Raw genomic sequence first — 100,647 nt, 5'->3', positions numbered from 1 at the left:
GGCCCGGACGCCGGCGGCTTCGCGTTCATGGAGAACCTTCCTCGGTCTGATGGCCACAACGCGCCGGGGCCCGTACCCCTTGGTACGGGCCCCGGCGGCGTCGAAGCGTTGCCCCATTTTACCAGCGGACGCCCAGGGCACTCTCCGCTCAGGGGCTTCGCCATACTGGCCTCATGCCGCAGCCGCAGCTCGCCGTGGAGCCCGAACCGATAACGGCCGATCCCCCGCACACCGCGGACCGGCCCCTCCTCACCCAGTCCTGGCTCGATCTGGCCTTCCTCCACTGGGCCGCCGACCCGGCGGACGTCGCCCCGCTGCTGCCGGCCGGTACCCGGCCGGACACCCTGCACGGCACCACCTACGTCGGTCTCGTCGCCTTCCGGATGCACCGCGTCGGATGGTTCCGCCTCCCCGGTGTCCCCTACCTCGGCACCTTCCCGGAGACCAATGTCCGCCTCTACTCGGTGGACGCCCACGGCCGACGCGGCGTGGTCTTCCGCTCCCTCGACGCCTCCCGCCTGATCCCCGTCGCCGTCGGCCGGACCGCGTTCCGGTTGCCGTACGTCTGGTCGCGGATGGAGATCCGCCGCGAGGGCACCGCGGTCACCTACACCAGCAGGCGGCGCTGGCCCGGTCCCCGCAGTGCGCGAAGCAGCCTCGCGATACGGATCGGCGAGCGGGTGCAGGTTCCGACCGAACTCGAACACTTCCTCACCGCCCGCTGGGGCATGCACAGCGCCTTCTTCGGCCGCTCCCGGTATCTGCCCAACACACATCCCCGCTGGCCGCTGCACCGCGCCGACCTTCTGCACTGCGAGGAGAACCTCGTCACCACGGCGGGCCTGCCCGCCCCGGCCGGGCCACCGGTCAGCGTCCTCTACTCCCCCGGAGTCCCGGTCCGCTTCACCCGCCCACCCCGTGCTTCGGCCGGCATCGCCACGCCCTGACCCTCACCCGAGCCTCAGGACGCCAGGAGCACGCCTCTCGAAGACCCCGACCAGCCAGTCGAAGACGGTCGCTCCGCGTCCCTCCCTCGCCGCGGCGAGATCGGCGCCGATGGCAGGACGTAGTCATCGTCTTCCGGCGCTCCGAATCCACCCTGCAGACAGTCGGCGAAGGCGTCGAGATTTCGGCCGAAGTAGCCTCCCGGGCCGTTGATCGCCTCGCCGATGACGCGCCAGAAATCCTCCAGCGTTCTGATCTCCGTGCCGTCGAGCGCATATGTCGTTGTCACGGCTCGGAGGATACGTACCGGTCGCCCCACACGGCACAGGCATGACTCCCCATCACACCCTGCACATCCACAACATCCGAGGTCAGAGCGCCGTAGCGGCCCTCACCAGGAAGTTCTCCGGAACTCCTGCGCACGGTCCGGCACCCGCATAGCGTGCGGATGCCGGACCGCACACGCGTTCCCGCGGTCCACACCTTTTGGGGCCCACGACCCGCAAGGAGACCTTGGGATGTCCTCCGACAGCTCCGAGTTATACCCGCTTCAGCACCGGCCCGGACGGCACGCCTCCCCCACCCCGGCCCCGCGGTCGCCGACCCCGGAGATCAGCCGTCGGCAGGTGGTCCGCGCTCGATCGTGGACGGGACCGCACCGCGATCTGCGGCTGCTGCGCCGGGCCTGCCGCTGGCAGCGGCGGGTGGCCACGTTCGCCGCGCTCGGCTACTTCGCCGTCTTCCTCACCCTCACCGTCGAAGTCCCCTCGGTGATGGCCCGCCCAGCCCCCGGCGGTCTGCCCGCCGGGCTGTTCCTCGCACTGGTGCAACTCCCTGTCACCTGGTTGGCCGTCGTTTTCTACGAGACCACCGCGCGCCGGTTCGTCGATCCGCTCGCCCGCCGGGTGCGCCGTCAGAGCGCTCAGGCCCGTGAAGGGGAGCCGTCGTGACGGACTTCAACGGCCCCGCGCAGTCCTGGTCCCTCGTGGCGTTCTGCAGTGTCGTGACCCTCACGCTCCTGCTCTGCGTGATCACCGGTCCGGACCGGGAGGACCTCGACGAGTTCTACACCGGCTACCGCTTCCTGTCGCCGCTGCGCAACGGCCTGGCCATCGCGGGTGACTACATCTCCGCGGCCACCGTCCTCACGGTCGGCGGGATCATCGCGCTGTGCGGCTACGACGGTGTCGTCCTGGCCCTGAGCACCCTGCTCTCGCTCCTCCTGCTGATGTTCCTGCTGGCCGAACCGCTGCATCACACGGGCAGGTTCACCATGGGCGATGTGCTCGGGCGCCGTATGCCCGGCCGTGCGGTGCGTATCACCGCGTGCTTGGTCACCCTCGCGGCGCTGATGCCCATGATGGTGGTGCAACTGGCCGGTGTGGGACAGCTGTTGGCGTTCATCCTCGGCTTCGACGACAGTTCGATGCGCACCGGGTGCGTGGTCGGGGCCGGCGCGTTGATGATCACGTATGCGGCCATCGGGGGTATGCGCGGGACCGCGCTGATCCAGATCCTGAAGACGGTGATCCTCCTCGGGTCAGGGCTGGTCGTCGCCGCGCTCATCCTGCACACCTTCGGCTGGAGTCCCAGGACCCTGTTCCAGAGCGCCGCCGTGAACAGCGGGGCCGGGCCCAACTACCTGCGCTACGGCCTCCAGTTCGCGGGCGGCGAGCATCCCGCCCTCGACATGGTGAGCACGCAGTGCGCGATCGTGCTGGGCGGCGCCTGCCTGCCGCACGTCACCATGCGGATGTACACCGCCGGCAGCACCCGTCAGGTGCGTCGGGCGATGTCCTGGGCGGTCTCGGCGGTCGCCCTGTTCATGGCGGTCATGACCGTCGTCGCCGTGGGCGCCACCGCCCTCATCGGCGGGAAGACCATCGCGGCGGCGGATCCGCGCGGCAACACCGCCTATCTCCTCGGTGCGCGGGCCGCGTTCGGTACGGATCTCTCCCGCGCCGAGGGCCTGTTGTTCACCACCGTCACCACGGCCATCTTCCTGACCCTGCTGGCGTCCGTGGCCAGCATGACGCTCGCGTGCGCCAACTCCCTTGCCCACGACGTCGTCGCCCGCACCGGCACCCCGCCGCTGCGTGAGATGGCGCTGGCACGGCTGGCCGCGCTCGCCGTGGGCGTCCCGGTGATCGGACTGGCGGTGCTGGCCCAGCACCGCAGTCTGCAGCCGCTCGCCATCGTGTCGTTCTGCCTGGGCGCCTCGGCCATCGCCCCCGCCCTCGTCTACGGCCTCTTCTGGCGCCGCTACACGCGGACCGGCCTGCTGTGGACACTCATCGGCGGCACCGTCAGCGTCCTCGTTCTGATGACCGGCACCAATCTCGTCTCCGGCTCACCCCAATCGGCTTTCCCCGAGGCCGACTTCAACTGGTTCCCGTTCACGACCACGGCTCTGGTGTCGGTCCCGGTGGGTTTCCTGTGCGGTCTGCTCGGCACGCTCCTGTCGGGCCGTGGGGCCACCACGCGCGAACGCAACCGCTACGAAGCCATCGAGCCGGTTCTGCTGGCCGGGCCGCCGCATCCTCGGAGCGGATGAAGGCGGTGACGCCGGGTCCGGGCCCCGGAGGCCTTTCCGGGACCCGGTGCCCGGCCCGGTCATCCGGTGGCGAACTCCCGCAGTGTGTCCGAGGAGCCGTTGAACCTGTCGTGGTCGCCGACCGTCGCACCGGAGGAGGTGTACTGCCACATCGTGTACGCCGACCAGCCGGCCGGGAGCGTCCCCGCCGAGGAGGCGTACCGGGCGACCCAGAGCGGGTTGGTGGAGCCGAAGCCGCGGTAGCCGCCCGTGCAGCTCGTCCACCAACTGGTGGCGGTGTAGATGACGGCGTCGCGGCCGGTGCGGGTCTTGTAGCGCTTCAGGAAGTCACCGATCCAGGTGACCATGCCGCTGGTGGACTTGCCGTAGCAGGAGTCCCCGTAGGGGTTCCACTCGATGTCGAGGGCGCCGGGCAGGGTGCGGCCGTCGCGGGACCAGCCTCCGCCGTGGTCGACGAAGTAGTCGGCCTGCGCGGTGCCGCTGCTGGTGTCCGGCGTGGCGAAGTGGTACGCCCCGTGGACCATGCCGACGCCGTAAGCGCCGCCGTACTGCCCGGAGAAGTACGGGTTCTGGTAGGAGGTGCCTTCGGTGGCCTTCGAGTAGGCCCACCTGGTGCCGCTGCTCCACAGGGTGGACCAGGCGACGTTCGTCTGGTGACTGGAGACGTCGACGCCCTCGGTCTGCCCGGCACGGGTGGCCGGGGGTATCGCGTCGGGCGTACCTGCTGTGCCCTCGTGGGCTATGACGCCCATGCCCATGTAGGCGCTGCCGCGTATGGGCGTGGGGGCGGTCGCCGCGGCCGCGGGGGGAACGGCGGCGGCGGTGAGGAGGAGTCCGGACAGGATCGTGGTCAGGCGCAGGCGTGAGCGGCTGTACCAGGAACGGGATGACTGGTTTGATATGGATCTTCGCACGCCCTCCATCTGACCTTCGGACGAGCCGTGCCGCACGTCAGGTACCGCCAATGGCACGACTCCCGTCCCGGTGACGGCGATCGCTGTCCGCGCAACTGGCGGCTGTCAGGGGGGTGGTGCGAGGTACTCACGGACCCGCCGGATCGACCAGACCTCTCCGATCTTGTGGCCGATGTCGAAGAGGTTCGCCGCGTGGACCGCCGGATCCCGGTCGCCGACGGCCTCCTCGACCACGACGGGCACGAAGCCGTGCTGCATGGCGTCCAGGGCGGTGGCGCGGACGCAGCCGCTCGTCGACAGTCCCCCGATGATCAGGGTGTCGATGCCGATGGCCGTGAGACGTGCGGCCAGCCCGGTGCCGAAGAAGGCGCTCGGACTCTGTTTCGTCACGGTCAGTTCGTCCGCCGCCGGGGCCAGCCCTTCGATGAAGTCACCGAAGGGGCTGCCTTCGACGAACGCCCGCAGGGCGGGCACCTTGCGGAGGAAGACGCCGCCGTCGCTGCCGTCCGCCCGCAGCCGCACCCGTGTGACGATCACCGGAATCCCGGCCCGGCGCGCGTCGGCCAGCAGCACCCTCATCGCGTCGACCGCCGCGTCGACACCGGCGTAGAGCGGGCAGTCGGGATCGACGTAGGCACGGGCGGGATCCACCAGGAGAAGAGCGGGGGCGGTACCGGGGGTGAGCCGCCCGCCGAGCCCGGCGCGCTCGTAGTCCTCCTCCTGGGAATCGGCCATGATGACGCCTTTCGTGCGATGCCTACCGGGGAAGCGAGCGGGACTTCATCAGGGGCTGGATGCGGGTGCCGAAGTTCTCCAGGCCTTCGAGGAAGTCGTCGAAGACGAGCATGATGCCCTTGGTGCCCGCGACCTCCGCGACTTCGTCGAGCATCTTCGCGACGGTCTCGTACGAGCCCACGAGCGTGCCCATGTTGAGGTTCACCGCGCCCTCGGGCAGCACGATGGTCCGGGCCGTGGACGTCTCGTCGGCGGTGGTGTCGGTGGCCGACTCGCCGGCCATGTACGCCAGCGCGGCGAGGTCCGCGTTGTCGTGGTAGTCCTGCCACTTCGCCCGGGCGGCCTCGTCCGTCTCGTCGGCGATGACCATGAAGAGGGAGAGCGCGCCGACGTCACGGCCCGTCTCCGCCGCCGCGTCCACGAGCGTGGCCGTGGTGTCCGAGAGAGCGAGCGGGGTGTTGACGCCGCTGCCCAGGATGAAGTTGTACTCGGCGTGCTCGGCGGCGAACCGTATTCCGGTGGTGCTCTGTCCCGCCGCCACGATGTCGATGTGCCCGTCCGCCGGGCGCGGCGAGAGCACGCAATCGTCCATCTCGTAGAACTCGCCCTTGAAGTTGCTGACGCCCTCGCTCCACAGCTCCTTCATCACGGTGACGTACTCGGCGGCGCGGGCATAGCGGTTGCCAAAGTGTGCGTCGCCGGGCCACAGGCCCATCTGGGAGTACTCGCCGGGTGCCCAGCCGGTGACGATGTTGATGCCGAAGCGGCCGGGGGCGATCGAGTCGATGGTGACCGCCATGCGCGCGACGATGGCGGGCTCCAGCGCGAGGATCGGTGTGGAGGCGTACAGCTTGATGCGTTCCGTCACGGCGGCCAGGCCCGCCATCAGCGTGAACGACTCCAGGTTGTGGTCCCAGAACTCGGTCTCGCCGCCGAACCCCTTGAGCTTGATCATGGACAGCGCGAAGTCGAGTCCGTGTTCCTCGGCCTTCTGCACGATGGCCTTGTTCAGCTCGAAGCTCGGTCGGTACTGGGGCGAACTCTTCGATATCAGCCAGCCGTTGTTGCCGATCGGGATGAATACGCCGATGTCCATGCCGCTCCTCGTGGACAGGGGAAGAACCTGACGGTGTGACAACGTGCGCGTGTGATCAAGGGGTTCCAGATGCCCGCGGAGGGTTTCCGGGATGCCCGCGAACGGGGTCGAGCGGTGCGGTCCCGGTCTGCCGGGCGGCACCCGGCCACCGCCCGGGTCCCCGGTCCTCGGCGGACCCTGATCTCCGGGGTCCGGTTCCCCCGGATGCCGAGTATTGTCACCCGGACGTCCGAGGCGACATCGGTGGAACGCCGATGCAACTCGGCCTGGAACGGCGGCTGTTGGGGGCCCTGCCCGACAGCCGGTGCAAAAGGTGTGAATCGTGCGCAGCACCGCGTTACGTGAGGCGGGAACGGTAAAATTTACGGTATGAACGCTCGTTTGGCCCTGCTCAACGCTGTGGACCCCGGCGTCACCGAGAGCGAGGTCTTCCGGCTGGCACTGCAGCACGCGGTGGCCGAGCTGGGCGCCCTCGGTGGAGCGATTCACCTGCGTGGTCCGATGTCCGCGCTGCGGCTGGTCTCGTCGACGGGACTGCCTCCCGCCCTCACCGGCCCCTGGGAGATCATCGACCAGGAGGGCCCGGCGGCCCCGGCGAGGGCGCTGCACCAGGGCAGTGGAGTGTGGGTGCCGGCGGTGGGCCGCGCCCCTGGGTGGCCCGGCACCGGTCTGGCCGCCGTACCGCTGTCCAGCGGGGACCGGAGCATCGGCGCGCTCACGGTCCTGATGGGCGAGCAGGGCGAGCCCACTCCACGGCAGTGGGACTTCCTGCGGGATCTGGTCGCCTGGGCCGAAGAACGGCTGAGCCAGGCTCCGCCGCACGTAGGGCCCTCCCAGACGGAGTCGGCCGGCGACCGTGACCGCCTTCGGCAGGCCCTGAAGGAGGTCAGCGTCGGTTCGTGGGACTGGAACATCCGCACCGGCGATCTGCTGTGGGACGAGGCGGCCCTGGAGCTCTACGGCACCAGACCGGAGGACTACACCGGCAGGGTCGAGAACTGGATGAGGATCGTCCACCCCGACGACCTGGCGCCCACACTGGACGCGGTCGGGAGGGCGATCCGCGACCACGGCGTGTTCGACGCCGAGTACCGGGTACGGCGCCTGGACGGCACGTACGGCTGGACCCGGGCCCGCGCCCGGGCGACCTACGACGAGCACGGCGAGGCCGAGCGGATGATCGGCGTCGGCTGGGAGAGCAACGAGTCCCGCTCCGCCCGGGACTCGCTCAGCCGTGCCCTGCGCCATATGAGCGACGGCTTTCTCGCGGTGGACGACGAGTGGCGGATCACCTTCGCCAACCTGGAGGCGGAACGTATCCTCGGCCTCTCCGAGGAGGAGCTCTTCGGACGCCTCCTGTGGGAGCTGCCCGCGGCACGGGAGGTCCCCGGCCTGGAGGACCGCTGCCGGAAGGCCGCCGCGGAGGAGAAGCCGGTCGGTTTCGACGCCCAGGTGGGGGACACCGGCCGCCGGTACCACCTGCGGCTGGTCCCGGGTCCCGACGGCGTCACGCTCTATCTCACCGATGTCACCGAGAAGCGGCAGCACGAGGAGGAGCGCCGGGCGTCCGAGCTGGCGGCGGCCCGACGCGCCGTCCGGATGGGCGAGTTGACGGCCGCCCTCGCCAAGGCGACGACCTCGCAGGACGTGGTGGCCGCGGTCGCCCGCCGGGTGCTGCCGCCGTTCGCCGCCACCGGGCTCCTCGTCCAGGCCGTCGAGGGCGACCGGCTGCACACGGTGGGAGCGGACGGCTACCCGGACGACTTCCTGGCCACCGTCGACAGCCGCGCACAGACGGCCGGTGAGCCGGCCTGGGACGTGATCGCGTCCGGTCTGCCGATGTTCCTCTCCTCGGTCGAGGAGTACACGGCCCACTACCCCGAGCTGGCCGGCCGACCGTCCCGGGCCGCGAAACAGGCGTGGGCGTTCCTGCCGCTGACGGCGTCCGGGCACACCTTCGGCGTCTGCGTCGTGGCCTTCGACCGCGCCCGCCGCCTCACCGACGAGGAACGCACCCTGCTGACCACGCTCAGCGCCCTCGTCGCCCAGGCTCTGGAACGGGCCCGCCTCTACGACGCCGAGCACACCCGGTCCCGTGAACTCCAGCGCAGTCTGCTCCCCCGGGCCCTGCCCGAGCTGCCGGCGTGTACCGCGGCGGCCCGTTACCTCCCCGCGGGGCAGGGCATGGACGTGGGCGGCGACTGGTACGACATCATCCCCCTCTCGGGCGGCCAAGTCGCCCTGGTGGTGGGCGATGTGATGGGCCACGGTCTGCCCGAGGCGGCGACGATGGGCCGGCTGCGCACCGCGCTGCACACCCTCGCCGACCTGGAGCTGCCGCCCGACGAGATCATGAGCCACCTCAACGAACTCGTCGCCGGTATGGGCGAGGAGTCGTACGTGACCTGTCTGTACGCGCTCTACGACTCGACGACCCAGATCTGTTCCATCGCCGGGGCGGGTCATCCGCCACCGGCCGTGGTCCACCCGGACGGCACGGTGCACTTCCCGGAGCTGTCGGCCGACCCGCCGCTCGGCGCGGCTGAACCCCCTTTCGAGACGGTCGAGTTGAAGGTGCCGGAGGGAAGTCTCCTGGTGCTCTACACCGACGGCCTGGTCGAATCGTCGAAGCGCGAGATGGACGAGGGCATGGCGGACCTCGCACGTCTGCTCAGCACGGCGCACGGCACCGGGACCGGCGACGTGGCGGACCTGGAGCAGCTCTGCGACACCCTCACGGCGGGTCTGCTCCCCGCCGAACACCCGACGGCCGACGACGCCGCGCTCCTCGTCGCCCGTCTCCACGCCCTGACCGGCGACCGGGTGGCCTCCTGGCCGCTGCCCGAGGACCCACGAGCGGCCGGACAGGCCCGCCGCCACGTCCGCGAGCAACTCCGCACATGGGGCCTGGAGGACCTGACCGCCACCACGGAACTCCTCGCCAGCGAGCTCGTGGGCAACGTGGTCCGTCACGCCAAGGGTCCGGTCAGTCTGCGCCTGCTGCACGGCGCCGAGTTGATCTGCGAGGTCTTCGACGGCAGCCTGACAATGCCCCGCATCCGGCGAGCAACGGACACCGACGAGGGCGGCCGCGGCCTGCAACTGGTCACCGCGCTCTCCCAGCGCTGGGGCACGCGCTACACACCGACCGGCAAATGCATCTGGACGGAACAGTCACTGCTCGCCTCGGGTGTCCGCGAGGAACTGCCTTCCGACGCCCTGGAGTTGATGTTCCCGAAGGTCGAGGACTTCACCGGGGACCTCGACGCGCTGCCCTTCGGAGACGAGGACTGAGAGACGGTGGTCTCGCCAACTTCGCTGATTCCAGGATGAGTTGGCCGATGCTCGAGCCGGGTTCAGGGCACCAGGACGGTGCGTACGCCCGGGGCGTCGGGTGCGTTCCACGCCGTTTCGACGTCGGCGAGGGGGACCGGGTCGGCGGTGACCGCGAGGCCGCCGTGCTCGATCTCGTCGATGAGGGACGGCAGTTCCTCCAGGTACGTCCCGGGTGACACCGCGCCCTGGTCGACGCCCTGGAGGCGGAAGTTCGACGGTCGGGCCGGCCATGGCTCCGATCTGGATCCAGTGCGGGGCACGGCCGCGGTCTGCGCGGGCCGGCAGCAGCGCCATGATCGCGTCACCGGCGGGCTTGCCCCACAAGCGGGCCCGGTCGCGGCCGGCGCCGACGATCCGGCAGGCGGCGAGTCGTCACACCCAGGGCCTGGTCGCGCCACCAACCCACTCAGAGACTGCCAGGCCGCACCAGACCAGTCCTCTTGACGCCGCTCAGGATGGGGGTGACCTCGACGGTCGTGATGTGGGTGAGGGCGCCGAGGGTGTCGCTCAGGAAGTGGTAGAGCGCGTCGAGGTCGGCGGCGGCGACGGCCACGAGGAGGTTGGCCGAGCCGGTGGTGGCGGCGGCGAAGCGGACTTGTGGGTGGCGGCTGAGTTGCCGGCCCGTCTCCTCCAGGCCGCCGGGTGCCACGGTGATCCACAGCAGCGCCTCGGCGCGGATGCCCAGCCGGGCGAGGTCGACCTCGGTCGCGAGTCTGAGGACCTGGTCGCCGACCAGCGCCTCCAGTCGGCGCCGGACGGTGAGGGGAGTGGTGTCGGCGCGTTGGGCGAGATCGGTGTAGGAGGCTCGGCCGTCCTCGACCAGAGCGGTGATCAGCGCCTGGTCGAGCGGCAGGAGGGCCGAGCGGGAGGCGGGGGCGGAGGTGTCCGGCCTCAGGCTGGTCAGCTCGGCCTCCGTCAGCAGGCCGCCGCTCCAGTCGAAGGCCGCAGGGAAGACCCGTAGCAGGACGTGCGAGGTCCACGACTGGATCGCGGGGGTGGCCGGAAGATCGCGCAGCAGCAGCGAGTTGCGCGCGTCCGGCCCGTACAGGAACAGGATGGTGCAGATCTCGTCGCCGCCGCCGAGGACGTCCACCCAGATGGTGTCGGCACGGCGCGCGAGGGTGGCGGCGATGGCGCTGATCTGGTTGGGGCGGCACCGGATGCGCAGGGCCAGCGGAATCAGGTCGGGGAACCACACGGGGTTGCGTACGGCGGTGGCGCGCAGCGTCTTGTCGTGGAACAGCGGTGCCGCGCGCCGCACCACGGTGCGCTCCGAGATGCCCAGGACGCGTCCGAGGGTGCGCCACGAAGCCCGTGGGGAGGCCAGCAGCGCTGCGGCGATCCGACTGTCCGTCTCGTTCAACGGATGGCTTACTTTCGCCGTATCCCTGGATTTCCTGTCCTTCATTCTCGCTTTCAACTCCTCTTTCTGGCTCAGATCAATACTCACGGATAGAAACGTGTCAGAGCAACCGGAACGAGAGAGGTGAGCATGATGACGGCTGTCGCGGAGACGGATCGCGGCAAGGTCAGGGGCATCACGCAGGGCGCGGCGATCTCCTTCAGGGGAATCCCGTACGCGGCGTCGCCGGTCGGTGAGTTGCGCTTCGCGCCGCCGCGGCCGCACGCGGGATGGACCGGGGTGCGGGAGGCGGTGCAGGCCGGGCCGGCTGTCCCGCAGGGGGCCTCCCGCCTGGAACAGGTGATGGGGCACCGGGTGCCGGACTGGAACGAGGACGGCAGCCTGACCGTCAACGTCCACACTCCTCCAGGGGCGTTCGAGGACAACGCGTCCCTCCCGGTTCTGGTGTGGTGGCACGGGGGCGGCTTCACCAGCGGCTCCGGCGGTTGGGACTGGTACGACGGGGGCAGGCTGGCCGCGCTGGGCGACATCGTGGTGGTCACCGCCAACTACCGTGTGGGTCCCCTGGGTTACCTGTACATGCCGGAGATCGGCGCGGCCAACCTCGGTCCCCAGGACCAGGCCGCCCTGCTGGCCTGGGTGCGGGACAACATCGCCTCCTTCGGCGGCGATCCGCGCAAGGTGACGGTCGGCGGGCAGTCGGCCGGAGCGTATTCGGCGCTGTCGCTGGCGCTCGACCCGAAGACGTCGGGATTCGTGAGTCGGGTGCTGCTGCAGAGCGGCCCCTTCGGTCTGGTGCCGCAGGACCCGCAGAGCGCGGCCGAGAACGCCGAGGCCTATCTACGGCTGCTCGACGTGCCGGCCGGAGCGGATGCCGCGAAGGCACTGCGCGCCCTGCCCGCCGAACAGTTGCTGTCCGCCTACGGCCGGCTCGCGGGGCAACTCGCGCGTCCGGGCAACGCCGCCCCGCCCATGTTTCCGGTGCTCGGCGCCCCTGGTGTCCCCCACGACCTGCAGCGGGCCCTCACGGACGGTGCACTGGAGGGCAAGGGGCTGCTGATCGGTACCACCCGGGACGAGGCGACGGCCTTCACCGCCTTCGACCCACACATCCAGAACCTCACCCCCGACGGCGCGTTGGACCTCCTGACCGGCCAGGTCGGCGACGAGGCACCCGAGATCTACCAGCGGTACGCCGCCCGCCTTGAGGCACCCACCGCCGCGCAGGTCTTCACGGCGGTGCAGACCGACGAGCTGTTCCGCGACGGCTCGCTGCGGATCGCCGACCACCACGCGGCGGGCGGCAACGCGACCTACGTCTACCAGTTCGACTATCTTCCGGCCGAGGACGAGGACGCCCTCGGCGCCACCCACTGCTCCGAACTGCCCTTCCTCTTCAACACCTTCGACACCTACCCGGACAGCCCGATGCTGGGCCGCCCCACCGACGCCGTACGGGCCCTGGGCCGCACGTTCGCGACCGCGGTCACCGAGTTCGTCACGACCGGCTCGGCCGACGACTGGCTGCCCTACACACCCGAAACCCCTGCGCGCGTCCGGCACTTCGGCTGAGACAGGCGCCATCGCGCACGGCGATGACCGGGATGCGTGCACCGGGTTGGGCGATCGTCGGCCCTCAGACGGTCGGAGTGGCATCCGAAGGCGTCGGCGAAGGGCTGTCGGTCGCAGTGCCGGTGTCCGGGCAGTCGGGAAGTGACAGGCCGTCAGGGCCGCCGGTGAGTGCTGTGGCCGTGACCCAGCCGGTACCGCCGGCGCTGAGGAGCAACTCGGCCCACAGGTCGCTCGTATAGCCATGGGCCTCCACCGTCTCGCCGTGGGTGACGCACAGCGCGTTGTACTCGCCTCCCGGTTCGATGTGGCTGGTCAGTTCTCCGGACGTGCCGGGGTCCGTGCGGACGGGCGCGTACGCGGCGCCCTCCACCGGTGTGGTCCCCGGCACGGCAGTGTCGGAGGGCTGCTCCGAAGGCTGGCCGGAGGGCTCGTCGCTGCCGCTCGGCGAAGGCGAGGATGAGGGTGAGGGCGCCGTCGCCGCGACATACACCGTGGCCGGCGATCGTCGGCTCACCGTCACGTGGTCCCCCGGCTTCGGGGCGCCCTCGTCGACCGGGGGCAGTCGCACCGGGTCGGCCGAGCCCTCGGTCGGGATCACGACCCGCGAGACAGTGCCCTCCGCCGTACCGTCGGCCGGCTCCGCCGCGTACTGCACCTGAAGGCAATCGGCCGTCAACTCCGCGACCGTGTCGGTGACTTCGGCTCCCGCGGACACCTCGGGGAGCGTGATGCCGACGGCGTCGGTTCCCGCGCACGAGGACGCCGTACTGGTCGGCACGGGCGAGTCCTGTTCCTTCGGGGCGTCGGCTATCTGCAACCGGGTCACGCTGCCGGACCGTGTCCGCGTGGCGTCGACGACGATCGTGCCGCTCTGCGCCAGGGCGAGAGGCTGTCCGTTCAGCGCGGGCCGGACATTGCGGCCCTTCGCCTCGATCTTGTAGAGCGAGTAGACCGAACTCCCGGTCTCTTCCGTGTAGTTGGCGTATCCCGCGGACGCGACGTGGACCGGCCCCGTGGTCCGGTCCACGTACGCGCTCCGGTCGGCTGCCGTACCCCGCGTCAGATGCCGGATGGCCGCCACGAGGTACGGCTTGGGGTTGCCCAGCTCCTGCTGGAATCCGGACACCGACACCTCGCCCAGCGGTGTGACGATCGACGCGTCCGCGGTGACGCTGATGTTTCCCGACGAGTCGATCGTGAACGTCACCGGCAGAAAAGCGGGTTTGAAGGAACCCGTCACCTCCTGGGCCGGCTTCTTGCAACCGGTGGCCAGCAGTGCCGCGAGCAGTACCGGCACGGATAGCCTCACCATGGAACCCCGCATACGTTCCCCCCCGAAAACGAATCCCGATCCGCGGGTCGTACGCCGGGTTGAGCACACCGGGTCGCGCCCGCGTTCGTGGGCTGTCCGACCAGTGTGGTTTCGAAGTGGGGTGCGGGTCTTCGGGGCAGCCACCCGTCTCCGGGCCGGTCTTCTCGGTGCTGGCCCTGATGTCCTCGCCCGGGGGGTCCGCCAGCATGAGGTCATGGGCCGCAGCGTGCTTGTCGTGGACGACGATCCCGCCTACCGAGCCGCCGTGCGCGCCTTGTTGGAGGCCGACGGTGCGTACGCCGTCTCGGAGGCCGCTTCGGCGTCGGCCGCCGTCACGGAGATCGCCCGGGGCGACCGGCCCGACCTCGTGCTCCTGGATCTGGGGCTGCCCGGTGAGGACGTGTTCGCCACCGTCCGGGAGCTGAAGGCGCTGGCGGCGGACGTGGTGATCGTGCTGTGTTCGGTGCGTGGGGCCGACGAGTTCGGCGGGCGGATCGCCTGCTCCCCGGCGGCCGGTTTCCTGCCGAAGGCCGGGCTGTCGGCCGCCGCACTGTCCCGCTTCGCCGCTACGGACGGCGCCGGTCACGGGCGACCATGCACGGGCGGTGAGGCTCCTCACCTCGGCCCGGAGTTCTGAATAGCGACGGCGGTCAGACGGCTCGTTCGGATTGCAGATACGTCAGAACGGCGAGGACCCGCCGGTGGTACTCGCCCTCGCTCTCGTCGGGAAGAGCAAGTCGCCTGAAGACGCTGCCGACATGGGTCTCGACCGTCTTGACGGTGACGACAAGCTGGCTCGCGATGGCCGGGTTGGTCAGCCCCTGGGCCATGAGTTTCAGCACCTCCAGTTCCCGGGTGCTGAGCCTGGCCAGACCGTCGTGCTGGTGGGGGCCGTTGAAGAGAAGGCGCAGGACCTCCTGGTCGAACTCGCACTCCCCCTGGGCGATGCGGCGCACCGTGTCCAGGAAGTGTTCGTCGGCCACCCGTTCCTTGAGGAGATAGCCGACTCCCCTGACGCCGGAGCCCGTCAGTTCGGTGAGATGGGTGACCTGAACGCTCTGCGAGAGCAGGAGGATCCCGACACCGGGATGGGACTGCCGGATGTCCACCGCGGCCCGCAGGCCTTCGAGCCGTTTCGTGGGCGGCATCCTGATGTCGATCACCGCGAGGTCGGGTTCGGCGCGGGCGACCGCCGTGCGCAGTGCGTCGGCGTCGCCGACCTGGGCGGTGACCTGGTGCCCTCTGCTCTCCAGCAGTGCGGCCAGCGCGGACCGGAACAGCCTTTCGTCGTCGGCGAGCACGATGTTCAAAGGTCGGGCCGCTGGCGCCTCTCCCGGCCGTGTCCATTCCGGCGGCGTTCCCGAAGCCGTCATCCTCGTCCGTCCTCCCCCTCGGCCGAAGCCGCCCGCCCGGGGCGCGCGTCCTCGGAACCTGACGGCCCGGAACTTCCGGTCACCAACGTGGCCGACACGACCGTCCCTCGACCCGGCACGCTGCTGACCGTCATCTCGCCGTCGAACACCGCGACCCGGTCCCGAAGACCGAGCAGCCCGGTGCCCGAGTCCGGGTCGGCACCGCCGACACCGTCGTCGGCGACCGCGAGCCGCAGCACGCCGTCCTCGTACCGGACATCGATGGCGATGGCCGTCGCGTGGGCGTGCTTCAGGGCGTTGGTGACCGCTTCGGCCGCCACGAAGTACGCGGTGGCAGCGAGAGGCCGCGGCAGCTCGGGCACCGCTGTCGCGCTGACCCGGACCGGGCACGGGGAACGGGCGGCGATCATCTCCAGGGCGGCCACAAGTCCCGTCTCGCTGAGGACCGCCGGGTGGATTCCGTGCGCGAGGTCGCGTAGCTGGTCCATTCCCTCGCCCATCAACTCCGCGATACCGTCCAGCAGTTCGGCCAGGTCCTGGTCAAGCGTGGGTTGGTTCGCCACCTGCAGGCGGGCCAGCCGGAGCGTCACCAGCGCGGTGACGAACCGCGACTGCGCGCCGTCGTGCAGATCGTGCTCGATCCGTCGGCGTTGCTCGTCGCCCGCCTCGACGATGCGGGCTCGAGAGGCACGTACCTCGGCCAACTGCGCCCGCACCTCGGCGGCGAGCCGCTGGTTGTCCAGTTCCAGGGCCACTGCCGACACGACCGCCTCCAGCACGTACCGGTCCTCGCGCAGCGCCGGGTCATGGAGGAGGACGCCGACCCGCCGGCCGTTGCGTTCCAGCGGGCTGACCTGCTGTCCGGGCGCGGCCGTGAGCGTACGGCCCCGGCTGTCGACGTATCCGGTCTCATCCGGGGCAGGGAAACCCACCTCTACGGAGCTGTCGCCGAGCGCTTTCGCGAGCGCGTCCCGCAGGTCTTCCTCAGACGCGAGCGGCATCCGGCGGAGCAGATCGGCCACCGCGGTCCGGCCCATCCGGACCCGCCACACCCCGGCCAGGAACGCCAGCGGCAGCAGGAGCACGGACACATGGGCGATGTTGATGAGAGGGGTATGCGTCCATGAAGGCCCGGTCCCGAGCATCCCGTCCAGCGCGGAGGCGAGACCGCCCACCAGTCCGACGGCGAAGAGCGGGGCGAGCACGCGCCGGGCCGGACGGGTGGCGGTCACCCAGCGGACCAGCAGGACGGCGACCACCGCTCCGCTCATGACGAACTGCACCACGTCCGTCGCCTGCCGCAACCAGTCCACGGGGTGCACCAGCAGCAGGTTCCGTACGACAGATGTCGAGAACAGGACGCTCACCGGCATCAGCCCGAAGGCCGTCAGATACCCGGCACCGGCCAGTACCCGGTCGATCCGGGACCTCAACAGGCCGTCCGGGAACATCAGCAGCAGCGGCACGAGGAACCCGCTGGACGCCGAACGGACGAGCAGTCCCACGGTGTGCACGACCGGATCCGGGCTGATCTGCAGGTCCTCCGCGAACCAGCCGATCCCCACCAGAAGCATCATCAGCCCGACACGGTTGCCGGGCCGCCGCAGCCGCGCCAGCAGCCCCGCGCCCAGGTACAGGCCGCCGACGGCTCCCGAGAACAGGATCGTGGTCGTGGTGGTGTACCGGCCCGGCGCCGTCACGATCAGTACGTACGTCCCGAACCCCGCGCCGGACATGGCCAGGACAACGGCCTCACGGCGGGCCGGCAGTCGTCGTATCCGAAGCCGCGAAGGCGAGACCCGCCGCTTTCCCCTGGGCGTCGTCACTGCGGGCACCGCGCCCGGAGACGGCATGTCCGCGGCACCAGACAAGTGAGCCGCCCCCTACCCCAACGACGCGACTACTCACCGTAGCGCCGAAGTGACGGCTCCCGTGGCGGAATCCTCGCATTCCGGTAACTCCGTCCACAGACGGGCGAGTTGCGGCAGCCCCGTACCGCCAGGCGCTAATGCTCAGAAACGAGCCGCTCCTCCGGGATCACCGCGACGCCGAGGATCTCGATCATCGCCTCCGGCTGCCAGAGCGCGGTGGTGCCGATACCCGCCATCGCCGGATAGACCGGGCCCGCGAGCTCGCGCCAGACCTTGCCGATCTCCTTGCCGTGCGCCTGATAGTCGGGGATGTCCGTGAGGTAGAGCGTCAGGCTCACCAGGTCCTCGGGGATGCCGCCGGCCGCCCGCAGGGTGGTGAGCACGTTGCCGAACGCCTGTCGGAACTGCTCGACGATGCCGCCGGGGACGATCCGCATGTCCGCGTCCAGGGCCGTCTGTCCGCCCAGGTAGAGCGTGTTGCCGCTGAGGGTGCCGTGCGAGTAGCCGCTCGGCGCGGGGAGCGAGGGCGGGTTCACCGGGATCGGAGTCGTCATTGCGGGTTCCTCCTCGGACGGGCTGGTGCGGTCAGCGTAACCCATCTATTGACTGTTTTCGACGGTCGTGAAAATCTCGCTATATCGCCGCCCGGTCACTCCGGCCGCCGCCACCCCGAGGGAGATCGCCCATGAAGCTCGCCACCGTGGCCCACGAAGGCCGCAGGACGGCCGCCGTCCTCGACGGCGACCGCTGGCGGGCGCTGCCGGCCGAGGATCTCTCCGCACTGGTGACGAGTACGACACCCGACCGGATCGCGAGCCTCGCCGGGGCCGAACTGCCCGGTGCCGCACCGGTGTTGCCGCTGCCGTCGCCGCGCAAGGTCGTGTGCTGCGGGCTCAATTACGCGGACCACATCACCGAGATGGGCCGCGAGCTGCCGGCCCACCCCACGCTCTTCGCGAAGTACGCCGACACGCTGACGGGCCCCGAGGACGAATTGGTGCTGCCGCACGGTCTGGACGTGGACTGGGAGGCGGAGCTGGCGGTCGTCGTCGGGGCCGAGCTGAGCGGGGTGGACCGGGACACGGCCGGGCGGGCGATCGCCGGGTACACGGTCGCGAACGACATCAGCGTGCGGGACTGGCAGAAGCGCACGCTGCAGTGGTTCCAGGGCAAGGCCTGGGACCGCACCACCCCGCTCGGGCCGGTGGTCGTCACCCCCGACGAACTGGACCCGGTCGCGGGCGTCGAGGTGATCTGCCGGGTCAACGGCGTCGAGCGGCAGCGCGGCAACACGCGCACGCTGGTGTTCGACGCGGCCGATTTGCTCGCCTATGTCTCCACCTTCACGGTGCTGCGTCCCGGCGACCTCGTGCTCACCGGCACCCCCGGCGGTGTGGGGTCGGGCATGACCCCGCCGGTCCATCTCGCCGACGGCGATCTCGTCGAGACCGAGATCCCCGGCATCGGCACCCTCCGCAACCGTCTCCGTCTCACCGACTCCAGGAGCTGATCATGGAACCCGATTTCTCCCAGTACGTCCTAGAGGGCGACAACTCGTCGTACGCCAACGCGTCCGGTCTGGTCGTCCCGGTCGTGACCCGCGCCGGTCTGGAGGTCGGTGCCACCGGCCAGTCGGCCGGGGCGAGCCGGATCTCCGGGGTCTCCGTCCAGCACACGCCGGCCACCAAGTTGTGGTTCGGGAAGGTGAGCAACGAGTCGGGGTACCGCTCCGTCCCCCATCACCACGGCGAGGCCGAGACCGGTGGCTATGTCCTCTCGGGCCGGGCCCGGATCTACTTCGGCGAGCGGTTCGAGGACTACCTCGACCTGTCGGAGGGCGACTGGGTGTTCGTCCCGCCGTTCATGCCGCACGTCGAGTGCAATCTCGACCGCAACAACCCGCTGACCTGGATGACGACCCGCACCCCGGAGAACATCGTGGTCAACCTGGAACAGGTGGCCGACGCCGACCTGCGCGACTGGCTGGACCGGCCGTGACCGACTCCCGATCCACCAGCACCGGCGCCGACGTCCGCTCCGGCCCGACCTCGGCCACCTTCACCGATGCGATCGCACTGACCCCCGTCGAGCCCGAGCACTTCGACCTCGCCTTCACCGCGACCACCCAGCCCTGCCCCTGGCCGAAGGCGTACGGCGGCGACATGGTGGCCCAGGCCACGGCCGCCGCGATGCGCTCGGTCGAGGGCAAGACGCTGCACTCGATGCACTCCTACTTCCTGCGGCCGGTCGACATCGGCGCCGAGGTCCGCTACGAGGTGGAGCTGCTGCGCGACGGCCGCGGCTACGCCACCCGGCAGGTCCGCGGCTTCCAGAACGGCAAGCCCGTCTACACCTGCCTCGCCAACTTCGCCGCGGGTGAGCCGGGCGCGATCTTCGCCGCCGAGCCCCCCGTCGGCGTACCGGATCCGACCGAACTGCCCAGCTCCGCCTCGTACTTGCGCGACACCGCCGCGCCCCGGGGCACGATGACCGACACCTCCGAGGAGTACTGGAGAGGCGGCCGCAGCTTCGACATGCGGCATGTTCCCGGGCCCGTCTACCTCACGGTCGAGGGTGAGCGCGTGCCCCAACAGGCCGTGTGGGTACGGCCGTTCGACACGCTGCGTCCTGTCGAGGGCCTCACCGACGAGCAGCGCGATCTCGCCGCGCTCGCCTACGTCTGCGACTACACGATCCTCGAACCCGTCCTGCGCGTCCTGGATCTGCCGTGGGCGCTGCCGGGACTGGTCACCGCCAGCCTCGACCACGCGATGTGGTTCCACCGGCCCGGCCCCATGGACGAGTGGCTCCTCTACGCCCAGGAGGCCGTCGCCGCCGACGCCGGTCGCGGCCTCGCTGTCGGCCGTTTCTTCACCACGACCGGTACGCACGTGGCCACCGTCGTTCAGGAAGGCCTGATCCGCAGCTCCTGATTCCCGCACGGCCCACCTCAACCTGCGGAAAGGAACATCCCGATGGACCACATGGATCACCCGGACCCGATGGGCCTCTCGCCCTCCGCCTATCCGGACACGTTCGCCCGCGACCACCTCCCGCCACGCGAGCTGTGGCCGGTACTGGAGTTCACCACCGACGAACTCCAGTACCCGGAGCGCCTCAACGCCGGCACCGAACTCATCGACGTCCCCACCGCCGCCTTCGGCCCCGACCGACCGGCCCTGCGCACACCGGACGGCGAGGTGTGGACCTACGGCGAACTGCTGTGCCGCGCCAACCAGATCGCCCACGTCCTCACCGAGGACCTCGGCCTTGTCCCCGGCAACCGGGTACTCCTGCGCGCCCCCAACAACCCGTGGATCGTGGCGTGTTGGCTGGGTGTCCTCAAGGCCGGCGGCATCGTCGTCACCACCATGGCGGCGCTACGGGCCCGCGAGCTGACCCCCGTCGTGGAGAAGACCCGCCCGGCCGTCGCCCTGGTCGACCACCGGTTCACCGCGGACGTCGAGGCCGTACGCGACGCCGTACTGCCGGACCTCAGGATCGTGGCGTACGGCGGCGACGCGCCCGACGACCTGACGCGCCAAGTGGCCGCGAAACCGGCGGAGTTCACCGCGGTCGACACAGCCGCCGACGACGTCGCCCTCTTCGGACCGACCTCTGGCAGCACCGGCGTACCTAAGATCACCACGCACTTCCACCGCGACATCCTGTCGATCGACAACACCTTCGGCCGGCACACGCTCCGGCTGCGGCCCGACGATCTCGTGTCGTGCACGGCACCACTCGCCTTCACGTTCGGGCTCGGCATCCTGGTCGTCTGCGCCCTGCGGGCCGGGGCGTGCGCGCTGCTGACGGAGGCCGTCGCGCCGGAACCCCTGGCAGAACTCGTCGCCGAGGCGGGGGTCACCGTACTGGCGACCGCGCCGACTGCGTACCGGCAGATCCTCAAGGCCGGGAAGGCGGACCGGCTGCACGGTCTGCGCGGTGCGGTCAGCGCCGGGGAGCACATACCGGAGGAGGTGTGGCAGCAGCTCCACGAGGAGACCGGCATCAAGGTCATCGACGGCATCGGCGCCACCGAGATGATCCACATCTTCATCTCCGCCGCGGGTGACGACATCCGACCCGGATCGACCGGCAGGCCGGTCCCCGGATACCGCGCCACCATCCTCGACCTCGACGGCGAGGAGGTCGGCCCCGGTGTCGAGGGGCGGCTGGCCGTGATCGGCCCGGTCGGCTGCCGCTACCTCGACGACCGGCGGCAGGAGAACTACGTGGTGCGCGGCTGGAACGTCACCGGTGACACCTTCGTCCGCGACGAGGACGGCTACTTCTACTACCGCACCCGCACCGACAACATGATCGTGTCCTCCGGCTACAACATCGGCGGTCCCGAGGTCGAGTCCGCGGTCAACTCCCACCCTGACGTCGTCGAGTCCGCGGTGGTCGCCAAGCCGGACCCCGAGCGCGGTTCGGTCGTGTGCGCCTTCGTCGTGCTCCGCGAGGGGGTCGTCGGCGACGACGCCAAGGTCAAGGACATCCAGGACCACGTCAAGGCGCAGCTGGCGCCGTACAAGTACCCGCGTGCGGTGCGGTTCTGCGACGAGCTCCCCCGCAACACCAGCGGAAAGCTCCAGCACTTCCTGCTGCGCCGGATCGTCGAGAAGGAGAACCAGGCATGAGGATCGCGATCGTGGGCGGCGGACCGGGCGGGCTGTATCTCGCCGCGCTGATGAAGCAGTTGGACCCCGGCCACGAGATCACCGTGTGGGAGCGCAACGCTCCCGACGACACCTTCGGCTTCGGCGTGGTCTTCTCCGACGAGACCCTCGGGGGCATCGAGAACGCGGACACCGTCGTCCACGACGCGATGGAGAGCCGCTTCGCCCGATGGACCGACATCGACATCGAGTTCGACGGCCACCCCTTCACGGTCGGCGGCCAGGGCTTCGCGGCGATGGCCCGCAAGGACCTCCTGCACATCCTCCAGGACCGGGCCGCCGATCTGGGCGTCACCGTGCACTACCGCACCCTCGCCCCGGACGTCGACGAACTGCGCAGGTCCTACGACCTGGTGGTCGCGGCGGACGGCATCAACTCGGCCGTGCGCACCAAGTACGCCGACGCCTTCGTCCCCTCCCTCGACCAGCGCACGAACAAATACATGTGGCTGGGCACCGACCGGGTCTTCGAGGCCTTCCAATTCCTCGTCAAGCAGACCGAGTTCGGGACCATGCAGATCCACGGATACCCCTACTCCGACTCGGGCTCGACCTTCATCGTCGAGATGGCCGAGGACGTGTGGCGCAAGGCGGGTCTGGACGCGACAGAGGGCACGCAATTCGCGCCCGGCGTCAGCGACGAGGAGTCCATCGCCCGCATCCGCGAGATCTTCGCCGGGGAACTCGCCGGCCACAAACTCCTGACCAACAACTCCCGTTGGCTCAACTTCACGACGGTCCGCAACGAACGCTGGCACCACCACAACGTGGTCCTCCTCGGCGACGCCGCCCACACCGCGCACTTCTCGATCGGCTCCGGCACCAAGCTGGCCATGGAGGACGCCCTCGCCCTCACCGCGTGTCTGCACGAACACCCCACCGTGGACGAGGCGTTGACGGCGTACGAGACCGAGCGCCGCCCGGTGGTGGAGTCCACCCAGCGTGCCGCCCAGGCCTCGCTGGAGTGGTTCGAGAACATCGGCCGCTACGCCGGGCAGGATCCCGCGCAGTTCTGCTTCAACCTGCTCACACGCTCCCGCCGGATCACCTTCGACAACCTCAAGGACCGCGACCCGGGCTTCGCCGACCTGATCGAGCGCGGCTTCGCCGAGTCCCAGGGCCTGGCCGGGTCCGCCCCGGCGATGTTCCAGCCGTTCACCATCGGCGGCCTGGAGCTGAAGAACCGGATCGTGGTCTCCCCGATGGACATGTATTCGGCCGTCGACGGCGTGCCGGACGACTTCCATGTCGTCCACCTCGGCTCCAAGGCGCTCGGCGGCGCCGGTCTGGTCATGACCGAGATGGTCTGCGTCTCCCCCGAGGCGCGCATCACCCCGGGCTGCACGGGCCTGTGGAACGACACGCAGCGCGACGCGTGGGCGCGGGTCACCTCCTTCGTCCACGACCGCAGTACCGCGAAGATCGGCCTCCAACTGGGCCACTCGGGCCGCAAGGGCTCGACCCGGCTCATGTGGGAGGGCATGGACGAGCCCCTCACCGAGGGCAACTGGGAGGTCGTGGGCCCGTCTCCGCTGCCCTACGGCACCGGCTGCCATGTGCCGCGTGAGATGACCCGGGCCGACATGGACGCGGTCGTCGCCGACTTCGTGTCCGCCGCCCGGCGCGGCGCCGACGCGGGCTTCGACCTGCTGGAGGTGCACGCGGCCCACGGCTACCTCCTCTCCTCCTTCATCTCCCCCCTCGCCAACCGCCGCACCGACGAGTACGGCGGCGACCTGACGAACCGGCTGCGCTTCCCGCTGGAGGTCTTCGACGCCGTACGGTCCGCCTTCCCCGCCGACCGACCGGTGACCGTCCGGATCTCCGCCACCGACTGGGCCCCCGACGGGAACACCGAGCACGACGCGGTCGAGATCGCACGCGCCTTCGTCGCCCATGGCGCGGCGGCCGTCGACGTGTCGTCCGGCCAGGTCACCAAGGACGAGAAGCCCGCCTACGGCCGCTCGTACCAGACCCCGTTCGCCGACCGCATCCGGCACGAGGTCGCCGCTCCGGCGGGCGCGGCCGTGATCGCCGTAGGAGCGATCTCGTCGTACGACGACGTCAACTCGATCCTGCTGGCCGGCCGCGCCGACCTGTGCGCGCTCGGCCGCACGCACCTCTACAACCCGCAGTGGACCCTGCAGGCCGCCGCCGAGCAGGAGTACCGGGGCCCGGGTGCCGACTGGCCGACGCAGTTCGCGGCCGGCCGCCGCAAGCCGCCCACATCGCGGACGGACGCGATCCGCCCGCGTCTCGCGCTGCTGCGCGACACCCCCCGGGACGCCGTCCACCTGCGGTGGACTCCCGGCCGGGCGCCGGAATGAGCGGCCCCTACGGCGTCCACCGGGCCCGGGTGGAGTGGATCGACACGGACGCGGCCGGGATCTACCACAACACCACCGTCGTCCGGTTCGCCGAAGCGGCGGAGGCCGAGCTGATGCGCGCCTACGACATCCCGGGCTACTTCCCGGTGGCTCCCCGGGTGCGCTACGAGGTGGAGTTCGAGGCGTCCATCCGCTTCGGCGAGGAGATCGAGACGCGCGTCGAACTGATCCGTCTCGGCCGGTCCTCGATGACCTTCGGCTTCGAGGTGTGGCGCGACACCTCCGGCGAGAGGCCGCGCCTGCGTGCCGCCCGGGGTAGTTACGTCACCGTGCACGTCCCCGACAAGGAGACCGGCGGCAGCGCGCCCTGGCCGGCCGCCTGGCGCACGGCGCTGGGTGCGACCGATGTCTCCGAAGCTCACTGAAATACTACGATCGTGACGGCAAGCGACCTCGTAGACGACAGCCCGGGCCAGCCCGCACCGCCGCGATCCCTGATCGTGACGGTGTACGGCCTCTACGCGCGCGAGGTCGGCGGCTGGATCAGTGTCAGCACCCTCATCCGGCTGCTCGCCGAACTCGACGTCGACGCCCCGGCGGTCCGCTCGTCGATCTCCCGGCTCAAGCGCCGCGAGATCCTGGTGGCCGAGCGCCGGGACGGCCGCGCGGGCTACGCGCTCTCGCCGTACGCCCGTGCTGTCCTGGAGACCGGTGACCGGCGCATCTTCGAACGCAACGACGCCACCGACGAGGGCTGGGTCGTCGCCGTGTTCTCCGTGCCGGAGAGCGAACGGCAGCACCGCCACCAACTCCGGTCACGGCTGGCCTGGTTGGGCTTCGGCACGGTCTCGTCCGGGGTCTGGATCGCCCCGGCCCACGCGCTCGACGACACCCGCGACCACCTGCTCCGACACGGCCTGGACCAGTACGTCGACCTGTTCCGCGCCGACTATGTGGCCTTCGGTGACCCCGCCGAACAGGTGGGCCGCTGGTGGGACTTGGAAGCCCTCCAGAAGCTCTACGACGATTTCGTCACCGAGTTCACGCCCATGGCCGACCGCTGGTCCGGGGCCGGCCGGAGCAGGCGGTCGGAGCAGGAGGCGTTCATCGACTACGTCCATGTCCTCACGGCCTGGCGCAGGCTCCCCTACCTCGACCCGGGCCTACCCGGCACCCTCCTCCCCGCCACCTGGTCCGGCACCACCGCGGCCGACCTCTTCTCCACTCTCCGCCAGGCCCTCGCCGAACCGGCGCACGAGTTCGCCCGGCGCCTGCTGGACGAATCCCCTTGACCCGGCGGTGAGTTCACGCGCTCACTTGCCGAACGCCTGCCGGAACCGGTTGACGGTCTCGGCGGACACGCCGTTCGCGCCGCACATCGGGAGGACGCCGTCCTTGGCGGCCACGATGTAGCGCTCACCGTTCAGGAACGTCAGCCTCTCCGGCTGATCCGTGCCGCTGTCGAGCACCACCGTCTCCGTGCCACCGCCCTTCAGCCAGTACTCGACATGGAAGGTGACCATCTGCCCCTTGATGGAGGTGACCGTTCCTGCGAAGAGGGTCGGGTACCCGCGCAGCGTGTCGGGGCTGGGCTCCGCGCACTTCGCGTTGGCGGAGCCGCCCGCTGTGGTGAGAGTCAGGGGGCCGGCCGAGGTCGAGTGACCGTTGTCGTCGTTCGCCATGATTCCTCCGGCGATGCCGCCGCCGAGCATCAACAGAGCGGCGGCCGCCGCGAGTCCGAGGAGACGGCGGCGTCCCTGTCCCTCGATGGTCTTCGCGGGACGGCTCGTGCTGTCGGCGGCGGTCGCCGACGGGAGTGCGGTAGCGGTGTTCAAGGTGGCCTCCACAAGACGGTCGATGTCGGGCAGCGGAGCGTTCGGGGTCAGTGCGGGGTCCGCGGACTTCAGCAGCGCCAGCAGCTCGTCGTCGTTCACTGACTGCTCCTTCCTTCATCACTCTTGTGTCCGGCGTGTTCGGCATCCTTTCGCCCCAACTGTGCGGCGAGTTTCCTCTTCGCCCGGTGCAGCCGGATGCTCACCGCGTTGGGTGTCATCCCGGTCGCCTCCGCGATCTGACGCGGCGCCAGCCCCTCCCACGCCCACAGGCGCACCACCTCACGGTCCTGCTCCGCGAGGGCGTCGAGCGCGGCATGCATTTCGCCGTGATCGGCGGCGTCGGCGGGAGCCCGCTCCTGCGCCCGGCCCAGCCGCTCCACCAACCGGAGCCTGCGTCCATCGGCACGGCGGGCGTTCGCCAGACAGCCCCGCGCCACTCCGTAGCACCAGGGCAACACGTCATCGGGATCAGGACCGGGCCGGGAACCGGACATGGAGTCCGTTCCGAGCCCGGGGACGTCGTCGATACGACGCCACAGCACCAGCATCGTCTCCGACAGGACGTCCTCGACCAGGTCGACGCCCGTCCTTCGCAGCAAGTACCGGTGCAGCGGTTCCACCACCACGTGCGCCAGGCTCTCGAAGCGCGCCCGCCGCATCCGGCGCGCTTCCTGTTCCGTCATGGATTCCACAACCCGTACTGTCCGGCACCGGCCGGTTCCTTTCCGCACGACATCTTGTTTCACGCTACATGTAAGTACATAATGCCGTTATGCATAAGCGGGTTATGGATCCGACGCCCTCCCAGGCCTCGTCGGAGGACCTGATCATCGCCCTGGAGCGGATGGTCCGCTACGTCCGCCAGAGCGCCGTCACCGGTGGGCTGAGCACGGCCGCCTCCGCCGTCCTCGGACGCCTGGGACGTGAAGGCCCGTGCCGACTGACCGATCTGGCCCGGGCCGAGGGCGTCTCCCAGCCGAACATGACCCAGCTCGTCACCCGGCTGGAGCGCGCGGACCTGGTACGGCGCACCGCCGACCGGAGCGACGGCCGGGGCGTCCTGGTGGAGGTGACCGACACGGGTCTTGAGGTCTCCCGGCAGCGGCGCGCCGAACGCGCCCACGCCCTGCACCTACTCATCGAGGAGCTGACCGGCCCGGAACAGCGGGCGGTGCGAGTCGCCCTCCCGGCCCTGGCCAGAGCGATCGACACCCAGGAGGACAAGCACACATGAGCGCACCACACGGAACTGCCGCCAGCCCGTTCCGGCAGCCCAAGGCCGTCTGGGCCGTCGCGTTCGCCTGCGTCATCTCCTTCATGGGGATCGGGCTCGTCGACCCGATCCTGCCCGCCCTCGCCGACAGCCTGCACGCGACGCCGAGCCAGGTCTCCCTGCTGTTCAGCAGCTATCTGATCGTGACGGCGGTGGCGATGCTGTTCGTGGGCTGGTTCTCCAGCCGCTTCGGCGCCAAGCGCACCCTCGTCGTAGGCCTCGCGGTCATCGTGGTCTTCGCCGCCCTGGCCGGCACCTCCGGCTCCATCAACGGCATCGTCGGCTTCCGCGCGGGCTGGGGGCTGGGCAACGCCCTGTTCATCGCCACGTCGTTGGCCGTCATCGTGGCCTCCGCCAGCGGCGGATTCGGTGGCGCGATCATCCTGTACGAGACCGCGCTGGGTCTCGGCATCGCCGTAGGACCGCTGCTCGGCGGCGAGTTGGGCGGCATCAGTTGGCGCGGCCCGTTCTTCGGCGTCGCGGTCCTCATGACCATCGCGCTCGTCGCCACCGCCCTGTTCGTGCCGAGCCTCCCCAAGCCGGAACGTGTCACCTCACCCCTCGCACCCCTCAAGGCGCTGCGCCACCGCGGCCTGCTGACGATGGGCATCATGGCCCTGCTCTACAACTGGGGCTTCTTCACCATGCTGGGCTACGCGCCCTATCCCATGGAACTGAGCGCCCATCAACTCGGCCTCGTCTTCACCGGCTGGGGCCTGCTCGTCGCCGCGTTCAGCGTCTTCTTCGCCCCACGCCTACAAGCCCGTTACGGCACCGCGCCCGTCCTGTACGCCAACCTGGTCGGCCTCGGCGCCGTGATGGCGGTGATCGCCGCGGGCGTGGCCACGCCGACCGTGGTCATCGTGGCGGTCATCGTCTCCGGAGCCTTCATCGGGATCAACAACACCTTGACCACCCAGGCCGTCATGCTCGTCTCGCCCGTGGAGCGACCCGTGGCCTCCTCCGCGTACGGCTTCCTGCGCTTCATCGGCGGCGGCCTGGCCCCGTACGTGGCCGGCAAACTCGCCGACGCGACCGACCTGAGCGTCCCCTTCTATCTGGGCGCGGCGACCTTCCTGCTCGCCATCCCGGTCCTCGCCAGCGGCCACCGCCTGCTCCGCGAGGCCGAGCAGGGCGTCAGCGAGGGCGAGTCCGTCACCCCCGCCCTCATGCCCGTCGGCAAGGTCCCGAACCGGAGCACATCCCCGGTCATCGTCGCCGTCGCCGCTCATGACCGGGCCCCCGCCATCGTCGACGCGGCGGCCCGGCTCGCCCGCGACACGCAGAGCCCGCTGGAGGTCGTCCACGTCCAACTGATCGCCGTCGTGGAGGAACAGGCCACCGACACCGAAACACCCGACCAGGCCCGCGCCGCCGTGACCGCCCACCTCGACCGCCTCGCCCGGCAGGGCATCGCGGCGACCGGTCAGATCCTCACCACCGTCGGCGACCACGCCGCAGCCGGCCGCGTACTGGCCCGCCACGCCACCGACACGGACGCCCGCGTCATCGCCGTCGGCCGCTCACCGCACGGCCCCGTCACCCAGTTCGCGGAAGGCAGCCTCACCACCGCCCTCACCCACGCGGCCACCTGCACGGTCGTCCTCGTCGACCCTGACAGGGCACCTCGCCCGCTCACGTCCGCGACTCTGTCGGCGCTGCGCGACGGCGCGGCCTGAGGGTCCCTCGTGTACTCGTGCTGGTCGAGGGCGCTTGTCGTACCTCAGGCAGAGAGGTCGCCGGCCGTGCGGTGCCGGCAGTACCGCAACGCAAGCGGGACATGGACGAGACGGTCCTGCCCGCGGACTATCAGTCGCGCGGTGTGCCCTGGACATCCGCGCTCGGCGACGGCGGGCCGATCCAGTTCGATCCCCGCACGTCCAGCCGCTTGCCGTAGTCCTCGCCGGGCAGCGGTTCCGTGCGCTCGGGACCGGCTCGCAACCCGTCCAGCAACAACCTCAGATAGCGCCGCCACAGCTCCGGCTCTCCACTCCGCTCGGTCACCGCGGCCAGCATCTGCTGGATCACGACCAGGTCCCAGGGCTCCACGTCCGCGCGCAGAACACCCTGTCGCTTGGCTCGCTCGACCACGAGATCGACGTTTCGCCTGATCTGTTCCCGGTGTCGTAGCCCCGCCGGCACCGCGCGGTCGCTGTGGAGCACGACCTCGCGCAGGCCACGGTCGAGTGCCTGCAGTTCGGCCACGCGCTCCAGACCGACCGTCAGCCCGCGCCAGGCGTCGGCGTCCTCCGCCCCCTCCCGGGTGGCTTCCTCGACGCGGGCGAACATGTCGTCGACCAACTCGTCGATCAGGGCCTGCTTGTTGGGGAAGTGGCGATAGGCCGTCCCCACGCCGAGCCCCGCATGGCGGGCGACATCGTCCAGGGTCGCCCTCAGACCGTGATCGCGGAACACCTCTCGGGCGGCGGCGAGCAGCTTGCCGCGGTTCGCCTCGCGGTCGCGCCGTGGCCTGGGCGCACGGCCCTCACCGGTCTCACCGGATGCGGAGGGAGTCGCCACGCGGGGATCTCACTTTCATCAGAGGCCCTGATCGTCCCGGCCATCGTATGACCGCACCACCCACCCTAACCGGAGATCGAATCTCCATTTTATGTTACGGTGCCGCTCAGTGAAACGGAGATGTCATCTCCGGATTCATCTTCACACGACACGACAGCGGCAGGAGAAGACGCGATGCACGGACACGACGCGGTTGCGGGCCATGACCAGAGGAAGCAAGGGCGACGGGCTCGACACCCGAGGCGGATCGCCGCCCTGGCCGCGGTCACCCTGGTGGCCGGTCTCGGTCTGACCGGCTGCGGGTCGGACGAGCCTGCGGCCGGATCGTCCGCCACGTCGGCATCGGCGTCGGCCTCCGCGTGTCCGACCTCCGACCCGGGAGGCACCGGAGGGACAGCATCGAGTGGCGCCTCCACAGGCACACCCAGCGGCATACCGTCCGGCGGCTCGAACGGTGGGGGCCTGAAAATCGTCGAGGCGAAGACGATCAAGAAGATCGACAACAGCACGAGCACGGTGATCGACCCCAACGGTCCGGCGATCACCTGTGACACGTCGGCGGTGAGGACGACCGACGACATCACCTACTCCTCACCGACCACCCACGGCAAGAAGACCGACCTGAAGCTCGATATCCAGGTGCCCAAGTCCTCGGGCAAGAAGCCGCTGGTGATCTACCTGACCGGCGGCGAATGGGTCCTGGCGGAACGGACCGGCAACCTCGATCAGCGCACGTACATCGCCGACCAGGGGTACGCGGTCGCCAGTGTCCAGTACCGCACCACGACCAGCGGTGCCACCTACAAAGACGCCCTCGCCGACGTCAAGTCCGCCATCCGCTACCTGCGCGCCAACGCCGACACCTACGGGATCGACACGGACCACGTCTACGTATGGGGCCAGTCGGCGGGCGGATACCTGGCGGCCATGACCGGTGTCACAAACGGCGACAAGGCGTACGACGTCGGCGACCACCTCGACCAGAACAGCAAGGTCCAGGGCGTGGTGGACGAGTTCGGTCCCGCCAACCTGTCGGAGATCGCCTCCGACTACGACCAGGCCGCCAAGGACAGCAACTACGCGGCGGGCAACTCGGCCGCGCAATGGGTCTACGGCCCCGGGACGACCAAATCCATCAAGGCGTACACCAGCCAGATGGCCGCCGCCGACCCGGCCACCCACATCTCCTCCTCGACGCCGCCCTTCCTTCTCCTGCACGGCAGCGCCGACCCGCTGGTCTCGCCCAGCCAGACGCTGAACCTGTTCACCGCCCTCAAGGACAAGGGCGTCGACGCCAAGCGCGTCGTACTCACCGGCGCCGGCCACGGCGACCTGAGCATCCCGACCAACTCCGGCGCCTCACCGAGCGCTTCCTCCGGCGCCGAAGCCCCGTCCGGCGGCGCCGCGAAGCCCTGGTCCACCAAGAAGACGATGGGCTACATCACGAACTTCCTCGCAGGGCACATCGGTTAGACGCGGGCCGGCGCTGGAGCAGCCCCGCGGGCCGCCACAGGGCGAAGGCCAGGCCGAGACCTAGCGGGAACTGCGGCAACTGCTGGATCACCGGAGGCCCGGACCTGGCCCCCCGCCTGAGCGGGGCACCGCCCTGCGGATCGACGGTGACCGTGCGAACCACCGAATCTGTCGGACCCTGACGTGTTCGGTACGCCCGTGCTGGTGCAGTGCCCGCTGCTCCATCTCCAGGCTCTGCAGGATCAGCACCCCGAAGAGGCACATCAGCGCCAACGTTGCGCCGGTGTTTCGGCACCATACCCAAGGGACCCGAACCTCGGCGAACTCGTCGCCTACGTCGGCCACCGCTGACGCACAACACGCACAGGCACAGAAAGCACTCATTACGTCAGCAGTTACGGGTGTATGTCACAGCGGAGAAACAGACTGACCGGGGCGGCCTGAAAAGCTCTTCCCGGGGCACTCGGTTCTTCGCGGTGCCGATGGGTGCCGTTCCCCGAACGAAAGGGAATGCCGTGTACATAGGTCTGGGTACCATTGTCGTCATCATTGTCATCGTCGCCATCGTCATGATGTTGCGCCGCGGCTGACTCTTGCTCCTCGTCGTTGCATGGTCAGATCGTGAAGTGGTCGGGGTCGGCGGCCTTCCAGTCGGCGGCCCAGTCGGAGGGCGGCTCAAGGAGCAGTTGTCCTGGAGCCAACCAGTTGTAGAGCACGTCGTAGGAGCGCACGGTCTGTGGGTCGATACGGCGCCACAGCATGTGCGGATGGAGTTGCGCGGGTTCGGTGACTCCCATGGAGGCCATGATCTGCAGTGCGCTGTCGACGGTGGCCTTCTGGAGGCGCCGCACCCGCGCGGCCTTGTCGTCGACGTCCAGTGCGCGGGCTCGTCGCGGGTCCTGGGTGGTGACGCCGACGGGGCAGGTGTTGGTGTGGCAGCGCTGAGCCTGGATGCAGCCGACCGCGAACATCATGGCGCGGGCCGCGTTGCCGTAATCGGCGCCCTGGATCAGGCGTTTGACGAGGTCAGTCCCGGTGGCGATCTTGCCGCCGGCGCCGATCCGGACGCGGTCCCGCAGGCCCGCGCCGACCAGGGCGTTGTGCACGGTCATCAGACCTTCGGTGAGTGGTGTACCGACGTGGTCGGCGAATTCGAGCGGTGCCGCGCCTGTGCCGCCCTCCGCGCCGTCGACGATGATGAAGTCGGGTGCGGTGCCCTCCTCGATCATCGCCTTGCACACCGCGAGGAACTGGCGCCGTGAACCGACGCACAGCTTGAAGCCGGCCGGCTTGCCGCCGGACAGCTCCCGCATCCGCGCGATGAAGCGGACGAGTTCACGAGGCGTGGAGAACACCCGGTGATAGGGCGGTGAGATCACCGTCTCTCCCTCGGGGACGTCCCGCACCCGGGCGATCTCCGCGTTCACCTTGGCCCCGGGCAGCACACCTCCGATACCGGGTTTGGCGCCCTGCGACAGCTTGAGCGACACACACTTGACGCTGTCGGCCGACGCCTTCTCGGCGAATTCCCCGGGGTCGAAGTCCCCGTCCCGGGTCCGGCAGCCGAAGTAGCCGGTGCCGATCTCCCAGACCAGGTCGCCGCCCGCGCGCAGGTGGTACTCCGACAGCCCGCCCTCGCCGGTGTCGTGTGCGAAACCGCCTGCCGCGGCCCCCTGGTTGAGGGCCAGTACGGCGTTGGCCGACAGCGAGCCGAAGCTCATCGCGGAGATGTTCAGCAGGGCCATGTCGTAGGGCCGGGTACAGTCCGGGCCCCCGATCCGCACGCGCGGCGGGTGCTCGGGCACCGGGCGGGGCGCCATCGAGGGGACCAGGTACTCGTAGCCAGCCTGGTACACGTCGCGTTCGGTCCCGAACGGCTCCTCGGCGGCGGTGCCCTTGGCCCGCTCGTAGACGATGCTGCGGACGTCCCGGTCGAAGGGCCGTCCGTCGAAGTTCCGCTCGACGAAGTACTGCTGCAGTTCGGGGCGGATGCGTTCCAGCAGGTAGCGGGCGTGCCCGAGCACCGGATAGTTGCGCAGCACCGAGTGCCGCCGCTGGGTCAGGTCCCAGACACCGATCGCACCGAGTACGGCGAGCGGTACGGCCGCCGTCCACCACCAGGGCGACACCACGACGGCCAGAGCGGCCGTCGCGAGGGCGGCGCCTACGACCACCGCAATCATTCCGGTTCTCAACATTCCCTCCTAGTAACCCGCGTGGCCTGTCGCATGCGCGAGGCCAGAAAACATCCGCATGTCATACGGCAGAGCGGGTATGACGGTCTTTCGGAAAGGTGAATCGTGATATTGGATCGCGTTGAAGTCGAAATTTAAAATTGTGTGGGAACGAAAACGGTGGGAACTCGCTCCACCGAGGGACGCCCACCGAAATACCGGACGGGCTTCTTCGGTGTTCATTCACTACAAGGGGAGGTTTCGCATGACGGACAACATGTGGGGTTATCAGGCCGAGGCGGGCCACCAGACAGGAATGGACCTGACCGGCTTCAAGGTCGAGGCGAGCGACGGCTCGATCGGCAAGGTCGACAAGCACTCCGAGGATGTCGGAGCCGCGTACATCGTCGTCGACACCGGTGTGTGGATCTTCGGCAAGCAGGTTCTGCTGCCTGCCGGTGTCATCTCGTCCATCGATGTCGCCGAGCGGACGGTCCACGTCGGTCGCACCAAGGAGGAGATCAAGAACTCCCCCGAGTTCGACAAGGACAAGCACATCGGTGACCCCGGCTACCACGAGCAGGTCGGCGGCTACTACGGAGAGCACCGAGCCTGACCGCTACTCCACGGCCCACAGGGGCGGGCACCGGCGTTCTGCCGGTGCCCGCCCTTCGCCGTACGGGCCGACCGCCGACGCCGTGATCGGGTCCGGCTACTCATCCGGCGGCGCGACGAGGCCGCCCAACGACCCGTGCAACTCCCCCTGCTGCGAACGGCGTTGGCGGTAGGCCGCCGCGTTGGCCCGCCCGCCGCAGGTCGACTTGTCGCACCAACGGCGGCTTCCGGACCGGGAATGGTCGACGAACAGCCGTGTGCACCGCGCGTCCGCGCACGCCCGGATGCGTCGGTGATCGGGGCCGCCCAGCAGGACGCACGCCTGATGCGCGACGGTGGCCAGGGCCTGGTCGACGTTGCCGCGCCACACCGCGTGGCCCAACTCCCCCAGCACCGGGGTGACTTGCTTGCCGCCCGCCGTCCTGCTGATGAGCCGCAGGTCTCCGGCGCGGGGTTGCCGCTCCAGCGGATTCGCGGACGCCGTGCGGTAGATGGCCTCGCGCAGCTCCCGCGTCCGCTCGACATCGGCCTCGCCGACGCGCCCGGCCATGTCCACCAGCCCTGCCTGTTCGATCCACGCGGCCAAGTCCCGCGGACCGGCGAGCAGTTCGATCGGGTATGTGCTGCGCCACGTCAGCGTGGCGGCCAGGTCCAGGGCCAGATGGCCGCTGACGAAAGTGAACTCCACCGAAGCAGTGTCGCTCACCCCGGCATACATCGACAAGATCGTGGAATCAGACCCTTGACCGATGACGCTACGGACCAGACGGGCAGGATTCCGATGGCCAACGCCCCCGTCGCCGCGCCCACGGCCTGCTATCTCGGCGTCGCCGTACCGGCGCGTCTGGCCGACGAGGGAGCGCGCGTCGCACTCGTTCTGCTGGCCTTGGCACGTGAACACAGCGCGCGCCTCGGCGGCCTCCTGGTCGCCGCGCTGATGGTGCCTCATGTGGTCGCGGCTCCGGTGGCCGGTGCTCTCGCCGACCGGGTCCGCCACCGCAGACTGTTCCATGCTCTGGGCCTGGCCGCCTACGGCACCGGCCTGGCCGCGACCGCATGGGCGCTGGGCCGTCTGCCCACGGCCCTCGTCCTGCTCCTCGTCCTCGCGGCCGGCTGCTGCGCCCCCTTGGTCACCGGAGGACTCACCAGCCTGCTCGCCGAGCTCCTCCCCGAGCGGGCCCTCACCCGCGCCTTCAGCATCGACTCCACCACCTACAACCTGGCGGGCATCCTCGGCCCCGCGCTGGCGGCGATGCTGGCCACCACCATCGGACCGGGCGCGGCGCTCTTCGCCCTCGGCGCGGCAGCGCTGACCGGCGCTTCCGCCGTAGCCCTGCTGCGGCTGCCCGTCCGCTCTGCCGCCCGGCACCGTAGCGGTGCGCTGGGACCTGCCGTGCTCGTGGCCGGTGCCCGGGAGATCGTGCACAACTCACCGCTGAGGTCGGTGACTTGGGCCAGCAGCATCGGCCAGATCGGCATCGGGGCCCTGCCCATCGTCGCGGCCCTGCTGGCCGACGAACGCCACGCCGGCTGGGCGGCGGGCGGCCTGATGACCGCTTTCGCCGCCGGCGCGATGGCGGGCTCTCTCACCTACGCCGTCAAACCGTGGACCCGCACCCGGCCCGAACGGGTCGTACTGCTGTGCCTGCCCCTCACCGCGCTCCCCCTGGCCCTGGCCGCCTGTGTGCCCGGGATGGTACTGACCACGGCACTGTTCGCCATCGCGGGCTGGACGACCGGCCCGCTGTTCAGCGCCCTGCTCACCGCCCGCGAACGGTACGCGCCACCAGAGCTGCGCACACAGGTCTTCACCCTCGGCGCCGGCCTGAAGAGCACGGCGGCCGCGGCCGGAGCGGCCGGAATCAGCGCCCTGAGTGCATGGGGCGCCGCACCCCTGCTGGGCATGGCAGCCGGCGCACAGATCCTGGCGGCAGGCTTCGGGGCCGCGCTGCTGACGCACGCGCCGGGGCGTACCCGGCGAAGGGGCCGAAAGCCCGGCGGTGTCGTCCCGGACGACGTGTCAGGAGAACACTCCGCCCCAAGGACGCCACGCAACTGACGGCGCCCCTGCCGTTAGACCGCCCGTCAGCCGTGTCAACACCCTTGCGCGCACGGGTCTTCACGCTCGGCGCCGGCCTGAAGAACACGGCGGCCGCGGCCGGAGCGGCGGAAAACCCGGCGATGCCCTCTGTGACGTCGTGTCAGGAGACGCTCCGCTCCGAGGACTCCACCGAACTGAGGACGCCCACTGCCGACCAACCGCCCCTCAGCCGTACCAACACCCCAGCGCATCAACACATTTAGGTGGCTTGCGTAGGGTGTCGCACCGATCGCGGCGCGCTCATGTCGAGCAGGAGCAGGGCGTCGTGGTCGGGGGTGCCCGGTTCCGCGGTGTAGACGCCGATGCGCTGGCCGGGGCTGCCTTCGACGTGCAGGGACTGGGAGGTGAGGGTGATCGTGCCGACCTGGGGGTGGTGGAAGGTCTTGTCGATGGGTTTGCGTCCGGTCACCTCGTAGCGCTCCCAGAGACCGGCGAAGTCCGGGCTTTTGAGGAGGAGTTCACCGACGAGGTTGGTCAGATCGGGGGCGTCGGGGGCGGTGCCGGCGACAGCGCGCAGACGGGCGACACAGGCGGTGATCTGCCGGTCCCAGTTGTCCGCGAAGAGCTCGCGGGCCGCGGGGTGCAGGAAGAAGTAGCGGGCCAGGTTGCGGTGCTTGGCCGGCCAGTCGTCCAGGCCGGCGAAGAGGGCGAGGCCGCCGGAGTTCCAGGCGAGCAGGTCCATGCTGCGGCTGATGACGTACGCCGGGTTGGGGCGGAGGGATTCCAGCAGCAGCTTGAGATGGGGGCGCACTGTGCGGCTGGGCGCCGGCGGTGGTTCGCCGACGTAACGGGCGGCGCGGGCGGCGAGTTCACGCAGGTGCTGGTGCTGCTGGTCGTCCATGTGCAGGGCGCGGGCGAGTGCGTCGAGGACGGCGGGGCTGGGGCGGGTCTCCTTGCCGCGCTCCAGGCGCACGTAGTAGTCGATGCTGATGCCGGCGAGGGTGGCCAGCTCCTCGCGGCGCAGACCGGGCGTGCGGCGGATGCCGGTACCGACGGTGAGGCCGACGTGGTCGGGGCTGGTCTGGGTGCGGCGGGCGCGCAGGTAGCGGCCCAGCTCGGCGCCCTCGCTGTGCGCGCTCTCGGATGGCATGACTCCAGTCTCACCCGACCGGTAACTGCCGCGCGGCCACGAGGGAGGCCCTGTCATTACCCCCGAAGATCCCGCCCTGCCGCGGCGACGCCGTCCGAGCGAGAGTGAAGGGGCAGGACGCCGAGGCCCCTCCCCCACACCACCGGAGTGAGGGCGCTGGGCGTCACCACGGAACGGAGAGGGTGGAATGCGTTACATCAAGCTGCGTGACCTGGAGGTTTCCCGGATCGGCCTCGGGGCGATGGGTATGTCTCACGCCTACACCGGCTCCGGCACCGGCACCGGCACCGATGAGGCCGAGTCGATCAGGACCGTGCACCGGGCGCTGGAGCTGGGCGTCACGCTCATCGACACCGCCGAGATCTACGGCCCTTACACCAACGAGGAGTTGTTGGGCCGGGCGTTGCAGGGGCGCCGGGACAAGGTGGTGCTGGCCACGAAGTTCGGCCTGGTCTCGCACGCCGGCGACGGGGCCTGGAAGCTGGACTCCGGCCCGGCGAACATCCGTACCGCCGTCGAGGGCTCCCTGAAGCGGCTCGGCACCGACCACATCGACCTCTACTACCAGCACCGGGTGGACCCGGACACCCCGATCGAGGAGACCGCCGGCGCGGTCGGCGAGCTGATCGCCGAGGGCAAGGTGCGCGCCTTCGGTCTCTCGGAGGCCGGCCCGGAGACGATCCGCCGCGCGCACGCCGTCCAGCCGGTCACCGCGGTGCAGTCGGAGTACTCGCTGTGGACCCGCGGTATCGAGGACCGCGTCCTGCCCGTCCTGCGGGAACTGAACATCGGCCTGGTGCCGTTCTCACCGCTGGGCCGGGGTTTTCTGACGGGCACCGTGCGCTCCACCGACCAGTTCGACGCCTCGGACTTCCGGCGCGACAACCCGCGCTTCAGCGGCGAGAACTTCCGGCGCAATCTCGCGATCGCCGACGAGGTGCAGGCCCTGGCCACCGAGGTCGGTGCCACACCGGCCCAGGTCGCGCTGGCCTGGCTGCTCGCCCAGGGCGACGACATCGCCCCGATCCCCGGCACCAAGCGGGTCGGCCGCGTCGAGGAGAACACCGCCGCCGACGCGATCACGCTCACCTCGGACCAGCTCGACAGGCTCAGCAGCCTGCCTCCCGCCGCGGGCGACACCCACACCGAGGCCCAGGCACGGATGCTCGAACGCTGATCAACCGCACCTCTCGGCACAACCCCCGTTTGGAGTAGTTCCTCTCATGCGTGCAGCAGTGATGTACGGAGCCGGAGACGTCCGCGTCGAAGACCGGCCCGACCCGAAGATCGTCAAGCCGACGGACGCGGTGGTGCGCACGGTGGCCGCGTGCGTGTGCGGCAGCGACCTGTGGCCGTACCGTTCGATGCCGGCCACCGGAACCGGCCGCCCCATGGGGCACGAGTTCCTCGGCGTCGTCGAGGAGACCGGCGCGGAGGTGGCCGGACTGAAGGCCGGTGACCTGGTCGTCGCCCCGTTCACCTACAGCGACAACACGTGTGACTACTGCGCCGAGGGCCTGCACATCTCCTGTCGCAACGGCGGCCGGTACGGCTTCGACGGAGTCGACGGCGGGCAGGGCGAAGCCGTCCGCGTCCCGTACGCGGACGGCACCCTGGTCAAACTGCCGGTGGCCGCCGACTCCGCGCTGCTGCCCTCTCTACTGGCCCTCTCGGACGTGATGACCACCGGCCACCACGGCGCGGTCACCGCCGGCGTCGGCCGCGGCGACACGGTGCTGGTCGTCGGGGACGGCGCGGTCGGCCTGTGCTCGGTGATCGCCGCCGGGCGCCTGGGTGCCGAGCGCATCGTGCTCGCCGGCCGCCACGAGGCACGCACCGACCTGGGCCGTGCGTTCGGGGCCACCGATGTCGTCGCCGAACGGGGCGAGGAGGGCATCGCCCGGATCCGCGAACTGACCGGCGGTGTGGGCAAGGTGATCGAGGCGGTCGGCACCCTCGAGGCCCTGGACACCTCCCTCGGCGCGGTTCGGGACGGCGGCGTCATCAGCCGCCTGGGCGCACCGCAGTACGAGCAGGGGCCGATCGGCCGGCCCCCCTTCATGCGCAACATCACCCTGACCGGGGGCGCCAGCCCCGCCCGCGCCTACATCGAGCACCTGCTGCCCGACGTCCTGGACGGCACCATCAACCCCGGCCGCGTCTTCGATCAGCCCTTCACCCTCGACCGGACACCGGACGCCTACCGGGCCATGGCCGACCGCAAGGTCCTGAAGGCCCTCATCACGCCGTGACGGCCCCGGCCGCCAAAGCAGCTCCGGTTCATCGACGGGCTGCCGCGCGAACGTCCTATACGTGGTAGCCCCTGGCGGAACCGGCCCGTGAACGGTTTCCCGCCAACGACCACTCCCGCCCCCGGCCTGTCGCGGGAGTGGACGACGGGGCCTCGCGAACACGAGCCAGCCGGACGCCCCGTCAGGCGCGGCCGACCGCGTAACGGCGCACGCCGTAAACGCCCGCCCCCGCCGCGATCACAGCGGCTCCGGCGAGAACGGAGGCGCGGGGCAGGGCGAAAGCCAGGACCAGGCAGCCGGCCAGGCCGATGACCGGCACGATGCGGGCCGGGCGCCCCTCGGCCGGGGACAGGGTCCAGGCGGAGGCGTTGGCGATCGCGTAGTAGGTCAGCACCCCGAAGGAGGAGAAGCCGATCGCGCCGCGCACGTCCGCCGTGGCGGCCAGGACCGCGACGACCGCGCCGACGGCGAGTTCGGCGCGGTGCGGTACCTGGAAGCGGGGGTGGACGGCGGCCAGCGCATGCGGCAGGTGCCGGTCGCGGGCCATCGCCAGGGTGGTGCGCGAGACGCCGAGGATCAGAGCGAGCAGCGAGCCGAGCGCCGCGACCGTCGCACCGGCCCGCACGACCGGGGTCAGGCCCGGCACGCCCGCCGCGCGTACGGCCTCGGCGAGCGGGGCGGTGCTGTGGGCGAGCCGCCCGGGGCCAAGGACCAGCAGGACGCAGACGGCGATCGCCGCGTACACGACCAGGGTGATGCCGAGCGCCAGCGGGATGGCGCGGGGAATGGTCCTCCGCGGGTCGCGGACCTCCTCGCCGAGGGTGGCGATACGCGCGTACCCGGCGAAGGCGAAGAACAGCAGCCCCGCGGCCCGGAGGACCCCGCCGAATGAGGCGTCGGCGCCGATGTCGAGGCGGGCCGCGTCCGTCGAGGCGGAGGTGAGGCAGGCGACGATCACTGCGGCAAGCACCACCAGGACAACGGCGACGATTCCCCGCGTCAGCAGTGCGGACTTGTGCACCCCGGCGTAGTTCACCGCGGTCAGCGCCACCACCGCCGCCACCGCGACCGCGTGCGTCTGGCCGGGCCACAGATAGGAACCGACGGTCAGGGCCATCGCGGCGCAGGACGCCGTCTTGCCGACCACGAAGCCCCACCCGGCCAGGTAGCCCCAGAACTCGCCGAGCCGCTCCCGGCCGTAGACGTAGGTTCCGCCGGACCGCGGGTAGCGCGCGGCCAGTCGTGCGGAGGAGGTGGCGTTGCAGTAGGCGACCACCGCCGCGAACGCCAGGCCGAGGAGGAGGCCGGATCCGGCCGCCGTGGCGGCGGGGGCGAGAGCGGCGAAGATCCCGGCCCCGATCATCGAGCCGAGCCCGATCACCACGGCGTCGAAGACCCCCAGGCGCCGCTCAAGCTCCCCGGTATCACCGGCAGCCGACGACCCGTTCATGGCCAACCCTCCCGCGCATAACACACCCGAGTGCCCAAGTCTGGCCGAATACTGGCCATTTGTGCCCAGGGACTTGCCGACGCCTTGACGATCCGTTCCCTACCCGTTCAACCAGCCACCTGTGCCTGTGTTGTGTGCCGCCCCTAACGTCCCTGAGGGTTTCGAAGGAAGGCACTCATGGACGCACTCTTCGCGGTCCGGGCTCGCGGCATCACCAAGTGCTTCGGCGACATCGTCGCACTCGACGGTGTCGACCTGGATGTGACGCAAGGTCAGATCCACGGCCTGGTCGGACCGAACGGTGCCGGCAAGACGACACTGCTCGGCCTGCTGCTGGGGCTGGCCGTCCCCGACGGCGGACGGCTGGAGATCCTGGGCACACCGGTCGAGCGGGCGCTCGCCGCTCCCGACGGTGTCGCCGGTTTCGTGGACGCGCCCGGTCTCTACCCCTCGCTCACCGCCCGGCAGAACCTCGCCGCGCTGGCCGCGCTCCGCGGCCTCGACGCGGGGACGGCGGGCATCGACGACGTGCTCGGCGAGGTCGGGCTCACCGATGTCGCCGACGACAAGACCCGCGGCTTCTCCCTCGGCATGCGCCAGCGACTCGGACTCGCCTCCGCACTGCTCACCCGCCCCCGGCTGCTCGTGCTCGACGAGCCGTCCAACGGCCTCGATCCGGCGGGCAAGAGACATGTGCACGGTGTCCTCACCCGGCTGGCCTCGGAGGGAACCGGCGTGGTGCTCTCCAGCCACCGTATGGACGACCTGGAGGCCCTGTGCTCCGAGGTCACCATCCTCGCCACCGGACGGATCGTCTTCTCCGGCCCGCTGAGCAAGTTGGCCGCCGAGAACCGTGAACTCGACTACCGGCTGCGCACCTCCGACCCCGGGACCGCGCGCCGGGTCGCCGCCGACACGCCGGGCATCCGGATCGTCGACGACAGCGGCGTACGGCAGGACGCCGACGTGCTCGTCGTACGCGCGCTGACACCCGCCCTCGACGAACTCGTCGCCAAGGTCGTGCGGTCGGATGTCGCGGTGCGCGAACTCGCCCCCGTCGTATCGCCGTTGGAAGCCGCGTTCCTCGCCCTGACCGAGCAGCAGGAGGCCGGCCGATGACCGCGACCGCAGCCCAGGTCCGCGTCGCCCCCGCCCGCCTCGTCCCGGTCTCGCGCGGCTACCGCTTCGAACTGGTCAAGCTGGTCTCGCAGTGGCGGATCCGGCTGCTGGTGCTCGCCTGCTGGATCGCGCCGGCGCTCTTCGTCGCCGGGGTCAGCCAGCAGAGCACGCTCCCCTCCGACACCCTCTTCGGCCGCTGGATGCACGCCACCGGGTGGGCCGGACCGCTGGTGATCCTCGGTTTCGCGGGCACCTGGGCGCTGCCGCTGCTGACCTCGGTGGTCGCCGGTGACGTGTTCGCCGCCGAGGACCGGCTGGGCACCTGGCGGCATCTGCTGGTGGCGGTCCGTTCGCCCACCCGGATCTTCGTGGCGAAGGTACTGGCCAGCCTCACCGTCATCCTGCTGCTGGTGGCCGGTCTCGCCGTCTCCAGCGCGGTCGGCGGGCTGCTGGCGGTCGGCAACCAACCCCTGGTGGGACTGGACGGGCACCAACTGGCGCCCGGAGACGCGGCCTTCCACGTCCTGCTCGCCTGGGTCGCGGTCCTCGCCCCGACCCTCGCGCTCGCCGCGATCGGACTGCTCGGCTCGGTCGCGCTCGGCCGCTCCCCGATGGGCCTGCTGCTGCCTCCGATCGTCGCGCTCGCGATGTCGGTCGCCCAGATGCTGCCGCTGCCCGTCTCCGTGCGCCTGGCGCTGCCCACCTACGCCTTCATCTCCTGGAACGGCCTGTTCACCAGCCCGTCCCAGCTCGCCCCGCTCCTGATCGCCGTCGCGGTCAGCCTGGCGTGGGCCGTGCTCGCGACCGTCCTGGCCCATGTGCTGCTCGTACGGCGCGACTTCACCAACCCGGCCTACGACGGCTCCGGGCGCCGCGCGATCACCCTCGGCGTGCTGCCGCTGGCCCTGCTGACCGCCGTCACCGTCGGCGCGGTCGCCGTGGCCACCCCGTCGACGGGCTCCGGCATCGAGCAGGACAAGGTGCAGAAGTCCCTCGCCACGGTGTTCGGCCACCTCTACCGACTGCAGACGCGGCAACTCCACCGACCCGCCGTCACCGAGGCGCAGTTGCGCGCCACGGCGGCATGCACCAAGAGCGACGGCCAGGCCGCCCAGGAGGGCGCGGGCAACGACTGGCGTTGCGTAGTGAGCTGGCACCTTCCCGGGGTCGCGGTCACCGGGACGGCCATCTACCAGCTCGACATCACCTCGGACGGGCGGTTCGTGGCGGACGGCGACGGTCCCAAGGAAGTGAACGGCTACTTCCTGGCACGGACTTCGACCGGAGACGCCCCGAATCCGCTGTGGCAGTTCGACGGCAACGTCGATCTGCTCGACACCCACTGAAGGGAACCACTCCGTGCAGGTAACACGCCAGCGTCGGATCAACGAGAAGAATCACGTCAACCTCTTCGGCAGACGCGTCGGGCGCCGCGCCATGCAGGTGACCGCGGGCATCACCGTCGCCCTCGGTGTCACGGGCACCGCGGTCGCCTCGACCTACCAGTTCGGTACCCAGCAGGTCGGCCAGACCACCGCCAACGGCCAGGTCGTCTCCGCCGACCAGTACATCAAGCCCTACGGCAGCCGCACGGTCATCAACGACGGCAAGATCATGTCGTCGACGGTCAGCCCGGACGGCACCCACCTCGCGGCCTCCATCGCCGACGGTGACGCGTCGCTGGTCGTCATGGACCTCGCGACCGGTCAGGTCAAGCAGAAGGTCGGCACCAACGCGGCGGACGACCTGCGTATCAGCACCGCCGCGGTCGGCCAGGAGGGCCCGACCTACTCGCCCGACGGCAAGCAGCTCTGGCTCGGACAGGCCAACGGCTACACCAAGTTCACCGTCAACGCCGACGGCACCCTCGCCAACCCGACGGCCGTGACGATCGCGGCCGACGGCACGAAGCAGGCGCTGGTGGGCGCGGCCGTATTCTCGGCCGACGGCTCCACCGTGTACTCCGCGGTCAACGGTCAGAACAAGGTGGTCGCCATCGACGCGGCCACCGGAACCATCAAGCAGACATGGGCCGTTGGCAACGCACCGCGCGGACTCGCCCTGGTCGGCGGCAAGTTGTACGTCAGCAACGAGGGCGGACGTCCGGCCAAGGCCGGCGACACCACCATCAACTCCTACGGCACCGACGTCGTGGCGAACCCGAAGACGGGCGCCGCCACCACCGGTACCGTCAGCGTGATCGACACCGCGAACCCGGCCGCCGCCGTGGGCACCATCGCCGTGGGCCTGCACCCGACCGCCGTGTACGCGAGCAAGGGCGCGGTGTTCGTCACCAACACCGCCGACAACAACGTGTCGGTCATCGACAGCCGCAAGGACAAGGTCGTCCAGACCATCTCGACCCAGCCGTGGCCGGAGGCCTCGGTCGGCTACGAGCCCAACGCGGTGACGCTCACCGACGACGGCCGCCTGCTGGTCACGCTCGGCCGCGCCAACGCCGTAGCCGTCTACCGCTACAGCTCCCCGCAGCAGCCCGCGCGTTACGTCGGCCTGCTGCCCACCGACTACTTCCCGTCGGGGATCACCGCGCTCGGCAAGAAGGTCGTCGTCGCCAACACCCGTGGCATCGACGCCCTGCGCCCCGACGCGGCCGGCCACGGCACCCACGACACCACGTCGAGCCTGACGCAGTTCACGCTGCCCAGCGACCTGGTCATCAGGTCGCAGACGGCCAAGGTGTTCAAGCAGAACGGCTGGACCTCCGGCTCGGTCCAGACGGCCAAGAGCAAGAGCAACACGAAGGCCGTCCCGGTCCCGACGCGCATCGGCGCCCCCTCGACGATCAAGCATGTCTTCCTGCTGGTCAAGGAGAACCGCACCTACGACCAGCAGTTCGGCGACGTCGCGCAGGGCAACGGCGACTCCTCGCTCACCCAGTTCGGCGAGAACGTGACGCCCAACCAGCACGCGCTGGCCGAGCAGTTCGGGCTGTACGACAACTTCTACGACATCGGCACCAACTCCGCCGAGGGCCACAACTGGCTGATGCAGTCCGACAACCCGGAGTACACCGAGTCGTCGGCCGGCGAGTACACCCGCAGTTACGACACCGAGGACGACGTCCTCGGTCACCAGAAGACCGGCTTCATCTGGACCGGCGCGCAGGCGGCAGGCAAGTCCGTCAAGGACTTCGGCGAGTTCCAGTCGCTGGAGACCAAGCCGGCCGGCGCGAACTGGCAGAACCTTTACTGCGACAGCAAGACCATGGCCGCGACGGGGGCGCAGACGGCGTACCCCATCAAGACGGGCTCGGCGATCCCCTCGCTCAACGACGTGTCGGTGCAGGGCTTCCCGAAGTTCGACCTCGACGTTCCGGACATCTACAAGGAACAGATCTGGCAGCAGGACTTCGAGAAGAACGGTCCTGCCAACCTGAACATGTTCTGGTACTCCAACGACCACACCGGCGGCCCGGCGAACGCCGCCGCCGAGGTCGCCGACAACGACCTCGCGGTCGGCCGGACGGTCGACGCGATCACTCACAGCAAGTACTGGAAGGACTCGGCGATCTTCGTCGTCGAGGACGACTCCCAGGCCGGCCTCGACCACGTCGACGGCCACCGCGCCCCGATCCAGGTCATCAGCCCCTACGCCAAGCACGGCACCGTCGACAGCCACTACTACTCGCAGATCACCATGGTCCGCACCATCGAGCAGATCCTCGGCATCCACCCGATGAACCAGCTCGACAGCGCGGCCACCCCGATGTACGGCGCCTTCACCTCGAAGGCGGACACCACGCCGTTCACGGCGGTGCCCAACCGGACCTCGCTGACCCTCGGTGTGAGCCCCCAGCCGTCCTGCGGCTCGGACACCCCGGCGGCCCAGGCCGCAGGCGCGGCGGCCGCGCCGACGTCCACGGCGGTGCCGGCGGCCGAGAAGGCGCTCGCGACGCAGTGGAAGACGTGGGCCTCGCACCAGCGTCTGACCGGCACGAACGCCGTGCCGGACTACGCCAACCCCACCCAGATGAACCGCTACACGTGGTACCAGACCCACAACTGGACCAAGCCGTACCCCGGTGACAAGAAGGTCTACGCACCGAACGACGTACCCGGCGCCTACCTCCCGTCGGCGGAGAACGACGGCTGACACAGGCTGATCGACTGGTCAAGGGCCCCTGGTCGGCGTCACCGCCGGCGAGGGGCCCCTGCCGTTGCCACACGACGGCCTACGAACGCGAGGACCGCCCCCGCCCCGATCAGAACCGCGAGCGCCCCGAAGCCGTAGGTGAGCGTGGTGAGTGAGGCCACGACGGCGACCAGGAGGGGGCCGCCCGCGTCGCCGAGTTCACGGCCGAGTTCCGCGGCGCCCATGGTCTGCCCCAGGCGTTCCGGCGGGGTCGAGGAGGCGAGCGCGGCGAACCCTAGGGGCGTGATCAGTCCGGTGCCGACGCCGACGAGGGCGGCGCCGAGGAGGATGCCGGTCAGGCCCGGCAGCATGGCGCAGGCCAGTCCCGCGGCGGTGGCGAACAGCCCCGCGGCCAGGCCGGAACGCGTGCTGAGGCGGCCGTCGTCGCGTGCCCGCCCGGCACGCGGCTGGACGACGGCCGCGCAGGCGGCGAGGACCGACACCGCGGCGCCGGTGGCGACCGCGCCCAGCCCGGCGGCGCGCCCGGAGACCGGCAGGAAACCGACGCCGACGGAGAGCGCCGCGGTCGCCGCCGCGAGGGCGGCGGTCGGAGCGAGGAAGACGGGGTCGGCCAGTCGCCGGGCCAGGTCGAGCACCGTCTGCCGGACCTTGGGCAGCGGCGGTACGACGGGAACGGCGGCCATCGCCCACACCGCGACCACCGCGCCCAGCACCGCCAGGAGGATGAACAGGAGCCGCAGGCCCCCGGCCCACACCAGGACTCCGCCGAGCAGCGGGCCGAGGGTGTAGCCGATGGATTTGTAGAAGCCGTAACTGCCGAACGCCCGGCCGTGCTTGGCGGCCGGGTTGAGCCGGGCGACCAACGCGGAGGCCGACGGAGAGAACGCGGAGGCCGCCGCTCCTTGTCCGAGTCGGGCGGCCCACAGCCAGCCCGGGCTGTCCGCTACGGCGTACACCGCGGACGCGGCGGCGAAGGCGAAGAGCCCGCCGAGCAGCACCGGGCGGGCGCCGACGCGGTCGGCGAGGGTGCCGAAGACCGGCTTGAGCAGCACCTCGGCGCCGTCGTAGAGCGCGAGGAGTCCGCCCAGCACCAGCAGTGAGGTGACCGCGTCGTCGGTGTCGGCGCCGAGGCTGGCGGCGATGCCGTGCGCGCCGAAGGCGGTGGTGAATCCGGCCGCGTACAGCGGCCACATCTGCCGGACCGGAGCGGACATGAGGCGAATGTAGCCCAGCGGGTCACCAGGGCACGAGGAGCCCGGACATCCCGCCGTGCGGGCACACGGCGGTTCCGTCGGCCGGATCGCTGCGCCCGTCTGAGGGGAGGATGAGAATTTGTGTGATCCGGGCTCGCCTGGGCAGACGCCGCGGTTATGAGCACCCTCCATCGGAACGCGGTAGACGAGGCCCCGGAGCAGCGCCCTGATGTGCGAGCGGCGGCGCCGCCCGTCGCCCCCTCACGGGGTTTCTCGTCGGCGCCGCGTGGTGGTGGGCGGGTGGCGGGGCTGGACGGTCTGCGGACGGTCGCGGTGGTGCTGGTGATCGTCTATCACGTGCAGCCGGACCTGGTGCCCGGTGGTTCGGTGGGCGTGGACGTGTTCTTCACGATCAGCGGTTTCGTCATCACCCGGCTGCTGGTCGCCGAGTACGCCCGGACGGGTGGTATCGGTCTGTGGTCTTTCTATCGGCGGCGCTGGATGCGGCTGATGCCCGCCCTGCTGGTGATGTGCGCGGTCACCGCCCTGTTGTCCGTGACACTTGCGCTGCCGCTGTTCCGCGGGGCGTGGGTGGCGGCGGTGCTGGCCGCGGGGTCGGTGGTGAACCTCGTACGGGCCGGGAACCCGGGGACGTACGCGGATCTCACCGCGCCGCTCAGCCACACCTGGTCGTTGGGGGTGGAGGAGCAGTTCTATCTGGCCTGGCCGCTCCTGCTGCTCGTACTGCTGCGGCGCGCGTCCGCGCGGGCGGTGCCGGGCTGGGTCGCCGTGCTGTGCGTGCTGCCGGTTCTCTGGCGGTGGGTGCTCTGGGATCCCTCGGCGGCGCACCGTATCTACAACGGGCCCGACACCCGCGCCGATCAGCTCCTCGTCGGCGCCCTGCTGGCCCTCGTCCTGGCCCGGCTGCGCGCCGACGACCCTCGGCTGGCGCTGCTGCGCCGCTGGGCGGGACGGCTCTCCTGGCCCGCGCTCGGGCTGCTGGGGCTGATCGCCTGGCAGATCCCGATCACCGAGACCAGCGCGTGGAACCCCGTCTGGTACACGGTCGGTTTCCTGGCCGCCGCGCTGCTGACGGCCTGTGTGGTGGCCGCACTGGACCTGTGCCCCCGGTGGTGGCCCAACCGTCTGCTGTCGCTGTCCGCTCCGGCTTGGATCGGACGCAACCTCAGCTACGGGATGTACCTGTGGCACTACCCCGTCATCCGGCTGCTGCACGACCTCGGTGTGCCCGCCGACCACCTGCTCTCCGCCGGTCTCGCGACGACGTTCGCCGCGGCCCTCGCCTCGTACGCCTTCATCGAACGGCCCCTGCTGCGAGGCCGGTTCCGCGTGCGCCGGCCGAGGCCGGTGAAGACGGTGGTGCCGGTGAAGCAACTGGAGTCGGCCGTCGGCGAGGACCGAACGCTCGTCAGCCGGGCGACCGTCTGACGAGCCCCGCGTCCTACGTGTCCACCGCCGCCGTGCTCGGCGCCCGCGCCCCCGTGCTGCCGAACTGGATGCCCTTGGCCTCCCTGCCGATCGCGCTCAGCACGATCACCAGGACCAGGGCCGGTGTCACGGTCCATGCCATCGCCGCCGGATAGCCGTGGCGCTCGGCCAGGGCTTCCTGGAGCGGCAGGTTGAGGGCGGTGATCAGGTTGCCGAGCTGGTAGGTGACGCCCGGGTAGAAGCCGCGGATGGTGTCCGGGCTCATCTCGGTCAGGTGCGCGGGGATGACGCCCCAGGCTCCCTGTACGCACACCTGCATCAGGAACGCGGAGAGCATCAGCCAGCCCACCGCGCTGGACAGGACGAAGAAGGGCACCACGATCAGGCCTCCGGCCGCCGCGATCATGATGGTGCGACGGCGGCCCAGCCGCTCGGAGTAGGCGCCCAGCACCAGGCCGCCGATGATGGCGCCGATGTTGTAGACCACGGCGATGGCGATCGAGGTGTCCGGGGAGAGGCCCAGGCCCTTCTTGACGAAGGTGGGGTAGATGTCCTGGGTGCCGTGCGACATCCAGTTGAAGGCGGTCATCAGCGCCACGAGGTACACGAAGCGCCGTAGAACGGCGGGGTTCTTGAACACCTGGTAGGCGGGGGTGCGGTTGAGCCGGACGCTCTTCTCCCACACCTCGCTCTCCTCCACCCGGGTGCGCACCCACAGCGCGACCAGGGCGGGCACCAGACTGAAGGCGAACAACCCCCGCCAGCCGAAGGCGGGTTCGATGCCGAAGAACGCCACCGCGGCGAGCAGATAGCCGAGTGAGTAGCCGCTCTGCAGGAGGCCCGACCAGAAACCGCGCCGTTCGGCGGGGATCTTCTCCATGGCGAGTGCGGCGCCGAGACCCCACTCACCGCCCATGCCGATGCCGTAGAGCAGGCGCAGGACGAGCAGCACGGTGTAGTTCGGGGCGAAGGCGCAGGCGAATCCGACGACCGAGTAGAAGGCCACGTCGACCATGAGCGGGGTGCGGCGGCCCCGCCGGTCCGCCCACAGGCCGAAGAGGAGGGCGCCGACCGGCCGCATGACGAGGGTGGCCGTGGTGAGGAAGGCCATGTCGGTGAGGGAGACGTGGAAGTCGTCGGCGATCTCGCTGTAGACGAGGACAACGAGGAAGTAGTCGAAGGCGTCCATCGCCCAGCCCAAGTAGGCGGCGATGAACGCGTTGCGCTGATCCCTGGTGAGGCCCGCTGCCTGTTCACGGACGGTCTTCAACATGCCGACCCTCCCTCGGTCCGCCGGTCAGGTTAGGTCGGAGCGGTGGAGCGGACAACGCATGCACCGGCAAAACACCCGCAACAATTGGCCAAAGCCGACGCGTAGTTCGTCCAGTTCACACGCTGTCCTCCGACAGTTGGACTAGTTCCCGGCCGCCACGGAGTAAACCCGGGCTTCAATGGGGAGAGCGCTCCCCCGACAGTTCTGGATACAGTCCGGCGATGCCCGAGTTGCAGCTGCTGCGTGCCGACCATGCCCCGTCGGTCCTGGCCTTCGAACTGGCGAACCGTGCCTACTTCGCCCTCTCGATCTCCGACCGGGGCGACGACTACTTCGACAAGTTCGCCGCACACTACGACGCGTTGCTGGCCGAGCAGGAGGCCGGAATCTGTGCCTTCTATGTGCTCGTCGACGAGGACGGCTCGGTCCTCGGCAGGTTCAACCTTTTCGACATGGTCGAGGGAGGCGCCGCGGACCTCGGCTACCGGGTGGCCCAGCAGGTCGCCGGGCGCGGTGTGGCGACCGCGACCGTCGAGGAGCTGTGCCGGCTGGCGGTGGAACGGCACGGTCTGCGGACGCTCAGAGCGGCCACCTCGCACGCGAACATCGCGTCCCAAAAGGTGCTGTCCAAGGCCGGGTTCAGCCCGGTGGGGCCCGCCGGCCCGGCCGACCTCGGTGGTAAGCACGGCACTTGGTACGAGCGCGATCTCTAGTTTCCCGGACCGCCGGCCAGCAGGGCGAGGAGCGGTGCCGCGGGCAGCGGATACCGCGTGTGCCCCTGCGGGCCGGTGACCCGGGTCGCGGTCAGCAGCGAGTTGAGGACCGCCTCCTCCACGGCGTCCAGCACGGCACGGAAGAGGGGGTCGAGCCGGGCGTCGGGCACCACCGCGGGACCGGCGTGCGTGCCCAACGGGCGGGTGCCCAGGGCGAGTCCGTAGTCGCCGCTGCCGTGGCCGTAGTCGGCGCCGACCCGGGCCAGTGCGTAGACGGAACGGCGGGCGAGCCGGGTGAGCTGGCGGGAGTCGAGGGGTGCGTCGGTGGCGGTCACGATCATGCACGAGCCGGTCTCGGGGCCAGGATCGTCGGCGGAGACCCCGACGTCGGCGGGGGTGATCGTACGGCCCTGAATGCGCAGCGTCCCGGCGAAGTTGGCCTGCACCAGCACGCCGAGCAGCGCCTCCTGGCCCGCGAGCGGCACCCGTCGCGACGAGGTGCCGATGCCGGCCTTGAAGCCGAGCGCGATCATCCCGGTGCCCGCGCCGACCGACCCCTCCGCGACCGGCCCGGCGCACGCGCTCTCAAGTGCCGCGCGCACATGGTCCTCCCGGACCGGCCGCGACCGGATGTCGGAGAGGAGCCCGTCGTTGCACTCCCCCACCACCGGATTGACGCTCCGCGCGTCCGCGCCCTCGGGCCGTTCCAGGATCCAGCCGACCAGGGCGTCCGCGACCCGGAAGGCGGAAAGGGTGGAGGTGAGCAGCAACGGTGTCTCGATGGCGCCGAGTTCGGCGAGCTGTGTGGCACCGAGGAGTTTCCCGTAGCCGTTGCCCACGAACACCCCTGCGGGGAGTGGGGTGTTGGGGCCGACGCCGTCGGGCACGATCGCGGTGACACCGCTGTGCACACGCGGCGGCTGGATCAGTGTGGTGTGTCCGACGCGGATGCCGGGGACGTCGGTGATCGCGTTGTGCGGTCCCGTGGGCAACTCCCCCACCCCGAGCCCGAGTTCACGTGCGCGGCGGGGCGCGGTGGGCACGAGCGGATCGGGGCTGGGCGACACGGGCATGGCCAGACACTACGGCACCACCGGTCGCCCGCCCCTTGCACTCACAACTGCCTTGGTCAGCCGGCGGCGAGGAGTTCGAGCGTGTCGATCACCCGGTTGGAGAAGCCCCACTCGTTGTCGTACCAGGCGACGACCTTCACATGACGGCCGTCCACACGGGTGAGTGCGGAGTCGAAGATCGACGAGGCCGGGTTGCCGGTGATGTCGGAGGAGACAAGCGCGTCCTCGGAGTATTCGAGGACTCCGGCGAGGGGTCCCTCGGCGGCGGTGCGGTAGGCCGCGAGGACGTCCTCGCGGGTCACGTCGCGGGCGACGGTGGTGTTGAGTTCGACGATCGAGCCGACCGGGACGGGCACGCGGATCGAGTCGCCCGACAGCTTGCCGTCGAGGTTCGGCAGGACGTGGCCGATCGCCTTGGCGGCGCCGGTCGTGGTCGGCACGATGTTGACCGCGGCGGCCCGGGCGCGGCGGGCGTCCCGGTGCGGGCCGTCCTGGAGGTTCTGCTCCTGCGTATAGGCGTGCACCGTGGTCATGAAGCCGTGCTCGATGCCGGCGAGTTCGTCGAGCACCGCGGCGAGCGGCGCCAGCGCGTTGGTCGTGCAGGAGGCGTTCGACACGATGGTGTGCGTGGCCGGGTCGTAGGCGTCGTTGTTGACCCCGTACGCGAGCGTGACGTCGGCACCGTCCGAGGGCGCGCTGACGAGTACCTTGCGGGCGCCCGCGTCGAGGTGGACGCGGGCGGCCTTGGCGGAGGTGAAACGGCCCGTGGCCTCAAGGACGAGGTCGACTTCCAGCTCGGCCCAGGGCAGGTCCGCCGGTTCGCGCTCGGCGAGCACCTTGATGCGGCGGCCGTCGACGACAAGGGTGTCCCCGTCGACGGTCACCGGGCGGCCGAGCCGGCCGGACGTGGTGTCGAAGGCGAGCAGGCGCGCCAGGGTGGCGGGCTCCGTCAGGTCGTTGACGGCGACGACTTCGAGGTCGCTCTCGCGTTCGAGGAGGGCGCGCAGCACATTGCGTCCGATGCGGCCGAATCCGTTGATGGCAATGCGAGTCATAAGTGATGTCCCTTCGGTTCGACACCAGGCTCGCGCGCGCCGACCGTCGGTGACAGTGGCGTGATCGCCATGGTTCAAAAGGATTTCGCCAAGCTGCTTTGCGGGGCCGCGGCTACTCACCCTGGGCGAAGGTGCGCCGGTATTCGCTCGGTGTGGTGCCGAGGAGGCGGTGGAAGTGCAGCCGGAGATTCGCGCCGGTGCCGAGACCGACGTCGGCGGCGATCTGCTCGACACTGCGCTCGGAGCGTTCGAGCAGTTCGCGGGCCATGTCGATGCGGGCGCGCATCACCCACTGCATCGGCGTGTAGCCGGTCTCGTCGACGAAGCGGCGGGAGAACGTGCGCGGCGAGACGGCGGCCTGCCGGGCCAGGGTTTCGAGGGTGAGGGGCTCGCCGAGCCGGTGCAGCGCCCACTCGCGGGTGGCGGCGAACCGTTCACCGAGCGGCTCGGGCACACTGCGCGGCACGTACTGCGCCTGCCCGCCGCTGCGGTAGGGGGCCGCGACCAGACGCCGGGCCGCGTGGTTGGAGGCGGCCACACCGAGGTCGCCGCGCAGGATGTGCAGGCACAGGTCGATACCGGAGGCCGCGCCCGCCGAGGTCAGCACGTCGCCCTCGTCGACGAACAGGACGTTCTCGTCGACCTTGACGAGCGGGTACTTCGCCGCGAGCGCCCGCGTGTAGTGCCAGTGCGTCGTGGCCCGCTTGCCGTCGAGCAGACCCGTCGCGGCGAGCGCGAAGGCGCCGGTCGAGATGGCGGCGAGCCGCGCGCCCCGGTCGTGCGCGGCGATCAGTGCGTCGACGACTGCCCGCGGCGGGTCCTCACGGTCCGGGAACCGATAGCCCGGCAGAAAGACGATGTCGGCCCACGCGAGCGCGTCCAGACCGTCGGCCACGTGGTACGAGAGGCCGTCGCCCCCGGTCACCAGCCCGGGCGCCGCACCGCACAGCCGCACCTCGTAGGGCATGCTCGCCCGCGTCGTGAACACCTGCGCGGGGATACCGACGTCGAGCGGCTTGGCGCCTTCGAGGACGAGGACGGCGACACGGCGGAGGCGGGCGGCTGACACGCCAACAGCGTACGCAGCGCTACGGCCGCCCGACCGCCGGGACCCGGGAGGACCAGGTCAGACCTTCCAGGAGCGCAGTTGGTCGGCGACGGCGAGGACACCGACGCCGGTGTCGCGGATCTTGCGGACGAGGTCGGACAGGGCGCCGTAGGGCGGGTCGATGCCCTCGCCGGACTGGCCCATGTACTGCGCGGCGACGAACGCGGCGTACAGGCTGTTGCGGTGCGGCAGCGGCTCCAGGCGCACGATGGTGTGCATGAGCGCGGCCGCCCGCCAGGCGGCGTCCGGGTCGGCCGCGGCGAGCGTCGGCAGCTTGGTCTTGTGGCGCGCCACGGCGGCCACGAGCGCGGAGTAGTCCGAGACCGACATGTCCTCGTCGGAGAGGGCGGCCTCCTGGACGTCGAGCAGCCAGGAGACGTCGATGTACAGGTGCATCAGGCGGCCGCGGCCCCGTCGCGCTCGGAGGGCGGCACCTCGTCGGGGAAGGCGTCGTCGAACTCGCCGCGCAGCCGCTCGGCCCACGCGGACGCGCCCGCGACGAACCGGCCGCGCTGCATCTCCCGCACGCCGAGGTCGTGCAGATACTGCTTGAGGCTCTTGCCCTCGGCCGCGGCGGCCGCGCGCACTCCGTCGAGTTCCTCTTCCGTGAAGGACACATTCAGCGATGGCATGCGTCGATGGTACCTAGTTGGTGCCATAAGGGGGAGGTGCCCTCCTGGACCCGGCGTCTAGGCTGCGGGAATGATCTCTCGCGACTACCTCTTCGACATGTTCTCGCTGGACGGCCGGGTCGCCGTGGTCACGGGCGGCAGTTCCGGTATCGGCCGGGCCGCCGCCGGCGCGCTCGCGCGGGCGGGGGCCGCCGTGGTCGTCGTGGCCCGCAGGGAAGAGGAACTGGTCGCCACCGTCGACGAGTTGGTGGCCGAGGGGTGCCGCGCGGCCTGGGTGAGCGGGGACCTGGGAAACCGGGACGGCGTGCGGGTGGCGGCGGAGGCCGCGGCCGAGGTGTTCGGGGAACCGGACATTCTGGTGAACAGCGCGGGCATCAACCTGCGCCCGCCGATGGGTGAGTTGAGCGAGGAGGTGTGGGACACCACGATGGCTCTGAACCTGGAGGCGCCCTACCTCCTGGGCCGGCGCTTCGGCCCCGGCATGGCCGAGCGGGGCTTCGGCCGGATCATCCACATCACCTCCCAGCAGGCCCACCGGGCGTTCGTCCAGAGCGGCGCCTACGGGGTGTCCAAGGGCGCGTTGGAGTCGCTGGCCCGCTCCCAGGCCGAGGCATGGTCGCCGCACGGCGTCACCTGCAACACGCTGGTCCCGGGTTTCGTGATGACCCCGCTCAACAAGCGCCTGTCCTCCGACCCGGAAAAGGTGGCGGCCCTGGCCGCACGCACACTGGTCGGGCGCAACGGTCTCGCCGAGGACTTCGCGGGCGCGGTGGTGTTCCTGGCCGGCCGGGCCTCGGCCTACGTCACCGGGCAGTCGGTCTTCGTGGACGGCGGGTTCTCCGTCCACTGATGCCTGTCCTGTGACTGCCCGGCCGCTGCGGCGTGGACGCGGTAGCCGTCAACCAGGCCTGTGGTCACGCTTGCTGGTGAGGAGCAGGTCGACCTCCTGCTCCTGGTCTCCGGATGCCGTGCCCCGCTCCTCCACGGCGAACGCGACCTCCAGGGCCTGGCGGAGCTGGTCCACGGCGACGTAACTGCCCTGGAGTGTGGCGGAGACCGTGCCCTCCAGGGGGATGGGATCGGTGGGGATCCATTCCTGCGTCGGCTCGAACTCGGCGGTCCACACGGCGGACCGGTCGCCCGGCTGTTCCTGGGGCACGTCGTCGACGACCCGATCGGTGGGGAACGCCGTCCGCAGCACGCCGAACACGGTGGCGGCGTCCTCCTTGGAGGCTCCGGTGAGGGACACGGTGGCCATGTGGGGTCACTCTCCTTGGACAGGGCGGGCATGCGCAGGGCGGCGGCCCAGGCCCACACGTTGTCGGACGATGTCCCAGGTACCCGCCGTCCGCTGCTCCTCACCCGGCCCCCGGAACGCGTTGCCCCGGCAGCGGGACGGAGTCACACGGGTGGCGCATTCACATGGCGTGGTGGCGGACGGCCGCCTAGTAATGGACTGGATCAGCTTGTTCATCGCGCTTCGGGGGGCGATAGCAGCATCAGTCTCTTCATGGAGCCGAGCATGACCACCAGCTCTTTCTCACCCAGCCCGGACCGACCCGAGATACCCCGCGACAGCGCGGCCGATCCGCTCGTGCCCGCGGAGGGCGCGTACATCGATCCGATGCACAGCCTGGTGCATGCCGCCGTAGCCGACCGGCCGCTCGACGAGGTCCTCCAGCTCATCACGCTGCTGGAGCAGTCACCGCAGTACGCGCAGGCCACCGCCGACGCCCTGCGGGCGGTCGGTGTGAGCCGGTCCGTGGAGGACGTGACGCGCCTAGTGAGCCTCCTGACCGAGCCGCCGCGCGATCCCGACTGCGCCGACGAGGCGATCCGCGCGGCCGCCGAGAACCGGCCCGTGGAGGACGTCACCCGACTCATGGCTCTGCTGCACCGGGCGCCGCTGGAGCCGCACTGCGGCGAGGAGGCGGTACGGGCCGCGGCCGGCAGGCCCGTCGAGGAACTCGTCGAGTTGATCGGCCGCCTGGCCGAGGAACAGAGCGCGCCCGCCCGCACCCTGGGAGTGGTCTCGGATCAGTCACCCGCTCCGGACACTCTCCTGCCCGAGCCACCCTGGCACGCCCCGGCGGCCCCGTACGGCCCGGAGGGCACCGACGAACGCACAGCCCGTCAGCGGCCTCCGCGGCGACGCCCGAGTACGGCGACCCGGCGCGTCGCTCCCGAAGTCCGGCCGCGGCTCATGGCGGCCGTGGCACTCGTCCTGTGCGGGCTGTCCTACTTCCCGCTGCACCGCGGCGGAGCCTCCGCCGACGCCTACGGGTTCGCCCTCGGCGTCTCGATCCTGTGCGTCCTGCTGGCTCCGGTGCTCATCCTCCGCGGCAGCCTGTCCGTACTCAGCCTGTCCATGGCGGTGCCGGCCGCGCTGGCCGCGATCCAGTTGTTCGACGGGCGGGTCCATTCCACGCCGCTGTCCGAGGCGCTGCGGATCACGGCCGCGCCGGCCTGGTTGGCGGGGCTGATGGCCGTCCTCGCGGCACTGGCGGCGCTCACGGCGCTGCTCGCGCTGCTCGCCTCGCGCAGGTTCGGCAGGCAACTCGGCCTTCCCGAGCCTCCCGACCACCAGCCGCTGGCCGGGGCGGGCCGGACACCTCAGTAGCTCACGGTCAACGAGCGGTGGTGTCGGAGCTGCTCATGGCACCGCCGCTCGCGGACGGCACGCTGGATGCCGAGGATTCGGGGCTGGAGCCGGTGCTCCGGCTCGGGCCCGTGCCGGTGCCGGTGCCGGTACTGCTCTCCGGCGTCTCGCTCGGTGACGGTGAAGTGGTGCTGTCGCCCGTCTGTGACCCCGAGCCGCTCGACGCGAGAGGCGTGGGTGTCGGGCTGGGTGCGGGGGTGTGCGTGCCGGCCGAGCCGCCGCCCATCGAAGTCCCGCTGCCCGATTCGTTCTTGACCACGGCGGCGATCGGCTTGCCCATGATCAGTTCCCCCGCGGTGACCGTGACCATCGCCAGCGCGAAGATCAGGCCTGTCGCCAGCGCGTACCTCTTCCATCGGACGGACTTCCATAAGGACGTCCATGAGAAGCCGGTCCGATAGACGGTCACCGACTCGTCCTCGGAGGCGGCGCCCGGCGGTCCCGCGTCATCGGTCCTGGCGTCGGCCGGTAACGCGAACGCCGCCCGGGCGTCCGCGCGTTGGGCCGCCCGTTCCTCGCTCGGGGTCAGTGCCATCGCCACCGACGGCACCCGCTTGCGGATCCCCTCGCCCGTCCGGTGGAAGGCGTGCTGGAAGACCGCCGCCCCGGTGGTCGCACTGGCGCTGACCACGGCGGCGCCGATGACCGTCCCCGCCACTCCCAGCAGGGACGCCAGCACGGCGCCCACCACGGTGGCCAGCGCACTCGCCACCACCTGCACAGCGGTCAGATCGAGCACCTTGCGTTTCGGCGCCTGCTTCTTCACTTCCTTTGTGTGAGTCTCCATCAAGGTCCTTCGACGTCCTTCGACAATTCCGGAACACGACAGCCGTCTTCACGGCATGTGCAAGGGGACGACTGCCCTGCCGGAGCTGTTTCACCTCAACTCGGCCCGAGCGTCTCGGTGAACGGGGTCACGGGGCGCTCCTGGAGTTCGCCGTCCACGGTGATGTCGACCGCCTCGTTGTAGAAGGCCAGGAGGTCCTTGACGGCGCCCACCGCGGGCAGCGGCTCCGGATAGCTCCAGACGATGTTCGGCGGAACACCGGGAGCGCCGGGAGCCGCGGGCTCGGCCCGCCACGACCAGTAGGTGGCGGTCCCCTTGTAGGGGCAGCCGGTGCTGTGGTCGGTCGGTTCGAACAGGTCCAGACGGACGTCCTCGCGAGGGATGTAGTACCGGGTCGGCAGGCCGGTCTCGAAGAGGAGGACCGGGCGGTGGGTGTCGGCGACCACCATGCCGCCGATCTCCACGCGGACATGCCGGCTGCCGACGATGGCGTCGACCCGTTTGTGCGGGTCGCGGGGGTGGATGAAGATCTCTTCCTCCTCCTCGTACCAGTGGTCGAGTCCCCGGCCGACACGGCGGAACCACTCGAAGGCGATGTAACCGGCCAGGTCGTCCGCGGGGAAGGTCCAGGCCGCGTTCTCCACCAGTCCGCCGTCGGCTTCGAGGTCGTAGAAGATCCGCGATCCGGTGTGCGTGCCGGTCGCGGGGTTCTTCGCCGGGTGGAGCAGGTCCTGGCGGACCTCGTCGTGCGGGAAGGCGTACAGCGGTACGGGGACTCCGGGCTCCCACACGAGGACGGGATGCCTGCTGTCGACGACGGTGACCTCGCCCTTGCGGCCGCGCACCCAGCGTTGGCTCGGCTCCCACAGGAGTCCTTCGGGGGTGGTCCTGACGTCGCGCGCGGTGGGGAACGTGCTCATGTCCGGCTCTCCTTCGGGTCGGTCCTACGCCGTCACCCCCATGGAAGCGCACCAACCGGCGGCGGCTGAGGAGCGGCCTCGCTCCGACGCGATCCAGCCCTCTGTCCCCTCTCTCGACAACCATGCCCGCCCCTCAGTCGTCACCATGAGTGGCGCGCATGTTTTCGCGCGGCCGAACCCCCACCGACACTGCGCACCGAAACAGCGCGCAGGAATGAGGCCGTATGCTCCGCGTTCACTTCACCTCGCAGGATCTGCAGAACATCCGAGTCGCTCGCCAGCCGCATGCTCTCTGGGAACTCGTGTGCGGAGTCTGTCGGTTGGACGCGCGGCAAGGTGCACTCGAATTCGGACACTGGCGACGTTCGGTGCGCGAGGGACTGGCCAGGGACCCGGTGGCCAGACGCGCCTTGCTGCCCTTACAGACGCTGATTCCTCCCGTGGGCTACATTCCCGACTTCCTCACGCCCTCGGTCACGAGCGGCGGTCTGGCGGGCGCCCTCGACGAGGTACGGGCCACTCCGCGCGGTCGGTTGACCCACGAGCTGACCCGGCTCGCCGAGTCCCGTCCGCTCCCGTCGTGGGTGTCCTCCCTCAACCGGCCGGGTGCCAAGGCCCTGGGGGCGTTGACGCGAGCCCTGGAACTGTCCTGCAAGACGCTGCTCGAACCGTACTGGCCCCGCATCCAGACAGCCATCGCCAACGATGTCGAACTGCGCTCCAGCACACTCCTCGACGGCGGCACCTCCGCCCTGCTCAACACGCTGCGCCCGCACGCCCGTTGGCACGCTCCCGTGCTGGAGGTGGAGTATCCCGTCGACCGCGAACTCCATCTGGAGGGACGCGGTCTGCTGCTCATCCCCTCCTACTTCTGCTGGCGCAGACCCACCGCGCTCGCGGACCCCGCGCTCGGTCCGGTGCTGGTCTTCCCGGTCACCAAACAGCCCTTGGAGATCGTCCGCGCGAGCAAGGACGGTCTGGAACGGCTGCTGGGCCGCACCCGGACGGTCGTCCTGGCACATCTGGCCACCCACGGGGCGCGTACGACGTCCGAGGTGGCCTCAGCGGCCAACATCGCGCTGCCGAGCGCCAGTTACCAACTCGGGGTGCTGCGCGACGGGGGATTGATCGCCAGTCACCGGGACGGCCAGTACGTCCGGCACTCGGCGACGCCTCTGGGGCTACGGCTGCTGGACCGATAGGCGGGGGGAGGAAGGGGCGGGCGCCGCGCACGCCTCGACCGCTTCCCGAACACCCTTGCTGCCCTGCTAGATTGTCGACCAGCACATCAGCCTTCTCGGCGCGGACTCCGATCCGCCGAGGAGGCTTTTTTCATGCCCTGGGGCCGCTTGCCCCGGCACTGGTCGGCCCGCTGCGAGGTGCTCGCCGCACCCATCGGGTCCCCGTTCCCCACCCGCAAGAGGAGATCCATGTCATGAGCCCACGAACGAACACCGCGGCGGCCGCAGGTACTTGGAGACTCGGTGATCTGACCGTCAACCGCATCGGGTTCGGCGCGATGCGGTTGACGGGTTCCGCGCCCTTCGACCGCGGGGTGCCGCGGAATCGCGATCGGCCGATCGGTGTGCTCCGGCGGGCGGTCGAGCTCGGCGTGAACCACATCGACACCGCAGCGTTCTACTTCTCGGCGACGCGCTCCGCGAACGAGCTGATCAACCGGGCGCTGGCGCCGTATCCGGAGGACCTGGTCATCTCCTCCAAGGTCTGGCCGGGCCGCGACCCCTCGGGCGCGTGGTCGTGGGCCGAGCCGACGCAGTTGCGCGGCCAGGTCGAGGAGAACCTGCGCCAACTCGGCCGCGATCACCTGGACGTGGTGAACCTGCGCGTGCCACCGAGTCGGCGGACCAGCCCGATCGGCGAGCACTTCGGCGTGTTGGCCGAGCTGCGTGATGCCGGGCTGATCCGCCACCTCGGCGTCTCCAACGTCACGGCCGAGCAACTGACCGAGGCCCGGGCCATCGCCCCGGTCGTGTGCGTGCAGAACCCCTACGGGATCGGTGCGCCGAGCGAGGACCAGGCACTCCTGCGGCTCTGCGGTGAACTCGGCCTTGCCTTCGTCCCGTTCTTCGCGATCGCCGGTGCCGGGCGCGAGGCCGGCCCGACCGCGCATGACAGCGAGGCCGTGTGCGCCGTCGCCCGTGCGCACGGTGTGTCCATCGCACAGGTCCGGCTGGCCTGGACGCTGCAGCAGGGACCGCATGTGCTGGCGATCCCGGGAACCGGTGATCCGGACCACCTCGCGCAGAACATGGCGGCCGGCGCGCTGCGGCTCTCGGAGGAGGAGATGGCACGCCTCACCACTCTGCGGCCGGCGGTCAGCGGTGTGGATCGGTGATCTCCCGCAGCGCTTCCAGGGCCTGTCTCAGTTGACGGGTGCGCGCGGGGCCCAAGTGGGCCGTCCATTGCGTCTGGATGTCGCGGACGACGGGCAGGCTCAGTTCGACGAGTTCATGGCCCTGGGCGGTAAGGGTGACCAGCCGGGCTCGTGCGTCGCGCGGGTCGGGTACGCGCCGGACGTAGCCGGCCCGTTCGAGCTGGTCGACGATCGACCCGATGGTCTGCTTGCTGACCTGTGACGCCTCGGCCAGCTCGGCCAGTCGCGAGCCCTCCGGGCCGATCCGCTGGAAGACCCGTGCCTGGGTGAGCGAGATGTCGTGCCCGGCGGCCTTCAGGGCGGCCATCACGGCCGACTCCATGAAGCGGTAAGGGATGAACATCAGGAGTCCCAGATTGAGCTCGTCGGTGTCGTCGTCGGTCATGCCGCCATCATTGCAGAAAGTCCGAACCTCGTACTAATATGGTCCGAGGTTCGGACTTTTGGAGGCTGTTATGGGCGACTCTGACCCTTACTGGTCCGCTGTCCGCGCGACCCGTCTGCGGATCGCCGACCTGCTGGAGGAACTCACCCCCGCCGAATGGGAGCAGGAGTCGCTGTGCCGGGGATGGCGGGTGCGGGACGTCGCCGGACACCTCGCGCTGGTGCCCATCATCACCACCTGGGACATGCTCGCGGTCGCACCGCGCGCACGGTTCAGCCCCGACCGGATCAACACCGTGCTGGCCCGCCGGCACGGCTCCCGTGATCCCGCCGACCTGGTCGCCGCCATCCGCGGTCACGCCGGCACCCGACGCACGGCGAAGGCGCTGGACACCCGCAACGCGCTGTTCGACGCGATCGTCCACAGCCAGGACATCGCCCTCCCGCTCGCTCGACAGCTCCCCGTCCCGGCCGAACACAGCCGGGAGGCACTGCGGCGGGTCTGGGCGATGGGCTGGCCGTTCCACGCCGAGCGCCGCCTTGGCGGCTTCGCCCTCCGGGCGACCGACACCGACTGGGCGGTGGGCGACGGGCCGGAGATCGCGGGGCCCGCCCTGGCCCTGCTGCTGCTCTCGACCGGACGCACCGCCTGTCTGCACGCTCTGCGAGGCGACGGCGCCGACCGGCTCAAGTCCTCGCACGAGAAACGGAGCACCTGATGCGTCGCACCATAGGGATGACCCTCTGCGCGGTTCTCGCCATAGTCGACCTGGTCGGCATCATCGGCCTCCGGCAGCATCCCGGGCCGCCGCCCGGCGTCGCCATCACCGGCGCGGTGCTGGGTGGGGTCACCCTGGCGGCCTACCGGCCCGCCGACCGGGGCGACATCCGCGCCCTGCGGGTCGTCCTCGGCTCGCGGGTGGTCTCGGCCCTCCTCGGCATCCCGGTGTTCTTCACCTCGGACGCGCCCAACTGGGCCCGGATCGTCGTGGCAGTCCTCATCGCCGGCGCCATCATCGCCGTAACCATGCTGGCGCCCGCGCTGTCACCCGCCGCCCGCCCAAGCAAGGCCGAGCACGCCTGACGCCACACCGACCACATCACCACGCGCGCGGTGGCCACCGTACACAGGGGGACGGTGGCCACCGCGGCCGTGGGTCGGCCCGCCCGTAGCGAGCCGGTACCTCACTCCATCTCGGCGAAGACGCTGGAGTCCAAGTGCCTCAACAGGTCGGCGGGGTCCCGGTACACCGCGTGGGCGCCCGCGTGTTCCAGGTCGGCGCGTGGGATTCCGCCGGACAGGACCGCCACCGGGACCACTCCGTCCCGTACGCCAGCCTTCATGTCCCAGACGGTGTCGCCGACGAACACGGCTCGTTCGCTCGGTACGCCGACGAGCTCCCGGGCCTGGTGGACTGGATCGGGGGCGGGTTTGCCGTGCGTGACGTCGTCGGCGCTGGCGGCTTGGCCGATCACGTCGTCCGCGTCGATGGCTCGCCGTAGCGCGGAGAGCTCCGCGCCGCTCGCCGAGGTCGCCAGGACGATCTCCCAGCCCCGCCCGGCCAGGGCGCGCAGCAGGTCGCCGGCCGCGTCCAGCGCCGGGAGCCGCTCGAAGTACGTGGCGTAGAGGGCGTGGTGGGCCGCGGCGAGTTGCTCGTCCTCGTCGGGATCGCGGTCGTCGTCGCCGAGCAGGTGGTCCAGCAGGTCGTCGCCGCTGAGGCCCACCGCGCGGTGGATGTCCCGCATGGGGACGTGGTGGCCCGCCTGCCGGAACGCCTCCCACCAGGTGACGACGTGCAGGTGGTTGGTGTCGACGAGTGTTCCGTCGACGTCGAAGATCGCGGCGCGTTTCGTGGCCATGACGGGTGTCCTCGCCCTCTCACAGTTCCCGGAGGGCGGGGAGCAGCTTCTGTTCCGCCCACTCCAGGTACGGTTCCTGCTGGTCGCCGCCGATCTGGACGAGGGCCACCTCGGTGAACCCCGCGTCGACGTAGGGGCGTACGGCCTCTACGACCGCCTGTACGTCGTCGCCGCAGGGGATGGACTCGGCCACGTCCTCGGGCCGTACGAACTGGGTGGCGGCCTCGAACGCGGCGGGCCCCGGGAGTTCGGAGTTGACCGGCCAGCCGCCGCCGAACCAGCGGAACTGGTCGTGGGCGCGGGCGATGGCCGCGTCGCGGTCGGTGTCGTAACTGATCGGCAGTTGGCCGACCTTGGGCTTGCCCGTGCCGCCGTGGTGGTCGAAGGCAGAGATCAGTTCCGGCTTGGGCTCGGTGGCGATCATCAAATCGGCGGCATGACCGGCGAGTTCGCAGGAGCGGTCGCCCGAGACGGCGACGCCGATCGGCGGGGCCTCGTCGGGCAGATCCCACAATTTGGCGTTCTCCACGTCGAAGTGGGCGCCGTGATGGTTGACGTTCTCGCCCGCGAAGAGGGACCGGATGATGTCCACGGCCTCCTCCAGCATGTCGAGGCGGACGTGCGCGGCGGGCCAACCCCCGCCCACCACATGCTCGTTGAGGTTCTCCCCGGAGCCGAGGCCGAGGCGGAAGCGCCCTTCGGAGAGGAGTTGCAGTGTGGCGGCCTTCTGGGCGACGACCGCAGGGTGGTAGCGGGTCGTCGGGCAGGTCACGTAGGTCATGAGGGGGATGCGTTCGGTGGCCTGCGCCGCCGCGCCGAGCACGCTCCACGCGTAGGAGGCGTGGCCCTGGGACTCCAGCCAGGGGAAGTAGTGGTCGGACGTGACCGAGAAGTCGAAGCCGGCCCGCTCGGCGCCGACCACGTGGTCGACGAGTTCCCGGGGACCGGTCTGCTCGGTCATCATCGTGTACCCGATCTTCGCCATGTCGCTCATCTCCTCGTCGTGGGTCGCGTGTGGACGGTCCTCCGTCACCGCCTGGTGGTGAGCCGCAGGTCGACCTCCTTCTCCTGGTCTCCCGACGCCGCCCCCCAGTGGTCGACGGCGAAGGTGGCGCTCAGGACTTCGAACAGTTGGTCCACGGCCAGGTAGCCGCCCTGGAGTGTGGCGGAGACGGAGCCTGCGAGGGGCCTCGGGTCGGTCGGGACGCGCTCCCGTGTCGGCTCGAACTCCGCGGTCCACACCGGGAATTGGTCGCCCGGCTGCTCGTGCGGCACGTCGTCGTGGGGTCGGTCGCCGGGGAACGCCGTCCGCAGCACTCCGAAGACGGTGGCGGCGTCCTCCCTGGACGCTCCGGTCAGGGACACAGTGGCCATCAGGGGCTCTCTCCTGGGTGGGGGCTTGGTTCGTGTGAACCCGTACGAAGTCGATCTGGGGCGCGAGTACCCAGGACGGCGATGTTGACGCGGACGAAGACGTGCCGGGGCCCTCAGCTCCCTTCCTTCTTGGGGAAGACGTACTCGTCGAGGACCAGGCCGATGGCGACGGCCGCCGGGATGGCGACGAGGGCGCCGATGATGCCCAGCAGCGCGCCGCCGACCAGTACCGCGAGGACGGTGACCAGCGGGTGGACGTCGACGGCGAACTTCATGGTCCTCGGCACGATGAGGTAGTCCTCCGCCACCCGGAAGACGATGTAGAAGACGGCGGTCGCGATCGCGATGGGCAAGGACACGGAGAGGGCGACGAGGCTGACGACGATCCCGGCGAGGGTGGAGCCGACGATCGGGATCAGGTCCATCAGCGCGGTGAAGATGCCCAGCGCGGCGGCGTAGGGGACGCCCGTTGCCAGGCACCAGCCGAAGGTGGCCGCTCCGGCGATCCCCGAGGTGATGAGGTTGCCGAGCATGTACTTGCCTATCCGGTTCATGACCTCTTCGGCCAAGCCCTCGACGCGCTCACGGCGGCTGGCGGCCACGAAGCGGTAGCAGAACTGTTTCATGGTCGGCAGAGCCGCCATGCAGTACAGGGTCACCGTGATCACGATCGCCGTGGACGTGAGGGTGCTGAGGACCATCTGGCCGGCGCCCAGGACGCCCCCTGCGAGGCCGCTCGCGCTGCCTCCTGAAGCGATCTCCTGCCTGGCCTTCTCGACCACGTGGTAGCGGTCCTCCAGGCGGCCGATCGTCGACTGGTGGTTGTGGAGCTGCTCCAGCCAGCCGGGCACCGCGTCGACCAGTGAGCTGATCTCCTTGGTCACCGGCGGAATGACCAGGGCCAGGAAGCCGCCGAGTACCACGATGAACCCCGTGAGGACGATCGTGACGGCCCAGCCGCGCCCTAGACCCCGGCGGGTGAACCACACGACGAGCGGTTCCAGGCTGATGGCGATGAACACGGCCAACAGGATCAGGGTCAGCATCGAGCTGACCCGCAGCACGGTCTGTACGGCGAGCCACGCCAGGGTGGCGCCCAGGCCCAGGGCGAAGCCCACCCGCGTCCAGGACCGCCGGCGTCCGCCGCGTGCTTCTCGACGCGCGGGCTCCAGGATGTTCCCGGAGCCGGGCGCCGCGCCGTTCACGCCGGCCTTCTCCGGCGCGTCGTGCTCCTCCCGAGCGGACTCGGGCTCGGACTGCGCAGACATCGCGACGCCTCTCACGGGTTGGTGGCACCGTTCCCGGGTACCCACGCACTTCGCTCGTATGGCATCGATCTCTTCCGGCGGGAGTCACTCAGCGTGATCGATCTCGACCCCTTCACCGACCTGCTCGACTACCCGATGTACGTCGTGACCGCCGAGGCCGGCGGAGAGAGATCCGGCTGTCTGGTCGGATTCGCCTCGCAGTGCTCGATCCGGCCCGCCCGGTTCATGGTGTGGCTGTCCAAGGCCAACCGGACGTACCGGGTGGCGGGGCGCGCCGAGCGGCTCGCGGTCCATCTGCTCCGCCGTGACCAGGACCATCTGGCCCAGCTCTTCGGCGGGGAGACCGGCGACCGTACCGACAAGTTCGCGCAGGTCACCTGGCATCCTGGGCCTGGCGGGTCACCGATCCTCGACGAGGCTCCCGCCTGGTTCGTCGGTCGCGTGGAGAACCGGGTCGACGGCGGCGACCACGTCGGTTTCCTGCTCGCGCCGGAGGCGGCGGAGAAGCGCGCGGGCAGCGACACACCTCTGCTGACCTTGGACGACGCCCTCGGCATCACCCCGGGTCATCCGGCGGACTGAGCCGGTGGCTACCGCGCGCGCCGGTGCCGTAGTACCGCTCCGAGAGCGACCGCGGCCGCGCCCGTCGCGGCGCCCAGCGCGAGGCCGGGGTGGCGTGCGAGTGCCGCCTCGACCGAGCGGGGGTGGGACCTGTCGTCGAAGGAACCGTGGGCTCCGTAGTCGTGTTCCGGGCCTTCGTCCGCCGGGTGCCAGAGGTTGGCCGGCCGGGCGCCCGACTCGCCGTCGTCGGTCTGCTGCGAGTCGTAGCCCGTGCGCGCGAGGTAGCGGTCCAGCAGGCCGGGGGCGACCTTGTTGGCGAGGATTGTCGCGGCGGTGGACGCGCCCACGTAGTACTGCTTGCGGTGCGGATGGTCCGCCGCGTTGATCACGGCCCGGGCGGCCACCTCGGGCTGGTAGATGGGCGGTACGGGCTGCGGGTTCTTCGGGAGCCGGGACAACACCCAGGAGAACTGCGGGGTGTTGACCGCCGGCATCTGCACCACGGTGATGTTCACATGGCTGTGCTGGTGCATGAGTTCGGTGCGCACGCTCGACGTGAAGCCGTTGACCGCGTGCTTGGCACCGCAGTAGGCCGACTGGAGCGGGATGGACCGGTCGCCCAGCGCCGAGCCGACCTGCACGACAACGCCGGTGTCCCGGGGGATCATGCGCCGGAGCGCGGCCCGCGTGCCGTTCACGAAACCCAGGTAGCTCACCGCGGTGACCCGTTCGTACTCGGCGGGCTCGATCTCCATGAACGGCGCGAACACCGAGGTGAAGGCGTTGTTGACCCAGACGTCGATCGGCCCGAAGGCCTCCTCGGCGGCGACGGCCGCGGCCTCGACCTGTGTCGGGTCGGCCACGTCGGTGGGCACGGCGAGGGCGTGGCCGCCCCTGTCCTCGACATCGGCGACCGCGGCGTCGAGTCCCGCCTTGCCGCGTGCGAGGAGGACGACGTTCGCTCCTCGCTCGGCGAAGAGCCGTGCGGTCGCCCGGCCGATTCCGGCGCTGGCGCCGGTGATGACAACGGTCTGCTGGTTCATGCTCGTCCTGTTCGTCTCGGAGGGTGGGAAAGGGCCCTCAGCCAGGGGTGTCCCGCGCGAGCGTGGCGGCGGTCTCGAGCAGGAGGGCGTGGACGAAGGCCTGCGGAAGGTTGCCGCGCAACTGCCGTTGGGCGATGTCGTACTCCTCGGAGTACAGGCCCGCCGCACCGCACGCCTGCCGGTTGCGTTCGAACCAGCGGAAGGCCTCGACTTCCCGTCCCTGCTGGTGTTCGGCCAGTGCCGTCACGAACCCGCAGAGCAGGAAGGCTCCTTCGGCCTCCTCCAGTGGGCGTTCGTCGTGCCGGAAGCGGTAGGCGCAGTAGTCCTGCGTGAGGTTCTCGGTGTAGGCGCGGAGGGTGGCGCGGGTGCGCCGGTCGTCGGCCGGGAGCAGTCCCCGTACCGGGGGCAGCAGCAGGGCCGCGTCCAACCCGGTGTCGTCCGGGGCTCGTTGCCAGTGTCCGTCGGGGTGCGTCGCGTGGGCCGCGGTGTGCGTGAGGATCGTGTCGGACAGCTCGGTCCACTCACGCCTACGGGCCGCGTCGGGAGCCACGTGGGCGATCCGGCGCAGTCCCGCGACGCAGATCAGGCGGCTGTGGGTCCAGGCCCGTTCGTCCAACTCCCAGATCCCCGCGTCCGGTTCGCTCCAGCGGGCCGCGATGGCGGACACCGCGATCTCGGCGGCCCGGAGCGCGTCCCGGTCGAGCCGGTCCTGTCGCGCGGCGGCCGAGAACAGCAGCAAGGCCTCGCCGAACACATCGAGTTGGAACTGACGGTTGGCCTGGTTGCCGATCCGGTCGAAGCCGCCGGGATAGCCCGGAAGTTGGAGCGTGCGCTGATCGGGCACGGGCCCGCCGTCGACCGTGTACGCCGGTCTCAGTTTCGGCCCGTCCTCGTGCAGCCGGGCGCCCACGAACTGAACTGCCTCGTCCAGCAAGGGGAGTTGACCGGCCGCGGCCACGGCTTGGCCCGCGAAACACTGGTCGCGGATCCAGGCGTAGCGGTAGTCGTAGTTGCGTCCTTCCTCGGCACGCTCGGGGAGACTGGTCGTCGCCGCGGCCACCATGCCTCCGGTCGCGCTCGTCATTCCGCGCAGTACGGCGTACGCCTGCCGGGCGTCGCGGACGGCGACGGTGTCGTCGAGTGCGGGTACGGCGTCCGACCAGGCGCGTTCGGTCCGCGTCCACGCCGTTGACGCGACGGGAAGGGGGACGTCGGACAGCGGGGACTCGCCGAGTTCGAGGACCAGGTCGTGCCGCTGTCCGGCGTCCAGGGCCAGGTCGAGGGTGAACTGCCCGCCCGTGGAGGGGGATTCGGTGAGCGAGGCGTCGCCGCCGCCTGTCCAGCGCAGGTACAGGTCCCCGATCCGCGCGGTCCATACACCCTCGTCGTCGCGGTGCGCCTCGCGCAGGGGCTGGGTACCGTACTCGGCGAGCGGGTGCAGGACCACCCGGACCCGGGCCGGTGCCTCGGTCGCCCACACGCGCCGCAGCAGGACGAGCCGGTCCCGTTCGCCCGGATACGCCAGCGCGTCCCGGCACTCCACGATCCCGTCCTCGGTGACCCAGCGGCCGCGCCAGACGAGGGAGCCCTCCTCGTAGTGTCCGCCGGGTACGAAACGGCCCCTCGGTGTGACGGCGTAGAGACCGGCTCCGCCGATGAGGGCGGAGAAGACCGCGCCGCTGTGCCAGCGGGGTGCGCACAGCCAGCCGATCTCGCCGCGCGGGCCGACCAGCGCCCCGCGTTCGCCGTCGGCGAGGAAGGCGTAGTCGTGCAACGCCTGGGGCGGGTAGGCGTCGTGCTCGTCGATCTCCCGCGTGTGCGGCTTGTTCATCCCAACTCCCTTCCTGTCCCGGCCTATCCGGTGCGGTACTTCTCCGCACGGTCGGTGCGGAGGGTCAGGCCATGGCCGGGGGCGCCGTCGGCGCCCGGGCGGACGCTGCCGCCCTGGGGGTCGAGGGTGCCGTCGAAGAAGAGGTCCTCGATGCGGGTGTGGTCGTGGAACCACTCCAGATGGCGGAGGTTGGGGATCGCGGCCGCCGCGTGGGCGTGGACGTGCGGGGCGCAGTGCCCGGAGAGTTCCAGTCCGGCGGCCTCAGCGAGGGCTGCCGCGCGGAGCCAGACGGTGATGCCGCCGCAGCGGGTGACGTCCGCCTGGAGGCAGTCCACGGCTCGGGCGCCGAGCATCTGACCGAAGTAGGCGAGGGTGTAGCCGTACTCCCCGGCGGTCACCTCCGGGGCGACGGCGGCGCGGATCTCTGCCAGCCCGGCCGGGTCGTCCGAGGAGACCGGCTCCTCGAACCAGGTCACCCCGTGCTCGTCGAGGTGGCGGGCCATCCGGATCGCCTGTTTGCGGCCGTAGCCGCCGTTCGCGTCGACGTACAGCTCCGAGGTGCCGCCGATGGTGTGGCGGGCCTGGGCGATGCGTTCGCGGTCCCGTCGCTCGGCCCGGCCCCAGGACTCCCCGATCTTGATCTTCACTCGGGGGATGCCCTGTTCCTCGGTCCAGCGGCGCAGTTGACGATCCAGTTGGTGCCGGTCGTAGGTCGTGAAGCCGCCGCTGCCGTACACGGGCACGTCGGCGCGGCTCGCGCCGAGCAGCCGGGTCAGGGGCAGGTCGAGGAGGCGGGCCTTCAGGTCCCACAGGGCGATGTCGACGGCCGAGATCGCGCCGGCGACGAGACCGGGCCGGCCCGCGTTGCGGACCGTCCTGGTCATCGCCTCGTTGGCGGCGGGGATGTCCCAGGCGCTCAACCCGGTGACGGCGTCGGCGAGTTGCTCCGCGACGACCTGGGCGGTCGCCGCCGCGCCGTACGTGTAGCCGAGGCCGGTGACATCGCCCGCCCGGACCTGGACCACGACCATGGTGGTCGAGTCCCAGGTCAGCGTGCCGTCGGCCTCGGGCGCGTCGGTGGGGACCGTGTACACGGCGGTCTCGACGCCGTCGACGAGCGGCTCGCTTCCCCCTGCGGTGGGCGGGGTCATCGGTTCTCCCGGCCCTCCCCCGCGTCGAGCTTGTCCTCGCGCTGCTTTCCGCCGGGGAGCATCTCCTGCACCTTGGCCTTCAGCCCCTGCCGGATCATGCCGACCCGGTCGCTGTCGCCCTTGAGGACGGAGGACGCGGCGGCCTCGATCTGGTCGAGGCTCGCGTGCGGCGGGATCGGCGGTACGGCCGGGTCGGTCCGGAAGTCGATGACGAACGGCCGGTCGGCGCCGAGCGCCCGCTGCCAGGCGTCGGCCACCTCCCCGGGCTTCTCCACCCGCACCCCGCCGAGGCCGATCGAGCGGGCGAAGTCGGCGTAGGGCACGTCCGGGATCGACTGGGAGGGCAGGAACTGGGGGGCGCCCTCCATGGCGCGCATCTCCCAGGTCACCTGGTTGAGGTCCTGGTTGTTGAGGACGGCGATGATCAGCCGCGGGTCCTCCCAGTCGGGCCAGTACTTCGCGGCGGTGATGAGTTCGGCCATGCCGTTCATCTGCATGGCACCGTCACCCACGATGGCCAGCGCGGGGCGACCGGGGTGGGCGAACTTGGCGCCGATGACGTACGGCACGCCGGGCCCCATGGTCGCAAGGGTGCCGGACAGCGAGCCGCGCATGTTCCCGCGCATCCGCAGGTGCCGGGCGTACCAGTTGGCGGCGGAGCCGGAGTCGGCGGCCAGGATCACGTCGTCCGGCAGCAGGGCGTCGAGGGCGTGCACGACGTACTCGGGGTTGATCGGGTCCGCGTCCACGGCCGCGCGCCGCTCCATGACCTCCCACCAGCGCGCCGTGTCCTTCTCGATCTTCTTGCGCCACTTGCCGTGCTGCTTCCGCTTGAGCTGCGGCAGCAGGGCCTTGAGCGTCTCCTTCGCGTCGCCGACGAGATTGACCTCGAAGGGATAGCGCAGCCCGATCATGAACGGATCGATGTCGATCTGCACGGCCCGCGCCTGACCGAACTCCGGCAGGAACTGGGTGTACGGGAAGCTCGAACCGATGACGAGCAGGGTGTCGCAGTCCTGCATCAGCTCGTAGGAGGGACGGGTGCCGAGCAGGCCGATCGATCCGGTCACGTACGGCAGATCGTCCGGCAGCGCGTCCTTGCCCAGCAGGGCCTTGGCCACGCCGGCGCCGAGCACGTCGGCGATCTCCTCGACCTCGGCCCGGGCACCGCGCGCACCCTGTCCGACCAGGATCGCGACCTTCTCGCCGGCGTCCAACACCTCGACGGCACGGGCGAGATCGGACGCGGCCGGGACCGGAGCGGAGTGCGTCAGACCGAGACTGGAGGGCACCATCTTGAAGGCGTGGGTGGGGGCTGAGTAGTCCAGTTCCTGGACGTCGGCGGGGATGATGACCGCGGTGACGGTGCGTTTGGCGTAGGCGGTGCGCAGCGCCCGGTCCAGGACGTTGGGCAGTTGTTCGGGGACGGTGACCATTTCGCAGTATTCGGAGGCGACGTCCTTGTAGAGGCTGAGGAGGTCGACCTCTTGCTGATAACTGCCGCCCATGGCGCTGCGGTTGGTCTGGCCGACGATGGCGACGACGGGGACGTGGTCGAGTTTGGCGTCGTAGAGGCCGTTGAGGAGGTGGATGGCGCCGGGGCCGGAGGTGGCGGCGCAGACGCCGACCTTGCCGGAGAACTTGGCGTAGCCGACGGCTTCGAACGCGGACATCTCCTCGTGCCGGGACTGGACGAACGTCGGCTTGTTCTCGGATCGTCCCCAGGCGGCGAGCAGACCGTTGATGCCGTCGCCCGCGTAGGCGAAGACATGGTCCACATCCCACTCGCGCAACCGCTGGAGAACGTAGTCGGACACCTTGGTGGACACAGGAGTTCCTTTCATCGCGTTGATCGCCGGTTGCGGATCCAGTGGGTTCCGGCCGCCGCCGCTCCGAGGACGGTGGCCGCTGCGCCCGCCGTCAGCAGACGGCCGTCACGGGCGGAGCGCTCGGGCCGGGCGGCGAGCTTCTCGGGGTGGTCGGCGGGCAGGTGCTGACCGTCGAGGGCGAGCGCCAGGGCCTCCGCGAGGTGCAGGGCGCGACGGCCGGTGTCGCCCTGTTCGATCTGCGTACGGCAACTGAAGCCGTCGGCGAGGACCAGCGCGCCGGGGGCGGTCTCCCGCACGGCGGGCAGCACCCCCTGCTCGGCCACGGTCATGGAGAGGTCGTAATGCCCTTGTTCGAAGCCGAAGTTGCCGGCCAGACCGCAGCAGCCGGCGTCCAGGACATCGGCGTCGATCCCGGCGCGGCGCATCAGTTCGCGGTCGGCGTCGTCCTTCGTCACCGCGTGCTGGTGGCAGTGCGTCTGCACGGTCGCGGTCCTGGTGAGCGATGGGGGTTGCCAGCCTTCGGGGGCGTGGTTGAGGAGTTGCTCGGCGAAGGTCCTGAACTGCCCCGCCAGGCGCCGGACATCCTCGTCGTCCGGCAGCAGCTCGGGGGCGTCTGCGCGGAAGACGGCCGTGCAGGACGGTTCGAGTCCGACGACGGGTGTACCGGCCTCCAGCCAGGGTCGCAGTACATCGAGCGTGCGGCGCAACACGCGTTCGGCGGTGGTGAGTTGGCCGGTGGAGATCCAGGTGAGGCCGCAGCAGACGGGGTTGGTGGGGACGGCGACGTTGAACCCGGCGTCCTCCAGGACCCGGACCGCGGACTTCGCGACATCCGGGTGGAAGTAGGTGCTGAACGTGTCCGGCCAGAGCAGGACGGTGCGCGGGTCGCCCGGATCGGGTTCGCCGCTCCCCCGCGCCCGCCACCACTCGACGAAGGACTCCTCGGCGAAGACCGGCGCGTCGCGCTCCACGGCCACGCCCGCGAGGCGCTTGCCGAGGTTCGCGATGCCGGGTGCGGCGAGCGCGGCGTTGACCAGGCGCGGTGCCAGCCGGGACAGTCGCGCCCACACCGGCAGCCAGCCCATGGAGTAGTGGGCCGCGGGCCGCAGTCGTCCCTCGTAGTGGTGGGACAGGAACTCGGCCTTGTAGGTCGCCATGTCGACCCCGACCGGGCAGTCGGACTTGCAGCCCTTGCAGGCGAGGCAGAGGTCGAGGGCGTCGCGGACCTCGGTCGAGCGCCAGCCGTCGGTGATCGCGGAGTCGGCGTGTCCGTCGAGCATCTCGAACAGCAGCCGGGCCCGGCCGCGCGTGGAGTGCTCCTCCTCGCCGGTCGCCCGGTAGGACGGGCACATCACACCGCCTTCGTGCGTACGGCAGTTGCCGATGCCGACGCAGCGCAGCACCGCCCGGTCGAAGGAGTGGTCGTCGTCCGGGTAGCTGAAGTGCGTGTCGTGGCTGTCCGGCCGCCACAGGGGACCAAGGCGCAGGTTCTCGTCCACGCGGTACGGGTCGACGACCTTGCCGGGGTTCATCCGGTTGTCGGGGTCGAACAGGGCCTTCATCTGCCCGAAGGCGGTCACCAGTTCCTTCCCGAACATGCGCGGCAGCAGTTCGCCGCGGGCCTGCCCGTCGCCGTGCTCGCCGGAGAGCGAACCGCCGTAGGAGGCCACCAGGTCGGCGGCCCTCAGGAGGAACTCACGGAAGTGCGCGACGCCTTCGGCGGTGGTCAGCTCGAAGGGGATGCGGGTGTGGACGCAGCCCTGTCCGAAGTGCCCGTACAGGGAAGGGTGGTCGTAGCCGAATTCGGTGAAGAGCTTCTTCAGGTCGCGCAGGTAGTCGCCGAGCACCTCGGGTGCCACGGCCGAGTCCTCCCAGCCCTCCCAGGTCTCCCGGCCGTCGGGCGGCCGTGCGGTGACCCCGAGACCGGCCTCGCGTGCCTTGAGCATCTTGTGTTCGCGCGCCGGGTCGTCGGAGAAGACCACCGTGGGATCGTCCGCGTCGCGTCCGAGGGCCCGGATCAACTGGTGGGCCTGCTCGTCGACTTCGTCCTGACTGTCCCCGGTGAACTGGACGAGCAGCCAGCTCTCGCCGTCCGGAAGCTCGTGCAGCGAGTCGAGATAGGCGCCCTCCTCGCGCATCAACTGGGCCATCCGCCCGTCGAGCGCCTCCAGTTGGGTCGGCCTGCTGTGCTTCAGCAGCCGGGGCACGTCGTCGGCGGCCGCGCAGATGTCGTCGTAGCCGAGGACGAGCAGGGCTTCGTTCGGCGGCAGCGGGACCAGGTCGAGTTCGGCGCGCAGGACGGTGACGAGGGTGCCCTCGCTGCCGACGAGCGCCCGGGCCACGTCGAATCCGTTCTCGGGCAGCAGCGAGTCCAGGTTGTATCCGGAGACGCGGCGCGGGATACGGGGGAATCCGCGCCGTACGTCCGCCAGGTTGCGGTCGATGATCTCGCGCAGCCCCTGATGGATCTCGGCGCGCCGGCCGCCCGCCGCGATGATCTCCGCGTACTCCTCGTCGGAGGTGGGGCCGACCCAGCAGCGGGTGCCGTCGTAGGTGAGGATCTCCAGACGGCGGACGTTGTCCACGGTCTTGCCGTAGGCCTGGGCGGAACCGCCGCACGAGTTGTTGCCGATCATGCCGCCCAGCGAGCAGTGGCTGTGGGTGGACGGCTTGGGGCCGAACTGGAGCTTGTGGTCGGCGAGTTGGCGGTTGAGTTCGTCGAGTACGATGCCCGGCTCGACCACGCAGGTGCGCTGCTCGGCGTCGATCGACAGGACCTGGTGGCAGTACTTCGTCCAGTCGATGACCACGGCGGTGTTGGTGCACTGTCCGCCCAGGCTGGTCCCGCCGCCCCGGGAGAGCACCGGGGCGCCGAAGTCGGCGCACACCGCCACGGCGGCGGCACCGGCGTCGACGGTGCGCGGGACGACGACCCCGATCGGTACCTGTCGGTAGTTGGATCCGTCCGTCGCGTAGGCGCCCCGGCTGCCGTTGTCGAACCGCACCTCGCCGTCGACCCGCTCGCGGAGCGCCTGCTCCAGGGCACGTACGTCCAGCGCCGTCTCGACTCCACCTGCCTGGACCACCACTGAATCCCCTCTGCGAGGGCCCCGACGCGAAGGGCCGTACGGATGCACCAGGACGGGTTCCCGGTGATCTAGATGGCTAACGTCCCCATCCGGGTGCCCGTACTCGGTGACTGTCGGTCACCGGAAGTCCTTCCGGGCCTTGGCGAACTCGGTGAGGAGGGTCTCGCGGAACGCCTTCAGGTCATCGGGCTTACGGCTGGTGACCAGCGTGTTCGGCCCCTGGTCGCAGACGCGGACCTGCTCGTCGACCCAGGTGCCACCCGCGTTGCTGATGTCCGTGCGCAGACTCGGCCAGGAGGTCAGCGTGCGGCCCTCCACCACGCCCGCCTCGACCAGCGTCCACGGTGCGTGACAGATCGCGGCGACCGGGCGGCCCAGGTCGAAGAAGGCACGCACGAACGACACGGCGTCCTCGTCGGTGCGCAGCAGGTCGGGGTTGGCGACCCCGCCCGGGAGGACGAGCCCGTCGAAGGTCTCGGCCGACGCCTCGCGCACCGTCGCCTGCACCGGGAACACGTCCGCCTTGTCGAGATGGTTGAACGCCTGGATCTGACCCGGTTCCGTCGAGACGAGGACCGGTTCGTGGCCCTGGTCGGTGACCGCCTGCCACGGGTCGGTCAGCTCGATCTGCTCGACGCCCTCGGGCGCCATCAGGAATGCGATACGCATGGTCATCGATCTCCTTGTTCGGCCTGCCAAGTGGTCTCGTCCGGGGACGGTTTGCGCCGCGCCCGGGCCGCTCGGCGGCAGCGCAGCAGCTCCTCCCCGTACGGCAGCAGCACACACGCTCCGATGCCGGCGGCGATGCCCGCGAGATAACCGCGCGACAGCGGTCGCCGACGTGGCACGAGCCGCCACGCGTCCGGGTCCGAACGGCCGCCGTTCACCAGGGACTTGACCTGATCGCTGTGCAGGCACATCAGGGAGGTGAGCGCGGCGAAGGGCAGGGATTCGAGGAAGCTGTGGATGTGCTGCTCGATCGGTTTGACCTCCCGCTCGCTGCGCACCGCGGTCCGTACGTCCCACAGCGCGGTCGCCTCGTGGACCGCGGCCCCGCCGAGCTGCACCGCGAGGAGCAGGGGGTTGACCTCGTAGCGCAGCGTCAGCGCGATGGGGATGCCGACCTCGGTCATCATCAGCGCGTGGATCAGGGATTCCTTCGTGCCGGAGGTGTCCTCGATCCTGGTGCGCCGGTGCATCACCCAGTCGGCCAGGCCCGGCACGAACCAGCCGGGCAGGAGCCCGTACAGGAGGTAGCGGGTAGTCGCGTCGCCGACGTCGGTCCGCTGCTGCCGCACGGCCGGTCGGGTGAAGGGGCGGAAGGCGGTCACACGGTTCTCCTCGCCGTTGGGGGGTTCGGGGCGGGCGGTGCCGCACCCGGATCTTCGGGCGTGGCCACCGCGTACCCGGAGACCGGGGACCGACACGGAGGTTTGTCCGGTCGCTCCGGGGAGACCCGCATGTGGCCCCCCGCGCACCTTTCTGACGAAGGACACGCCATGGCACTGTTCGCGGTGCTCATCCCGCCACTGATGCTCGGCCTGATGCTCGCGTTGGGCAGATACGAGGAACTGCTGCTGCCCCGGCAGGACACCGACCTCCCCGCCCCGGCCGTGACGCCGCAGCCCCTCGACGCCGGCCTGCCGCGCGGCTGACCCTGTATGCCCGGCAGGCTCCTCGGCCGGTTTCCTTTCGCCCTCCCAGGGCACTTCGGTTGCCAGGTCGTCGCGCGTCGCCCCTTGGCGGTGGAGCGACGATGCTTTGATGACGTAACGGAAATAGGCAGTCAAACAGGGCGAGTTGCTCTCCTTGACGGAGGTGTCGTGTGAACCGGCGTACAGCGCTCCTCGGCGTGGGCGAGGTCCTGGCATGGTGGGCCGTGCTCGCCCTGCTGTGGCTGGTGTTCATCAGCGCGGTGGACACGCTGGAACTCGTCGTGGGCGCGTCCGCCGCGTTGCTCGGCGCGTTCGCCGCCTGGGGCGCTCGCCGGGCGGTGAGCGGGTGGTGAACGGCTGGACCGTCGCCGCGACGGCGTCGCTCGCCGCGGCGGTCGGGGCCACGGTCTGGGGCGTCGCCACGGGTCCGCTGCGGCGCCGGGTCGTGGCGCAGAACCTGTGCACCTCGCTGGCCTGCCCCGCGCTGCTGCTCCTGTCCGAGGGCTACGACCGGCCGGCGTACGTCGATGTCGCCCTGCTGCTGGCCCTGCTGGGCCCGGTCGGCACCCTGGTCTTCGCCCGGCTGCTCGCGGAGGAACTGGCGGACGACCCGCCACGGGTACGAGGGCTCACCTACGCGGTCGCGGCCTTCGGCGCCGCCGTCGTGGTCGCCGTGGGCGTGGCCACGGGCCCGGGCCGCGCGCTGGTCAAACTCCTGGTGATCGGCGCCCTGTTGATCGGCGGGAACCTCACCGCGTCCCGAGCCCTGTCCGGCGGCTTCGCGGAGAGCAGACGTGGATGATCCGCTGATCGTCGTGGCACTGCTGCTGGTCGCCGCGTCCGCGACCGCCGCCGTGGCCACCCGTGATCCCTCACGCCAGGCGCTCGTCCTGGCCGTCCTCGGCACGGCCCTGGCCATTCTGTTCACCGTGTTCCAGGCCCCCGACGTGGCGCTCTCCCAACTCGCCGTGGGCTCCGCCCTCACTCCCCTGCTGGTGATGCTGTCCGTGCGCAAGGTCCGTCGGCCGAGACGGCGCAAGGAGACGGACCGATGACCCGGCGGGCGCGGCTGATCGTCATGGCCGTCGGCGGTGCGGGGCTCGCGGTACTGCTGGTCGCCGCCTGCTTCGACCTGCCGGGCTTCGGCGGGCACCGACACCCGTACGGGGACCGGGTGGTGCGCGCCTCCCTGGCCCGGCACACCGCGAACACCATCGCCTCCGTCAACTTCGACCTGCGTGCCTTCGACACCCTCGGCGAGATGAGCATCCTCTTCGCGTCCGTCCTCGGCACCGTGGTCCTGCTGCGCCAGACCCGCGACGAACACCGGGACGCGCCCGAGCCCGAGCGGGTCGCGCTCCCCGTCCGCCGATACGCCCTGCTCGTCCTCCCCGTCGCCGTCGTCACCGGCCTGTATGTGATCGCGCACGGCCAACTCAGCCCGGGCGGCGGCTTCCAGGGCGGTGTCGTCGTGGCGACCGCCCTGCACCTGCTCTATCTGGGCGCCGACTACCGCGCCCTGGAACGCGTCCGCCCGGTCTCCACCTACGAGATCGGCGACGCCCTCGCCGCCTCCGCCTATCTCGTCCTCGGCCTCGCCGGACTCCTCGCCGGCACCGCCTACCTCGCCAACTTCCTTCCCTACGGCACCTTCAACACCCTGTCCTCGGGCGGCACCGTCCCCCTGCTGAACGCGGCCATCGGCATGGAGGTCGCCTGCGCGGTCGTCGTCCTGCTCGCGCACTTCCTGGACCAGGCCGTGGAGATCGAGAAGACCGAGAAGGGGGGCGGGAAGTGATGTCCGTGCTGCCCTACCTCGTCGCCGCCTGGGTGTTCCTCGTCGGCTGCTACGGGCTGGTGACCAGCCGCAACCTCATCCACGCCGTGGGCTGTCTGGCGGTCTGCCAGTCCTCCACCTACGTCCTGCTGCTGGCCGTCGGTTACCGCGACGGCGGTACCGCGCCCGTCTTCTCGGACATCAAGCCCGGTTCCCGGCCCGTGGTCGACCCGGTGGTCCAGGCCCTCGCCCTCACCGACGTGGTCGTGGGGGCCACGGTGACGGCCGTACTGCTCGCCCTCGTGCTGCAGATCTCCAAACTCCACGGCACGGTCGATCCCGACGAACTCTCGGAGCTGCGCGGCTGATGCACCACCTGCTTCCGGTACTCGTCGCCGTCCCGCTGCTCGGAGCCGCCCTGCTCGTCGCCAGTGGACGCCACCTCTCCCGCGCCGCCGCCGAGTCGGTGGGCTGTGTCTTCGCCGCCGGTACGGCGGGGCTCGCGATCGTGCTCCTCCTCAACTCCTCGCCGCCCATGACCGAGTGGGTCGGCGGCTGGACCCCGAAGGGAGGCGAGAGCGTCGGGATCGTCCTCGTGGGGGACGGCCCCGGGCTCGGTATGGCCGCGCTCGCATCGCTGCTGACGGTGGCGGCCCTGGCCTACTCCTGGCGCTACTTCGACGAGCCGCCCCGCGGCCACGCGGGCGCGTTCCCCGCCCTGGTGCTGCTTTTCCAGGGCGGTATGTGCGGCTTCGCGGTCGCGGGGGACCTGTTCGACGCCTTCGTGTTCTTCGAGTTGATGAGCGTCGTGGCGTACGCGCTGACCGGCCACCGCGTCGAGGAACCCAAGGCCGTCCAGGGCGCGTTGTCCTTCGGCGTCCTCAACTCCCTCGGCGCGTATGCCATGTTGATGGGCATCGGCCTGCTGTACGCGCGTACCGGCGAACTCGCCATGGCGAAGATCGGCCAGGGCCTCGACCGGCACGGCGGCCCCGACGCCCTCACCCTTGCGGCCTTCGCGCTGGTCCTGACGGGCCTGCTGGTGAAGGCCGCAGCCGTGCCGCTCCACTTCTGGCTGCCCGACGCGCACGCGGTCGCCCCCACCCCCGTGTGCATGCTGCTGTCCGGGGTCATGGTCGAGCTGGGCGCCTACGGCGTCTGGCGGATCTACCGAACGGTCTTCTCCGGCCCGGGCGGCATCCCGGCGTCCGACCTGGAGCGCGCCCTCGTCGTCCTCGGTGTGCTGACCTGCCTGGTCGGCGCGGTCATGTGCTGGTACCAGCGGCACATCAAACGGCTGCTCGCCTACTCCACGGTCGCCCACATGGGGCTCTTCCTCATCGGCATCGGCCTGCTCCGCCCCGAGGCCACCGACGGGGTCGCGCTGTACATCCTGGGCCACGCGGGGGTGAAGGCCGCCCTGTTCGCCTGCACCGGCGTCCTCCTCGACCGGTACGGCTCGGTGGACGAACACGCCCTCCACGGCCGCGCCCGCGAGCTGCGCGGGGTCGCCGTGCTCTACGTCGTCGGCGCGCTGAGCCTCGCCGGTCTGCCGCCCTTCGGCATCGGGCTCGGGAAGGCGGTGCTGGAGGAGTCGGCCGGCGGCCCACTGACCGTACTGTTCATCGCCGTGTCCGCGGTGACCGCCGGGGCGGTGCTCCGGGTCGCCGCGCGGGTCTTCTTCGGCCTCGGCCCCGAGCCCGACGACGAGTCGTCGTACGAGACCACGGGCGTCGACGAGGAACCGGAGACCCGGCACCGGCTGAGCCGGGTGCCGGACACCATGACCGCGGTCCCGGCCGTACTGCTCCTCGCCGCTCTCGCCGTGGGCGCGGTCCCCGGCTTCGCCACCGTGCTCGGCCACGCCGTGTCCGGCGAGGACGCCCCCTCCCCGCACTGGACCCTCGCCGGACTGCTCCTCGGTCTCACCTCGACCCTGCTGGCCCTCGGCCTGGCCGCGCTCGCCGTGACCCTCCCGAAGCCGCTCGGCGACCCGTCCTGGACGACGGGGCTACGACGCCTGCAGTCCGGCCACATCGGCGACTACGTGGCATGGCTGCTGCTGGGCACGACCCTGCTCGCGGCACTGGCCCTGCCCACGATCCTGAACGGCTGAGCACACCCGGCCGACGCGGTCGACGCATGGTCCGGCCGGGCCGGGATACCCCTGTGTTATGCCACGGACGCCGGGATCCCGACAGCACACGAAGCGCAGCGCGCCGGACAAGCCCAGCAAACTGCCGATGCGGTCCTGGTGGGCGGTGCTCAGGGGCACGGTCAGGGAGTTCCAGAACGACGAACTCTCCGACCGGGCCGCCGCGTTGACGTATTACGGGGTGCTGTCCCTCTTCCCCGCGCTGCTGGTCCTGGTCTCGCTGCTCGGCATCTCGGGCCGGTCGGCGACCCAACAGGTCCTGGACAACATCGAGAAACTCGCGCCGAGTTCGGCCCGGGACATCATCAGCGAAGCGGTACGGCAACTCCAGTCGACCGGCGGCCTCGGCTCGATCGTGGCCGTCGCGGGCATCGTGGTGGCGGTGTGGTCGGCCTCCGGCTACATCGCGGCGTTCATCCGCAGCGCCAACGTGGTCTACGACATTCCCGAGGGACGCCCTGTGTGGAAGGTGCTGCCGATCCGGGTCGGGGTCACCGTGGTGCTGCTGATCCTGGCCATGGTCAGCGCGCTGATCGTGGTGTTCACCGGCGGCCTGGCCCACGCGATCGGTTCCGCGTTCGGGATCGGGGACGCCACGCTGAGGGTGTGGTCCATCGCGAAGTGGCCGGGGCTGGTCGTCCTGGTCACGATCATGATCGCGATCCTTTACTGGGCGGCGCCGAACGTGAAGGGCCGCGGCTTCCGCTGGATCACTCCGGGCAGTGTGCTGGCCCTGCTGGTCTGGATGATGGCCTCGGCGGGGTTCGCGTTCTACGTGGCCCACTTCTCCTCGTACAACAAGACGTACGGCACGCTCGCCGGCGTGATCGTCTTCCTGATGTGGCTGTGGATCAGCAATCTCGCGATCCTGCTCGGCCTCGAGTTCGACGCGGAACTCGCCCGCCAGCGTGCCGTGGTCGGCGGACACCCCAAGGACGCGGAGCCCTACCTCCCGCCCCGTGACACCCGCGCCTGGAGCGAGGAGGACCACCGCCGTATGGAGTGACGCCTCACGGGGTACCCGGTGTCGACATCCACTCAGACACAACCCTGGAGGCTTTCATGTTCCGTGCCATCGCAGACGTGCTCCGCAGCATCGGCGGCGCCATCGCCACCGTCGTGACCCTGCCGTTCAGGGCGCTCGCCCGGCTCTTCGGCGGGGCGTCGCGGTCCGCGCACTGACGTCGTGGTCATGGGGGGGGCGACTCCTCCGGCACACGGTCCGGACCGGAAGAGCCTGACCATCACATTCCCCCGGGGGACAAGGCGACGGCTGAGAGACGAGTGCCCACATATCCACGGCCTATCAGTCGTGATTCGTCATTCGTCACTCACTTTCTCGCTGGCCCGGCGGAGCGAAGAAGCGTTCGACGGCCGCGTCCGTGACCTCGGCGAGCGTGCGCGGCGACCAGTGCGGGGTGCGGTCCTTGTCGATGATCTGGGCGCGGATGCCCTCCACCAGGTCGGGCGAGGTCAGGGCGTGGCAGGAGACTCGGTACTCCTGGTCCAGGACGTCCTCCAGCGCCCCCAGGCGCCGGGCCCGGCGGAGTGCGGCGAGGGTGACCTTGAGGGAAGTCGGTGACCTGGTCAGCAGGGTTTCGGCGGTCTCCTTGGCCGCGCCGGCGCCGTGGTCGAGGAGACGGCCGAGGATCTCCTCCACGGTGTCGGCCGAGTAGCAGGCGTCGATCCAGTCCCGTGCCTCGGCGAGTTCACCGGGCGGCGCCGGTCGCGTGTACCGGTTCAGGGCCTCGCGCGCCGGCGCGTGGGCGAGGTCGTCGAGCAGCGCCGGCAAGGAACCCGAGTGCGTGTAGTGGTCGGCGAGGCCGCACAACAGGGCGTCGGCCGCTCCTGCTTGAGCGCCGGTGAGCGCGAGGTGCGTGCCGAGTTCGCCGGGTGCGCGGGCGAGGAGATAAGTGCCGCCGACGTCCGGTACGAAGCCGATGCCGGTCTCGGGCATGGCGACGCGCGAGCGTTCGGTGACGATCCGGATGCTGCCGTGCGCGGAGACGCCCACGCCGCCGCCCATGACGATGCCGTCCATGACGGCGACGTACGGCTTCGGGTAGCGGGCGATCCGCGCGTTGAGCCGGTACTCGTCGCGCCAGAAGGCGACCGCCGCCGAGCCGTCTCCGTCGCGCGCGTCGTCGTGAATGGCGCGGATGTCGCCGCCCGCGCACAGTCCCCGCTCCCCCGCCCCGCCGATGACGACGGTCTCGACGTCCGGGTCGTGCTCCCAGTCCGTCAGCGCCCGGTCGATCCGGCGGACCATGGTGTGGGTCAGGGCGTTGAGCGCCTTGGGACGGTTGAGGGTGAGGTACGCGGCGCGTCCTTCGGTACGCAGGAGTACGGGGTCGTCGGTGCCGCGCATGATCTCGTGGGTTCCTTCCAGGATCCGGTGGACCCTGGGGTCCCGGACGATCTTCCTCCTACCGTATGCGCTCAGGGGGCGGGAAAAAGAGTTGGATACCGGCGAGAGCGGGCTGCTAACTTGCCGTAGGCCGTGAGGACGTACGAGGAGGTGAGACCCATGAACGCAGTTTCCAGGTGGGTGCTCCCCCTCTTCGCCACGGTTGGGCCAGTGACATAGATGTCGCCGGGAGCGCCGCGCAACAAGGCGCTCCCGAAAGGTGACAGCCATGAACTCCGAACACTTTCACTTCACCGCCGAGTCCACATCGAGCGGTGTCATCCAGCACGACTTCACCATGGGTGAGGTCACCGGTGCCCTCTGGTCCCCCGTGTCCGGTGCCGACCGGGCGCCCCTGGTCCTGATGGGGCACGGCGGCGGCAACCACCGGAAGTCACCGGCGATGACGGGCCGGGCCCAACGCCTCGTGACGGACGGCGGTTTCCATGTCGCCGTCATCGACGCGCCCGGTCACGGCGGCCGCCCTCTCACGGAGCACGACGAGCGGGAGATCGACGCGATGCAGCGGGCGATGGAGGCGGGCGAACCGGTCGGCGAGATCGTCGTCCGGTACAACGCCCACCTCGCGGAGCGTGCCGTACCGGAGTGGCTGGCGACCCTCGACGCCCTTCAGAAACTGCCGGAGATCGGTGCCGAAGGACCCGTCGGCTACTTCGGCCTGAACATGGGCACCGCGATCGGGGTGCCGTTGACGGCGCTCGAACCCCGGATCACCGCCGCGGTGTTCGGCCTCTTCTGGTACGACGACGCGATCGCCGAGTCGGCGCGGCGGATCACCGTGCCGATCGAGTACACGCTCCAGTGGGACGACGAACACATCCCGCGCGAGTCCGGCCTCGCGTTGTTCGACGCCTTCGCCTCGCGGGAGAAGTCGATGCACGTCAACTCGGGCAGGCACAAGGAGCTGCCCAGGTTCGAGGTGGACAGCGCGGTCCGGTTCTTCGTCCGGCATCTGCGCAAGGACGTGCCGTCGGCGGACTGACGGTCTGAGGGTGTGACAGGTGTCGGCGTCCGGCCATCGGCCGGGCGCCGACGGCTTCAACTGGGCGACGACTCCCCCGCGTTGCCCGTCAGATCCATCCCCGTCATCAGTTCGGCGAAGGCGCGGGCGGCGGTGGGGGACGTGAAGAGCCGGTCGAGCCGGGCGCGGGCCAGGCCGCGGTGGAAGGGACCCGACTGGGTGGCGTCACCGGCGTCGTGGAGCATGCGGGTCATCCAGTGGGAGAGCTCCTGGTCGTTCCAGACGCGGCGCAGGCACCGCTCCGAGTAGGTGCGCAGGGCCGTGTCGTCGTGGTCGTGGACGGAGTCCCGGACGGCTCGGGCGAAGAGGTCGGCGTCGTAGAGGGCGAGGTTCATCCCCTTGCCGCCCATCGGCGAGACGATGTGGGCCGCGTCGCCGACGAGGAAGAGGCGGCCGTACCGCATCGGGTCATGGACCAGGCTGCGGAGCCGGAAGATCTCGCGGTCGGTGATCGGGCCGGAGACGAGGTCCGGGTCGCCGAGCCGGGTGCGCAGGGCGTCCCAGACGCGAGCGTCGGACCAGGCGTCGGGATGGTCGTCGGGCGGGCACTGGAGGTAGTAGCGGCTGGTGTACGGGCCCCGCGGGAAGTGGGCGGCGAAGCCCTGCGGGCTGACCGCCAGGAGCGGGTGGGCCGGCGGCGGGGAGTCTGCCAGGACCGTCAGCCAGCCGATGCCGTGATCGAAGGCGTACGCGGTGAGGGCGCCCTCGGGGACGGCGGTCCGGCTGATGCCGTGGTCGCCGTCGCAGCCCGCGACAAAGGCGCAGGTGATCGTGCGGAGGCTGCCGTCCGGGGCGCGGTAGCGGACGGTGGGACGCTCGCCGGTCAGGTCGTGCAGGGAGACGTCCGCGGCCTCGAAGCGCAGGTCACCTCCGTCCGCGAGATACGCGGCGGTGAGCTTCTGGACCAGCATCTGCTGGGGGCAGAGGCGCGCCGTGGGGCCGTCCGAGCCGTCGTTGTCGGAGACCAGGTGGGGCTCGCCGTCGACCCGGATCTCCAGGATGCCCTCGTGCGGGACACCGCCCAGTACGCGGTCGGCCAGGCCCCAGGAGTCGAACATGCGCACAGCGCGGGTCTCGACGATGCCGGCGCGCTGGCGCTGTGCCACGTACTCGCGGGTCTGCCGTTCCAGGACGACGCAGTCGACGCCGCAGCGTCGCAGCAGGTTCGCGACGGTCAGGCCGGCCGGGCCCGCGCCGATCACCACCACGGTCGTGGATTCCGGTGACGTGTTCAACTCCCGTGCGCTGTCGGCCACTTGCCCACCTCCGCAAGCACCCTAGCCGAGCCGGTCGGGCATCCGGATCTGTTTCGGATCGCGAGGACGGGGCACAAGCGAGCGCAGTCCGGTGCTTCGGTCAGCAGGCACGCGTTCTTCCCGTTCTTCTCCTGCGAGGAGTGTCATCGTGCCCCGTCCATCCATCGTGCCCAATCCCCACGTGCTGCAGCAGGCGGTCGACCGCTATCTGGCCCTCGCGGCCGACGGGGACATCGCCGCCGACGTCCCTCTCCAGAACGCCGCCTACACCCTGTGCGTGCTGACCGGCACCCGCACCGTGGAGGAGGCCATGGCCGCCGTGGAGCTGCTGTGTTCCGGCGCCCCTTCGATCGGGAACGCGTCCGGGGAACGGGAGTTGGTGTAGCGACGCACCCGGTCGCGTCCTACGCGTCCGGGTCCCAGGCCTGGAGCTGGTCGAAGAGGCGTCGGTCGCCGTCGACGTGCAGGGAGTCCATCGGGATCCGGTCGTACAGGGCGAGGACCAGTTCACCTGCCGTGCCGCGGGCCGAGGCGTCGGCCGCGGGTGTCGTTCCGGGCACGGAGAGCGGGATGGACCGTGCGCCGTCGGCGGAGAGTGTGACGCGCCAGGAGCGGCCCTCGGTGGCGTGGTACTCGACGACGGCGGGCTCGTGCGGCCAGGCGCTCGTCGTGGTCGCGCAGCAGGTGAACAGGAACTCTTCGACACCGTCGAGGGCCGCCTCCGCCGGCAACGGCTGCGGGGCGCCCGCGGTGATCTGGGCGTCGTAGGTGTGCACCGTGGCCTCCTGGACCTGGTGCCGGGCCACGGCGCCGCTGGTGTGCGGCGACTGCGATCCGTCCCACCACGTCCAGCAGCCGCGATCGGGACCCGACTCCCGTAGTGCGCCCAGCAGTTGCTCCGTGGACTCGGCCGACCAGGCCAGCAGCGCCTCGCGTTCCTCCGGCGCGGTCGAGGCGAATTCCGCGGTTTTCCCCACCGGAGGAGTCTCGGCGGCTCCCGTGGTGACGATCGCGGCCCAGCGGCGGTGGACCCCGCCCAGGTGCAGCACCAGATCCCGCAGCGTCCACTCGGGGCAGGTCGGCACTTTCGCGTCAAGGCCGGGCGCCGAGGCGACCGCGGCTCGGAACGCGACCGAGCGCTCGTCGATCAGCCGCAGCAGGGCAGGGAACTCCAGAGTCTGTGTCACGTCGACTGTCTATCACCGTGCGCGGACGGACTCACAACGGATTTCACCGCCGCCGCGCCCCAACGGTCAGCCGTCGAGGGCCTGTTGGACCGCCGGGTAGCAGTCGATGATCCCGTCGATGCCGACCAGTTGGATGATGCGCAGCACGGGTGGGGCGGCTCCGGCCAGTCGCAGCCAACCGTCCGCCTCGGAGAGGGTGCGGTGGGCCGCTATGAGGACGTTGATGCCGCTGGAGTCCATGAAGGTGACGTCACCCAGGTCGAGGACGACGTGCGGTGCGGTGCCGCCCGGTGGCTCCAGTGCGTCCCTCAGTGAGCCGCAGCTCTCTTGGTCGATCTCTCCGGCCGCGGCCACGACCAAGGTGTCGTCGACGGTGTCGGAGCTGACCGCCAACCGGCCCGGCTGTCCCGCTTGTTCGGTGTCCGCCATCTGTCCTCATACACAGGTCGGTGAGCGCTACGGATCTGGATTTTCATCCGGAGTGCTGCCCCGCATCGTACGGTTGATGCCTTCGTCCGGTGGAGCCGATGGAAATTGACGGAGTGGTTGTTATCTCACGGGGTATGCGCGGGGCACGCAGAAGGCGGTGAAGAGATCCGGATGGAACCAGATGCGTCGGAGGACGCCGAGATAGCGCTGCGGGCCCGCGCCCAGGCCATACGGTCCACCGTGGCGCTGGACGGGGACGGCTCGTGCATCGCCGAGGCCCGCCGGCTGGCCGCGTCGTTCCTCGCCCGGGTCCGGGTCGAGTACGGGCTGCCGGTGTCCGACCGTGCGATGGATCTCACGCAGTTGGTGGTCAGCGAGTTGGTGACCAACGCCCGTAAGTACGCGCCGGGGCCGGTGCTGATGGATCTGCGGATCGTGGGTGCCCTGGTCCAGGTGGAGGTCTGGGACTCCGATCCGGTCCTGCCGGTCGCCCATGCCGCGGATGCCCAACGGGTGGGCCAGCACGGTCTGGAGATCGTGCGGGCCGTCGCGCGCGGCTTCGAGGCGCATCGGGAATCGGTGGGCAAGCGCATCACCGCACGTATCGACCTCACGGACAGCCCGGAGGAGAGCGTCGGCTGTGAGGGTCCATTGCACGCGTGAGAGGGGTCGAGCCGTTACCGTCCGGTACATGGCTGATCGAGTGTGGGGCAGCCGCACTCCATGTTCTCGGTGATGCGGCATGGGTGAGTCCCTCGCCCTGGTGTCCGCCCTGTGCTTCGGGGTGACCCACTTCGTCAACGGGCTGCTGTCCCGCCGGGTCGACGGCATCACCGTCGCCCTGCACGCGCAGGTGGGCGGGACCGCGCTGGCCCTGGTCCTGGCGCTGAGCCTGCCAGTTGGTTCCGCCTCGCCTGCGGACTACGGGTGGGGAGCGTTGTCGGGCGTCGGAACGGGGGTGGGCGTCGCGTTTCTCTACCGGGCGATGTCGCGGGGCGCGATGAGCGTCGTCGTCCCGGTGAGCGATGTCGGAGCCGTGGCGTTGCCGGTGCTGGTGGGGGTGGTTCTCCTCGGGGAACGCCCGTCGGCGTCCGTGTGGGTGGGTATGGCCGCCGTACTGCCCGCGCTCTGGCTGGTCTCGCAGAACACTTCGGCAGCGGGTGGCGCGAGCGCCGACGGGGTGCCCAGCGCACTGTTGGCCAGTGCGGGGATCGGGCTGCAGTTCCTGGCCATGGCCCAGGTGGGCAGCGGAAGCGGCCTGTGGCCGGTCGTGTTGAGCAGGGTGGTGTCCGTCGTGGTCATCGCCTGCGTACTGGTGCCGTACGGCGGCCACTGGGGGATGCCGGTCGGGCTGTGGGCGGTGGCCGTCGCGGCGGGCATGGTGGGGACGGCCGCCATCGTGCTGTACCTGGAGGCGACCGCCCGGCAACTCATGGCCGTGGCCACGGTGCTCTCGTCCCTGTATCCCGCCGTCCCCGTCGTGCTCGCCCTCCTGTTCCTGGGCGAACGTCTGAGCCCTCGGCAGACCGTCGGCCTGGTGTGCGCGGCACTCGCCGTCGCGCTCATCGCTCTGCGCTGACTTCGACGCCACGCCGTTTGAATCCGGCGCCGGAGGTAACCCGGACGACTAGCTCCAGGAACCACACATTTCCACCGCACATAGAGAGAGAAGTTGAAGCGCTGTGACCGCGCGCACCGACAAGAGGAAAGTCGTGCAACTGCCGCCCGAGACCGGTTGGGCGAAGGCCCGTCGCCGCAGCGGAAAGGCCGTGCGCACCTGTATTCCGCCCGTCGAGGACACTGGCGCGACGCCCCCGCCGTGCACGCTCCCCGAGGGCAACATCGTCAGAGGAGACGACTGACGCGACGGAGAACGGGCCGGAGGCCGAGAGCCTCCGGCCCGTCGCATGTCCTCGCTCGGGCGGACCGCCGTTCAGTAAGGAAGCCGACCATGTCCACGAAAGTCTCCGACTACGTTCTCCAGCGGTTGCGCGAGTGGGATGTGGACCATGTCTTCGCCTACGCGGGCGACGGCATCAACGGTCTGCTCGCCGCCTGGGGACGATCAGAGAACAAGCCGACGTTCGTCCAGTCCCGGCACGAGGAGATGTCCGCGTTCGAGGCCGTCGGCTACGCCAAGTTCTCCGGCAAGGTCGGCGTCTGCGCCGCCACCTCCGGCCCCGGCGCCATCCACCTCCTCAATGGGCTCTACGACGCCAAACTCGACCACGTCCCCGTCGTCGCCATCGTCGGCCAGACCAACCGCAGTGCCATGGGCGGCAGTTATCAGCAAGAGGTCGACCTGCTGAGCCTCTACAAGGACGTCGCCTCCGAGTACTGCGAGATGGTCACCGTCCCCGAACAGCTGCCCAACGTCCTGGACCGGGCGCTGCGCACCGCCTACGCCAAACGCACCGTCACCGCGGTCATCATCCCCGCCGACGTCCAGGAACTGGACTACTCGGCACCCACCCACGCCTTCAAGATGGTGCCCTCCAGCCTCGGCCTGACGCACTACACGGCGGTGCCCGGCGACGACGATCTGCGGCGGGCCGCCGAGGTGCTCAACTCCGGTGGCAAGGCGGCCATTCTGATCGGGCAGGGGGCGCGCGGTGCCCGCAGGGAGGTGATGGCGGTCGCCGACCGGCTCGGTGCCGGGGTCGCCAAGGCGCTGCTCGGCAAGGACGTCCTGGACGACGATCTGCCCTATGTCACCGGCGCGATCGGGCTGTTGGGGACCCGGCCGTCGTACGAGATGATGCGTGAGTGCGATGTCCTGCTGGTGATCGGCTCGTCGTTCCCCTACACGCAGTTCCTGCCGAAGTTCGGGAAGGCGCGGGCCGTGCAGATCGACATCGATCCGCACATGGTCGGGCTGCGCTACCCCTTCGAGGTCAATCTCGTCGGTGACGCCGCCGGGACGCTGCGCCGGCTGCTGCCGCTGCTGGAGCGGATGGAGGACCCGGCATGGCGGGAGAAGATCCAGGCCAACGTGGCTCGTTGGTGGGAGGTCATGGAGCGGCGGGCCGCCGTGGACGCCGATCCGATCAACCCGGAGCATGTCGTGCACGCGCTGAGCGCGCTGCTGCCGGACGACGTGATCCTGTCCGCCGATTCGGGATCGGCCGCCAACTGGTATGCCCGCCACCTCAAGTTGAGCGGTGCGATGCGCGGCTCGCTGTCGGGCACGCTCGCCACCATGGGGCCCGGCGTGCCGTACGCCATCGGTGCCAAGTTCGCGCACGGTGACCGGCCGGCGATCGCGCTGGTGGGCGACGGGGCGATGCAGATGAACGGCCTGGCCGAGCTGATCACCGTGGCCAAGTACTGGCAGGAGTGGCGGGATCCGCGGCTCGTCGTCGCCGTCCTCAACAACCGGGATCTCAACCAGGTGACCTGGGAGATGCGCGCCATGGAGGGCGCCCCGCGATTCCTGCCCTCGCAGTCGATCCCCGATGTCGCCTACGCCGACTTCGCCCGCTCGATCGGCCTGCACGGTGTCCGCGTGGAGAGGCCGGACGAGGTGACCGCCGCCTGGGAGAGCGCGCTCGCCGCCGACCGGCCGTGCGTGCTGGACTTCGTGACCGATCCCGCCGTACCGCCGATCCCGCCGCACGCCGGCCTCGACCAGATCGAGGCGGCCGCGTCCGCCGTCCTCAAGGGCGACAGCGACAGCGCGGCCATGGTGCGGCAGGGCTTCAAGGCCAAGGTCCAGGACTTCCTGCAGTGACGCATCACGCAGAAACGGGATGTCTGACCATGCCGGACAGGGGCACTCGTGACCAGGTAAGGAACCGCACGCCCTACCGAACGACCAGAGGTGAACCATGACCGAGGAGATCAAGAACCTGACCCCGAAGTACACCGTTCCCGGCATCCGGCGCGAGGACGCTGGCCGGCTGATCGGCGTGCTGCGGCTGCGGCTCCACTCCCTGAACGATCTCCATCTGACGCTGAAGCACGTGCACTGGAACGTCGTCGGGCCGCACTTCATCGCCGTGCACGAGATGATCGACCCGCAGGTCGACCGGGTACGCGAGATGGCCGACGACGTGGCCGAGCGCATCGCCGCGCTGGGTGGGGTGGCGCCGGGTACACCGGGCGCGCTGGTGGCCGAGCGCACGTGGGACGACTACTCCATCGGCCGGGCCGACGCCATCGCCCACCTCGGCGCACTCAACCTCGTCTACACGGGGCTGATCGAGGACGTCCGCGCCGCGATCAAGGAGGCGGGTGAGATCGACCCCGCCACCGAGGACCTCCTCATCGAGCAGCTGCGGGATCTGGAGCAGTTCCAGTGGTTCGTGCGGGCGCACCTGGAGAGCGCGGGCGGCTCGCTCGCCACCGGTGACGCGCGCTCCGAGCAGGAGGCCGCGGCCAAGGGCGCCGAACTCGGCTGAGCACCTGACGACGAGGACATCCCAGGTCCTGAGGCATCCCCGAAACTTGCCGTTTGACAACTATGGCCATGAGGCAAGAAAGTAGCGGGTGTCATCGCACCAGTGGGGAAGGATCTGGGATGTCCCGGTCGGCGGAGGCCACTCCGTGCGCCGGGCGGCTCGGTCAGGCGGTCCGGCTGCCGGAGGACTCGTCAAGGTCGTGTATCTGCGCCGACGCCACCGCACAGAACGACTCGAGGCCGCTGAGCAGCGCGTTGCGCCCGGCGGCCGGCATCTGCGCCAGCACCTCCCCCAGCGCCTCCTCACGACGGGCCCGCAGGTCCGAGAGGAAGGCCCTGCCCAGGCCGCTGAGGTACAGGCGAACCTCGCGCCGATCCGTGCGACTCACCTCACGGTCGACGAATCCGGCGGCCTGCAGACGGTCGCACAGCCGGCTCGTCGACGGCGGCGTCGAGGCGAGGTGGTCGGCGAGCGTGCGCAGGTTGATGCCCTCGTGGTGCTCCAGGATGAACAGGACCCGTAGCTGCGAGGCGGACGCGGGCGCTGTCGAGGCGCGCCCCCACAGGACTTCCAGCAGCTCCGCGGCCGTGGACGTGACGCGCGCGACCTCGTCGGGTTCTGGGCGGGGGTGGAAGGACGTCACGGTCACACTCTCGCAGGCGCAGGGACGGCCCACAGCCTACTAGCACGCGCAACGGACACGGATTGACAAGACCCACACGCGGCACACCAGAGAATGGCATATCTACTTCGTGAACAGATTCATGGCCGTCGAGCGGGCGCTGCGCACGGCGGCGCCCCACGAGCTGCCCGACGTCGTCGGCCGGGAGCTGGCCCGGCACTACGCGGCGGACTCCGTGGACCTGCTCGTGGCCGACTACGGCCTGACCGTGCTGCAGCCCGTGACCGACCTGACGCACACCCTGCCGCCGGTCTCCGTGCACAACACCCCGGCGGGGCGCGCCTTCGGCGCCCAGGAGCCGTTCGTGGAGGGGAACCTCGGCGACGGGCAGGTACGCGTCCATCTGCCGATCAGCGTGCGCGGGGACCGGCTGGGCGTGCTCTCGGTGACGCTGCCCGGCGGTGACCACGCGCGCGACAGCCTGACCGAACTGACCGAACTGGCCGAGGTGTTGGGCCACGAGGTGCTGGTGGCCGAGCGTGACACCGACCTGTATCTGCGGGCCCGGCGCAAGGACCGGCTGACGCTGGCGGCGGAGATGCAGTGGCAGTTGCTCCCCGGCCGCGCGTGCTCCCGGCCCGAGTTCGACCTCGGCGCCCAGTTGGAGCCCGCCTACGCGATCCACGGCGACAACTTCGACTGGTCCGCCACGGCCGACCACCTCACGCTCTATGTCTCGAACGGCATGGGCGAGGGCATAGAGGCATCGCTCCTGACGAATCTCGCCATCAACGCCCTGCGCAACGCGCGCCGGGCCGGCATCCCCCTCGCCGACCAGGCGGCCCTCGCGGACCAGGCGGTGTACGCCCACTACCAGGGCGGGCGCTACATGTCCGTGTTGATGTTCGACTTCGACCTCACCACCGGGCGGGCCCGGGTGGTGGACGCCGGGTCGCCGCAGACGCTGCGGCTGCGCGACGGGGTGGTGGAGCGTATCGCCTTCGACGCGCAGTTGCCGCTGGGCATGTTCGAGGAGACCGACTACGTCGAGCAGGACTTCCGGATCGAGCCCGGGGACCGGGTCGTCTTCGTCAGCGACGGGGTGTACGCCGTCGCCTCGCCCAGGGGTGAGGCCTACGGGGACGCGGCGCTGGCGCGGGCGATCCAGCACACGAGGCTGCTGTCGGCCGCCGAGGTGCCGAGGGCGGTGCTGCGGGAGCTGACCGGCCACCGCGGCACCCCGACCCCCGACGACGACGCCTTGGTGGTGTGCCTCGACTGGCGGGGGCGGTGAGGTGTCTGCCCAGGGCCCCCGCCCGCACGGGCGTGGCGCTAGTGTGAAGGCACTGAGCCGGAAGGGTGAACGCCGTGAGCACCTCTGAACCGCTCCCGTCGGTGGAGAGCGAGTTGCGGTCGGCCCCGCCCAACGCTCTGGTGGAGACGGCCCGGCGCCTGCTCGGCGACCGTGCCGGAGCCCAGGACGTCACCCTTCTCTTCGTCGACTACGGCCTGCGCGTGCTGCGTCCGGTCGCCCCGGGCACCGGCGAACCCCTGTCCGCCTACGACGGTCCGGCGGGACGGACGTTCACCGCCCAGACGCCCGTCGTCGAACCGTCCGGGGACGGGACGGCGACCGTGCATCTGCCCGTCACCGTGCGCGGCGACCGGCTCGGCGTCCTGTCCGCCCGGCTGCCCGCCGTCGGCGCCGATCCGGCCGGGGTGCGCGAACTCGCCGAGTTCGCCACCGCGTTGGGGCACGAGATCGCCACGGCGGAGCGCGACACCGACCTGTACCTCCTGGCCCGCCGCACCCGGCGCCTCACACTCGCGGCCGAGATGCAGTGGCAGCTCCTTCCGGGGCGCGGCTGCGAAGGCCCGGAGTTCGTGATCGGCGCCCATCTGGAACCCGCCTACATGGTCGGCGGGGACAACTTCGACTGGAACACCGACGGCACCCACCTCACCGTGACGATCACCGACGGCATGGGCCGCGGCATCGACGCCTCCCTGCTCACCGGCGTCACCGTGGGCGCCCTGCGCAACGCCCGCCGCGCCGGCCTCGGCCTCGCCGACCAGGCCCGCCTTGCCGACCAGGCCGTGTACGCCCAGTTCGGCGGCAAGGTGTACGCCTCGACCCTGCTCCTCCGCTTCGACCTCGCGACCGGCACCGTCCAGGCCGTCGACGCGGGCTCGCCCCGGCTCTACCGCCGACGCGGCGACACCGTGCGCCAGATCGAGCTGGAGGCACAGCTCCCGCTCGGCATGTTCGAGGAGACGGCCTACGAGGAGCAGATCTTCGCCGTACGGCCCGGGGACCGGCTCGTGGCGGTGAGCACCGGCGTGCACGGGGCCCGTTCGCCGGAGGGCGACCTGTTCGGCGAGGAAGCGCTGCGCCGGGCCCTCGACGCGGCGCCGACGCGGGCTCCGCAGGAGGGCGCGCGCTCGGTGGTGGCGAGTCTGATCGAGCACTTCGGCAGCACGGACCTGGAGGCCGACGCCGCCGTGGTCTGCCTGGACTGGCACGGGCGTGATTCCGTGACGCCGTGATCATCCGCCCTCGGCGGCCGGCCCGTACCGTTGCGCCGAGGCGAACGCCCGCAAACCGCGCTCCAGGGCCGCGCGCTCGTCCGGCGCCATGGCGTGTACGACCTTCGTCAGCGCCCGGGCCCTGAGTTCGGCGACCTCCGCGAGCACGTCCCGTCCGTGGGCGGTGAGACTCAGTTGTATCTCCCGGCGGGTGTGGGGGGCCGCGTCCCTGAGCAGCAGCCCGGCCGCCTCCAGCCGGTCACAGAGTCGGCTCACGGTGGGCAGGCCGGCGTCGAGCCGGTCGGCCAGCATGGTCAGGTTCGCGCCCGGTTCGGCCTCCAGGGCGTGCAGGGCGCGCAGTTGATGCGGTGACAGGCGGACCGACGCCTCGGCCGCCGCCAGGGTCCACAGGTCGGTCAGGCCGTCCACGGCATCGGCGATCCGGCCCGCGACAGAGTCCGTGCCGTGCGTTGCCACGAGTTCGACACCTCAAGGAAGTCGGCAGTGTGGTGATTCGCCGCTCATGGGGTTGCTCTACCCGAGATTCCCGCGCCCACTCAACTCAGTCACGGTCGGGGTACAGCACGGCGGAGACCCGGTGGTGCAGGTCGTGCTGGGGGCGGCCGGGGGCGGTGGGCGCGGCCTCGCGCACGGACTGGGCCAGCGCGCGCAGCTTGACGTTGGCGTACTGGGAGTGGCGGCGCAGGACGCGCATCGCGATGTCCGCGTTGATGCCGTAGAGGGCCATGAGCACACCGCGCGCGAGGTCGATGTCCTCCTGCGAGGCGCGGGCCCGGTCGATGTCGGAGTCGGCGGCACGCCGTGCCTCCTGCCGTATGGGCTCCGTCACGTCGACGGCGAACCCGCGCAGCACCACCACTTCACCGTCGTCACCGGCCCGTCCGTCGCCGACCAGCACCACGTTGCGTTCCGCGTCTCCTCCGTTGACCACCACGCGGAGATAGCAACTGAAGGGGCATCCGGTGGCTCTGCCGTGTTCAAGTGCGCTGTCGAGTCGGGTCTGGTCCTCGGGGTGGATATGTCCGCGCAGCAGCTTGGCGGTGGGCGTGACGGAGTCGGGTTCGTGGCCGAGCAGCCGGAACATCTCGTCCGACCACCACCAGGAGTCCTCCGGCAGCCGGTGCAGGAACACTCCGGTCACGTCGTCGGCACGGTCGTCCTGCGACACCATGGTCCTCACCAACCCGCCCGGTTCGTTCCCCCGTATGCCTGACCCTAGCCCCTCAGCCGGAGCGATGGGGCAGCCGGACGACCTGCACGAAGAAGTCATCGATCTGCCGGACCGCGGCGATGAACTGGTCGAGGTCGACCGGCTTGGTGACATAGGCGTTGGCGTGCAGTTTGTAGCTGCGCAGGATGTCCTCCTCCGCCGAGGAGGTGGTCAGGACGACGACGGGGATGTGCACCAGCTCCGGGTCGGACTTGATCTTCTCCAGGACCTGGCGGCCGTCGTACTTCGGGAGGTTGAGGTCGAGCAGGATGAGGTCGGGCTGCGGCGCGTCGGTGTGCTCGCCGCGCTTGTAGAGGAAGTCGAGCGCCTCCTCGCCGTCCCGGACGACGTGGAGGGTGTTGCCGATCCTGTTGTCCTCGAACGCTTCCCGGGTCATCAGTTCGTCGCCCGGGTCGTCCTCGACGAGGAGGACGTCGATCGGGGTCGCGTCAGGGAGGGTCGTCATGTCAGGGCCTTCTCGTCCGTGGGGGTGGTGTCGGTGCCGTCCGCGGCTTCAGCGACGTCGGTCGTTTCGGTGGGCTCGGCGGGCTCGGTCGCTTCCTCACCGGACGGGAGCGTGAAGCAGAAGCGGGTGCCCTCGCCGGCCGTGGAGTCGATCCAGATCCGGCCGCCGTGGTGTTCGACGATCTTCTTGCACAGGGCGAGTCCGATGCCGGTGCCGCCGTAGGCGTCTCGGCTGTGCAGCCGCTGGAAGATGACGAAGACCTTGTCCGTGAACTCCTCGGGGATGCCGATCCCGTTGTCGGCGACGCTCACCCGCCACATGCCGGGGTTGTCGGGGTCGGGGTCGAAGGTGACGGTCACGTGCGGGGCACGGTCCCGGTGGCGGAACTTCAGGGCGTTGCCCACGAGGTTCTGCCAGAGCATGGTCAGCAGGGTCGGGTCGCCGACGATCTCGGGCAGGGTCTCGGGCCGGTCGATCCGGGCGTCCGACTCCTCGACGGCCGCCGCGAGGTTCCGCAGCGCCTTGTCCAGCGCCTGGCCGAGGTCGACCGGCTCCCGGGTGTCGTCGAGTCGTCCGACGCGGGAGAAGGTGAGCAGGTCGTTGATGAGGACCTGCATGCGTTTGGCGCCGTCGACGGCGAAGTCGATGTACTGCTGGCCGCGCTCGTCCAACTTGTCGCCGTACCGCTTCTCCAGAAGCTGGCAGAACGAGGCGACCTTGCGCAGCGGCTCCTGCAGATCGTGCGAGGCGACATAGGCGAACTGCTCCAACTCGGCGTTGGACCGGCGCAGTTCCACCGCCTGGGCATCCAGCTCCGCGGCCTGTCGGCCGAGCGCCTCCTCCTGTTCGCGGGAGGCCTCCAGTTCGGTCACGATCCGTTTGCGCATGCCCTCGACGGCTCCGGCCACCGCGATGAGGTCGGCCGGGCCGTCCCCGACGATACGGTGCGCGAAGTCGCCCGCCGCGACCTGTTCCGACGCCGTGCTCAGCGCCTCCAGGGGACGCGTCACCAGCCGTCGTACGAGTACGGCGAGGACGACGCCGGTGAGCAGGAAGGCGGCGATCATGCCGCTGAGGACGGTGTCGCGCACCGTCCGCTGGTGGGCGAGATGGGCCCGGCCGTCCTTCACGGCCTGTGCAAGGTCGGTGTTCTGCTTCGCCCAGAGGGCGCGCAGACGGTCGATCTCGTGCTTGCCGCCGTCCAGGGTGGCCTGGTCGACGGTGTGCGGCCGACCAGGGGTGACGGCGGCGGCCAGGGGCTCGGCGTAGGCCCGTCGCCAGCTTGCCGCCCCGCGTTCCACCGCCCGGAGATCGGCGAGCAGGTCGGGCCGGTCGTGGAGGAGTTCGCGCAGCCGTGCGGCGGAGCGGGCCTCGTCCTGCCTGCCGCTGGTGTACGGGGCGAGGAACTGCCGGTCGGCGGCGATCGCGTAGCCGCGGACCCCGCTCTGCTGGTTGACCAGGGCGTTCTGCAGTCGGTACGCCTCGATCTGGGAGGGCTGGATCCGCAGCAGCAGATCGTCGCTGACCCGGGCGGTCTGGTTGAGCAGGTTCGCGCCGATCGCGGTGCCGACCACCACCAGCAGCACCATGAGCGACAGCGCCAGCAAGAACCATCCCTGTACCGTCAGCCGGCGCCCGATCCGTGTCCCGCCCGTCATGTACCTCACCGTTCGTCTCGTCCCGTCGGCCTCTCGTCCCGTCTGCTCGGTTCCGGCGCAGTGAATCACGTCCGGGGCAGTCGCCTCACGTCCAGTGCAGGTGCATCACGGCCACGTCGTCCGCCAGGCCGCCCTGTGTCTCGGCCAGGTTCTCGGCGGAGGCGATGAGTTCGTCGACGAACAGCTCCGGGTCCAGTGCGGCCCGCTCCCGGGCGAGCCGGAGCAGTCCGTCCTCCCCCAGCCGCTCCGCACCTCGCCCGACATGCCCCTCGAACAGTCCGTCGGTGAACAGCACCACGGCGGCGTCCTTCGGTACGGCCAGTTCCGTGACCGGCCAGTCCGCGACGCCGGGAATCACGCCCAGCGCCGGACCACCGGGCACCTCCACCCATTCCACGGCGCCGCCGTGCCGCATCAGCAGCCCGTGGTGCCCGGCCCGCACCACGCGGGCCGTGCCTTCGCCGGGTGCGGCGGTGAGGCAGACAAGGGTGGCGAAGACCTCGCTCCGGACCCGCTCGGCGACCAGGAGTTCCTCCAGCCGGGCCACCTGTTCGGCGCCGGTGACACCGCTGAGCACCAGCGTGCGCCAGGCGATCCGCAGGGCCACTCCGAGGGCGGCCTCGTCGGGCCCGTGCCCGGACACGTCACCGACCACCGCGTGGACCGTGCCGTCGCCGCTCTGCACGATGTCGTAGAAGTCGCCGCCGAGCAGCGTCTGTGCGCGCCCGGGGCGGTAGCGGGCCACCGCTTCCACGCCCTCTCCGCGCAGCAGGGGCCTGGGCAGCAGTCCCCGCTCCAGGCGGGCGTTCTCCTGGGCCTGCATCCGGCTGGCCTGGAGCGCGACCGCCGCCCGCTCGGCCTGCTTGCGCTGGATCGCGTAGCGCACCGCGCGTCCGAACAGCTCCGGCTCGACCCGGCCCTTGACCAGGTAGTCCTGTGCGCCGGCGGCGACGGCGGCCAGTCCGGTCTCCTCCTCGGCGAGGCCGGTGAGGACCACGACGGCCGCCCGCTCGGCGCCCGCCCGGACCCGGGAGAGCGCCTCAAGTCCTTGGGCGTCCGGCAGGTGCAGATCGAGCAGCACGCAGTCCGGCAGGTCGTCCGCGAGGACCTCGGCGGCCTCGGCCATCGACCGGACCCACCGCAGACGTATCTTCAGCGCGCTGTCGGCGACCAGCTCCTCCACGAGCAGCGCGTCGCCGGCATCGTCCTCGATCAGCAGGACGGCGGGCTGCCAGGTCAGCCACGCGTCCGGCCCGGCCCCTTCGTTCCCCACCGGCAGCAGGTCGTCAGCCCGCGCCTGTGGCACCACCATGGCCCTGTCCTCCCCACCGAACGGTATCCCCCGACCATAGTTGCCGTCAGACAACAGTCGAGAGCATACCGGTCCGGCGGGACGCCTCGTACGCACTCCCCACGAGCGTCGACGGATCCGCCCAACGCACCCTGCGTTCAGCGTTGTTGAGGGTACGACGGACCGCTTCGAGTCGGCGATGCGGACACCGTCACACGTCGGCCTCCTGTCGACCTCTCTGTCGTGGTAGCGCACCGTTCGCGTTTCATGTCCCCCTCCCGCTGGGTACCCGCAGGCGCACCACCGGCCGACCCAGCAGAGAAGGGAAGAATGGCGTGAACGACTACCGTGCGGACAATCCCGGGGACGAGGAAGAGCGGACGCCGAAGCCCGTGCCCAGGGACATGCCCGATCAGCAGGCGGACGCCGACGAGGATCCCTGGGAGGCCGGGGACGACTCGCCGCGGCGGGCCGAGGACGAACGGCAGGACCCGGGGGTCCCCGACACGGACGAAGCCGGCACGGGGCGGCTCGGCTCACCCCACTCGGGAAACACCAGGCCGGAGCACCCCGTGCCCGACGAATCGTCCGCGTGAGGCCGCGTGCGAGGCCTCCGCTCGTGGGGCGGTTGTTGTTTGAAGCAGACCCAGCCCGGTAGTCCGAAGAGAGGCGGTCAGGCTGTCCAACCGCTCCCGGGAGGGTTCGGCAGTGAGCCCGCCACCGGCCGCCCCCGGGGGAGTCCCGGGGGGGCCCGGTGCACCATCCCCAACAGCAAAACCCCGGCGGCCCGCACCCAATAAGAA

The 100,647-nt window shown here is 70.5% G+C and carries 99 protein-coding genes and 1 pseudogene; 51 read left to right on the top strand and 49 right to left on the bottom strand.

The genetic code is table 11. From position 1 onward, the window contains the following. The first annotated feature begins 173 nt into the window (after positions 1-173). Complete coding sequence (locus ABZT04_RS33300; protein WP_356060827.1) at positions 174-947, top strand: DUF2071 domain-containing protein; 774 nt, start codon at positions 174-176, stop codon at positions 945-947. A gap of 3 nt (positions 948-950) precedes the next feature. Here ABZT04_RS33300 and ABZT04_RS33295 read toward each other — a convergent pair. Then, positions 951-1,234: pseudogene (locus tag ABZT04_RS33295) on the bottom strand (barstar family protein). Between the two features lie 229 nt (positions 1,235-1,463). Here ABZT04_RS33295 and ABZT04_RS33290 point away from each other — a divergent pair. Next, positions 1,464-1,895: a DUF485 domain-containing protein gene (locus ABZT04_RS33290; protein ID WP_356060825.1), complete on the top strand. Its 432-nt coding sequence runs from the start codon at positions 1,464-1,466 to the stop codon at positions 1,893-1,895. Then, complete coding sequence (locus ABZT04_RS33285) at positions 1,892-3,499, top strand: cation acetate symporter (RefSeq protein WP_356060823.1); 1,608 nt, start codon at positions 1,892-1,894, stop codon at positions 3,497-3,499. The genes ABZT04_RS33290 and ABZT04_RS33285 overlap by 4 nt, the downstream gene beginning before the upstream one ends. A 59-nt stretch (positions 3,500-3,558) precedes the next feature. Here ABZT04_RS33285 and ABZT04_RS33280 read toward each other — a convergent pair whose 3' ends face one another. The 3 genes from ABZT04_RS33280 to rutA form a co-directional block, all read right to left on the bottom strand. Beyond that, complete coding sequence (locus ABZT04_RS33280) at positions 3,559-4,422, bottom strand: lysozyme (RefSeq protein WP_356060837.1); 864 nt, start codon at positions 4,420-4,422, stop codon at positions 3,559-3,561. Between the two features lie 96 nt (positions 4,423-4,518). Further along, positions 4,519-5,148 carry an isochorismatase family protein gene (locus ABZT04_RS33275; protein WP_356060821.1) on the bottom strand — a complete coding sequence of 210 codons (630 nt, stop codon included), beginning with the start codon at positions 5,146-5,148 and terminating at the stop codon, positions 4,519-4,521. Between the two features lie 22 nt (positions 5,149-5,170). Next, positions 5,171-6,244: a pyrimidine utilization protein A gene (rutA, locus tag ABZT04_RS33270; RefSeq protein WP_356060819.1), complete on the bottom strand. Its 1,074-nt coding sequence runs from the start codon at positions 6,242-6,244 to the stop codon at positions 5,171-5,173. Between the two features lie 369 nt (positions 6,245-6,613). Between rutA and ABZT04_RS33265 the strand changes: the two genes are divergently transcribed. Further along, a complete protein-coding gene (locus tag ABZT04_RS33265) occupies positions 6,614-9,538 on the top strand; it encodes a SpoIIE family protein phosphatase (protein ID WP_356060817.1) in 2,925 nt (974 codons plus the stop codon). A gap of 62 nt (positions 9,539-9,600) precedes the next feature. Here the strand turns inward: ABZT04_RS33265 and ABZT04_RS33260 are convergent, their stop codons facing one another. Then, positions 9,601-9,840, bottom strand: a complete 240-nt coding sequence (locus tag ABZT04_RS33260) for a hypothetical protein (protein ID WP_356060815.1) — start codon at positions 9,838-9,840, stop codon at positions 9,601-9,603. A gap of 146 nt (positions 9,841-9,986) precedes the next feature. After that, positions 9,987-10,943, bottom strand: a complete 957-nt coding sequence (locus tag ABZT04_RS33255; protein WP_356060813.1) for an AsnC family transcriptional regulator — start codon at positions 10,941-10,943, stop codon at positions 9,987-9,989. Between the two features lie 129 nt (positions 10,944-11,072). Between ABZT04_RS33255 and ABZT04_RS33250 the strand changes: the two genes are divergently transcribed. Beyond that, positions 11,073-12,515 carry a carboxylesterase family protein gene (locus ABZT04_RS33250; protein WP_356060811.1) on the top strand — a complete coding sequence of 481 codons (1,443 nt, stop codon included), beginning with the start codon at positions 11,073-11,075 and terminating at the stop codon, positions 12,513-12,515. Between the two features lie 64 nt (positions 12,516-12,579). On the opposite strand, the gene ABZT04_RS33245 is transcribed toward ABZT04_RS33250, so the two are convergent. Then, a complete protein-coding gene (locus ABZT04_RS33245) occupies positions 12,580-13,827 on the bottom strand; it encodes a hypothetical protein (protein WP_356060809.1) in 1,248 nt (415 codons plus the stop codon). Positions 13,828-14,041: 214 nt separating this feature from the next. Here ABZT04_RS33245 and ABZT04_RS33240 point away from each other — a divergent pair, with 214 nt between their 5' ends. Further along, positions 14,042-14,464, top strand: coding sequence for a response regulator (locus ABZT04_RS33240; RefSeq protein WP_356060807.1), 423 nt, complete (start codon positions 14,042-14,044; stop codon positions 14,462-14,464). 13 nt (positions 14,465-14,477) lie between these two features. Here ABZT04_RS33240 and ABZT04_RS33235 read toward each other — a convergent pair whose 3' ends face one another. The 3 genes from ABZT04_RS33235 to ABZT04_RS33225 all read right to left on the bottom strand — a co-directional run bounded on the left by ABZT04_RS33235 (position 14,478) and on the right by ABZT04_RS33225 (position 17,625). Then, complete coding sequence (locus tag ABZT04_RS33235; RefSeq protein ID WP_356060805.1) at positions 14,478-15,137, bottom strand: response regulator transcription factor; 660 nt, start codon at positions 15,135-15,137, stop codon at positions 14,478-14,480. Positions 15,138-15,196: 59 nt separating this feature from the next. Further along, the gene (locus tag ABZT04_RS33230) at positions 15,197-16,936 is read right to left on the bottom strand and encodes an ATP-binding protein (RefSeq protein ID WP_356060803.1); all 1,740 of its coding nucleotides are present in this window, start codon (positions 16,934-16,936) and stop codon (positions 15,197-15,199) included. Positions 16,937-17,205: 269 nt separating this feature from the next. Continuing rightward, positions 17,206-17,625 (bottom strand): RidA family protein, encoded by a 420-nt coding sequence (locus ABZT04_RS33225; RefSeq protein WP_356060801.1) that lies wholly within the window; start codon positions 17,623-17,625, stop codon positions 17,206-17,208. Between the two features lie 131 nt (positions 17,626-17,756). Here ABZT04_RS33225 and ABZT04_RS33220 point away from each other — a divergent pair, with 131 nt between their 5' ends. From ABZT04_RS33220 to ABZT04_RS33190, 7 genes are read left to right on the top strand one after another with little or no spacing between them, the layout of a single operon-like run. Continuing rightward, entirely contained in the window at positions 17,757-18,581 is an 825-nt protein-coding gene (locus tag ABZT04_RS33220) for a fumarylacetoacetate hydrolase family protein (RefSeq protein WP_356060799.1), read from the top strand. Positions 18,582-18,583: 2 nt separating this feature from the next. Continuing rightward, a complete protein-coding gene (locus ABZT04_RS33215) occupies positions 18,584-19,069 on the top strand; it encodes a cupin domain-containing protein (protein ID WP_356060797.1) in 486 nt (161 codons plus the stop codon). Then, positions 19,066-20,004, top strand: coding sequence for an acyl-CoA thioesterase domain-containing protein (locus ABZT04_RS33210; protein ID WP_356060795.1), 939 nt, complete (start codon positions 19,066-19,068; stop codon positions 20,002-20,004). The genes ABZT04_RS33215 and ABZT04_RS33210 overlap by 4 nt, the downstream gene beginning before the upstream one ends. 51 nt (positions 20,005-20,055) lie before the next feature. Continuing rightward, entirely contained in the window at positions 20,056-21,714 is a 1,659-nt protein-coding gene (locus tag ABZT04_RS33205) for an AMP-binding protein (RefSeq protein ID WP_356060835.1), read from the top strand. Next, positions 21,711-24,080 (top strand): bifunctional salicylyl-CoA 5-hydroxylase/oxidoreductase, encoded by a 2,370-nt coding sequence (locus tag ABZT04_RS33200; RefSeq protein ID WP_356060793.1) that lies wholly within the window; start codon positions 21,711-21,713, stop codon positions 24,078-24,080. The genes ABZT04_RS33205 and ABZT04_RS33200 overlap by 4 nt, the downstream gene beginning before the upstream one ends. Then, the gene (locus tag ABZT04_RS33195; protein ID WP_356060791.1) at positions 24,077-24,505 is read left to right on the top strand and encodes a hotdog domain-containing protein; all 429 of its coding nucleotides are present in this window, start codon (positions 24,077-24,079) and stop codon (positions 24,503-24,505) included. Before ABZT04_RS33200 ends, ABZT04_RS33195 begins: the two co-directional genes overlap by 4 nt. 12 nt (positions 24,506-24,517) lie before the next feature. Beyond that, positions 24,518-25,372 carry a PaaX family transcriptional regulator C-terminal domain-containing protein gene (locus tag ABZT04_RS33190; protein ID WP_356060789.1) on the top strand — a complete coding sequence of 285 codons (855 nt, stop codon included), beginning with the start codon at positions 24,518-24,520 and terminating at the stop codon, positions 25,370-25,372. Positions 25,373-25,393: 21 nt separating this feature from the next. Here ABZT04_RS33190 and ABZT04_RS33185 read toward each other — a convergent pair whose 3' ends face one another. Beyond that, positions 25,394-26,014: a hypothetical protein gene (locus ABZT04_RS33185; protein ID WP_356060787.1), complete on the bottom strand. Its 621-nt coding sequence runs from the start codon at positions 26,012-26,014 to the stop codon at positions 25,394-25,396. After that, a complete protein-coding gene (locus ABZT04_RS33180) occupies positions 26,011-26,598 on the bottom strand; it encodes a sigma-70 family RNA polymerase sigma factor (RefSeq protein ID WP_356060785.1) in 588 nt (195 codons plus the stop codon). Before ABZT04_RS33180 ends, ABZT04_RS33185 begins: the two co-directional genes overlap by 4 nt. Positions 26,599-26,687: 89 nt before the next feature. Here ABZT04_RS33180 and ABZT04_RS33175 point away from each other — a divergent pair, with 89 nt between their 5' ends. Further along, the gene (locus ABZT04_RS33175) at positions 26,688-27,149 is read left to right on the top strand and encodes a MarR family transcriptional regulator (RefSeq protein ID WP_356060783.1); all 462 of its coding nucleotides are present in this window, start codon (positions 26,688-26,690) and stop codon (positions 27,147-27,149) included. Beyond that, on the top strand, positions 27,146-28,867 hold the full coding sequence (locus ABZT04_RS33170; RefSeq protein ID WP_356060781.1) for an MFS transporter: 1,722 nt from the start codon (positions 27,146-27,148) through the stop codon (positions 28,865-28,867). Before ABZT04_RS33175 ends, ABZT04_RS33170 begins: the two co-directional genes overlap by 4 nt. Positions 28,868-28,997: 130 nt before the next feature. Here ABZT04_RS33170 and ABZT04_RS33165 read toward each other — a convergent pair whose 3' ends face one another. After that, entirely contained in the window at positions 28,998-29,708 is a 711-nt protein-coding gene (locus tag ABZT04_RS33165; RefSeq protein ID WP_356060779.1) for a helix-turn-helix domain-containing protein, read from the bottom strand. Between the two features lie 174 nt (positions 29,709-29,882). Between ABZT04_RS33165 and ABZT04_RS33160 the strand changes: the two genes are divergently transcribed. Then, positions 29,883-31,181, top strand: coding sequence for an alpha/beta hydrolase (locus tag ABZT04_RS33160; RefSeq protein ID WP_356060777.1), 1,299 nt, complete (start codon positions 29,883-29,885; stop codon positions 31,179-31,181). Positions 31,182-31,795: 614 nt separating this feature from the next. On the opposite strand, the gene ABZT04_RS33155 is transcribed toward ABZT04_RS33160, so the two are convergent. Continuing rightward, complete coding sequence (locus ABZT04_RS33155) at positions 31,796-33,379, bottom strand: FMN-binding glutamate synthase family protein (protein WP_356060775.1); 1,584 nt, start codon at positions 33,377-33,379, stop codon at positions 31,796-31,798. Between the two features lie 241 nt (positions 33,380-33,620). Here ABZT04_RS33155 and ABZT04_RS33150 point away from each other — a divergent pair, with 241 nt between their 5' ends. Then, the gene (locus ABZT04_RS33150) at positions 33,621-33,971 is read left to right on the top strand and encodes a PRC-barrel domain containing protein (protein ID WP_355908810.1); all 351 of its coding nucleotides are present in this window, start codon (positions 33,621-33,623) and stop codon (positions 33,969-33,971) included. 96 nt (positions 33,972-34,067) lie between these two features. Here the strand turns inward: ABZT04_RS33150 and ABZT04_RS33145 are convergent, their stop codons facing one another. Then, positions 34,068-34,658 carry an ABATE domain-containing protein gene (locus tag ABZT04_RS33145; protein ID WP_356060773.1) on the bottom strand — a complete coding sequence of 197 codons (591 nt, stop codon included), beginning with the start codon at positions 34,656-34,658 and terminating at the stop codon, positions 34,068-34,070. 54 nt (positions 34,659-34,712) lie between these two features. Here ABZT04_RS33145 and ABZT04_RS33140 point away from each other — a divergent pair, with 54 nt between their 5' ends. After that, positions 34,713-36,029 carry an MFS transporter gene (locus tag ABZT04_RS33140; RefSeq protein WP_356060771.1) on the top strand — a complete coding sequence of 439 codons (1,317 nt, stop codon included), beginning with the start codon at positions 34,713-34,715 and terminating at the stop codon, positions 36,027-36,029. A gap of 241 nt (positions 36,030-36,270) precedes the next feature. Here ABZT04_RS33140 and ABZT04_RS33135 read toward each other — a convergent pair whose 3' ends face one another. Continuing rightward, entirely contained in the window at positions 36,271-37,161 is an 891-nt protein-coding gene (locus ABZT04_RS33135) for a helix-turn-helix transcriptional regulator (RefSeq protein ID WP_356060769.1), read from the bottom strand. A gap of 187 nt (positions 37,162-37,348) precedes the next feature. On the opposite strand from ABZT04_RS33135, the gene ABZT04_RS33130 reads away from it, so the two are divergent. Together ABZT04_RS33130 and ABZT04_RS33125 are read left to right on the top strand one after the other, a co-directional pair. Further along, positions 37,349-38,338 (top strand): aldo/keto reductase, encoded by a 990-nt coding sequence (locus tag ABZT04_RS33130; protein WP_356060767.1) that lies wholly within the window; start codon positions 37,349-37,351, stop codon positions 38,336-38,338. Positions 38,339-38,384: 46 nt separating this feature from the next. After that, positions 38,385-39,413: an alcohol dehydrogenase catalytic domain-containing protein gene (locus ABZT04_RS33125; protein ID WP_356060765.1), complete on the top strand. Its 1,029-nt coding sequence runs from the start codon at positions 38,385-38,387 to the stop codon at positions 39,411-39,413. 181 nt (positions 39,414-39,594) lie between these two features. Here ABZT04_RS33125 and ABZT04_RS33120 read toward each other — a convergent pair whose 3' ends face one another. Then, complete coding sequence (locus tag ABZT04_RS33120) at positions 39,595-40,863, bottom strand: APC family permease (protein ID WP_356060763.1); 1,269 nt, start codon at positions 40,861-40,863, stop codon at positions 39,595-39,597. 177 nt (positions 40,864-41,040) lie between these two features. Between ABZT04_RS33120 and ABZT04_RS33115 the strand changes: the two genes are divergently transcribed. Genes ABZT04_RS33115 through ABZT04_RS33105 form a run of 3 tightly spaced genes read left to right on the top strand, consistent with a single transcriptional unit; the run spans position 41,041 to position 46,095 of the window. Continuing rightward, positions 41,041-41,982: an ABC transporter ATP-binding protein gene (locus tag ABZT04_RS33115; protein ID WP_356060761.1), complete on the top strand. Its 942-nt coding sequence runs from the start codon at positions 41,041-41,043 to the stop codon at positions 41,980-41,982. Beyond that, entirely contained in the window at positions 41,979-43,328 is a 1,350-nt protein-coding gene (locus ABZT04_RS33110) for an ABC transporter permease (RefSeq protein WP_356060759.1), read from the top strand. The genes ABZT04_RS33115 and ABZT04_RS33110 overlap by 4 nt, the downstream gene beginning before the upstream one ends. A 13-nt stretch (positions 43,329-43,341) precedes the next feature. Beyond that, positions 43,342-46,095: an alkaline phosphatase family protein gene (locus ABZT04_RS33105; protein ID WP_356060757.1), complete on the top strand. Its 2,754-nt coding sequence runs from the start codon at positions 43,342-43,344 to the stop codon at positions 46,093-46,095. Positions 46,096-46,133: 38 nt separating this feature from the next. Here ABZT04_RS33105 and ABZT04_RS33100 read toward each other — a convergent pair whose 3' ends face one another. Beyond that, positions 46,134-47,288: an MFS transporter gene (locus ABZT04_RS33100; RefSeq protein WP_356060833.1), complete on the bottom strand. Its 1,155-nt coding sequence runs from the start codon at positions 47,286-47,288 to the stop codon at positions 46,134-46,136. A gap of 177 nt (positions 47,289-47,465) precedes the next feature. Here ABZT04_RS33100 and ABZT04_RS33095 point away from each other — a divergent pair, with 177 nt between their 5' ends. Then, positions 47,466-48,737 (top strand): acyltransferase, encoded by a 1,272-nt coding sequence (locus tag ABZT04_RS33095; protein WP_356060755.1) that lies wholly within the window; start codon positions 47,466-47,468, stop codon positions 48,735-48,737. A gap of 13 nt (positions 48,738-48,750) precedes the next feature. On the opposite strand, the gene ABZT04_RS33090 is transcribed toward ABZT04_RS33095, so the two are convergent. Next, positions 48,751-50,010, bottom strand: coding sequence for an MFS transporter (locus ABZT04_RS33090; protein WP_356060753.1), 1,260 nt, complete (start codon positions 50,008-50,010; stop codon positions 48,751-48,753). Between the two features lie 221 nt (positions 50,011-50,231). On the opposite strand from ABZT04_RS33090, the gene ABZT04_RS33085 reads away from it, so the two are divergent. Next, positions 50,232-50,723 (top strand): GNAT family N-acetyltransferase, encoded by a 492-nt coding sequence (locus ABZT04_RS33085; RefSeq protein WP_356060751.1) that lies wholly within the window; start codon positions 50,232-50,234, stop codon positions 50,721-50,723. Here the strand turns inward: ABZT04_RS33085 and ABZT04_RS33080 are convergent. The 5 genes from ABZT04_RS33080 to ABZT04_RS33060 form a co-directional block, all read right to left on the bottom strand. Further along, a complete protein-coding gene (locus ABZT04_RS33080; RefSeq protein ID WP_356060749.1) occupies positions 50,720-51,796 on the bottom strand; it encodes a P1 family peptidase in 1,077 nt (358 codons plus the stop codon). The two genes, ABZT04_RS33085 and ABZT04_RS33080, sit on opposite strands and share 4 nt — an antisense overlap. A gap of 56 nt (positions 51,797-51,852) precedes the next feature. Then, positions 51,853-52,851, bottom strand: a complete 999-nt coding sequence (gene gap, locus ABZT04_RS33075) for a type I glyceraldehyde-3-phosphate dehydrogenase (protein WP_356060747.1) — start codon at positions 52,849-52,851, stop codon at positions 51,853-51,855. A 112-nt stretch (positions 52,852-52,963) separates the two neighbouring features. Further along, on the bottom strand, positions 52,964-53,920 hold the full coding sequence (locus ABZT04_RS33070; protein WP_356060745.1) for a helix-turn-helix domain-containing protein: 957 nt from the start codon (positions 53,918-53,920) through the stop codon (positions 52,964-52,966). Positions 53,921-53,977: 57 nt separating this feature from the next. Beyond that, positions 53,978-54,355 (bottom strand): toxin Doc, encoded by a 378-nt coding sequence (locus tag ABZT04_RS33065; protein ID WP_356060743.1) that lies wholly within the window; start codon positions 54,353-54,355, stop codon positions 53,978-53,980. Further along, positions 54,355-54,591 carry a hypothetical protein gene (locus tag ABZT04_RS33060; protein WP_356060741.1) on the bottom strand — a complete coding sequence of 79 codons (237 nt, stop codon included), beginning with the start codon at positions 54,589-54,591 and terminating at the stop codon, positions 54,355-54,357. The genes ABZT04_RS33065 and ABZT04_RS33060 overlap by 1 nt, the downstream gene beginning before the upstream one ends. 70 nt (positions 54,592-54,661) lie before the next feature. Here ABZT04_RS33060 and ABZT04_RS33055 point away from each other — a divergent pair, with 70 nt between their 5' ends. Beyond that, the gene (locus ABZT04_RS33055) at positions 54,662-55,441 is read left to right on the top strand and encodes an SDR family oxidoreductase (protein WP_356060739.1); all 780 of its coding nucleotides are present in this window, start codon (positions 54,662-54,664) and stop codon (positions 55,439-55,441) included. 48 nt (positions 55,442-55,489) lie between these two features. On the opposite strand, the gene ABZT04_RS33050 is transcribed toward ABZT04_RS33055, so the two are convergent. Then, on the bottom strand, positions 55,490-55,849 hold the full coding sequence (locus ABZT04_RS33050; RefSeq protein WP_356060737.1) for a hypothetical protein: 360 nt from the start codon (positions 55,847-55,849) through the stop codon (positions 55,490-55,492). A 264-nt stretch (positions 55,850-56,113) separates the two neighbouring features. Between ABZT04_RS33050 and ABZT04_RS33045 the strand changes: the two genes are divergently transcribed. After that, positions 56,114-57,211, top strand: coding sequence for a hypothetical protein (locus ABZT04_RS33045; protein WP_356060735.1), 1,098 nt, complete (start codon positions 56,114-56,116; stop codon positions 57,209-57,211). A 7-nt stretch (positions 57,212-57,218) separates the two neighbouring features. On the opposite strand, the gene ABZT04_RS33040 is transcribed toward ABZT04_RS33045, so the two are convergent. Continuing rightward, positions 57,219-58,037 carry a hypothetical protein gene (locus ABZT04_RS33040; RefSeq protein WP_356060733.1) on the bottom strand — a complete coding sequence of 273 codons (819 nt, stop codon included), beginning with the start codon at positions 58,035-58,037 and terminating at the stop codon, positions 57,219-57,221. A gap of 95 nt (positions 58,038-58,132) precedes the next feature. Beyond that, positions 58,133-58,957, bottom strand: a complete 825-nt coding sequence (locus ABZT04_RS33035; RefSeq protein ID WP_356060731.1) for a DUF427 domain-containing protein — start codon at positions 58,955-58,957, stop codon at positions 58,133-58,135. 440 nt (positions 58,958-59,397) lie between these two features. Here ABZT04_RS33035 and ABZT04_RS33030 point away from each other — a divergent pair, with 440 nt between their 5' ends. Further along, positions 59,398-60,159: a winged helix-turn-helix domain-containing protein gene (locus ABZT04_RS33030; RefSeq protein ID WP_356060729.1), complete on the top strand. Its 762-nt coding sequence runs from the start codon at positions 59,398-59,400 to the stop codon at positions 60,157-60,159. Positions 60,160-60,392: 233 nt separating this feature from the next. Further along, complete coding sequence (locus tag ABZT04_RS33025) at positions 60,393-61,313, top strand: aldo/keto reductase (protein ID WP_356060727.1); 921 nt, start codon at positions 60,393-60,395, stop codon at positions 61,311-61,313. Here ABZT04_RS33025 and ABZT04_RS33020 read toward each other — a convergent pair. After that, a complete protein-coding gene (locus tag ABZT04_RS33020; protein ID WP_356060725.1) occupies positions 61,294-61,737 on the bottom strand; it encodes a MarR family transcriptional regulator in 444 nt (147 codons plus the stop codon). The genes ABZT04_RS33025 and ABZT04_RS33020 overlap by 20 nt on opposite strands. A 70-nt stretch (positions 61,738-61,807) precedes the next feature. Between ABZT04_RS33020 and ABZT04_RS33015 the strand changes: the two genes are divergently transcribed. Further along, positions 61,808-62,455: a maleylpyruvate isomerase family mycothiol-dependent enzyme gene (locus ABZT04_RS33015; RefSeq protein WP_356060723.1), complete on the top strand. Its 648-nt coding sequence runs from the start codon at positions 61,808-61,810 to the stop codon at positions 62,453-62,455. After that, entirely contained in the window at positions 62,455-62,820 is a 366-nt protein-coding gene (locus ABZT04_RS33010) for a hypothetical protein (RefSeq protein ID WP_356060721.1), read from the top strand. Before ABZT04_RS33015 ends, ABZT04_RS33010 begins: the two co-directional genes overlap by 1 nt. A 101-nt stretch (positions 62,821-62,921) precedes the next feature. Here the strand turns inward: ABZT04_RS33010 and ABZT04_RS33005 are convergent, their stop codons facing one another. The 4 genes from ABZT04_RS33005 to ABZT04_RS32990 all read right to left on the bottom strand — a co-directional run bounded on the left by ABZT04_RS33005 (position 62,922) and on the right by ABZT04_RS32990 (position 66,238). Beyond that, positions 62,922-63,596, bottom strand: coding sequence for an HAD family hydrolase (locus tag ABZT04_RS33005; protein ID WP_356060719.1), 675 nt, complete (start codon positions 63,594-63,596; stop codon positions 62,922-62,924). Between the two features lie 19 nt (positions 63,597-63,615). Beyond that, positions 63,616-64,581 carry an LLM class F420-dependent oxidoreductase gene (locus ABZT04_RS33000; RefSeq protein ID WP_356060831.1) on the bottom strand — a complete coding sequence of 322 codons (966 nt, stop codon included), beginning with the start codon at positions 64,579-64,581 and terminating at the stop codon, positions 63,616-63,618. Between the two features lie 44 nt (positions 64,582-64,625). Continuing rightward, the gene (locus tag ABZT04_RS32995) at positions 64,626-64,970 is read right to left on the bottom strand and encodes a hypothetical protein (protein WP_356060717.1); all 345 of its coding nucleotides are present in this window, start codon (positions 64,968-64,970) and stop codon (positions 64,626-64,628) included. Positions 64,971-65,083: 113 nt separating this feature from the next. Beyond that, positions 65,084-66,238 (bottom strand): AI-2E family transporter, encoded by a 1,155-nt coding sequence (locus ABZT04_RS32990; protein WP_356060715.1) that lies wholly within the window; start codon positions 66,236-66,238, stop codon positions 65,084-65,086. Positions 66,239-66,331: 93 nt separating this feature from the next. On the opposite strand from ABZT04_RS32990, the gene ABZT04_RS32985 reads away from it, so the two are divergent. Beyond that, positions 66,332-66,820 (top strand): flavin reductase family protein, encoded by a 489-nt coding sequence (locus tag ABZT04_RS32985; RefSeq protein ID WP_356060713.1) that lies wholly within the window; start codon positions 66,332-66,334, stop codon positions 66,818-66,820. 8 nt (positions 66,821-66,828) lie between these two features. On the opposite strand, the gene ABZT04_RS32980 is transcribed toward ABZT04_RS32985, so the two are convergent. The 7 genes from ABZT04_RS32980 to ABZT04_RS32950 form a co-directional block, all read right to left on the bottom strand. Then, entirely contained in the window at positions 66,829-67,842 is a 1,014-nt protein-coding gene (locus ABZT04_RS32980) for an SDR family oxidoreductase (RefSeq protein WP_356060711.1), read from the bottom strand. A gap of 37 nt (positions 67,843-67,879) precedes the next feature. Next, the gene (locus ABZT04_RS32975) at positions 67,880-69,673 is read right to left on the bottom strand and encodes a glycoside hydrolase family 15 protein (RefSeq protein ID WP_356060709.1); all 1,794 of its coding nucleotides are present in this window, start codon (positions 69,671-69,673) and stop codon (positions 67,880-67,882) included. Between the two features lie 23 nt (positions 69,674-69,696). Continuing rightward, positions 69,697-70,824, bottom strand: coding sequence for an enolase C-terminal domain-like protein (locus tag ABZT04_RS32970; RefSeq protein ID WP_356060707.1), 1,128 nt, complete (start codon positions 70,822-70,824; stop codon positions 69,697-69,699). Next, positions 70,821-72,653 carry a thiamine pyrophosphate-requiring protein gene (locus ABZT04_RS32965; RefSeq protein WP_356060705.1) on the bottom strand — a complete coding sequence of 611 codons (1,833 nt, stop codon included), beginning with the start codon at positions 72,651-72,653 and terminating at the stop codon, positions 70,821-70,823. Before ABZT04_RS32965 ends, ABZT04_RS32970 begins: the two co-directional genes overlap by 4 nt. 11 nt (positions 72,654-72,664) lie before the next feature. Next, on the bottom strand, positions 72,665-75,739 hold the full coding sequence (locus ABZT04_RS32960) for an FAD-linked oxidase C-terminal domain-containing protein (protein ID WP_356060703.1): 3,075 nt from the start codon (positions 75,737-75,739) through the stop codon (positions 72,665-72,667). Between the two features lie 120 nt (positions 75,740-75,859). Further along, positions 75,860-76,411: a type 1 glutamine amidotransferase domain-containing protein gene (locus ABZT04_RS32955; RefSeq protein ID WP_356060701.1), complete on the bottom strand. Its 552-nt coding sequence runs from the start codon at positions 76,409-76,411 to the stop codon at positions 75,860-75,862. A gap of 2 nt (positions 76,412-76,413) precedes the next feature. Further along, positions 76,414-77,073, bottom strand: coding sequence for a diguanylate cyclase (locus ABZT04_RS32950; RefSeq protein ID WP_356060699.1), 660 nt, complete (start codon positions 77,071-77,073; stop codon positions 76,414-76,416). Positions 77,074-77,241: 168 nt separating this feature from the next. Between ABZT04_RS32950 and ABZT04_RS32945 the strand changes: the two genes are divergently transcribed. From ABZT04_RS32945 to ABZT04_RS32905, 9 genes are all read left to right on the top strand, one after another. Further along, entirely contained in the window at positions 77,242-77,397 is a 156-nt protein-coding gene (locus tag ABZT04_RS32945; RefSeq protein WP_356060697.1) for a hypothetical protein, read from the top strand. A 170-nt stretch (positions 77,398-77,567) separates the two neighbouring features. After that, on the top strand, positions 77,568-77,750 hold the full coding sequence (locus tag ABZT04_RS32940; protein ID WP_356060695.1) for a hypothetical protein: 183 nt from the start codon (positions 77,568-77,570) through the stop codon (positions 77,748-77,750). Next, positions 77,747-78,199, top strand: coding sequence for an MrpF/PhaF family protein (locus ABZT04_RS32935; protein WP_356060693.1), 453 nt, complete (start codon positions 77,747-77,749; stop codon positions 78,197-78,199). The genes ABZT04_RS32940 and ABZT04_RS32935 overlap by 4 nt, the downstream gene beginning before the upstream one ends. Beyond that, positions 78,192-78,452 (top strand): DUF4040 domain-containing protein, encoded by a 261-nt coding sequence (locus ABZT04_RS32930; RefSeq protein ID WP_356060691.1) that lies wholly within the window; start codon positions 78,192-78,194, stop codon positions 78,450-78,452. The genes ABZT04_RS32935 and ABZT04_RS32930 overlap by 8 nt, the downstream gene beginning before the upstream one ends. After that, positions 78,449-79,195: an MnhB domain-containing protein gene (locus ABZT04_RS32925; RefSeq protein ID WP_356060689.1), complete on the top strand. Its 747-nt coding sequence runs from the start codon at positions 78,449-78,451 to the stop codon at positions 79,193-79,195. Before ABZT04_RS32930 ends, ABZT04_RS32925 begins: the two co-directional genes overlap by 4 nt. Beyond that, positions 79,195-79,542, top strand: coding sequence for a sodium:proton antiporter (locus ABZT04_RS32920; RefSeq protein ID WP_355925308.1), 348 nt, complete (start codon positions 79,195-79,197; stop codon positions 79,540-79,542). The genes ABZT04_RS32925 and ABZT04_RS32920 overlap by 1 nt, the downstream gene beginning before the upstream one ends. After that, complete coding sequence (locus ABZT04_RS32915; RefSeq protein WP_356060687.1) at positions 79,542-81,290, top strand: proton-conducting transporter membrane subunit; 1,749 nt, start codon at positions 79,542-79,544, stop codon at positions 81,288-81,290. Before ABZT04_RS32920 ends, ABZT04_RS32915 begins: the two co-directional genes overlap by 1 nt. A gap of 58 nt (positions 81,291-81,348) precedes the next feature. Beyond that, the gene (locus tag ABZT04_RS32910; RefSeq protein WP_356060685.1) at positions 81,349-82,335 is read left to right on the top strand and encodes a YihY/virulence factor BrkB family protein; all 987 of its coding nucleotides are present in this window, start codon (positions 81,349-81,351) and stop codon (positions 82,333-82,335) included. A 56-nt stretch (positions 82,336-82,391) separates the two neighbouring features. Continuing rightward, on the top strand, positions 82,392-82,511 hold the full coding sequence (locus tag ABZT04_RS32905) for an LPFR motif small protein (RefSeq protein WP_356060683.1): 120 nt from the start codon (positions 82,392-82,394) through the stop codon (positions 82,509-82,511). Between the two features lie 145 nt (positions 82,512-82,656). Here ABZT04_RS32905 and ABZT04_RS32900 read toward each other — a convergent pair whose 3' ends face one another. After that, entirely contained in the window at positions 82,657-83,697 is a 1,041-nt protein-coding gene (locus tag ABZT04_RS32900) for an enoyl-CoA hydratase/isomerase family protein (protein ID WP_356060681.1), read from the bottom strand. 268 nt (positions 83,698-83,965) lie between these two features. On the opposite strand from ABZT04_RS32900, the gene ABZT04_RS32895 reads away from it, so the two are divergent. After that, positions 83,966-84,739 carry an alpha/beta hydrolase gene (locus tag ABZT04_RS32895; protein ID WP_356060679.1) on the top strand — a complete coding sequence of 258 codons (774 nt, stop codon included), beginning with the start codon at positions 83,966-83,968 and terminating at the stop codon, positions 84,737-84,739. 56 nt (positions 84,740-84,795) lie between these two features. On the opposite strand, the gene ABZT04_RS32890 is transcribed toward ABZT04_RS32895, so the two are convergent. Further along, a complete protein-coding gene (locus tag ABZT04_RS32890) occupies positions 84,796-86,034 on the bottom strand; it encodes a 4-hydroxybenzoate 3-monooxygenase (protein WP_356060677.1) in 1,239 nt (412 codons plus the stop codon). Between the two features lie 148 nt (positions 86,035-86,182). Here ABZT04_RS32890 and ABZT04_RS32885 point away from each other — a divergent pair, with 148 nt between their 5' ends. Next, entirely contained in the window at positions 86,183-86,419 is a 237-nt protein-coding gene (locus ABZT04_RS32885; RefSeq protein WP_356060674.1) for a DUF5133 domain-containing protein, read from the top strand. Positions 86,420-86,438: 19 nt separating this feature from the next. On the opposite strand, the gene ABZT04_RS32880 is transcribed toward ABZT04_RS32885, so the two are convergent. Further along, positions 86,439-87,221, bottom strand: coding sequence for a maleylpyruvate isomerase N-terminal domain-containing protein (locus tag ABZT04_RS32880; protein ID WP_356060672.1), 783 nt, complete (start codon positions 87,219-87,221; stop codon positions 86,439-86,441). Positions 87,222-87,287: 66 nt separating this feature from the next. Beyond that, on the bottom strand, positions 87,288-87,650 hold the full coding sequence (locus ABZT04_RS32875; protein WP_356060670.1) for an STAS domain-containing protein: 363 nt from the start codon (positions 87,648-87,650) through the stop codon (positions 87,288-87,290). 171 nt (positions 87,651-87,821) lie between these two features. On the opposite strand from ABZT04_RS32875, the gene ABZT04_RS32870 reads away from it, so the two are divergent. From ABZT04_RS32870 to ABZT04_RS32850, 5 genes are all read left to right on the top strand, one after another. Further along, positions 87,822-88,313, top strand: a complete 492-nt coding sequence (locus ABZT04_RS32870; protein WP_356060668.1) for an ATP-binding protein — start codon at positions 87,822-87,824, stop codon at positions 88,311-88,313. A gap of 79 nt (positions 88,314-88,392) precedes the next feature. Next, entirely contained in the window at positions 88,393-89,229 is an 837-nt protein-coding gene (locus ABZT04_RS32865; RefSeq protein ID WP_356060666.1) for a DMT family transporter, read from the top strand. 103 nt (positions 89,230-89,332) lie between these two features. Continuing rightward, positions 89,333-89,512, top strand: coding sequence for a hypothetical protein (locus tag ABZT04_RS32860; protein WP_356060664.1), 180 nt, complete (start codon positions 89,333-89,335; stop codon positions 89,510-89,512). Between the two features lie 89 nt (positions 89,513-89,601). Beyond that, positions 89,602-91,380 (top strand): thiamine pyrophosphate-requiring protein, encoded by a 1,779-nt coding sequence (locus ABZT04_RS32855; RefSeq protein ID WP_356060662.1) that lies wholly within the window; start codon positions 89,602-89,604, stop codon positions 91,378-91,380. Between the two features lie 97 nt (positions 91,381-91,477). Beyond that, positions 91,478-92,050, top strand: coding sequence for a DNA starvation/stationary phase protection protein (locus ABZT04_RS32850; RefSeq protein WP_356060660.1), 573 nt, complete (start codon positions 91,478-91,480; stop codon positions 92,048-92,050). A 163-nt stretch (positions 92,051-92,213) separates the two neighbouring features. On the opposite strand, the gene ABZT04_RS32845 is transcribed toward ABZT04_RS32850, so the two are convergent. Continuing rightward, entirely contained in the window at positions 92,214-92,699 is a 486-nt protein-coding gene (locus ABZT04_RS32845; RefSeq protein WP_356060659.1) for a MarR family transcriptional regulator, read from the bottom strand. Between the two features lie 115 nt (positions 92,700-92,814). On the opposite strand from ABZT04_RS32845, the gene ABZT04_RS32840 reads away from it, so the two are divergent. Continuing rightward, positions 92,815-93,966: a PP2C family protein-serine/threonine phosphatase gene (locus tag ABZT04_RS32840; RefSeq protein WP_356060829.1), complete on the top strand. Its 1,152-nt coding sequence runs from the start codon at positions 92,815-92,817 to the stop codon at positions 93,964-93,966. A 65-nt stretch (positions 93,967-94,031) separates the two neighbouring features. Further along, positions 94,032-95,219 (top strand): PP2C family protein-serine/threonine phosphatase, encoded by a 1,188-nt coding sequence (locus ABZT04_RS32835; RefSeq protein WP_356060657.1) that lies wholly within the window; start codon positions 94,032-94,034, stop codon positions 95,217-95,219. Here ABZT04_RS32835 and ABZT04_RS32830 read toward each other — a convergent pair whose 3' ends face one another. The 5 genes from ABZT04_RS32830 to ABZT04_RS32810 form a co-directional block, all read right to left on the bottom strand. After that, positions 95,220-95,675 carry a MarR family transcriptional regulator gene (locus ABZT04_RS32830; RefSeq protein WP_356060655.1) on the bottom strand — a complete coding sequence of 152 codons (456 nt, stop codon included), beginning with the start codon at positions 95,673-95,675 and terminating at the stop codon, positions 95,220-95,222. It abuts the gene before it with no gap. An 85-nt stretch (positions 95,676-95,760) separates the two neighbouring features. Next, a complete protein-coding gene (locus ABZT04_RS32825) occupies positions 95,761-96,390 on the bottom strand; it encodes a PAS and ANTAR domain-containing protein (RefSeq protein ID WP_356060653.1) in 630 nt (209 codons plus the stop codon). 52 nt (positions 96,391-96,442) lie between these two features. Then, a complete protein-coding gene (locus tag ABZT04_RS32820; RefSeq protein WP_356060651.1) occupies positions 96,443-96,895 on the bottom strand; it encodes a response regulator in 453 nt (150 codons plus the stop codon). Beyond that, positions 96,892-98,553: an ATP-binding protein gene (locus tag ABZT04_RS32815; protein WP_356060649.1), complete on the bottom strand. Its 1,662-nt coding sequence runs from the start codon at positions 98,551-98,553 to the stop codon at positions 96,892-96,894. The genes ABZT04_RS32820 and ABZT04_RS32815 overlap by 4 nt, the downstream gene beginning before the upstream one ends. Positions 98,554-98,638: 85 nt before the next feature. Further along, positions 98,639-99,865: a fused response regulator/phosphatase gene (locus tag ABZT04_RS32810; RefSeq protein ID WP_356060647.1), complete on the bottom strand. Its 1,227-nt coding sequence runs from the start codon at positions 99,863-99,865 to the stop codon at positions 98,639-98,641. Positions 99,866-100,179: 314 nt separating this feature from the next. On the opposite strand from ABZT04_RS32810, the gene ABZT04_RS32805 reads away from it, so the two are divergent. Continuing rightward, positions 100,180-100,440, top strand: coding sequence for a hypothetical protein (locus ABZT04_RS32805; protein ID WP_356060645.1), 261 nt, complete (start codon positions 100,180-100,182; stop codon positions 100,438-100,440). Positions 100,441-100,647 lie beyond the last annotated feature (207 nt).

Origin of the sequence: Streptomyces sp. NPDC005492, assembly GCF_040605995.1 — a bacterium.
In the GTDB taxonomy this organism is placed as follows: Bacteria; Actinomycetota; Actinomycetes; order Streptomycetales; family Streptomycetaceae; genus Streptomyces.
The sequence above is the reverse complement of the archived record's forward strand: the minus strand, read 5'-3'. Positions and strand labels throughout refer to the sequence as shown.

Coding starts and splice junctions, on each gene's coding strand:
- ABZT04_RS32915 (WP_356060687.1), top strand. CDS start 79,542: ATGCACCACCTGCTTCCGGTACTCGTCGCCGTCCCGCTGCTCGGAGCC.
- ABZT04_RS33085 (WP_356060751.1), top strand. CDS start 50,232: ATGCCCGAGTTGCAGCTGCTGCGTGCCGACCATGCCCCGTCGGTCCTG.
- ABZT04_RS32980 (WP_356060711.1), bottom strand. CDS start 67,842: ATGAACCAGCAGACCGTTGTCATCACCGGCGCCAGCGCCGGAATCGGC.
- ABZT04_RS33065 (WP_356060743.1), bottom strand. CDS start 54,355: ATGCACCTGTACATCGACGTCTCCTGGCTGCTCGACGTCCAGGAGGCC.
- ABZT04_RS33240 (WP_356060807.1), top strand. CDS start 14,042: ATGGGCCGCAGCGTGCTTGTCGTGGACGACGATCCCGCCTACCGAGCC.
- ABZT04_RS33115 (WP_356060761.1), top strand. CDS start 41,041: ATGGACGCACTCTTCGCGGTCCGGGCTCGCGGCATCACCAAGTGCTTC.
- ABZT04_RS33195 (WP_356060791.1), top strand. CDS start 24,077: ATGAGCGGCCCCTACGGCGTCCACCGGGCCCGGGTGGAGTGGATCGAC.
- ABZT04_RS33220 (WP_356060799.1), top strand. CDS start 17,757: ATGAAGCTCGCCACCGTGGCCCACGAAGGCCGCAGGACGGCCGCCGTC.
- ABZT04_RS33095 (WP_356060755.1), top strand. CDS start 47,466: ATGAGCACCCTCCATCGGAACGCGGTAGACGAGGCCCCGGAGCAGCGC.
- ABZT04_RS32810 (WP_356060647.1), bottom strand. CDS start 99,865: ATGGTGGTGCCACAGGCGCGGGCTGACGACCTGCTGCCGGTGGGGAAC.
- ABZT04_RS32910 (WP_356060685.1), top strand. CDS start 81,349: ATGCCACGGACGCCGGGATCCCGACAGCACACGAAGCGCAGCGCGCCG.
- ABZT04_RS32820 (WP_356060651.1), bottom strand. CDS start 96,895: ATGACGACCCTCCCTGACGCGACCCCGATCGACGTCCTCCTCGTCGAG.
- ABZT04_RS33170 (WP_356060781.1), top strand. CDS start 27,146: ATGAGCGCACCACACGGAACTGCCGCCAGCCCGTTCCGGCAGCCCAAG.
- ABZT04_RS32855 (WP_356060662.1), top strand. CDS start 89,602: ATGTCCACGAAAGTCTCCGACTACGTTCTCCAGCGGTTGCGCGAGTGG.
- ABZT04_RS33280 (WP_356060837.1), bottom strand. CDS start 4,422: ATGGAGGGCGTGCGAAGATCCATATCAAACCAGTCATCCCGTTCCTGG.
- ABZT04_RS33155 (WP_356060775.1), bottom strand. CDS start 33,379: ATGTTGAGAACCGGAATGATTGCGGTGGTCGTAGGCGCCGCCCTCGCG.
- ABZT04_RS33275 (WP_356060821.1), bottom strand. CDS start 5,148: ATGGCCGATTCCCAGGAGGAGGACTACGAGCGCGCCGGGCTCGGCGGG.
- rutA (WP_356060819.1), bottom strand. CDS start 6,244: ATGGACATCGGCGTATTCATCCCGATCGGCAACAACGGCTGGCTGATA.
- ABZT04_RS32895 (WP_356060679.1), top strand. CDS start 83,966: ATGAACTCCGAACACTTTCACTTCACCGCCGAGTCCACATCGAGCGGT.
- ABZT04_RS33215 (WP_356060797.1), top strand. CDS start 18,584: ATGGAACCCGATTTCTCCCAGTACGTCCTAGAGGGCGACAACTCGTCG.
- ABZT04_RS33125 (WP_356060765.1), top strand. CDS start 38,385: ATGCGTGCAGCAGTGATGTACGGAGCCGGAGACGTCCGCGTCGAAGAC.
- ABZT04_RS33120 (WP_356060763.1), bottom strand. CDS start 40,863: ATGAACGGGTCGTCGGCTGCCGGTGATACCGGGGAGCTTGAGCGGCGC.
- ABZT04_RS33045 (WP_356060735.1), top strand. CDS start 56,114: ATGACCACCAGCTCTTTCTCACCCAGCCCGGACCGACCCGAGATACCC.
- ABZT04_RS32990 (WP_356060715.1), bottom strand. CDS start 66,238: ATGTCTGCGCAGTCCGAGCCCGAGTCCGCTCGGGAGGAGCACGACGCG.
- ABZT04_RS33160 (WP_356060777.1), top strand. CDS start 29,883: ATGCACGGACACGACGCGGTTGCGGGCCATGACCAGAGGAAGCAAGGG.
- ABZT04_RS33060 (WP_356060741.1), bottom strand. CDS start 54,591: ATGCCATCGCTGAATGTGTCCTTCACGGAAGAGGAACTCGACGGAGTG.
- ABZT04_RS32870 (WP_356060668.1), top strand. CDS start 87,822: ATGGAACCAGATGCGTCGGAGGACGCCGAGATAGCGCTGCGGGCCCGC.
- ABZT04_RS33175 (WP_356060783.1), top strand. CDS start 26,688: ATGCATAAGCGGGTTATGGATCCGACGCCCTCCCAGGCCTCGTCGGAG.
- ABZT04_RS33200 (WP_356060793.1), top strand. CDS start 21,711: ATGAGGATCGCGATCGTGGGCGGCGGACCGGGCGGGCTGTATCTCGCC.
- ABZT04_RS33000 (WP_356060831.1), bottom strand. CDS start 64,581: ATGGCGAAGATCGGGTACACGATGATGACCGAGCAGACCGGTCCCCGG.
- ABZT04_RS33225 (WP_356060801.1), bottom strand. CDS start 17,625: ATGACGACTCCGATCCCGGTGAACCCGCCCTCGCTCCCCGCGCCGAGC.
- ABZT04_RS33230 (WP_356060803.1), bottom strand. CDS start 16,936: ATGTCCGGCGCGGGGTTCGGGACGTACGTACTGATCGTGACGGCGCCG.
- ABZT04_RS33040 (WP_356060733.1), bottom strand. CDS start 58,037: ATGGAGACTCACACAAAGGAAGTGAAGAAGCAGGCGCCGAAACGCAAG.
- ABZT04_RS33205 (WP_356060835.1), top strand. CDS start 20,056: ATGGATCACCCGGACCCGATGGGCCTCTCGCCCTCCGCCTATCCGGAC.
- ABZT04_RS33010 (WP_356060721.1), top strand. CDS start 62,455: ATGCGTCGCACCATAGGGATGACCCTCTGCGCGGTTCTCGCCATAGTC.
- ABZT04_RS33020 (WP_356060725.1), bottom strand. CDS start 61,737: ATGACCGACGACGACACCGACGAGCTCAATCTGGGACTCCTGATGTTC.
- ABZT04_RS33300 (WP_356060827.1), top strand. CDS start 174: ATGCCGCAGCCGCAGCTCGCCGTGGAGCCCGAACCGATAACGGCCGAT.
- ABZT04_RS33090 (WP_356060753.1), bottom strand. CDS start 50,010: ATGTTGAAGACCGTCCGTGAACAGGCAGCGGGCCTCACCAGGGATCAG.
- ABZT04_RS33265 (WP_356060817.1), top strand. CDS start 6,614: ATGAACGCTCGTTTGGCCCTGCTCAACGCTGTGGACCCCGGCGTCACC.
- ABZT04_RS33245 (WP_356060809.1), bottom strand. CDS start 13,827: ATGGTGAGGCTATCCGTGCCGGTACTGCTCGCGGCACTGCTGGCCACC.
- gap (WP_356060747.1), bottom strand. CDS start 52,851: ATGACTCGCATTGCCATCAACGGATTCGGCCGCATCGGACGCAATGTG.
- ABZT04_RS32925 (WP_356060689.1), top strand. CDS start 78,449: ATGACCCGGCGGGCGCGGCTGATCGTCATGGCCGTCGGCGGTGCGGGG.
- ABZT04_RS32840 (WP_356060829.1), top strand. CDS start 92,815: ATGGCCGTCGAGCGGGCGCTGCGCACGGCGGCGCCCCACGAGCTGCCC.
- ABZT04_RS32875 (WP_356060670.1), bottom strand. CDS start 87,650: ATGGCGGACACCGAACAAGCGGGACAGCCGGGCCGGTTGGCGGTCAGC.
- ABZT04_RS32905 (WP_356060683.1), top strand. CDS start 82,392: ATGTTCCGTGCCATCGCAGACGTGCTCCGCAGCATCGGCGGCGCCATC.
- ABZT04_RS32850 (WP_356060660.1), top strand. CDS start 91,478: ATGACCGAGGAGATCAAGAACCTGACCCCGAAGTACACCGTTCCCGGC.
- ABZT04_RS33180 (WP_356060785.1), bottom strand. CDS start 26,598: ATGACGGAACAGGAAGCGCGCCGGATGCGGCGGGCGCGCTTCGAGAGC.
- ABZT04_RS32900 (WP_356060681.1), bottom strand. CDS start 83,697: ATGCGCGGCACCGACGACCCCGTACTCCTGCGTACCGAAGGACGCGCC.
- ABZT04_RS33150 (WP_355908810.1), top strand. CDS start 33,621: ATGACGGACAACATGTGGGGTTATCAGGCCGAGGCGGGCCACCAGACA.
- ABZT04_RS32920 (WP_355925308.1), top strand. CDS start 79,195: ATGTCCGTGCTGCCCTACCTCGTCGCCGCCTGGGTGTTCCTCGTCGGC.
- ABZT04_RS33005 (WP_356060719.1), bottom strand. CDS start 63,596: ATGGCCACGAAACGCGCCGCGATCTTCGACGTCGACGGAACACTCGTC.
- ABZT04_RS32825 (WP_356060653.1), bottom strand. CDS start 96,390: ATGGTGTCGCAGGACGACCGTGCCGACGACGTGACCGGAGTGTTCCTG.
- ABZT04_RS33100 (WP_356060833.1), bottom strand. CDS start 47,288: ATGTGGCCGCTGTACGCGGCCGGATTCACCACCGCCTTCGGCGCGCAC.
- ABZT04_RS33130 (WP_356060767.1), top strand. CDS start 37,349: ATGCGTTACATCAAGCTGCGTGACCTGGAGGTTTCCCGGATCGGCCTC.
- ABZT04_RS33025 (WP_356060727.1), top strand. CDS start 60,393: ATGAGCCCACGAACGAACACCGCGGCGGCCGCAGGTACTTGGAGACTC.
- ABZT04_RS32955 (WP_356060701.1), bottom strand. CDS start 76,411: ATGCGTATCGCATTCCTGATGGCGCCCGAGGGCGTCGAGCAGATCGAG.
- ABZT04_RS33110 (WP_356060759.1), top strand. CDS start 41,979: ATGACCGCGACCGCAGCCCAGGTCCGCGTCGCCCCCGCCCGCCTCGTC.
- ABZT04_RS33055 (WP_356060739.1), top strand. CDS start 54,662: ATGATCTCTCGCGACTACCTCTTCGACATGTTCTCGCTGGACGGCCGG.
- ABZT04_RS32865 (WP_356060666.1), top strand. CDS start 88,393: ATGGGTGAGTCCCTCGCCCTGGTGTCCGCCCTGTGCTTCGGGGTGACC.
- ABZT04_RS33015 (WP_356060723.1), top strand. CDS start 61,808: ATGGGCGACTCTGACCCTTACTGGTCCGCTGTCCGCGCGACCCGTCTG.
- ABZT04_RS33250 (WP_356060811.1), top strand. CDS start 11,073: ATGATGACGGCTGTCGCGGAGACGGATCGCGGCAAGGTCAGGGGCATC.
- ABZT04_RS33135 (WP_356060769.1), bottom strand. CDS start 37,161: ATGCCATCCGAGAGCGCGCACAGCGAGGGCGCCGAGCTGGGCCGCTAC.
- ABZT04_RS32815 (WP_356060649.1), bottom strand. CDS start 98,553: ATGACGGGCGGGACACGGATCGGGCGCCGGCTGACGGTACAGGGATGG.
- ABZT04_RS32975 (WP_356060709.1), bottom strand. CDS start 69,673: ATGAACAAGCCGCACACGCGGGAGATCGACGAGCACGACGCCTACCCG.
- ABZT04_RS32945 (WP_356060697.1), top strand. CDS start 77,242: ATGGCACTGTTCGCGGTGCTCATCCCGCCACTGATGCTCGGCCTGATG.
- ABZT04_RS32970 (WP_356060707.1), bottom strand. CDS start 70,824: ATGACCCCGCCCACCGCAGGGGGAAGCGAGCCGCTCGTCGACGGCGTC.
- ABZT04_RS33050 (WP_356060737.1), bottom strand. CDS start 55,849: ATGGCCACCGTGTCCCTCACCGGAGCCTCCAAGGAGGACGCCGCCACC.
- ABZT04_RS33080 (WP_356060749.1), bottom strand. CDS start 51,796: ATGCCCGTGTCGCCCAGCCCCGATCCGCTCGTGCCCACCGCGCCCCGC.
- ABZT04_RS32995 (WP_356060717.1), bottom strand. CDS start 64,970: ATGGCCACTGTGTCCCTGACCGGAGCGTCCAGGGAGGACGCCGCCACC.
- ABZT04_RS33035 (WP_356060731.1), bottom strand. CDS start 58,957: ATGAGCACGTTCCCCACCGCGCGCGACGTCAGGACCACCCCCGAAGGA.
- ABZT04_RS33290 (WP_356060825.1), top strand. CDS start 1,464: ATGTCCTCCGACAGCTCCGAGTTATACCCGCTTCAGCACCGGCCCGGA.